This is a genomic window from Hymenobacter seoulensis (genome assembly GCF_054780535.1).
This window is the reverse complement of the sequence record NZ_BAAGWD010000003.1, coordinates 1-115,343: the sequence shown is the minus strand read 5'-3', so window position 1 is coordinate 115,343 and position 115,343 is coordinate 1. Positions and strand designations below refer to the sequence as shown.

Here is a 115,343-nt window from a genome sequence, read left to right as displayed (position 1 = left end):
CATCGGGCAATTCCTGCGCCGTGGCCGAAAGCTCGGCCAGATCCGTGAGCGTAACGCGTTGCTCGGAGGCCAGTAGGTACTGCACCATTTGTTCGCGCGGTACGTGGGCTAAGGGGTTTGGGCCTGCCGGAGGGGTAGGGGTGGTGCTCAACAGGAAGGTGGCAGCAAATCCGCCCAGTACCACCACGGAGGCCAATGCCGTGCGTAGCGGTGCCGACAGGGTTGTGAGCCAGCCCCAAACCGCTTCCTGGGCGGGTGCTTCGGGCTGCACGCGCTGCATAACGCGGGCGGGCAGTTGCTCAAAGTAGCAGTCTGGCGGGGCGGCCAGCGGCGGCTGGGGCCGGCGCCGGTGTTCATCCAGACGGAAAGGAGTATTCATATCGGTTAGAGCCGGTAAGGGCCGTCAGGTTTAATCGTTCAGCGACTGTTCGTTAACGTATTGCTCAATTTTTTTGGCGGCGTGATGATACGAGGCCTTGAGCGCGCCTACGGAGGTGCCGGATACTTCGGCCATCTGCTCGTAGGGCATTTCATCGTAGTAGCGCAGGTTAAATACTAGGCGCTGCTTGTCCGGGAGCCGCAGAATTGCTTTCTGCAGTTTCAGCTCTATTTCGTCGCCGGCTAGGCTTTCATCAGCTTCCAGCTTAGCCGTTAGCTCCGAGCCAACATCATTCAGGGGCAGGAAAAACTTGCGGCGCTTGCTCTGCAGCAGCGTCAGGCACTCATTGGTGGCAATGCGGTAAATCCAGGTGTAAAGCGAGGCATCTTGCCGGAAGTTCTCGAGGTGGTTCCAGACCTTGACGAACACGTCCTGCGTGAGGTCATCGGCATCATCGTGGTCGATAACCATCTTGCGCACATGCCAATACACCTTCTGCTGGTACTTGCGCACCAGCTGATTAAAGGCCACGTTGCGGGAGGCCGGGTCTCGGAATTTGGCAAGTATCTCCTGGTCTTCCAATCAGGGGAGCGGGTTAGGGGCGAGGGTTTGACGCGTTAGAGGGGGGAGTAGGGGCAAGGTTTAACGCGGGAAACGAATATATTGCTGCCCTATAGGGTAAAAACTAGCTATTCTGCTGTCTTACAACTATCTGGGTGTGTACTATGAAAATACGGTGTGGGCTTGTGATGCTCGGTCTGGGGTGGTTGAGCGCTGGGCAGGGGCTAGCGCAAGTAAAAGTATCAGAAGTAGAAATATGGGGCTTGCCCACCGGTACTACCACCGCTGACTTCGTGGCTAAGCTGAACCAGAACAAGCAAACCGTGTGCATGGCAACCATTAAGCCCATGGGCTTTCCGGATGCCACTGTCATCGGTCTGGATAATATCATGCTGGTTACGCTGCGCTCGCAACCTGCTAGGCCTTGTACTTCGCCAAACCCAGTTACGCCCATTACGTTGGCCCAACTGAATGCGGCCTGGCCGCTGCGCGAACTGCACACCATGGAGTTTCAGGCCGCTTTCCGGGCGTTGCCCGCCGCCGTAGCCCATGATACGGCAGCCGTAAACGGCATCCGGCGAAAATCTTCGCGGCTCCAAGAAGCTAATTTTCAGGCGGCGCTGGCGCACTTACAACGCCCGGAGGGCCTAGCATTTGCAGAAGCGCTGGCAGTATTGTGCAGCGCCGCCCCCGATAGTGTGCGCGAGAAAGCCACCGCGCAGCTTGCCGCTCGCCTCCAAACTCCCGACCAGGCCCGGCAGCTGCTGCCGTATCTGCGCGACTCGGAGGTAGGTGGGCGCCTGTTGCAGCTGGTGCGGGGCTTTTACCGCTATCAGCCCCCTAGTGCCGCCGGCTGGGCCCCGCTCATGCCCGAGATTGTAAAAGGCCTCAATAGCCCCGACCCCATTGTGGTATCGGGCCTAGCTATGTGGTTGGCCGAGCAGCACGTGCCGCGCACCTACACCCGCCAGTTGCTGACCAATGGTGCAACCACGCAGCTGGAAATCTTGCACGGCAAGCACCCCGACCTAGTCGTGTTCAAGCAGCAGCTGTATCCACTGCTCAGCCACCTGTCATCTACAGAAATCCGGGATGAGCAGGCGGCGCTGGCGTATCTGGGCAAGTTTAAGAAGCGCTAAGGGCTAGGATGCTTTCTGGGCTCAACCCTTACTTGGTGCTGAAGGCTACCCCAACCGTTACGTTGGTGTTGTCATTGGGCTTACCTTCCAGCACGCGCTTCTCAAAGGTATAGGAGTACGTGCTGGTGATGGCAAAACGGGGCGTAAAGCGCAAGGCCAGTGTAGAAAACTGCGTGACGCGGTAGTCGTCGCGGAAATTCTGGAGGTTGGGCTGGTAGAAGGTGGTAGAACTCAGGGTAAACACGCGGTAGGAATAGGCCACCTTCAGACGCGTGGAGTTGCGCGAGACGATGCGGCTAGTGCCATCCTGAAAGTACGTGGCTTCCCGAATCAGCAGGTTGCTTACGGCTACTTCCCGCCCTAGCGAATCGGAGTAGAAGGCCCAGCCCGGCCCGGCTCCCAGCTGAAACCGATTATCAATGCCGCGCAGGTTGCTCCGCTCGTAGCCCCCAATGCCGTAAAAGCGGAAGCGGCCTTTCCAGTAGTAGGGGGTAGCGTTGGCGCTCCATTCCCGCTCCTTCAGTACCCTGTCCTGCTTGCCATACGTGAAGCCGGCCGCAACCGGCGCTCCAAAGTGCAGCCCCCGCAGCAACGTAACGGCGTGCGAAGTAGCAAACAACGTGCGGTTAACGCCGCCCGCCGCATACTGCCCCGAAAGTTGGCCGGTGTACCGAATGATGGTTGTATCAGCTTGTTGGGCGTGGGCTGTACTGGCATCGGCGAGCAGAAGAACAGTGCTGCAAACCAGCAGAAGGAGATAAAAACGCATGCAGGCAGAGAGGCAAATTCCTCAAACGAAATGCAAGTATACAAGCCGAAGCGGAGGGGAGTTGAAACCGGAGTTGAAATAGAATATATACAAATGCTATTTTTAGCCCACAACCTTTCCCCTCACCTTATGAGCAATCTGATTCAGTTCGTCGCCAACCACGATGATTTATCCACTGATAAAGGCTTTCAGTTTAAGTTTTACTGCGACAAATGCCGGAACGGCCACATGTCGCGGTTTCAGCCCAACAGCATTGGTATTGCCGGGGAGCTGATGCGGGCCGCCGGCAGCCTTTTCGGGGGCAGCTTTTACGATGCGGGCACCGCTGCTTACCACGTGCAGCGCGCCATAGGCGGCAAAGCCCACGACGAAGCCTTGGAAAAAGCCGTGCAGGAAGGCAAGCAGTACTTTAAGCAATGCACCCGCTGCGGCCACTGGGTGTGCCCCGATGTATGCTGGAACCACAAAGCCGGCCTCTGCGAAGACTGTGCCCCCGACGAGCACGAGGAGCTGGCGGCGCAGCAACGGCAGGCGGCCAGCGAACAAATTCGCACCAAAACGCGCGAGCAGGACTACACCAAAGACCTGGATTTCCTTAACCGGGGCGGTATAGTGCAGTGCTCGAGTTGCAATGCCAAGCTCAGCCCTGGCCAGAAGTTCTGCCCGGAGTGCGGCACCCCAAACGCCACGGCCCAACCCAAGGAAAAATTCTGCGGCAGCTGCGGGGCAACCGTAAAAGCTGACCAACGCTTCTGCGCCGAGTGCGGGGCGAAGAACAGCTAACCCTACGCCGCGCTACTGCTCTATCATTCTGTAAGCCAGTCTATTGCTGTATACAGCTCACGTGCATTACTGTCGACCTGCAACCCGCGCAGCGTGCCGTATACGTAAAGTAAAACCTCGCCTAGTAAATCCGTAAAGAGAACTCCATGAAACTGGATATCGAATTCAGCGGGTTACCCCCAGCAGAAGCCGCTTTCTACGCGCGAGTTGGGTTGCAGCTAGATGTAATAACCCTCCCTGATATCAGTGAGTGGGTTGACGAGGTGCTGCTACGGGAGGATGAGCCGACTGATTTTTTCGTGGGCCTTTACCGTCTGGTGCATACCGCTAAGCCAGAAGTTCCTGGCTTTTTGGCTCATGCTTCCGAAGAGTCGTTTTCTGTGCGGCCCTGCTTGGGGTGGCTGCAGCAGCAACTGGCAGCGGGGGAGTGGTCGTTGGGGCAGCTTATCCGGTCGCTTTACCGCCTCCGGACCCTAGTAGAATCGGATAGGGAAGTAGGCTGGATTTATGGCCTGGCCGCAGACTACGAACGCGCCGCAGAAGGGGCACCCGAACTGATGCCGGACCTCTACCAGGAAACCCAGGCTTTTTTGGCTTGCTACCAAGACTATACATTTCAAAATCGGGCGCAGTGGCTGTATCTGGATGCTGTTCTGGAGCAGCGGTTGGCTAGCTTGCTCCAGTAGCCCAACCGGAGCCTATTAGCAAAAAGTCCCTGCCGCTAAAGGAGCAGCAGGGGCTTTTTGCTAGGGTGGGGCGAAGCCCAAACCTACTTCCGCCGGGCCATTACTTTCTCTACGGCGGCCACAATAGCCTGCTCGTTGAGGCCGTATTTCTCCATCAGCTGGTCAGGCGTGCCCGACTCGCCGAAGGAATCGTTTACGGCTACCATTTCCAGGGGCAGCGGCTCCTCGCGGGCCAGCAGCTGCGCAATGGAGTCGCCGAGGCCGCCATGCATCTGGTGCTCTTCGGCCGTTACTACGCAGCGCGTTTTGCGCGCCGATTCCAGAATCATCTGGGCATCAAGGGGCTTGATTGTGTGGATGTTGATGATTTCGGAGTTGATGCCTTTTTCGGCCAGCAGCTTGCCCGCCAGGATGGCCTTCCATACCAAGTGGCCGGTAGCGAAAATACTCACGTCGGTGCCTTCGTTCAGGAGCACGCCTTTACCTACTTCAAACGTCTGGTCAGCGGGGGTGAAATTGGGCACTACGGGGCGGCCAAACCGCAGGTACACCGGGCCTTCGTAGTCAGCAATGGCGATGGTGGCGGCTTTGGTCTGGTTGTAGTCGCAGGGGTTGATGACCGTCATGTGGGGTAGCATCTTCATCATCCCGATGTCCTCGAGAATCTGGTGCGTGGCGCCATCTTCGCCCAGCGTGAGGCCCGCATGCGACGCGCAGATCTTCACGTTTTTGCCTGAGTAGGCAATGCTCTGCCGAATCTGGTCGTACACGCGGCCTGTGCTGAAGTTGGCGAAGGTGCCCGTGAACGGAATTTTACCCCCAATGGTCAGGCCCGCAGCTAGGCCCATCATGTTGGCCTCGGCAATGCCCACCTGGAAAAAGCGCTCGGGATTATCTTTGATGAAGGCATCCATCTTGAGCGAGCCAATCAGGTCGGCGCACAGAGCTACTACGTTGGGGTTGGTTTTGCCCAGCTCTTGCAGGCCCGCGCCAAAGCCGCTGCGGGTATCTTTCGATTCGGTGTAGGGGAAGTCTTTCATGCTATTGGTAGGTTGGGAGTATGTCGTTTTTATCATTGCCATGCTTCAGCTGCGCGGATGCGCTAGATCAAGCATGGCCTTTTAGGTTCTGTTGGATACAAATCCAGCCGCTCGCGCCACGCTAGTCCCTCCGGTAGCTCAGCGGTGTTGAACTCCAGGTGAAGTACGCGGCGCGGACGGCTGCTGGTACTGCGGTGCGAAGCGTGCAGGAGCAGCGGTTTCATCAGCATCAGGCCACCTGCCGGAACGGCACAGACTACCGCCGATCCTGTGAAACCCGGAAGCTGATCGTTCGGGATAACGCCGTGCTGATGGGAACTAGGCACTACCCTTAAGGCGCCGTTGGTGGCGTCGCAATCATCAAGATGAAGGCGCAGCGTTACGGTGCGGTTTAGCACATCGGTAGGGGGTAGTACGGCCACTTCATCGCCCTTCACCGACCACGGGCCATACCCCGGCAGCTCCTTGCGGCAGTTTACGCTGATCATCACGTCCTGATGCCAGGCCACCAGCCAATTTGAGCCAGCAGGCTTGTCGAAGTAGATGGCTTTGGTCAGATGCGGAGTAGATTCGGGAAACAGCTCGTGCAATACGTTTCGCAACCTAGGCGTCAGAAGGGGCGCACGCAGTGCCGGAATTTCTGTGAGTAGGTTGCGGATGGCAAACACGTCGCGGCTCTGGCGGAAGTTGGCAGAAGTAGTTTCGGCGCTTTCGATAATGCCTAGCAGCCCGGCTATTTCTTCGGAGGAGAAAACATGGGCCAGCATGGCATACCCATTTTCAGCCAGCTCGGCTGCTAGCCCATCCAAGACGCTAAACTGAGGTGCTTCTATCATCGACCGAAAATGCTAACCGAGCTGGTTTGACCCGGCCGAATGGTGAAGTTGCGCACGTCGGTGTATTTGCTGCCGGTGGCGGTGGCGGTGCGGAACACGAGGCGATACGCACCCGGCTGCATGGGCAGGTTGATTTTGCTGCTACCCCCGTCCGGCAGGTTATACACCCACGTCTGCGACTCGTCGTTGTTGAGGCGGTAAATGCTGCCGTAGCCTTTCAGATCCGATATGATGTTCAGGATGCCGGGTGCTTCGTAGGTTACGGAAACCTCCTGGCCCTGCTTCACCGTGATGCGCCGGAGCTGGCGGGGCAGCGTCAGAAGCTCTACCTCATAGTTGCCGGCCAGCAGCTTTTGCTTGCTGCCGAAGGGTAGAGCCACTACTGTAGCGGGGTTGCCTTGCGCCCGCACCACCACCTGCACCTTGCCATAGGGATTGGGCGACAGATTAGGGCCTTGCAGCCACAGCGTGCCTTGCGGGGTTTTGTAGGTTAGCAAGTTGGCTTTGCCGGGCTTGATGGCCAGGTTCTGCTGGCGTACCGGCGGCACCGTGTTGATGATCAGGTCGTAGCTCTGCAAGGCGTCAATGTCGAGCACGTCGGGTTTGCCTTGGGCGTCGCGGTAGTGCACGTAGTTGTACTCCGGCTGCTCCGTGACGCTGTTTATAAACGTCATGTTCACATCCGACTCCACGGGGCGGCCCTGCGCATCGGTGAGGTTAATGGCCACAGTGGTTTTAGCCAGCGTTTGGGCCACTACATCATTGAGCACCGTCCGGAAGGTTTTCACGTCGGCGGCATTGTAGTATTGGCCCAGGCATTCCAGCTGCTTGCCAAATTCCCGCTCGGCCCCAATACCAATCACGAAGGGCTTCAGGAAAACCCGTTTCCGTTGCAGGGCCACGGCCGTAGCGCACGGGTCTCCCTTGCACGATTCCAAGCCATCGGTAATCAGAATCAGCACGTTGCGAGCTGTTTTGTCGGCCGGGAAATCAGCGGCCGATTGCAGCAGCGAGTACGTGATGGGCGTGTTGCCGCGCGGCTCAATGGATTTCAGCTTGGCCTTGATGGCGCCCGCGTTTTTAGGCGCGAAAGCCACTTCCAGCCTGGAGTCCTCGCAGTTGTTTTCTGATTTATCGTGCAGATGACCGTACACCCGCAGCCCCAACTCTAGGTTCGGGTAGGTGTTCAGGGAGTCGACCATGCGCGCCAGCATACTTTTGGCCACGTCCATGCGCGGCTTTCCTTCCCAGGGAGCCAACATGGAGCCCGAGGCGTCCAGCAAAAACAGAATGCGCGTGGTACGGGGTTTTTCCGGCGGTACGTTTTGGGCACGCGCAGGAGTTGCCAGCCCGAGCAGGGCTAGTAACAGCATTCCGTAGCATACCCAAAACGCGCGCGAGCTCATGCTTTGCAGGCTAAACCGACCTAGTAATCGGAGGCTTTCTCTACGATAAGCTGCTGCAGGGCTTTCTCCAGCTGCTCGTCGTTCGGTGCTACGCCGTGCCACTTGTGCGAACCCATCATGAAGTCGACACCGTAGCCCATTTGCGTATCCATCAGCACCATAATGGGCTGGCCCTGGCCGCTGAGCTGCAGGGCTTCCTCAATCGTGGGGAGCAGGGTTTCGAACTGGTTGCCATCGGTTTCGAGCACGCGCCAGTTGAAGGCTTCAAACTTGGCGCGCAGGTCGCCGAGGCCGCCGATTTTGTCGGTGGGGCCATCAATCTGCTGGCCGTTGCGGTCCACGAACGCAATCAGATTATCAACTTTGTGGTGCGGGGCGTACATGGCCGCTTCCCACACCTGGCCTTCCTGCAGCTCGCCGTCGCCCATCAGCACGAATACTTTGCGGTCGTCGCCGTTCAGCTTTTTGGCTTGCGCAGCGCCAATGGCTACGCTCAATCCTTGGCCTAGTGAGCCAGAGGCTACGCGCACGCCGGGCAGGTGCTCGTGGGTGGCGGGGTGGCCCTGCAACCGCGAGTTCAGCTTCCGGAACGTAGCCAGCTCGCTCACGGGGAAGTAGCCCGAGCGGGCTAGTACCGAGTAGAAAACCGGCGAAATGTGCCCATTCGACAGGAAAAACAGGTCCTGACCAACGCCATTCATATCGAAGGGCTGGGGCGTGTGCTTCATCACCTTGAAATACAGAGCCACCAGCAGATCGGTGCAGCCCAGGGAGCCACCGGGGTGGCCCGAGTTTACGGCGTGTACCATGCGCACAATGTCGCGGCGTACCTGGGAGGCAATCTGGTTTAGCTCGGCAACGGAGGTAGCAGCGCCCGGAGCGTGGGTTTCGGAAGAAGCGGCAAATGACGTATCCTGCGACATAAGGTCAGGTTGAATAAGGGGTTGGTGAGGCAAAGGTAGGAACTTGGGTGGGAGAGGAAAGCGAAGGTGGAACAGGCAAGGGCAAGGGCAAGGTAAGCGGGTGAAAACAGGCCGGCAGAAGTGCCAGGTAGCCCAAAACAAAAAAGCCCCGCCAACAGGGGGCGGGGCTTCTCCGGAACTACAGCAGCTGGGCGGCGTGGTTCTTGGTATCGACTTTGGTAATGACTTTCTCGAGAATGCCTTGCTCATCAATGAGGAAGGTGTAGCGCATGGTACCCATATACTTACGGCCGTACATCGATTTTTCCTGCCACACGCCGTAGGCTTCCACCAGCTTTTTATCCTCATCTACCAGCAGCGGAAACGGCAACTCGTGCTTGGTGGCAAACTTCAGGTGCGACTTTTCGGAGTCGATGCTCACGCCTAGTACCTGAATGCCGGCACTGAGCAGGCTTTGGTAATTGTCGCGGAGGTTGCAGGCCTGGGCGGTGCAGCCCGAGGTGTCGTCTTTGGGGTAGAAATACAGGGCCACTTTGCGGCCGGCGTAGTCCTGAAGACGGTGGATGGTGCCGTTTTGGTCGGGGGCTTCGAAGGCCGGAGCCAGCTCGCCAACGTGAGGTAAAGCCATTGCGCAGTTGTTTGCGCGAAGGTAGAACGGAAGTTTGGCTTGCGCTAATCCAAAGCGAGGCGTTTGTGCTAGGGTTTGCTGGTAATGGGCTGCGGCGTGAAGATGAGGTTCTCAACCGGGAAACCCAACTCGCGGGCGTGCGCCACCAGCCGGTCGCGGATGCTGCGCTCCATGTGGGGCGTGCGGCTCAGTATCCAGAGGTTTTTGCGCCCCGGCTCGCCTACCAACGCATAGCGGTAATCAGAAAGGTCCAGGTCCAGCACCCAGTAGTCGCCTTCAAAAGGCCAGAAAAACTGCACTTTAAGTTTGGCGTTGGTCTTGTCAACGGCGCGGGCGGTGCCGGTAACGGTTTCGGCGGGGCCATTAAGGCTTTCCTTATGGCAGGTGTTCACCACTTTCACCTTGCCATTGGGCTGCAGCTTGTACTGCGCCGTTACGTGCTGGCAGCCCTTCTCGAAGCGGGTAGGCAGGCGAGCTACTTCATACCAGAGGCCAGAGTATTTGTGCAGGTTTACGTGGTCTACGGTGGGCAGATGGGGCTGCAGTTTACGACGGGCATAGGAGTAGGCCGCCACCCCCGTAGTCAGGACGGCCGCTGCAGCGGCAAACAGAACGGGAGGACGGCGCTTGAGCAGGTTAGCCATACGAAGGGGAATAAAAGTGAATTGCTGGGTTTACGGGGCCAGCTACTCCTAAGATGCTGCCTACCATCAAGAAGACCGACTACTAGGCCCATGAAGCCACGCACCCGTACGTGGGTTTTAGGGGCGTACTATGACTATGGGCTGGTGCAGCCGGAAGTCAACAGTAGCAGTCGACTTGCGAGCGGCTTCGTATAGAAGGCGTTATCCTTTCTTTCCTGCATATGTTGCACCTGGAACAACTCACGCTCAATATCCCGGAAACTACCAAGCCGCGCGTTGTGATAATTGGCGGCGGCTTTGGAGCTGTTAATTTAACGAAACACCTGCCCGACTCGGAGTTTCAGGTAGTGATGCTAAGTAAGCAGCACTACCACGGCTTCTGGCCGCTGCTGTATCAGGTAGCCACGGCGGGTCTGGAGCCCGAGTCGATTGCCGAGCCCATCCGGAAACTGTTTGATGATCAAAAGGACTTTCACTTTCGCTTTGTGCGCGTCACGGGCGTAAATCCGGCCACCAAAACCGTCAGCACTCTTATTGGAGAGGTACGCTACGATTACCTGGTTATTGCCACCGGCACTAGATCAAATTACTTCGGCAACGAGCAAATTAAGCAGAACGCCTTCGGGCTCAAGCACCTAACCGATGCCGTAAACCTGCGCAGCCAGCTGCTGCAGAGCTTCGAGCAGGCCAACTTAACCCGCGATCCTGAGCTGCGCCAGAGCCTGCTCAATATTGTAATTGCCGGCGCTGGCCCAACGGGGGTAGAGCTGGCAGGCTCATTGGCCGAAATGCGTCAGCATGTGCTGCCCTGCGACTACCCGGGCCTCGATTTTAAACAGATGAACATTTACCTCGTCGATGGCTTGGACCGGGTGTTGCCGCCCATGTCGCCGGAATCGAGCCGACATACGCAGAAGTACCTGGAGGAGTTCGGCGTTATCATCAAGCTCAACAAGCTGGTGGATTCCTATGATGGGCAGACGGTGACGTTTAAAGACGGGGAGCAGATTAAAAGCCAGACGTTGGTGTGGGCCGCAGGGGTAACCGGCGCCACCATAGAGGGCCTGCCCGCCGAGACCTTGGAGCGGGGCCGCTACCTAGTAAATCAGTTCAACCAGTTGGCAGGCTTCGAGGACATTTTCGCCATCGGGGATGTGGCCTTAATGAAGACGGAGAAGTGGCCAAAAGGGCATCCGCAGGTGGCTCAGCCCGCCATTCAGCAGGGCCAGTTACTGGCGAAAAACCTGGTGCGCCAACGCCGCCAGCAGGCGTGGCAACCGTTTGAGTACTTCGATAAGGGCTCTTTAGCCATTGTGGGCCGCGCCCGCGCCGTGGCCGATTTGCCCGGAAACAAGAGCCTAAGTGGCTTTATTGCCTGGCTGGCGTGGCTGTTTGTACACATTTACTACCTAGTAGGCTTCCGCAACAAACTCATTGTGATGACGAACTGGCTGTATCGGTTCTTTACGTATCAGCGCGGCACCCGCATCATCATCCAGCCCTACATTCATCCCAGCGACAAAGTTGGGGCGGAGTATGCGCGGCATCATGCTGCTGATTAAAGCTACTAGCTAGCTACAACTGCCAAAGCCACGGGGCGATACTTAGGTTGAGTATCGCCCCGTGGCTTTGGTTTGAGTGTGAAGATAGCAGCCTTACAGCGTTACGTGAATCACCTTCTCGTTGCCGGCTTGGTCAGTGAGGCGCAGCGTGGCCGGCCCGCGCAGGGCGGGGCCGAGCTTGTCATCGCGCTCCGTAAAGAGGGTCGAGTTTTTGTGCTCGAAGCGCAGCATCCGAAACTGCCCATTCACCTCCAGCTTATAGCTGGCCAGGCCTGAAAGGTCGTCGCCTACCTTAAATACCACGCCTCCGAGGCCCCGGCTGATGAGGCGAGCCGATGGCGGAACGGTATCAGTAAGAATGCGAAACTGGCCAAAGGTTTTGATGGGCGCCGTGATGGTATTGCCCTGCCATTTGCCGCCTACGTACGCTCGCCCACCCTTGGCCGTAACGCTGTAAATAGCTGAACGGGCTTGGTCCAGCACTGGGGTTTCGGGCTTAAGCGTGAGCGCCAAGGTATGGTACAGCGGCGTACGGGGTTGGTGCACCGTCCAGAGGCCCGCCTTATAGCTGGTCTGGATGTAGAGGGTGTCGTACAATGTTTGGGGGCCAAAACCCAGGTTTAGGTTCGTCGTTGAGAAGCCAAACTCCTGCCCCGAAGGAATCAGGGCCTGCCGCTCAAAGCGCTTGGTAATGTTGCCAAACTGCAGGGAGTCGGGCCGGCCGGCGCGCAAATCGTAGAGGTACACGTTCTGGCTTTGCTCCGTGTAGCTGGGCTTGAGCGTAAGGCGGCGGCTTCCCTTAAACAAGGTTAGGTTTCCACTTACAGCAGCGGTGTCGGGGTCGGCGGCGGTGGCTACCAGCAGGTTGCGGCTGATATCGTAGCGTAGGGCCGGGGTTTTTACGGCGGCCGAGCGGGTTTTGTGGTACGTTGGCTCCTGCCCACGCAGCACAAAGCGCAGCGGCGTGGTGTTGCCATACGAGTCGCTCATCTTAACCTCCACGCTATAGGTTTTGCCGGCTTCCACGCGCAGCTTGCCTTTCTCGGGGCCGGCGGTATAAATGCTCAGGTCGTTGCCATCATCTACGAACAGCTTTTCCAGCTGTCGGCCCTGGGTTGCCCGCCACTCGTAATCCATGTGCTGGTTTACTTGCCGCGAGCCATCCGGAAACGGAATGTTATCCACCACATGGCTGTAGAGCGGCTGTCCGTTTACTAGCACCTCCACCTTCTGAAACCCGTTTTTATTCCAGGCCTGATCAAACCGGTCGAAGCCCTGGACTAACAGCCCCACGGTGCCATAGGCCGGAATGGTATCGGCCCACACGTAGCCACCCCCACCCTGCAGCGGGGGCGCCTTTGGTACAAATACTGCCTTCCCAAAGCGGCCCTGCACCCGGCTCTCAATGCCCAGCGCCTCCACAGCAAATGCCTGCAGACTAGGTGCCACATGGTCCTGAATCTCGGTAAAGCCGCCCCACTGCAAGGGGTTTAGCTGGTTATCGTCGGCGGTGCGCACTTCCCAGTGCAAGTGTGGCCCCGCGGAGCCGCCCGTATTACCCGAAAGCGCCACCACCTCGCCTCGCTTCACGGGGAACTGCTCGGGCTTGAAGAACAGCTCCAGCTCATAGGTCTGCTTTTCGTACTGGCGTCGGCGCATTTCCTCGGCCACCGGCCCCCGGAAATGGTTGAGGTGCCCATACACCGTAACCAGGCCATTGGGGTGCGTGATGTAGAGCACGTTGCCGTAGCCGTAGCTGCTCTGCTTCATCCGGGAGATGTAGCCATCGGCGGCGGCATATACGGGCAAATCTACGGTGCCATCGGTCTTGATGTCGAGGCCGCCGTGGAAGTGATTGGGGCGTAGCTCACCCATGCTGGCGGCCAGAAAATTCTGCTTGCCCGGCTTAATCGGGAAAAGAAAGTAGCCTGGCGTTACGGCTGGGCGCGGGCCGGGGCCCGGAGGCTGGGCGGCTTTGGGTTTCTCCGTTGAGTCGGGCTGGTGGCTGCCGCAGGCGGCGGGCTGCAACCCCATCAGCAACAGAATAGGCAACGCCACACTTAGCAGGAGGCGCGGCCGGTTATTCAATATGGCAGGCATTCAACAAGTAATCAGCAGGAAAAAGAAGGCGGCCGCAGGGCCTCTTTAGCAGAGGCTAGCCATTATCGTGCCTCCCAGGCCAGCAGCCAGGGAAGACGGTGCCCTCTCAGGAAAAAAGACTAGGGGTTACTTTACGGCCAAGTCCAGTAGTTTCTCGTCGGCCAGGTAGCCCGTCAGTTGGTCGCCGATTTTCACCGGACCTACGCCGCTGGGCGTACCCGTGAAAATCAGGTCGCCCATTTTGAGGGTAATAAACTGGGATATGTAGCTGATGATCTTGTTGAAATCATGCAGCATCAGGCCCGAGTTGCCTTGCTGGCGTACCTCGCCGTTTACCTCCAGCCGGAAGTCAATATTCTTCAGATCAGGGAAGGCAGCTACCGGCTTAAACTCCTGCGAGATTGGCGCCGAGCCATCAAAGCCTTTCGCCAGCTCCCAGGGTAAGCCCTTGCTTTTCAGCTTGCTCTGCAGGTCGCGGGCCGTGAAGTCGATGCCCAGTCCGATGGCATCGAAGTACGTGGGGGCAAATTTCTCGTCGATGTTCTTGCCGTTTTTGCAGATGCGTAGTACCAGCTCTATTTCGTGGTGAATGTCTTGGGAGAAATCGGGCATGAAAAACGGCTGGTTGCGCTGGAGCAGGGCCGTATCGGGCTTGGCAAAAATGACGGGAGCGTCCGGCGTTTCGTTCTGGAGTTCAGCTATATGTTCAGCGTAGTTGCGGCCGATGCAGAGTATTTTCATGGCAGGTAAGCGGGTGCGGGCGTTGGGTGGGTTCAGGCAACAAAAGACCCTAGTACTGGTAAAGCGAGCTTTTGCCGCTGCGGGTGCCTAGGGGCCTGTACCCTTAAAAGCCAAAAATAGCGTTTAATTCGCGGCCCCGAAACCCTTGTTTGGTCAGCTCCACGCTATGCGCCGGGCGGCGGCAAACATTTTGCCTGCTGCCTCACGTATAGCAACTCACCAACCCGGGCCCACTCCAGGGCATGTCCTACGCCGCAGCCCGGATAGGTCTCTCCTCCTTTTTACTTACGTGCATATGAAATTCCAAAATCTTGCGTTGGCCGGCTGTCTGTTTCTGTCGGCGGCCTGCTCCACCGTACCCATTACGGGCCGGCGGCAGCTCAGCCTTGTTTCGGATACAGAAATGAACACCATGGCCGCCACGGAATACCAGAAGGTGCTGTCATCCAGCCAGGTAGTGAGCAGCGGTACTCAAGCTCAAATGGTGAAGCGGGTGGGTCAACGCATTCAGCAGGCCGTAGAAAGCTACTTCCGCCAACAGGGCCAGCAGGCACAGCTGGAAGGTTACCAGTGGGAGTTTAACCTCATCAATGATAAGCAGGAAAACGCGTGGTGTATGCCCGGCGGCAAAGTAGCCGTGTACACCGGTATTCTGCCCATCACGCAAGATGAAACCGGCCTAGCCGTGGTAATGGGCCACGAAATTGCCCACGCCGTAGCGCGTCACAGCTCCGAGCGCATGAGCCAGCAGATGGCCACGCAGGGCCTGGGCGGTGTGGTATCGACGGCGGTAGGCCAGAACCCAACGGCTATCCAGAATGTGTTTTTGCAGGCCGTAGGAGTAGGCTCCTCGTTAGGAATGCTGAAATATGGCCGCAACCAAGAGTCGGAGGCCGACCGCCTAGGCCTTATATTTATGGCCATGGCAGGCTACAACCCCGATGATGCCGTAGCGTTCTGGCAGCGCATGGCGGCCCGCGAAAACGCTGCCTCGCCTCCGGAATTCCTGTCAACTCACCCCTCCAACGACACGCGCATTGCTGACATTCAGAAGCAATTGCCCGAGGCCCGTACGTATTATAAAGGCCGCTAAACGTGGTCTGCTGAAATTGCTACTAATGAATCGTTTCCTGCGTTATATATCTTCTCCACTGCTAGGGGTGGCATTGCTGCTAACCGGCCTGAGCGCCTGCGAAACCACTAAGCGCGGCTTTCCGGAGGTTAGCTCGCCTTCCACCGACCAAGACGTGGTAAACCGGCGCAAGCTGGAAGCTACCAGCAAACAGGTGGCTGCCGTCTCGGAAGGGAAAATCCAGTTTATTGTACCCCGCGAGCAGTTGTCGGCCGCCTTTACCCGCGAGTTCGGCGACGGCACCGCCATCGATAAAACGGTGATTCGGAAAGTGCAGGAAACGCCCAAAGACAAAGCCATTTACTATCTGGTGGGCATGGGGCTGCGCAACGGCATGTACCGGGCCATGGCCTTGCCCTTGCAAACTTCCTCTGACAATAGCCTGTACCTGACCTCCAACGCGGCCCGCTACATTATAACGGGCGTGGGGTGCACGTTCTGCTTTTTCAACTTCGAGAAAAACGAAATTGTGGGCACTACCTGCGAGGAAAACACCGGCGGCAGCAGCTGCGACCTGCGCGTAGAAGAAACCAACAGCTTTTTCCCCCGTCGGTAGCCATGCTCAGTCGCAAATGGATTATGCGCCTTTCGCTTACGGCCCTTGCCCTACTGGTAACTACTGACCGGCGCCGCCCTAAACCCGAGCCACCAAAGCCACAGAATACATAAGCAAAAAGGCCCGTCAGAAATGGCGGGCCTTTTTGTGGGTACAAACGAAAAACCAGGCTTACGCCAGCCCTTCCTGTACCAGCTCCACGAAGCGCGCAATGCGGTTTACCAGCAGGTCGGGGTTGACCTTCTCGAGCGGGTGTGGGGTGTTCATGAGGATTTCGAAGGTAGCGCGCGGCATATGGTCGACGTAATACTGGGAGGCATCTACGCCAGCCGTTTTGTCAAGCTCACCTACCAGCACCTGCACGGGTACTTCCAGCCGTGCTAGGTTCGTAGTTGTGAGCAGGGGGGCTTCACCGAGGTTGCGCATCAGGGAAGAGGTAGCGGCTAGCAGTTCTGGTAGCGGGGTAGGCGCATGGAGCTTTTCAAGTTGCTCAGCAAACAGCGGGACCTTTTCGCGCATTTTCTCCGCGTCCAGAAAGCGTGTTTCGGCTACAGCCGTGGCCGGCGACCAGTCGAACTTAGTGCCTAGGGTAGTGATGCTGCTGAACAGTTCGGGTGCCTCAGTGGCCGCCGCCAGCGCCGCGTAGCCACCCATGCTGTACCCAAACACGTGCACCGGTGGCAAGGTGTTGTCCCGAATAAACGCCATGACCTCGCGGGCCATGTGTTTCATGGTAAACTCATTGGCCACCAGTGGCTTGCCTCCGTGTCCTGCAAAGGAAAACGAAAGCACATTATAGAAGGGGGGCAGCTCCCGCGCCAATGACTTCAGCTGAGCTTCAGAGGCCAGGGCCCCGTGCAGAAGCAGAATAGTATGTTTCATGTAGTAGGGAGCCGGGGTACTAGCCTCTGCCACAGGCCAAACCGCTCAAAAGGCGGTTTAACCCATAGCGGCACCTAGTGCCCGTGGCCCCGTGCGGGCGGTTACTTGGTCACTTCGGTGGCTAGCTCCGTCAGGTTCAGCCCGTCAAAAGTGCCCGACGACATCATTAACAGGTTGGCATCCTGCCAGTTTTGAGCGTGCAGAAAATCAGCTAGCTGCCGGCTATCAGTAAACACCTGCAGATCGGGGCGCTGGAAGGCTTGCTGCACCGCTGCCGGCGGCAGCGCAGGGAGGCGCTTGTGTTCCAGCACATGCGGGTTAAAGTACACCACGGCCACATCGGGCGTATCAAAGGTGTGGGCGTACTGGGGCAGGAACTCCGGGTTGAGGGAGCTGAACGTGTGCAACTCCAGGCAGGCCACCAGCTTGCGCTTCGGGAACTGCTTTTTGAAGGCCGAGGCCGTGGCTTTGAGCTTGCTGGGGGCGTGCGCAAAATCCTTGTACACTACGGAGTTGTCTCCTTCCTTTACCAACTCCAGGCGGCGGGCTGCTCCTTTAAACGAGCCTAGGGCTTCGTAGAAATCCTTGCCCTTGATGCCGAGCTGCTTACATACTTCCTTGGCTGCCGAAATATTGCGCAGGTTATGCTCGCCGAACACCTTCACGGGTACTTCCTCGTCGCGCTTGGTGAGCAAGAACGTCTTGCCGTCGCGGATAACGTGCTCATGCGGGCCGTAGCCGATATAGGTTACATCGGGGTTGCTAGGCACCGTTACCAGCTGAACCTGTTCGTCGTCCTGGTCATAGATGAGCGTACCCGCTTTGGGCGTCATCTCCGCAAAAATCTTGAACTGCTCGCGGTAGATTTCCTCCGTTGGGAACACGTTGATGTGGTCCCAGCTGATGCCGGAAATAACGCCGATGTGGTGCTGGTACAAATGAAACTTGGGCCGCCGGTCAATCGGCGACGACAGGTATTCATCCCCCTCAATAATGATAATGGGAGCATCTTCCGTGAGCTGCACCATCAAATCGAAGCCTTCCAGCTGGGCGCCCACGGCATAATCAAATTTGCGCTTATGGTAGCGCAAAACGTGCAGTATGAGGGAGGTAATGCTGGTTTTACCGTGTGAGCCGCCTATAACGATGCGCTGCTTATTCTTTGAGGCCTCGTAGATATACTCCGGAAACGAGTACACCCGCAGCCCTAGCTCCTGGGCTTTTAGCAGCTCTGGGTTGTCTTGGCGGGCATGCATGCCTACAATTACGGCATCGAGGTCGGCGGTGATTTTCTCTGGAAACCAGCCTTCTTGGGCCGGCAGCAGCCCAGCAGCCGTAAGTCGGCTTTTGGCCGGCTCAAAAATCTCATCATCGGAGCCCGTAACGTGGGCGCCGCTTTTGTGCAAGGCCAGGGCCAGATTGTGCATAATACTGCCCCCGACGGCAATCAGGTGCAAACGTTGGAGCGAAGAAGGAGTAGCGGCCATTCAGGAAATAGATAAGCAGGCGGCAAAGGTAAGCTGATTGGGTGAGAGGTGCAGAGGCGCGGGGCTAGGGGGCATAAAAAGCCCAACTAGCCCATAAAGAATACTTAGAAAGATTGGTCGGCTACACCTCGGTCAATCTGAAAAGAAACCTTTCCCCGCCATTCCAGATTGTAAGCCTCAGCCGTTAGCTTTGTACCCCTTTGCGAAAAATTGGGCGGCATGCCGAAGGAAATTTCTCGATGCATCTGTACAAACCGCCCAAGCTGCTTACCTTGTAGTGCTTACTTAAGTGATGAACGACCGGATGGATGACCGCCTAAAACTATCGGCCTCGCGGGCCAAAGCTGCCTGGAACAGCCGCCCCTCGGCCGTTCCAATGGGCGGTCCGGCGGGCAAGTTGCCCCCCCAGGCCCTGGAGCTGGAGGCCGCTGTGCTAGGTGCCCTCATGCTCGAAAAGGATGCCCTCACCACCGTTATTGATATTCTGAAGCCCCAGAGCTTCTACAAAGACGGCCATCAGCGCATTTTCAAGGCCATTCTGAACCTGTTCGACAAGTCGGAGCCGATTGATATTCTGACGGTTACGCACGAGCTGCGCGAAATGGGCGAGCTGGAGTCGGCGGGGGGCGCGCACTACGTGGCCAATCTCACCTTCAAGGTAAACTCGGCGGCCAACATCGAGTACCACGCCCGCATTATCACCGAAAACGCCATCAAGCGGGAGCTGATTAACATTGCCAGCACCATTCAGCGCGACGCGTTTGAGGACACAACCGACGTGTTTAACCTGCTGGATAGCACTGAACAATCGTTGTTTGAGGTGTCGGAGTCGAACATTCGCAAGAACTTCGACGATATGCGCAGCCTGATGGGTAAGGCCATTAAGGAACTGGAAGAAAAGAAAGATCAGAAGGATGGCCTCACGGGCGTGCCTAGTGGCTTCTCGGCCCTCGACCGCGTAACCAGCGGCTGGCAACCCTCTGACTTGGTGATTATTGCGGCCCGCCCCGGTATGGGTAAAACCGCTTTTGTAGTCTCGGCCATGCGTAACGCGGCCGTGGAGTTTAAAAAGCCGGTGGCCATTTTCTCGCTGGAAATGTCGTCGCTGCAGTTGGTAAATCGTCTGATTTCGGCGGAAGCGGAGCTCGACTCTGAAAAGATTAAGAAGGGCAACCTGGCCGACTACGAGTGGGCTCAGCTCAACCACAAGATTTCAGCCCTGTCGTCGGCGCCCATTTATATCGACGATACGCCCGGCCTTAGCATCCGGGAGTTGCGCACCAAATGTCGCCGCCTTAAGGCCCACCACGACATCCAGATGATCATCATCGACTACCTGCAGCTGATGACGGGTAACACGGATGGCAAGGGTGGGGGCAACCGCGAACAGGAAATTGCCTCTATTTCGCGGGCTCTGAAGGGTATTGCCAAGGAACTGAACGTGCCGGTGCTAGCCCTGTCGCAGCTCTCACGCTCCGTAGAAACTCGCGGCGGCGACAAAAAGCCGCAGCTCAGTGACCTTCGGGAATCGGGCTCGATTGAGCAGGACGCTGACATGGTAATTTTCTTGTATCGACCTGAATACTACAAGATTACCGAAGATGAAATGGGTAACCCAACCCAGGGTACCGGCGAAGTTATCATTGCCAAGCACCGAAACGGCTCTTTGGAGACGGTGCAGCTTAAGTTTATCGGCCGCTTTACCAAGTTTGCTGACCTAGACGGAGCGGGCGGTTTCGGTGATGCTGGCTTCAACCCCGGCGCCTTCCCAAGCAGCACCTTCGATGACGACGCTTCAGGTTTTGCACCGAATACCATTCGCTTGGGCTCCCGCATTAACAACGACGGCCCGCCGCCCGCGCAGCCCTTCCCCCGCAGCAACTTCGATGATGGCCCGCCGCCCTTTTAACCGGCTCAGGCTCAACCATACAAGCAAAAAGCGCCTCCGGATTACTCCGGAGGCGCTTTTCGTTTTTCACTAGGCCGTTGGCTTGCAATAAGCCGGCTTAGCGGTTACTCTATACTTCGCTGCCAAAGTCGTTGTCGTAGCTGCGGCCACCATCAGAGGAACTGCTGCCCCGGTAGCCAGTGCTGCGGTTCGCCATAGATGATTGGTTGGTTGAGCCAGACCCGGAGCCGTAGCCGGAAGACGAGCTAGTGCCCGACGACTTGCCGGAATTGCCCGACTGGTAGCTGCCCCCTGCTCGCGACTGGTTTTCACGATCGAAGCCGCTAGTTGATGAGCTGCCGGAACCCATATCGGAGCGGCGGCTGGAGTCAGACTGAGAGTTGTAAGAGCCGTAGGGCTTGTTGCCGGCACTGTATTTCTGTTCAGAATGGCCATAATCAGAACTGCTGCCCCTCGGGGTACCGGAGCCGCCAGCGTATCTGTCAGAGTATTTGTCTGATTTAGAGGATTTACCTGAGCGCAAGGCCAAGTATCCGATGCCCGCCAAGGCTACGGCCCCTGCTACTTTTTGCGTGGTGCTCCACTTATTGATTTGCTCCCAGGAGTTAGGCAGGAAATCACGAACGCCCTGTGGCAACTGATCCATTACCTTTTGCAGGCCTGCTTGCTCCATCCAGTTCTTGCTTCCGCCCGATGATTCGCGGCTCGAAGAAGGGTTGTTGGAGGAAGTATGGCTAGCAGAAGAAGAGGAATCGGTGTTGGATTTATTCTGATTTCCGGCAGAAGATGCCTGAGGATTCTGGTTTTGGCCGGCGGCTGATGACGAGCTACCGGTAGCATTGCTTGAGGTGGGATTGGCAGATTGGTTGGGTTCCATGATAGTTGTGTTAAAGGTACATACTAGAAGCAGCCAACCTGGCTGTTGCCTATCTATGCGCAAAACACCCCTATCAGGTTGCGGAAAAAGCTACTTTTTTCATTGAATGCCTCTATTTTGTAGGCTGATACTCAGCACTCAAGGCCTATTGTTGAGGCTCACTAGGGGTGGTTTCTGCCCAAGGCCTAGCCAAACATCCCAACAGCATCTTTACTGGGTAGCGCCGTTTTGCCCATCAGAAAAACATCCACCTGCCGGGCCGCTTCCCTACCCTCCGAAATGGCCCAAACCACCAACGACTGCCCCCGCCGCATGTCGCCGGCCACAAACACGTTGGGCTTGTTAGTGAGGAAGTTGTCATCGGTGGCGGTGCGCACATTGCCGCGCTCGTCCAGCGCTACCCCTAGTTGCTCCAGCAACCCCTCGTAGCGAGGTGAGATGAAGCCCAAGGCTAGCAGGGCCATGTGGCAAGGTATTTCGCGCTCCGAGCCCGGTACCTCCGTGAAACCCAGGCGGCGGCCCAGTACGTCCGTTTCCCACGTTACATCCGTAACCAGTAGGGCGCGCAAGTGGCCGTGCTCATCTCCTAGGAAGGCTTTGGTGTTAATGCCCCAGTAACGCTGACAGCCTTCTTCGTGCGAGGTGCTGGTGCGGAAAATGGTAGCGGGGTAGTGGGGCCACGGGGTGTGCGCCGGGCGCTCAGCAGAAGGCTGCTGCATAAGGGCAAACTGCGTGACCGTGCGCGCCTGCTGGCGGTTGGCCGTGCCTACGCAGTCGGAGCCCGTATCGCCGCCACCGATGACTATCACCTCCTGGCCTGTGGCTATAATCTGGGGCTGCTCAATAGGAAGTTGACTTACGCGGCGGTTGTGCTGGGTGAGGTAGTCCATGGCAAAGTGAATACCCGCTAGCTCCCGGCCCGGAATGGCCAAGTCGCGGGGCACGAGGGCGCCGCCGGCCAGTACCACGGCATCAAAGTCGCGTGTGAGCTCCTCGGCCGGAATGTCCTTGCCAATTTCACAGTTGCAACGAAACACTACCCCATCGTCTGCCAGCAACTGCAAGCGCCGGTCAATCACCCATTTATCCAGCTTAAAATCCGGAATACCGTAGCGCAGCAGCCCGCCGGGCCGGTCGTCGCGCTCAAATACCGTGACGCTGTGGCCGGCCCGCACTAGCTGGGCGGCAGCGGCCAATCCCGCTGGCCCGGAGCCTACTACGGCTACGGTTTTGCCCGATTTTAGCACGGGTGCTGTGGGCTGCACGTAGCCCTTCGTAAAGGCTATTTCGATGATGTGCTTCTCGATTTCCTCAATGGCTACGGGCGCGCTGTGAATACCAAGCACGCACGCCGATTCGCAGGGAGCCGGACAGATACGGCCCGTAAACTCCGGGAAGTTGTTGGTGGAACTCAGAATTTGGTAAGCCTGCTCCCAATCCTCGCGGTACACGGCATCATTAAATTCCGGAATGATATTGCCCAGCGGACATCCCGAGTGGCAAAACGGAATGCCGCACTCCATACACCGCCCCGACTGCTGGCGCAGCTGCTCCTGGGAGTATACCCCCACAAACTCATTGTTGTGCCCCACCCGCTCCTGCGGCTGTGCCTTCGCCGGTAGCTCCCGCTGAAATTCCTTGAAACCTATGCTATTACCCATGATGGATAGAGTTTTCTGTGGTTGACTTTACGAGCTAGTGCTAGGCTCCTCTCCTCAGATGAGGAGGGCTGGGTGAGGTTGAAAAACTAGGATTAGAAGGCTAGAACTAGTTGATGTTCAACGGTTGGTTAACCACCCCCAGCCCCTCCTCATCTGAGGAGGGGAGCCCAGCTCCTAGCTCAAAAAAGCTATTGAACCGTTTCGTAACGGGCCTTTTGCAGCACCTTTTTGTATTCCGAAGGGAATACTTTCACGAAGCGGCCAGCCTCTTCGGGCCAGTTGCTGAGAAGATAGGCGGCGAGCTGGCTGCCGGTTAGCTCGGCGTGCTGGCCTAGCAATTCCTGGATTTGCAGCTCGTCGTCGGTATCGAGTGGGTCCAGTTCTACCATTTCGGGGTTGCAGTTGGCGGGGAAGGTGCCGTCGGCATCGTACACCCAGGCAATGCCCCCGCTCATGCCAGCCGCGAAGTTGCGGCCGGTGCGGCCCAGGATGAGGGCGCGGCCACCCGTCATGTACTCGCAGCCATGGTCGCCTACGCCTTCCACCACGGCTGTGGCACCGGAGTTGCGCACCGCAAACCGCTCGCCGGCTTGCCCGCGCACAAACAGCTCGCCGGAGGTAGCGCCGTACAAAGCCACGTTGCCAATAATAATATTTTGCTCGGGCACGAAGTTACCATCGGGGGCAGGGTAGATGATGAGCCGGGCCCCACTCAACCCCTTGCCCACGTAGTCGTTGGCTTCCCCTTCCAGCCGGAAGGATAGCCCCCGCACGCTGAATGCCCCAAAGCTCTGGCCCGCCGCCCCCCGGAAGGTATAATTAATGGTATGTTCCGGCAGGCCGGCAGCGTGGTAGCGCTTGGTTATCTCATTCGAGAGCAACGTGCCAATGGTGCGGTTGGTATTGTGCACCGTAAACTCCGCCGTAACAGGCTGCTGATATTCCAGGGCAGCTTGGGCATGCGCAAGCAGCTGCCAATCTAGAATGTTGTCGAGGCCATGGTCCTGGGCTTCGCTGTGGTGCAGCGTGCTGCCAGCGGCGGGGGATGTGAGGTACAGCAGGTCGCGCAGGTCGAGATGGCGCGCTTTCCAGTGCTGAATATCGGGGCGCGCTTTCAGGAACTGAGCCCGGCCTACCATTTCATTAATGGTCCGGAAGCCCAAGGAGGCCATTATTTCGCGCAGCTCCTCGGCCAGGAAGCGGAATAGGTTCACGATGTGCTCGGGCCGGCCGCTGAACAGGCGGCGCAGCTCCGGGTCCTGGGTGGCCACGCCGACGGGGCAGGTGTTGAGGTGGCACTTGCGCATCATCACGCAGCCGCCCGCTACTAACGCCGCCGTGGCTACGCCCCACTCTTCAGCCCCTAGCAGGGTAGCAATGGCCAAGTCGCGGCCGGTTTTGAGCTGGCCGTCGGCTTGCAGCACCACGCGGCTGCGAAGCTGGTTGCGCACTAAGGTTTGGTGGGCCTCGGCTAGCCCTAGCTCCCAAGGAAGGCCGGCGTGGCGAATGGAGCTCATGGGTGAAGCCCCGGTGCCACCGTCATAGCCGGCAATCAAAATCACGTCGGCGTGGGCTTTGGCTACCCCGGCGGCAATGGTGCCCACGCCCGCCTTGCTCACCAACTTCACGTTGATGCGGGCAGCGCGGTTGGCGTTTTTCAGGTCGAAGATGAGCTGGGCTAGGTCCTCAATGGAGTAAATGTCGTGGTGGGGTGGGGGCGAGATGAGGCCCACGCCGGGGGTAGCGTGGCGCACCTTGGCAATCCACTCGTCAACCTTATGGCCAGGCAGCTGGCCACCTTCGCCAGGCTTGGCGCCCTGGGCCATCTTGATTTGCAGTTCGTCGGCGTTGGTGAGGTAGTGGGCCGTAACGCCAAAGCGGGCCGAGGCCACCTGCTTAATGGCTGAGCGCATGGAGTCGCCGTTGGCCATTTGCTCGTAGCGCAGCGGGTCCTCGCCGCCCTCGCCGGTGTTGCTCTTGCCTCCAATGCGGTTCATGGCAATGGCTAGGGTGCTGTGCGCCTCATGCGAAATAGACCCAAACGACATAGCCCCAGTAGCAAAGCGCCGCATGATGTTCTCGGCGGGCTCTACTTCTTCCAGCGGCACAGCCGGGCGATGGTACGCAAAGTCCAGCAGGCCGCGTAGCGTGAAGGCGCTTTTGCCGGGCGTATTCACCAGCTTGGCGTAGCGCTGATAAGTTTCGTAGTTGCCGGTGCGGGTCGCATGCTGGAGCAAGTGCACCGTTTCGGGGTTGAACTGGTGGGCCTCGCCGCGGCGGCGCCATTGGTACACGCCCCCTTCGGGCAGGATGTTCTGCTCCTCAAGTGTGCTGCTCCGAAATCCCTGGAAGTGCTTGAACAGGGTTTCGCGGGCTATTTCATCCAGGCCTAGCCCCCCAATGCGCGTTACGGCGCCGGTGAAATAGGCGTCTACTACTTCCCGGTTAATGCCCAATATCTCGAACACCTGCGCCCCGTGGTAGGACTGCAGCGTGCTGATGCCCATTTTGGAGAAAATCTTGAGCAGCCCATCACATATGGCCTTGATGTAGTTGGCCTCCAGCTTCTCTATCGGCTGGGCATGTGCCAGCTTACCGCTAGCGTGCATGGTCCGGATGGTAGATAGGGCCAGGTAGGGGTTGATGGCTGTGGCGCCAAAGGCGAGCAGGCAGGCAAAATGGTGCACTTCCCACACGTCGCCGGCCTCTACCACTAGCCCCACCGAGCCTCGGTACCCCTTTCGAATTAGGTGGTGATGCACCGCCGAAACAGCCAGCAACGAGGGAATGGCCGCGTGCTCGGAGTCGAGGTAGCGGTCCGAAAGAATCAATACTTCAAAGCCATCATCCACGGCGTCTTCGGCGTAGCGGCACAGGCGCTCCAGGCCCGCTTTAAGGGCGCCCGGTTTGCCATCGGCCCGGAAGTAGGTATTAATGGTTTTGGCATTGAACAGTCCCGTATCAATACTGCGGAGCTTTTCCAACTCGTGGTTGGTCAGGATGGGATGGTGCAGAGCCACGCAATGGCAGTGCATTTTGTCCTCATCCAGAATGTTGCCGTTGTTGCCGATAAACGTAGCCAGACTCATCACCAGCCGCTCCCGAATGGGGTCGATGGGTGGGTTAGTAACCTGGGCGAAGAACTGTTTGAAGTAGCTGCTCAGGTGCTGAGGCTGGTCTGAAAGCACGGCCAGCGGCGTATCTACGCCCATGGAGCCAATGGGCTCCTTGCCATCTAAGGCCATGGGTGTGAGGATGGTGTCGATGTCTTCGCGGGTGTAGCCGAACACTTGGTGATATTTGAACACCGATTCGGCGGCCAGGTCCGTGAACACCAGGCGGGGCTCGGGCAACTCTTCTAGCCGAATTTGGTACTCGCTGAGCCACTGCCCATAGGGCTGCCGGGTGGCGGCCTGGGTCTTGAGTTCCTCGTCGGCAATGATGTTGCCGGCTACGGTGTCAATGAGCAGCATTTTGCCGGGCTGCAAGCGGCCTTTGCGCACAATGACGGTTTCGGGCAAACCGGCCCCTAGTACGCCGGCTTCGGAAGCTACCAATACGCGGCCATCATTGGTAATGGCGTAGCGCAGAGGGCGCAGGCCGTTGCGGTCTAGCATAGCGCCAATCATGCTGCCATCGGTGAAGATGAGAGCTGCGGGGCCGTCCCAGGGGGCCATAAACGTGGCGTGGAACTCGTAGAAAGCCTTTTTAAGCGGGTCCATCTGCTCGTTGCCGTCCCAGGCCTCGGGCACCAGCATCATCATTACGTGGGGCAAGCTGCGGCCGCAGTGCAATAGCAGCTCCACAATGTTATCCAAGCAGGCCGAGTCTGATTGATTAGGAATGATGACCGGCAGCAAAATCTCCATTTCCTCGGCCGTAAAATAAGGCGAGAGGTAGGAGGGAAGGCCCGCGTAAAACCAGTTGAGGTTGCCCCGCAACGTATTAATTTCGCCGTTGTGCGCCAGCATCCGGAACGGCTGAGCCAGCCGCCACGAGGGAAACGTGTTAGTGGAAAAGCGCGAGTGCACTAGGCCCATGGCCGAGGTCACGCGCGCATCCGACAGCTCGGGAAAGTAGCTGCGCACCTGATAGGTGGTGAGCTGGCCCTTGTACACAATAACCCGGCAGGAAAGCGAGGTGAAGTACACTTCTTCTTGCGGCAGGCTGGCGGCTGCCTCACGCGCAATGAGGCGGCGCAATACGTATAGCTTGCGCTCAAAATCCTCGGGGGTGGTTACGCCGGTAGGCCTACCTAGGAAAAGCTGTTCAATGGCGGGTTCGGCAGCTAGGGCCGTGGGGCCAATGCCCGCCGGATTCACCGGTACCGGGCGGTAGCCGAGCACCGGAATGCCGAGCTGCGCGGCTGCCCCAGCAATAACCTGGCGACAAACGTGCTGCAATCCTCCATTTTTAGGCAGAAACAGCATGCCCACGCCGTACTCGCCGGGCTCGGGCAGCCGAATGCCTAGCGTGGTGCATTCTTCTAAAAGAAACCAATGCGGTAGCTGGAGCAGCAAGCCGGCGCCATCACCAGAGTCGGAGTCGCAGCCACAGGCGCCGCGGTGCTCCATATTTTCCAGAATCGTCAGCGCATCGGCTACAATCTGGTGCGATTTACGGCCGTCGACGTTGGCAATAAAGCCGGTGCCGCAGGCGTCATGTTCAAACTCAGGGCGGTAGAGGCCCTGTGCGGTATGTAGCTCCATCGGAGAGAGGTGTCGTGGTTCGAGCGTTCTAAGTGACCCCCGGCAGCAGGTCCGAACCCATAACCTAATGCGGCCGACGCGGGCAATCCACTCTTTGCAGCACTTCTTTCCGATTTCTAACTTGCCGCTTTAACCCGCTCCGGTGACTGCTTCGCGGCCGAAATGCGCATTCTGCCCACAAAAAACTGCTTCTTACAGGCAAACCCTCACCTGGCAAGCCTACAATTTCTAAGCACCTCAGAACCCTGATATTTACGCTCATGAAAGACCTGCTGCGCGACAACCTGAGCTTCCGCCTGAACGGCCGCCTGTGGGTAGAAACCGACACCGACCGATTTATGGGCATCGGTAGGCTAGAGCTGTTAAGCCAAATTCAGACGCAGGGCTCCATTTCGAAGGCGGCTCAGCACATGGGCATGTCGTATAAGCGAGCCTGGGACTTAGTAAGCTCCCTGAACGCCCAGGCCGCCAAGCCGCTGGTACTCACGCAGGCCGGCGGCAAGCGCGGCGGCGGAGCCGAGGTAACACCCGAAGGGCAGCAGCTGGTGCAGGAGTTTCGGGCGCTGCAGGAGCGGTTTCAGGAATTTATGAGGCTAGAAACCACGCGCCTGTTGGAGTAGGTGCTTTGGCTAGTTCTTCTCCCCAACTAAGGCGGATAAACCATTCTGTTCTTTGATCGTTATGTTTGGCAAAATATAACGAATGAATCGCGCTGCTCTCCGCATTCCTATCTTACTCGCACTAGGTCTATCGCCGGCGCTAACCCTAGCCCAGCAGCGGCCAGCGCTGCCTGATACCGCACGCCGGGTGCAGCAGTTAGGGGAGGTGGTGGTAGCCGCTTCTAAGGTGGAGGAGAGCTTGTTGCAGTCGCCGGTGACGGTAGAAAAGCTCACGGCGCGTCAGTTGCGGCTCACGCCGGCGCCCTCGTTTTTCGATGCCATAGAGCACGTGAAGGGCATGCAGGTGATTACGCCCAGCCTTAGCTTTAAAGTAATAAACGCCCGCGGCTTCACGAACACCACTAATGTGCGCTTCGTGCAGCTTGTGGATGGAGTGGATAACCAGGCTCCACATATTGGCGGACCCCTTGGCAACGTACTGGGGCCTAGCGACCTGGATATTCGGGCGGTGGAAATTGTGCCTGGCACGGCGGCCGCGCTGTATGGGTTGAACGCCATCAATGGGCTAGCGAACTTCAGCACCCGCAATCCGTTCCAAAGCCAGGGCCTGAGTGTGCAGCAGAAAACCGGGGTTAACCACTTGCACGACCCTAGTACCAACGCCCGGCCGTTCACTGAAACCAGTTTGCGCTATGCCAAGGTGCTTGGCCCGAAGTTCGCGTTTAAAGTGAATGGCACCTATCTGCAAGGCTATGACTGGGTGGCCACTGACCCGACCGACCTCAATCCAACGGGTAACGCTACCACTAGCCTACTGGGGCCCAACAACCCCGCCCGCGACCCGGTGAACAGCTACGGCAACGAGTCCTCGAACCGCACCACGCTCCTGCTAGGTGGCAAAAGCTACCAAGTGGCGCGCACCGGCTACCAGGAACAAGACGTAACCGATTACCACCTGCAAACCATCCGCTACGATATGGCCTTGCACTATAAGCTGACCAGCACTACCGAGCTGGCGTACACTCACCGCGGCGCCGTGCTTGACAATGTGTATCAGCGCAGCAACCGGTTCCGGCTGGAAGGCTACCGCCTGCAGCAGCACGCCCTGCAGCTCAGCGGCCCCGTGGTGCAGGTGCGGGCGTATTTCACCCAGGAAAATACCGGCCAAAGCTATAATCTGCGCTCCGCTGCCGAAAACCTCGACCGTAGCTTCAAGCCCGATACCCGCTGGAACCAGGACTATACGGCTGCCTGGAACGACGCGGTGGGACTAGGGCAAACCGTAGCCCAAGCCCACGCGGCGGCCCGCTCGGCAGCCGATGCCGGTCGCCTCCAACCCGGCACGCCCGAGTTTAAGCAGCGCCTACGCGAGCTAACCGACATCAACAATTGGGACCAGGGCGCCGCGCTGCGGGTGCAGGCCCAACTGCTGCATGCAGAAGCGCAGGTGAATGTAAGCGAGTCGCTCCGCCGCGGTAGCCACCAGGTGCTGCCGGCCTGGGCCGACCTGCTAGTGGGCGCCGACCATCGGACGTACTTTATTGAGCCCGATGGCAATTACTTTATCAATCCTACTGCGGGCGAAGACCCCTACAGCACGCTCACGTACGGCAAAACCGGCGGCTTTGTGCAGGCCGGCGCTAGGCTGCTGCCTGGAGAAAAGCTGCGCCTCACGGCCACCATGCGGGCCGATAAAAACGACTACTTCAGCACCCGTTTCAATCCGCGCCTGACCGCGGTGTACTCACCCACGCAGCGCCACAACTTCCGGGCAAGCTACCAGAGCGGCTACCGCTTCCCAAGCTTGTTCGAGGGGTTTTCCAATGTAAACAGTGGGCAAGTGAAGCGCATTGGTGGGCTCCGCGTGATGTCGAATGGGGTATTTAAAAACAGCTACCTGCGCAGCTCCATTGACGCCTTTAACCAAGCAGTTATGGCCGATATCAATGCCAATGCCAGCCCGGCCGATGCGGCTGAAAAGCGGCGCCTAGCCATAGAGCAGAACAAAGGGCGATTAGTGAAAACCCCCTACACTTACCTGCGGCCCGAGCACATTAAATCGTGGGAAGTAGGGTATAAAGCCGCACTGCTACCAGAGGGCCGGTTGCTGCTGGATGTGGATTTGTACTACAACGCCTACCGCGACTTCATTGCCCAGGTAGAAGCCTACGTGCCCAAAACCAACAACCCCGACTCGGTGGCCATTTACCTTAACAGCCGCGCTACCCAAAGCCGCTACCGCCTCTGGACCAATGCCCAAAGCAAAGTGTATACCTACGGTAGTTCCCTAGGGCTGCGCTACGACGTAACCGGCGGCTACCTGGCCGGCGCCAGCATCACGTACTCGCGCCTCTACCGTACCGAATCTGGCGATGGGCTGGAGGATGGCTTCAACACACCGCGCTGGGCTTATAACCTGAGTTTGGGTAATGAAAAGGTGGTGAAAAACTTCGGGTTCGGACTTAACTACCGCTGGCAAGCCAAGTACCACTCCCAAACCTTTCTCGTGACCGGAACCGTGCCCGCCTACCACACCCTCGATGCGCAGTTGAGCTACACCGTTCCTAGCCCCAATCTGTGCCTGAAGCTCGGCGCCAGCAACTTGCTCAACCACTATTATGTGAGCTACCTTGGCGGCCCAAGCGTGGGTGGGTTGTACTATCTCTCGGTAACGTACGGGCTGTAGAATTGCACTTTGGGGTTCAACTAATCGTGCTGACCTTGGCGGGTATCATCACTGCAGGCCATTCTACTAGCTTCCTAACTCCGCACTGTTCTATGCTCGATGCCCTTCGCACGTATTTCCAGGGTAAGCTGCCGCTCTCCGAAGAGCAACTGGCGGAACTGAGCACGTTGCTTACGTGGCGGCACCTAACCAAGCAGGAGGTGCTGGTGCGGCAAGGGGAGGTGGGGCGCTTTGGGGCATTTGTGGTGCAGGGCTGTTTGCGCAGCTTCGTGACGGATGCCCGCCAAAAGGAGCATATTCTGCAATTTGCGCCCGAAAACTGGTGGATTTCTGATCAGCACAGCCTGGTGCGCCATGAGCCGGCACTATTTTCCATCGATGCCCTAGAGAATTCGGAGGTATTGGTTTTTGGGGCCGAGTTCTACCAGCGGCTGCAAAGCTTTGGGCCTGATTTCCAGCGCTTTTTCTATCAGTTGCTGCAAAATAGCATGGTAGCCATGCAGCGCCGGCTGATTGGCGTGCTCAGTGCCCCGGCCGAGGAACGCTATCAGGAGTTTCTGCAGCTCTACCCCACGCTGGCCCGGCGGCTGCCCCAGCGTCACATTGCCGCCTACCTCGGTATCACGCCTGAGTCGTTGAGCCGCATTCGGGGTGAGCTGGCCCGAGGCTAAGCCGAAGCAGATAGAACAGGTTGGTGCCAACCCAGGGGCTAGTACCCTCATCAGTAATGCAAGGCTATTCACACCTAACGCTCTGTTGAGGCATACTACGTGCTGACACGATGGACACACGCTACGGATGGGTGGTTAATTTAGAATAAGTATGTATAATGATTTAACTGGCTGATAGTTAGCTATTCATTGTCGAGGTCAGACCTGTATTGAATTATAGAAAGTATAAACACGAGCAAAAGGATAACGCTAGGCTGGAGTATGGCGTAAGGAAACGTATTGTACAGTTGTGCTTTTGTCCTGCTGTGCCACCGTCTGCTCGCTTCCTCACCTACTATTCTTTGCTCTATGATTCAGCAACCAACTACTTCGCCCACCGGGGCCGGGGTGGCGGCCGCACCACCGCCATCCGGTGTGGTTCGCCTCACTATTAATGGTACCCAGCACACCCTCCGGCTTGCTCCCTGGACCACGCTGCTCGATGCTTTACGTGAATATGTGCACCTAACGGGCACCAAAAAAGGCTGCGACCATGGCCAGTGCGGCGCCTGCACTGTGCTGGTAGATGGCAAGCGCATCAACAGCTGCCTAACCCTGGCCGTGATGCACGAAGAGTCAGACATTACCACTATTGAAGGCCTCGGCTCGGAAGAAAACCTGCACCCGTTGCAGCAGGCCTTCATCGACCACGACGCGTTCCAGTGCGGCTACTGCACGCCGGGCCAGATCTGCTCGGCGCAAGGGCTTATCAACGAAGGAAAAGCGCATACCGAAGACGAAATACGGGAGCACATGAGCGGCAACTTGTGCCGCTGCGGGGCCTACGTGGGTATCTTGAATGCCGTGAAGGAGGTAGTAGATGCATCGTCAAAGGCGAAGGTGTGAGAGGTGAAGGTGTGAATTCGTTTGAATAGCGACTCCACAAACCATTACCCCAGCACTTTACCTATCACCACTTCACCCTTGACTCCATGAACCCATTTACTTATACCCACGCCCGAGCCGTTGAGGACGCCGTGCGGGACAATACCAGCCACCCGGGCGCCGCCTACATTGGGGGTGGCACCAATCTGCTGGACCTGATGAAGGAAAACGTGGCCCGGCCCACGCACCTCGTTGGCATCAGCAAGCTACCCCTTACCAGCATTGAGGAAACCCCCGAAGGTGGTTTGCGCCTTGGGGCCCTGGCTACCAACGCCGATACGGCCTGGAACGAAGAAGTAAAGCGCCGCTACCCGCTGCTGAACCAAGCCATTCTGGCCGGGGCCTCGCCGCAGCTGCGCAACATGGCCACCAACGGCGGTAACCTGATGCAGCGCACCCGCTGCTACTATTTCTACGATACGGCTACCCCCTGCAACAAGCGCGAACCAGGCTCGGGCTGCTCGGCCATTGGGGGATTCAACCGAATTCATGCCATTCTGGGGGCTAGTGAGCAGTGTATTGCTACCCACCCTTCGGATATGTGCGTAGGCCTAGCCGCCCTGGCGCCTACGGTGCGCGTAAGCGGCCCCAACGGCGACCGGACCATTCCCTTTGAGGATTTCCACCGCCTGCCTGGCAACACCCCGGAGCGCGACAACAACCTGGAGCCCGGTGAGCTAATTACCGGCCTCGATCTGCCCGCCAATGGCTTCGAGAAGAACTTTACCTACCTCAAGCTCCGCGACCGGACCTCCTACGCTTTCGCCGTGATTTCGGTGGCGGCGACCCTGGAGCTGGACGGTAATACCATTGTAGATGCCCGCTTGGCCCTTGGTGGCGTGGCTCATAAACCCTGGCGCGACCAGGACGCCGAAAACCTGCTGAAAGGCCAGCCCGCTACCCCCGAAACCTTTGCCCGCGCCGCCGCCAAAGTGGTAGAGGGCGCAGTAGGGCAGGGCTCCAACAATTTCAAAATTGAGCTGGCCCGCCGCGCCATTGTGCGCGCCCTAAAGCAAGCCGCCGAAGGCAACCAGCACGCATCCGATGTCTTTTTAAACTCGAATCCATGAGCAATACCACCTACATCGGCAAGCCCACCAGCCGCGTCGACGGCCCGGCCAAGGTGACGGGCGCCGCCAAGTACGCGGCGGAGTTCCATGTGCCCAACCTGGCCTACGGCTGGGTGGTGAGCAGCCCTATTGCCAAAGGCAAAATCACGAAAGTACACGCCGACGAAGTGCTGGCCATTCCGGGCGTACTGGAGGTATTTTCGCATGAGAATGTGCCTAGTCTGGCGTGGTTTGACAGAAACTACAAAGATGACGTGGCTCCCGGCGGCTCGCCCTTCCGTCCTCTGCACGACAACGAAATCAAGTTCAGCCAGCAGCCTATTGCCCTGGTAGTAGCCGAAACACTGGAGGTAGCCCGTTACGCCTCCTCGGTGCTGCGCATTGATTACGACCAGGCGGAGCACGATACCGATATCGAGAACAAGCGCGATGAAGGGTTTGAGCCGGGCCGGGGCAAAACCGGCTGGATGCCGCCACCACCGCCCCGCGGCAACCCCGACCAAGCCTGGGAAGCAGCCGAGCACCGCATTGAGCAGGAGTATGTGCACGGCACCCAGCACCACAACCCCATGGAAATGTTCGGGGCTACCGTGGAGTGGCACGCCGACAAGAAAATCACGGTCTATGATAAGACCCAGGGGGTTGTGAATGTGCAGCAGTACATTACCAAAATCTTTGGGCTCAGCAAAGACAACGCCCGGGTAATCAACCACTACATGGGTGGCGGTTTTGGCTCAGGCCTGCGGCCGCAGTACTCGGTGTTTCTGGCAGTGTTGGCGTCTCTGGAGCTGAAACGCTCGGTGCGTGTCACGCTCACGCGCCAGCAGATGTTCAGCTTCGGCCACCGGCCTCACACGCTGCAGTACATGAAGCTAGGCACCAACCCCGACGGAACCCTGGCCGCCCTGCAGCACCACGCCCTCCACGAAACATCACAGTTTGAGGACTACACCGAAAACGTAGTGAACTGGAGCGGCATGCTTTATCAGTGCGAAAACGTGAAATTGGGCTATCAAATCACGAAGCTTGATGTGTTCACGCCCCAGGACATGCGCGCGCCGGGTGCCGCTACCGGCTCGTTTGCTTTGGAAGTAGCCATGGACGAAATGGCCTACGCCGCCAGCCTCGACCCCGTGGAGTTCCGCCTGCGCAACTACGCCGAAAAGGACCAGAACCTGGACAAGCCTTTTTCCAGCAAGAAGCTGCGGGAGTGCTACCACCAGGGTGCTGCTAAGTTTGGCTGGGATAAGCGCACACCTGAGCCGCGCTCAATGCGCAACGGTAACCGCTTGGTAGGCTACGGTATGGCGGGCGGCGTATGGGATGCTACCCAACAGAAAGCCGCTGCCAAGGCTATGCTTACCGCCGACGGAAAGCTGAAGGTAACCAGCGCTACCGCCGACATTGGTACGGGTACCTACACCATCATGACCCAGATTGCGGCCCAAACGCTAGGACTGCCCCTGGAAGCCGTCAGCTTTAAGCTCGGCGACACCGACATGCCCGAAGCCCCCGTGCAAGGTGGCTCCTGGACTGCCGCCTCGGTGGGTACGGCCGTAAAAAATGCTTGCGACGCGCTAGGTGAAAAGCTCCTGAAGCTGGCCCAGAAAATGGAAGGCTCACCGCTGAAAGGCGCCAGCTTCGACGAGGTAGAGTTCGTGAACGGCCAGATTCGGCTGCGACTTGACCACAACGAGGGGGTAGTACTCCGCGACATTCTGCAGGCCAGCGGCGAGGATAAGCTGGAAGCAGATAGCTCGGCCCAGCCCAATATGGTGAAGCAGCAGCCTTACTCTATGCACTCGCACAACGCCGTGTTTGTGGAGGTAGAGGTAGACGAGGAACTGGGAACCGTGCACGTAACGCGTGTACTGAATGCAGTGGCCGCTGGCCATATCATCAACACCAAAACCGCCCGCAGCCAGGTACTAGGCTCCATTGTGTGGGGCATCGGGATGGCCATGATGGAGGAAACCGTGATGGACCACAAGTTCGGGCGGTACATGAACCATAATTACGCCGAATACCACATCCCCGTCAACGCCGACGTGCACGACATTGAAGTGTTGTTTGTGGAAGAGGAAGACGACATCGTGAATCCGCTGGGCGTGAAAGGAATAGGCGAGGTTGGCCTGCTAGGCGTAGCCGCTGCCATTACTAATGCCGTCTACCATGCTACCGGCAAGCGCGTCCGCGATCTGCCTATTTACCTGGACAAGCTGCTGTAATTCGAATTGCAGCTATATAAAAAAGCCCCGGTACCGTAAGGTGTCGGGGCTTTTTTTATGAGGGGTCAGGACTTCTTGCAATTAAGATTCAAGCTTGCTTCTACTTCTCTCAATTGCCTGCTGAATCCTTTTCTTGATAGGACCATCCTTGGTCTTACTAGCAGCAGGTAAGTCATATTTTAATGAACCGGAAACACTTACCTAGCCAGAAACTGCCGCGCAATTGCCAGCTCTGGGCGAGTGGCCTGAGGTGCAGTACTAGCAAGTAGCAGCTGGTAGTAACGCCGGGCTTTGGCGGTGTCGCCGGACTGGGTGGCGGCCGTGGCGGCACCGCGCAGGCCGTTGAAGCGGTTAGGGTGCTGGGTTAGGTCGGCTTCGTAGGCTAGTAGGGCTTGCTTGGGTTGCTTAAGGTGTAGGAGCAGGTCGCCTAGTAACTCGCGGGCGGGCAGCACCTCGCCAGGCGTAACGGCGTGCTTTTGGGTGCGGTCCTCGGTATCAGCGGCTTGGCGCATGAGCTGCAGAGCCTCCTGGTTTTTACCTTCGGCGGCCAGAAGCCAAGCTTGCGCGGTTTTTAGCTGGATAGCCACCTGGGTAGCCTTATACGGATCCTGTTGCCCTAGTAAAGTGTTGTGGTGGGCTTGCAGTTGTTGTATTTGCTGCCGTGCCGAGTCAGGCTGGCCGAGGTGGGCGTAGCCGAGCGCACGAGCAAAGTGCACCATCGACTTCTGCCACGGAAACTCCTCCCAGGCCACGTTGGCCGTTGGAATTTTGAGGTGGGCGGCTTCCGGCCATAGCTTGTTTTCCAGTACGTAGCGGGCCGGAATGGCTGCTAGGGCATAGGCCACCTTAAAGTTGGCTGGGTGTATCTCCTGCATGGTCTTTAGGTAGTCCCACTGCGCTTTGGCCTGCCTGTTATCGGCTTTCTGAAGGTAGGCATACGTGAGGTAGTCCAGGGCGTGGAGTTCTTCGTCCCAATGGCCCTTAACACCGGTATTCTCCGCGTAGCACTTCGCTGAGGCTGCCGCATCAAGGTTCGAGGCCACGCAGTCGTCCCAGAGCCCTAAGCGCACGAAAATGTGGGAGGGCATGTGCTGGGCGTGGGCCGAGGATGGGGCAATGGCCGCGTACTTTCGGGCCGCCGGCAAGGCGTTGGCGGCCAGCTCGGGGTAGTCGTAACTATGAATGATGTAGTGAATAATGCCCGGATGGTTGGGCGCACCCCGCGACAACTCAGTGAGCATGGCGCCGGCCTGGCGCTGCCGGCGGAAGGTTTTATCGGCGGGGTCGGCGGCGCCGTTGAGGGCCAGGGCATAGAAAATGGTGGCCTCCTTATCGGTGGGGTAAGTGGCGTGCAGCTTGGCCATAGCCTGCTCAAACCGGGCGCAGCGCACCGCGTGTGGCGTGGTGGTGCCATCCTGGTAAAACTGGGCTAGCGCCTGGATGTAGGCGGTTTCGCGGGGCGTTTTTTGCGGAATGCGCTGGGCCAGGGTTATGGCTTTGGTGCCTTTGGCTAGCTCAGTGGGGGTAGGGGGCGCCCACAGCGGGTGGTAGTTGGCCATGGCCACGCCCCAATAGGCCATAGCGCAGCCGGGCTCCCGGTCGATAATCGTGGCAAAGGCCTTCTCGGCTTCATCGTATTCAAAGGAATGCAGCAGCGAAACGGCCAGGTTGAAGTCGGCGGCACCCGAAGCGTCGCAGGAAGTCGTGAACCCGGAAAAGCCGTATTTCGGGTTGGGAATGCCGCAAACCACCAGCGAACCTCGATTGAGCTTCATTTCCCGAATGGCTTCAGCGGAAGGCACGGCGGATTTCTCCCGACACGAAACCACCGCGCAAAGCAGAACAGCCAATAGCCAATGACCGGTGAAAAGCGTCTTTCTCATACCTGACGCGTGAAAAGGTGCTGTAGTGCTTCTGCTACTGCCTGTGTTTTCCGGCTGCTGAAGTGGCTTTCGCACCGGAGGACAGGCTTCATTCAGTAGGCTGAATATACCGAAATCAGACCTAACCAACGTGCCGAGCTTGAGGTGCCACCTGCTTTAGGAACAAGGACTTATTACTGGCTAGGTCTGAGCGTGGGGTAAAGCGGTAGGAACGGGTTGTCGGTTTTTGCTACCTAGTAACCCCAGCAGCCCCAACGCCGGCCCCATAGCCAGCGTCATGTACAGATACTGCGGCGCAACCAAGTGAGCAAGCCAGCTGGTGAACTGAATGGAGACAATGGTGAGGGCAAAGCCCAGGCAATTGACGATGGTAAGGGAGGTGCCGCGCGAAGCTTCCGGAGCGTTCTGGGCCACCAGCGTTGAGAACAGCGGCGAATCGGCCACTACCACTAGGCCCCAAATGAACAGAAACCCCAGCAACAGGGCCGGAGAAGCACTCTTCAGAAACAATGGCGAGACCACGCAGCAAAGGCCCGACAAAGCCAGCGCCGCCGTAGCCACCGGGCGTGGCCCCAGCCTCTGCGACAGCAACCCGCTCCCCACGCATGCCAGGCCGCCCACCCCAATGATGAGGAAGGAGAGTAAGGGTACATTGAATGCTACGCTAGGGTGCGCCGCGTTATAAGCCGCCAGGAGCACCGGCACAAAGGCCCAGAAGGTGTAGAGCTCCCACATGTGTCCGAAGTAGCCGAACGCCGCCGCCCGAAACTGCGGCCGCCGAAATCCTGCCAGAAATGCGGTGAGCTGCAGTTGCTGCCCGGCCCGGCGGTGGGGGCCATCGGGCACCAGTAGTACCAGCGCTAGGCCTCCCAGCACCGCCAACCCCGAGGTAGCCAACATAACGTAGTGCCAAGGCAGCTGGGCCGTAGCGCTTTTCAGCAGGTGCGGAAATGCAGTGCCCAGCACCAAGGCCCCCACCAGAAAGCCCAACGACTTTCCCAAGCCAGCCTGGTAGTAGTCGGAGGCGATTTTCATGCCCACAGGGTAAATGCCCGCCAGGAAAAAGCCCGTCAGGAAGCGGAAGGCCAGCAGCTCCTCCGTACCAATGCCGCCGAGGTTAATGCCCAGGTTGCACAAGGCCGCCAGCAGCGCACTAAAGAAAAACACCCGCGAAGGCGAGAACCGATCGGCAATGGCCAGCAGCGCAAACGTGAGCGTGCCAGTAATAAAGCCCAACTGCACCGCGCTGGTGAGCGTGGCCACAAAGCCGGGCGCAAGGCCAAACTCAGCGGCTACATCGGGGGCAATGGCGTTGCCGGCAAACCAAAGTGAGGTACAGAAAAACTGCGCCAGCACAATGGTAGGAAGTATTCGGCGCATAGGGGTTGGGTGGGGCAGGAAGGGTAGTACGGAGTGGCAAATTGCCTAAACTCCTCCAGTATTGCCGCTATTCCTGACCACTTTCCGAAGCCAAGCTCAGCTTTTTCGAGGTATCATAGGCGAGCTCGAGGTAGTGGTTGTTGTTGAACTCGAACTCGAACTCGAACTCGGCTATGACCTCCAGCCCCAGCTTTTGAGTGTGCGCCGCGTAGGAGCGCGTATTGATGCGGTTAATGAACGTGACCAGCACCGGATAGCGCACGGCCATTTTCTCCCGCGCAAACTCAAAAATAGCCTCCAGCAAACCGCTGCCCCGGTACGCCTTATCCACGCACACCGGCCCGTATTGGTAGGAGTTTTCAACGCTAAGGGTGCGGCCCGCATACTCCAGCTTCGGCAGGTCGGCAATCATCTGGGAGAAGATGGGCCACACCGACCAGAACTTCCACGAGGCCGACATCACATACGCCACCACCGCTGCACCTTGCCGGGCAATAAACAGCCCCTGCTCTTCCTCAATCAGCTTGGTGAGCTGCTCGCGAGTAAAGGCAGTGGTAACAAAGCCGTCCTTCTTGTCCTCCTCCCGAATCGTATCAATCTGATATTTCCGATGAAGGGTCAGGACGTCATCAATGTCAGCAAGGTCGGCCAATTTAAGCTCCATGTGGGGGTAGTGAGTTGAGGTGGAAAGTGTTCAAATCAGCAAGAACGTAATCGTAATATGAACGTCATGTCGAGCTTGTCGAGACATCTTGCGTGCTGATGTTGCAGCGGTATTTTCATCCATTCCACGTGTGCAAGTCGATTGGCTCCCAGTTTGGATTCAAGCTTCTGATCAACAATTCCTTCTTGGCTCGACTCCATTTCTTGAGTTGCTTCTCACGAGCAATGGCCTGCAGGGCATCCGGGCAGGTTTCGAAATACACAAGCAAGTTGCATTGGTAGCGGCCGGCAAACTTACTCGCATCTCCCAGGCCTCGGCTGTGCTCATAGAGTCGCCGTTCCAGATCATTGCTCATCCCGATATACAGTACTGTACGCGCTGGATTGCTCAGGATATATACGAAATAGCTCATTAAAGAAAATTACCGCTACAATATCAGCACGCGAGATGTCTCGACAAGCTCGACATGACGTTCAATTGTTTTTTCTGAATGCTGCCAGATAGGAACAATATAGCCACACGCTTTAACCACGCCTTATTTCTTATCCTACATCAAGGTCTCGCCACCTAGGGCACGGTAATTTTGTTAGGTAGAAACTACACAACGCATGCACCGCAAAGATTTTCTGAAAGCCCTGGCTGTGCTCCCACTTGCTCCTGCTATGAACTCTCTGCAAGACCTCCATACTACGGCTAATTCCTTCCAGAAAACGGCCAAAATGCCCGTACTTTTCGTGGGCCACGGTTCCCCGATGAATGCGCTGGCCGATAACCCCTTTACCCAAACCCTGCATCAGCTGGGCCGTGATATCCGGAACCTACAGCCGCCGCGGGCGGTGCTGGTGGTGTCAGCGCATTGGCTTACGCGGGGCACCTTTGTGGCCGTGAATGAGCGGCCCGAAACCATTCACGATTTCGGCGGCTTTCCGCAGGAGCTGTTTGAGATGCAGTACCCTGCGCCCGGCGCCCCTGAGGTAGCCCAGGAAGTGCTGGCAGCCCTGCCCGATGCGCACCCCAGCGACGAATGGGGCCTCGACCACGGCACCTGGACGGTGCTGCACCACATCTTCCCTGAGGCCGATATTCCAGTGTTCCAGCTCAGCATTGACTACTACAAGCCTATTACCTACCACGCCGAGCTGGCCCGGCAGCTGCAGTTTTTGCGCCGCCGTGGTGTGCTGATTTTGGGCAGCGGCAACATTGTGCACAACCTGCGCCAGAGCATGCCCAGTTTTATGAACAATGACCCGCGCCCCCACGCCTGGGCCGTGGAGTTTGATGAGTGGGCGAAAGCCAAAATAGACCAGCGCGACCTGCACGCCCTGGCCCATTACCAGCAAGCCGGCGCCAGCGGCCCGCTCTCAGTCCCCACCCCCGACCACTACATCCCGATGCTCTACAGCCTGGCCCTGGCCGAGCCCGACGATGACATCCGTCACGCCTTTGAAGAGGTCAGTTTCGGGGGCATGAGCATGCGGACCTTTGTGGTGGGCTAACACTGATGCAAGCAACCGCCTCGGTTTTCTCAGGCAAGAAAACCGAGGCGGTTGCGGGCGCTTTATTGTACTGGTTTGCTAGGGTGCTGCTGAGGTGCAAGTGGTTGGTTCAGAATAGGAAGCCCAGCCGCACCACCGGCAGCCGGTCCTCGCGCGACATATTGTAGCTGGCCATGAGTACTACCCGCCGAAACGGCTCCAACCACAGGCCGCCCCCGTAGCCCGTGTGCCAGGTAGAGGAGGTCTCGCCATCAAGCCACACCCGGCCTAGGTCATGAAAACCAACCAAGCCTACTTTGGTAGATACTAGCATGGTATTCAGTGTGCCGAGGTAAAGCCTGAAATCTAGGTTGTTATAGAGGCTGTTTTCGCCCACAAAGCGCGTCCGGCGGTAGCCGCGCAGGTTGGAGAGTCCGCCCAGGGTAGCGCCCTGAAAAAACTCGAAGCGGCTGAAATTCAGGCTACCCCCAACGCGGGCCGCCAAAGTCAAGGCCGGTAGACCGGCGGGGGTCCAGAAGCCAGACGCTTCGGAGGTAAGTTGGGAAAGCGGCCGGGCCGGGCCGCGGGTGCCCCGCAGACCGGTGTACTCCGTGTGCCAGAACAGGCCTTTGGTGGGGCGCCAGTCGTTGTTGCGCGTATCAAACACGTGTCCGAGCTGCACACCGGCATAGTGGCGGGCGGCAAATTGGGTGGCACCCATGCCTGTTTCATCGGTGGGCTGCTCGATAAACCGCCCGGGCGAATGCCTAATGCGTACGCGCTGGTAGGTGGGTCCCGCAAAAAACTGATGGTGCTCGCCTACCCGGCGCCGGGCCAGGGCCTGCAGCACCAGGTTGTTGTAGCGTACGCGGTAGTAGCTGATACCAATGTCCTTATCATAGTCCGATTCGTTGCCGAAGCCAAAGAAGTTGCGCACATAGTTGGGCGCCTGCAAGTCGGCCCGCACCAGCAAATCGAGGTTACCCACTACGTGGTTCAGCTCGCCGGCATAGCGGAAGCTGTACGCGGCGGTGCCTAGGGCCACGCTGGCCTGCAACCGATGCACCGAGGCCCACGGCAACCTCCGGAATCCTGGTTGCCGCATTTCTACGCCCACCCCCACAAACACACCGTCGTCGGGGTTGAAGGCTAGTGGTAGCACCGGGCCAACGTAGGGGTAGCGAAACGCCTGTCGGTTGTGCTCATTCACCAGAGAATCAGGAGAGGTTCGGTTCCGGCTTTCCGGACCCAGTTCCAGCTGGTTGCCAATCGGGGTATCGTAGATAATGGTATGCCGGCGCGGTCCCGCCAAGCGGGAGTGGTCAATTAGCGTGTCGTGACCGTCGCCCCCAATTAGGCGTACCGTAATGCCGGCGCGGGCCTCCCCGGTTACTTCCATCCGGTCTTGGCCGCCCAGCCCGTACAGCCTGATTTCCTGAGTTTCCTCGGTCAGGAAGGTGCGGTCATACAGCGGTTGGTGGGTAGTGGATTCCTGGGGGCTAGGGTTTCCTTGGTACATCCGAACGCGGGTGTGCTGGTCGTCGAGCCGCTCTACTTGGAAGTACTCGTCTTGGTCGCTGCCCGTAACATCCACGTGCCGAGCCAAAAAGCGGTAATACTGCGCAGCGTAAGCAGGTAGCGCATCGCGGTTGGTCTTGAGCTTGCTGATGATACTAGGCCCCGAAAGCTGGTAAACCGAATCGGGCAGTTGGCGAATGGCCTTTTCCAGTACGGCATCAGAAAGACGCGATTTTAGGTCTTGTGCTATGCTGAGCCAGTCTTCGCGGGTGGTTTCCGTCAGGAAGGAGCGGTCGAAATAGCGGGCGCTGAACATGAAGGTGTTCACGTTGCGCAGGTGGCCATCAAAGCCCTGCACCGCCGGCACGGCCCAGTTCCGGCTGGCCAGGTTCGGCAGCACACCCTGGTTGACAAAGAATGCCTGGTCCCGGTCGCGGGGCACGGCGCGCAGCAGCAGCCCGCCCGTTGGTTGGGCGTATGCCATCCAGCGCCATTGGTCTTCGTGCCGGTCAAAGTCGGCTACCAACACATCAAAGAGCCGGGCCCGCACCAGTTCGCGTTGGTCAACCTGGTTTCTGGAGTCGGTGCGCAGCAGCCGTAGCACGTGGTCGGTAGGGTAGTTTTTCTCCAGCGGTTTGCCGGAGAAAGACGCAGGTACTTGCGGGTCGCGTTCCTCCAGAATGGCCAGCGTATTGCCGAACTCGGCTTCAAACTCCCCCAGCCGTTCATCCTCGGGCACGTACACCAGCTCAGGGTTGGTGTGACCCACGCCGGCCGCCTCCGCCAAAATCGGAATCGTGAGGGCCGCATACGGGTGTGCGGCCGATACCTGATCCTGCACAACTTTGGCCGCCAGGGTATTGCGCAGCTCGGCGCTTAGGACTTGCTCCGTATTCTTTTCAATGGAGCGCAGCACATACTCGCGGCCGTTCGCTGCCCGCAGCCTCAGCGACTTGGTTTGCTTACCGCCGCCTTGCTTGAAGGGCCGCAAACCACCTTGCGCCGTGCTCAGGTTCAGGACCGGGACCTGCACCGGCTGCTGCCACTCCTGGCGGTAGTTGCGCCCCAACAGCCACGTCTTGACGGGGCCGGCCGCGTATTGTTGGCTGGCTTTCACAACTATGCTGCTGTGCTCAGTAAAGGGCAGGGCGCTGGAGGTAGTGGTGGTTTCGTTGGAAATAGCCGAGGGCGAGGAAGACTGTGCCTGTGCTGCCAGGCAGCCCGCTAGGGCATAGGTTGCTACCAGTAGAAATTGTCGCATAGTTAATAGGGGGTAAGGGGAGCATAACGGGTTGCCGAGGCCACTTCGGGGCGGCGCCGGACCTAGTAAACAGAGCTTACCGCTGGCTGAGAGCACCTGCAAGCAAAGCCGGCAACTGCACGCTGGCGTGCATCTGGGGCCGAATCAGAGGGGTAGTATGGTTGCGTATCAGCACTGTGAGGCGCTGGGTAGTGTGGGCCGCGGGCTGGGGCTGAATCTGCTCAATTATTCCGCTGAACTGCCGGGCGGGGTATTCTGCAATGCGCACCGCCACTGGGTCGCAGACTTTCAGCTGCCTGGCCACCTCAGGCGAAACCGCCAGCACCACCTTCACGTGCGAAACATCGTGCAGTGTGGCCAGGCAAGTGCCGGCTTTCAAATGGCCCCCCACCACTACCTTCTTCTGTACAACAAAGCCCGCATAAGGCGCCAGGAAATACGCCCGATTTACTTGGTTGGACGAAGAGCTGCTCTCCAGAAACTTCAGCAGAATTTGCCTTTTCCGGACGTATTCGCCCTCCTCGAAGTACACCTGCCGCACCCAGCCGTGGGCCGGTGTAATCAGAGGCACCACTCGGCCGGCCTCTACCGTTCCGCGCACCGTGAAACTAGGCACGGCGGCTTTGGGTAAGGTAGCCCCAGCTTTTGAAGGCAGCCGAGCATCTAGTTTGCGCTCTGTTTTTGCCGGTAACGGCTGCCAATACAGCCAGAGTGCAGCCGCAACTGCGAGGGGTATGTGCTGGCCCATAGCATCGTCATGGGGTGAGCTCGATAGTAACTCTCTGTGACCGCATCAGGATTGCGGGCACCCAACAGAAGGCCCGGACAGGCGGGCAAGCCAGAAATAAGGAGGCTTTAAGGTGTATGTGAAAGATATATATAATCCATTATATTGTCAAACAGAGGCGAAAGCCATGTCTGGCTATCAATCTGATAGGTATAAAGCGCTAAAGGCAGGGCAGCCTGGTCTTACAGCAAGGTGTTAAGGGCTTGCTTCGGCCGCGTTACCCCAGTTTACTAGGTGCCGCACGGCCCGGAACTCAGCACACGGCGGGTTCCGCCTCGGGGCAGGCCTAGCGAAATATTCCGTCCCACGTACCTGCACGGTAGCAACTGTTTTGCTGAAAACAGAGTACGGCAGACTGCACTTCGCACGCCTGGGGCACCTAGTAGCAGAACGCAGCCCTAGCCCGAAGTTGCGCCCAGACTGGCTTACTACCGGATGGCTGGCACCCGCCAGTCGCCCGTATCTTCAGCCACGAGCCACCTACTCTATGACGCAGGAACAACTACGCTTAGCCGATACCACCACCAAAAAAGCCGATTGGAAGAAATTCGGACCCTATTTAACCGAGCGCCAGTGGGGAACAGTACGTGAAGATTATAGCGCCGATGGCAACGCCTGGGACTACATTACCCACGATATGGCGCGCAGCAAAGCGTACCGCTGGGGCGAAGAAGGCCTGGGCGGCATCTCCGACGACCAGCAGCTGCTGTGCTTCGGAGTGGCCCTCTGGAATGGCAAAGACGAAATACTGAAAGAGCGCCTGTTTGGCCTCACCAACGGCCAGGGCAACCACGGCGAGGACGTAAAAGAGCTGTACTATTACCTTGATAGTACGCCCACGCACTCGTACATGCGTATGCTGTATAAGTATCCGCAGCGGGCCTTTCCGTACCGCAAGCTGGTAAAGGAGAATGCCCGCCGCACCCGTCAGGAGCCGGAATACGAACTGCTGGAAACCGACATTTTCAGCAAAAACCGGTATTTCGATGTGTTCATAGAATACGCCAAAGCCGGCCCCGACGACATCCTGATAAAGATTACGGTGCATAACCGAGGCCCCAAAAAAGCCTCGGTGCAGGTGCTGCCTCAGCTCTGGTTTCGCAATACCTGGTCGTGGGGACATGCCGAGGCCAAGCCGGTTTTGCGCGCTACGGGGCCTAGTAGTGTAGTGGCCGAGCACCCGCTGTTGGGTGAGTATCAGCTCTATTGTGATGAAACTCCCACGCTGCTGTTCTGCGAAAACGAAACCAACGGCGCCCGCCTCTACAACCTGCCGGCCAAGGGGTTGCACTTTAAAGATGGCATCAACGACTACGTAGTCAACGGCGACCAGGACGCTATTAACACCGACCAAAAAGGCACCAAAGTAGCGGCTCAGTACCACCTGAATCTGCAGCCGGGCCAGTCGGGGGTAGTGCGCGCCCGTCTGCGCCAGCCGGGCTGTAAGGAGCCGTTTCTGGACTTCGACCACATTTTCGCAGCCCGCAAGCACGATGCCGACGAGTTTTATGACTGCGTGCAGGAAAGCCTACCGCCCGACCCAGACATGCGCAACGTGCAGCGCCAAGCCTTTGCCGGTATGCTCTGGAGCAAGCAGTATTATTACTACGATGTAACCCAGTGGCTGGAAGGCGACCCCTCGGTGCAGACGCCGCCACCCGAACGCCGCAAAGGCCGCAACCGCCAGTGGCGCCACCTGCACAACGCCGATATTGTTTCCATGCCCGATAAGTGGGAGTACCCGTGGTACGCGGCCTGGGACCTGGCTTTTCACTGCATTCCGCTGGCCATGGTCGATTCAGATTTTGCCAAAAATCAGCTTCGCCTGCTCACCCGCGACTCGTATATGCACCCCAACGGCCAGCTGCCGGCCTACGAGTGGAACCTATCCGATGTGAATCCGCCCGTGCACGCCTGGGCTACCTGGCGGGTATACAAAATGGACAAAAAGCTGCGCGACGGCCACGGCGACACGGCTTTTCTGGAGGGCGTGTTCCATAAGCTGGCTCTCAACTTCACGTGGTGGGTAAACCGCAAAGACAAAAGCGAACGAAACATCTTTGAAGGCGGCTTTCTGGGGCTTGACAACATCGGTGTGTTTGACAGAAGCTCCCCGCTGCCTACCGGAGGCTTCATTGAACAGTCGGATGGCACGAGCTGGATGGCCATGTTTGCCCTGAACATGATGCGCATGGCCCTGGAGCTGGCCCGTACCAACCCCGTGTATCAGGATATGGCCGCTAAGTTCTTCGAGCACTTCCTCTACATTGCCGATGCCATGACCCGGGGCGGCGACGGGCTTTTCAACCTCTGGGACGAGGAAGACGGCTTTTACTACGACGTACTTCACACCCCCAACGAGGAGCGCACCATGCTGAAAGTTCGCTCCATTGTAGGATTGATTCCGTTGTTTGCCGTGGAGGTAATTGAGCAGGAGCTGCTAGATGCCATGCCCGAGTTTTCGGCCCGTGCCACCTGGCTGCTTGAAAACCGCCCCCACCTGGCCCAGTTGGTTTCGCGGTGGGAAGAGCCGGGCAAAAGTGCCCGCCACCTGTTGGGGCTACTGCGCCGCTCCCGCCTGAAACGGCTGCTTACCCGCATGCTCGATGAAACCGAGTTTCTCTCTGATTACGGCATCCGGGCCTTGTCCCGCCACCACCTAGAGCACCCCTATGTGTTCAGTACTGAAGTTGATGACTTTGTGGTGCAATACGTGCCCGGCGAGGCTGAAAGCAGCATGTTCGGGGGCAATAGCAACTGGCGCGGCCCCATCTGGTTTCCCATCAATTACCTGATACTGGAGTCGTTGCAGCGGTACCACTTTTACTACGGCGATAGTTTCCAGATTGAGTACCCGACGGGCTCAGGCAAGTTGCTAAATCTACAGGAGGTAGCGGCCGCCCTGGCAGGCCGCCTCACCAAACTGCTGCTGAAGGATGAGAACGGCCGCCGCCCGGCGTTCGGCGATAGTGAGCTACTGCAACATGACCCGCATTTCCAGGATTACCTGCTCTTTCACGAGTACTTCCACGGCGACGACGGCCACGGCCTGGGTGCCAACCACCAAACCGGCTGGACCGGCCTGATTGTGCGTTTGCTGCAAATGCAGGAGGTAGCTGAGCTTAAATAGCACAGTAGCATAGATGCGCTGCTATCGGCGTATTATTTTCCCTAATTCTTGAGCTTGTCTTTTATTAATTCGATCACTAGCTGGTTTTTACTCTCCTGCGCGGCCGTCAGCACCGAATTGCCTTGTTCATCTGAGGCAAGAATATTGGCGCCGTGAGCCAGCAGAAGCTCGACCATTGCTAGGTCGCCTTTGGCTGCAGCGTACATCAGGGCTGTGGACTTAAACCAATCCTTCCACTCCAGTTGGGCCTTGTGCTCTACCAGGAGTTTTACAATCTCTAACGTACTGCCGTTAACCGCCATGGTCAGGGCACTAAACTGAGCTCCTGGCCCAAGTTGCATAACGGAGCTTGGGTCAGCACCTTGGTCTAATAACCTTTCAACCTTTTTGGCATTGTTGTTATGAATAGCTGCGAAAAGATCTTTCGATTTATTCTGTGCAACACTAGTAACTGATAGGGCGAGAATAAACAGTGCAGTGAGTAGAATTCTAGGCATTTGACTACGAAAGGTGAATAAGAGGTACGCAGCTATAAATGTAGGTTCGCTCTAATAATAAACTACAACTGGATGGGGCCATAAACTCCTTTTGGGACTGTAATAGAACGGTTGAAGTAAGAGCAATTAAAAACAATACCACCGGAAACCGCTTTAGGTAGCCTGTTCCTCATCCCCTCACACCCTTTCTCCATGAGCTATCCGAACGCTGTTACGCTTATTGCCTCCGACAATACCCAATTTAACGCCTATACCGCTTTCCCGACCACCGATGGGCCGCACCCCGGCATCATCTTGCTGCAGGAAGCTTTTGGCGTGAACGGCCACATTCGCAACGTAGCTGACCGGCTAGCCCAGGCCGGTTACGTGGTGGTGGCGCCTGAAATTTTCCAGCGTACCGCCGAACCAGGTCTGGAAATACCGTATTCCAATTTTGCGGGAGCCCTGCCGCACTATAACGCCATTACCCCGGAAGGCCTCACGGCCGATGTGCAGGCCTGCTACAACTGGCTTCTAGGCCAGTCGGGTGTGACGGATAAAATCGGCAGCATCGGGTTTTGCCTGGGCGGGCGCGTGTCATTCCTGACGAATGCCGTGCTGCCGCTATCGGCTGGGGTTTCGTACTACGGTGGCGGCACCCACACGCTCACTGACCGGGCCAAAGACCTGCATGCCCCGCACCTGTTCTTCTGGGGTGGCCTAGACGCGCACATTAGCAAGGAGCACATTGCCCAGGTAACGGAGGCCGTAGAGGCGGCCGGCAAGCCCTACATCAACACCGTCATTTCCTACGCCGACCACGGTTTCCATTGCGACGAGCGGCCCAGCTACCACCCCGAAGCCGCCGCTGAAGCCTGGGCCCTAACGCTGGCTTTCTTCAACGATAAGCTACGCTAAGCCAGCTGTTGACCCAATTGATTTCAGAAAAAGCGCCTGACGGAAACGTTAGGCGCTTTTTCGTGCCCAAAAGCGAGCTTTGTTGCCGCTTCAACCCCCTCTGAAATCGGAAACTCGACTTTAACCTGCGCCCACCAGGGTAGGTATAGTGACCTAGGCCATAACGACGGGCCTGCTCACACGATGAAAAAGTACATTCAGCAGTTTTCGCCGGTTTATTTCGCTCTGGTGATGTCTACCGGAATTATATCATTGGCCGCCGATGGCCTGCAATTATCCGCCGTTGCGAAGGGCTTCTTTTACCTGAACCTAGTACTCTATCCAGTGTGCTTCGTGCTGCTGCTGCTGTGGATTGTGCTGAACAGGAAGGAGGTATTGACTGAGCTGACATCTCACAAGAAAGGGGCGCTTTTCCTGGCCTTTGTGCCAGCTACATGCCTGCTCGGCAACCAAGTGGTGCAGTTGCGACAATTCACTGGCCTAGGCAATGCGCTGTGGGTTCTGGCGGCTGTGGCCTGGCTGGTACTGCTCTACAGCTTTCTGATTGGTGTGAGTGTAGGCAAAGAAAAGCCTGCTCTGGAAAAGGGCTTTAATGGCAGCTGGCTGTTACTGGTGGTAGCCACCGAAGCGCTGGCGGTACTAGGTGCCAAGCTGCTGCCGAGCTGGAACGTGGCTCCCGAAGTAAGCACATTTGCTCTGCTAGGCCTGTTTCTGCTCGGAAGCCTGCTGTACGTGGTACTTAGTACGCTACTGTTTTATAGGCTCACCTTCAAGCCGCTGGGCGAGAAGGAGGTAGGAGCAGCCTACTGGATAAGCGTGGGGGCAAGCGCCATCACGGTGCTGGCCGGCTCCAGCCTTGCCACCAGCCTAGCGCAACACCAGGTGCTCCCCGACCTGCTACCTTTTGTGAAGGGAACCAGCTTGCTTTTCTGGGCCGTCAGCACCTTTTGGATTCCTTTGGTGGCGGGCCTGCGCCTCTGGAATCACCTCAAAACTCGCCCGGCCTTCACCTACACTCCTGCCTATTGGAGCATGGTATTTCCGTTAGGCATGTACACAGCTGCTACCCTGCGCCTTTCAGAATCTCTGAAAATCCCGCAGCTGCGAGTTATTCCGGCCAATTTCTTTTACGTAGCCATGCTTGCCTGGCTCCTGACTTTTGGAGGTATGCTTTATCAGTATGCAACTACAGCTGGCAAGCAACAGGAAGCGTGGCGGAGGTTGCCACAAAAAAAGCTCTGCTGCAGAATGCAGCAGAGCTTTCTCTAACTCGTTAAAGTCAACCGAACTGGCTCTAGGCTACTACTAGTGCTTGCGGAGCTGCCTGTTTGATGCGGGCTAGCAGCCAGGCCACCTGCCGCTTGGTTTCGGCCTGAAACTCTGAGCAGGCGGCTTCCAGTTCTTTGTCGCGGAGGGCTAGGGCAGCGTTGCCGATGATGTCCCAGCACAGCTCTACTTCGTTGGCTAGCAGCCATAAGTCGTGCAAGTCGCGGAGTAAGGCCAGGCTGCCATTGCGAGGCTGGCTGAACAGCACCTTTTCCATTTGATTAGGCTCGGGGCTTTCATCGGCGGAGTAACGCACCAGAAAGGGCTGCATATGGCCCTTATGTCGTACCGACCAAGCCGAGAGCTTCCTGCACATCTGCTCAATATCGGGCTCATCTTTATGATGATTGGCTACTTTCTCAAAGGCCTCGGCCAGCTGCTTTTCGCTGTTTTCGACCAGCCCCAGGTAGTTTCCTAGCTTCATGATATCGTGGGTTAGGCTTTGCGAATCCGAACTGCGGCGTACTTGAAGTGCGGCTGCTTGCTAATGGGGTCCCACTCTGTAATGGTCAGCTCGTTGGCCGCCCTAGGCTGCTTGTCTTTATCCCAATAGCCATAATGGAAAGGCATGAACACCAGGCCCGGCTCAATACCCCCAATGCGGGCTGGTTCCACGGCCTTACCCCGCCGCGACTCAACCTCCACCAAATCGCCCTCTCCAATGCCGAAGCGGGCTGCATCTTCCTCTGAGAGCTGCACAAAGCCTTCCGGCGCGGCGTTGTTGAGGGCCCGGGAGCGGCCAGTTTTGGTGCGCGTATGGAAATGATAAACCACGCGGCCCGTGGTAAACCACAAGGGGTAGGCCTTATCGGGTTGCTCGTGGGGCGGCTCGTAGTCAGCGGCTTTAATGAAGGCTTTGCCTTGCGGATCATTCGCCTTATAGGCCTGCGCCTGCTGCTCGGTGCCGGTTTCCAGGTCGTAGCCGAAAGTTTCGCAGTATTCTGGCTGGGTATTGAAAACGTGGTCGGTGTAAAGGTGCTCGGCGCCATCGGGGTACTGCTCATTGCAGGGCCACTGAATGCCAGAGCCTTCGCTTAACTTGGCGTAGCTCATGCCGGAGTAGTCGCAGGGGCGACCTTTACTGCAGACTTTCCAGGCCTCAAAGGCTTCCTCCGGCGTAGTCCAGCTGATGAGCGGCCGCCCATCTTTGTCGCGGAAATCCATGCGGTGGGCATAATCGCAGAAAATGTCAAAGTCGGAGCGGGCCTCACCGGGCGGCAATATGGCTTGATAGGAAATATGAACGGTGCGGTCGGTATTTGTGAACGTACCCGTTTTCTCGCCCCAAATAGCCGATGGTAGCACTACATCGGCGTACTGCGCCGTCTCGGTCATGAAGGCGTCCTGCACGATGATGAACAGGTCCTTCTTCTCCAGAATCTTGCGCAGGCGTGGCAGGTCGGGCATAGATACGGCCGGGTTAGTGGCGCTAATCCAGAGGAGCTTAATGGAGCCCTGTTCGCAATAATGCCAGAGCTGCATAGCATGGGTGGGCGGCGTCCAATGCGGAATAATATCGGGGTCGACGTTCCAAATGCGGGCCAGCTCCTGAATATGCTCGGGGTTGCTCCAGTTGCGGAAGCCCGGCAGGTCGCCATCAGCCCCGCATTCCCGGGTGTTTTGGGAGGTTGGTTGCCCGTTCATCTGCAGGATGGCATTGCCCTTGGAGCCAATTAGCCCCCGAATCAGGTGAATATTGTTGATCTGCACCGCCGCCGCCGTTGCCTGCATCGATTGATATACGCCCTGCAAGGCCGTTGAAACTAGGGTTTTGCAGGTGCCTATGATTAAGGCCGCCGCTAGCAGCTTTTCGGCGGGCACTCCCGTGAGGGCTTCCACCCGCTCAGGAGTCCACTTTTCCACGGTCTTGCGCAGCTCGGCAAAGCCCAATGTGTGTTGCTTGATGAATTCGTGGTCAAGGTGGTCGGCTTCAATCAGTAGATTAAGCAGGCCATTGAGTACGGCAATGTTAGTGCCTACTCGTGGCGCCAGATGCACGGTGGCCTTTTCGGCTGTGTACGTGAGGCGCGGGTCAATAACCACCAGCTGAGGCGGGTTGGGCCCTTCCAGCCGATCAAGAATGCGTGCCCATAACACCGTCTGCTGCGAGGCCATGTTGTGGCCTACGAGCAGCACGGCTTCGGTGGTGTCTAGGTCAGTGTAGGAACCCGGCTGCCCATCGGTGCCGAAAGATATTTTGAGGGCGGCAGCGGCCGTAGCGGTGCACAAGCGGGTGTTACCATCCATGTGCGGAGTGCCCAATCCCGCTTTGCCCAGCACCCCCAGGGTGTAGTATTCCTCAATAAAGAGTTGGCCCGAGGTGTAAAACCCCAATGCACCACTGGTGTGCTCCCGAATTAGGTCTTTGGAGCGCTGCACAATCAGGCTCATGGCCTCATCCCAACTGGCTTCCTGCAGCACCCCATCGCGCCGGATCAGGGGTTTCGTGAGGCGGTCGGGGCTATGATTTGCTACCCAGCCGTGCAGACCTTTGGGCCCCAGGCGACCCTTGTTTACCCGGTCGGCCGCTCGGCCCCGCACACCCACAATCCGGCCTTCCTTCACGCCAATATCCATCCCGCAACCGTTGGAGCACAGCACACACGCCGACTGCACCCAACGCTCGGGCTCTTCCTCGGTGTGCTCATCTACTCGCGCAGGCCACTGGCCTTCGTAGCCAGTGCGCGGTCCCCAGATATCAGTGATGCTATTGCGGGATTCTTCCATACGACATGGTTTTTGGATTGAAGCAGGTTTTGGCAAGAGCAAGCTAGCGAGTAGCAAAGCTTTTAGCGGCTTAATTATGCGTGCTCTTTACATACTACTGCCCTCGTGAACGTAAGGGATAATACGTGCGCGAACGAAAAAATGGCAGGGCATCTACCGCTTATTTTAATTAAATTTTAATCTAAAATATTGCGTTAACGGGCTATAATGGCTGATATGGTTCAGCTTTAGGAACATTACAGGTTGCTGCCTTAGCGTGCCTGATATAGCCATATAACTGACTAGGTACTTGAAACCAAAAGTAGCTGTTAGCTAGGGCGTGTCTATTCTACTACCCTTGTTTACCCGAGTAAGCATAAGTTGTAAATTGTATAAAACGCACAAAGGGGACGGACACTAGTTGTCCGCCCCCTTTGTGACTTACTTGCTGATATCTAACTTATTTGGCTTTAGCCTGAATGAGTTTAATCACATCGGCGTTGCCGCCTTCCTTGGCGTTGGCTAGCACGTCTTTGCCGTCCTTATCTTTGGCCTTGGGGTTAGCGCCGTTGGCGAGCAGGAACTCCACCACATCAAGGCTGCCGTTGGCGGCAGCGGCCATGAGGGCAGTGGTGTTAAAGGAATCTGCTTTCTCGACCTGGGCTTTGTTTTTTACTAGGGCCTTCACCACGTCTAAATGGCCATTGCCAGCCGCCAGAATAAGGAAAGTGGTAGGAAAGCCGGGCATCATTTCCACGGGGGCATTGGCATCAGCGCCGGCAGTGAGCAGGGCATCCACGTCAGCAGCCTTGTTTTTTACAACGGCAGCATACACCTTTTGTGTAGCCGTTTGGGCGTGAGAAAGCGTAGTAGCGGCGAGAAATAGAGTAAAAACGAGAAGAAGTTTTTTCATGCCGGGAAATCCAATTGAAAGAAGAGAATAATCTCAAATGTAAGGCCTTGATGCCGGAATATCCCTATTTCTGCTTCTGATTTACAGCAACGCTACTCAGCTGATTCGTTGAAAACGTTTGGGTGTACCAGCAACATAAGATCAGCCTGTTACTTCTATAAGCTAACTCTTCGAGTCCAACTATTTATAGGGGATTATGTATAATCATTCTAAATAACTTTGGTTGTTACTCGTCTGTAGTGTTCCTTTGTATTGTTTTAGAATAGTTCTAAATAGAAAAAAGTACATGAACACACTGCAACGCCTGGGCCTGACTTCCTCCTTACTGGCCTTTCCTATACTAGTACACGCTCAACAGTCGGCCGCCATTCGGGGCACGGTAACTACAGTGGATGGCAAGCCGGCCGAGGCCGTTACCATTGGCCTGAAGGGCCGCAGCCAGGGCGCCATTACCAACAACCAAGGCCAGTATAGTATTGAGCGCGTGCGCGATGGCCAGTATACGGTAGTTGTGACAGCGGTTGGGTTGAAGTCGGAGGAGAAGCTAGTAACCGTAAGCGGCGGCCAGGCCGTAACGCTGGACTTTACCTTATCGGAAAACGCGGAGCAGCTTCGGGAGGTGATTGTGAACGGCGCCCGCGTGAATCGTTTCGCGCGCAAAAGCAGCGACTACGTTGCCAAAATGCCCCTAAGCAACCTCGAAAACCCGCAGGTGTACGCTACGGTGGGCAAGGAGCTGCTCTCGGAGCAGCTAGTATTTACCGTAGATGACGCCATGCGTAATGCGGTAGGTGTGCAGCGCATGTGGGAAGCCACGGGCCGGGCCGGCGACGGCGGCAGCTTTTACAACAGCCGCGGCTTTATTGTGCAAAGCCAGCTGCGCAACGGCCTGGCCGGCAACGTGACCAGTGATATTGATGCCGTAAACCTGGAAAAGCTGGAAGTTATCAAGGGGCCGTCGGCTACGCTGTTTGGCAGCGCGCTTACTTCCTACGGTGGCCTCATCAACCGCGTGACCAAAAAGCCTTACGAGACCTTTGGCGGCGAAATAGGGGTAGCAGCCGGCAGCTACGGCTTTCACCGCGTGAGCGCCGACGTGAATACGCCACTCAACCCAAGCAAAACGCTGGGCTTCCGCCTGAACTCCGCCTATCAGTACGAGGATAGTTTCCAGAGCGAGGGCTTTGCCAAAAGCTTTGCCGTGGCACCTAGCCTCTCATTTAAGCCCACGGAGCGGCTGAGCATCAACCTCGATGCCGAGCTGTTTCAGGGGCGCAACGTAGGCCGCCAGCTTATCTTTTTCTACTTCCCCTCCACGCAGCTGGGCGCTACCCGTGCCGACGAGCTGAACCTCGACTATAAGAACTCTTACATGGGCAGCGGCCTGGAGCTGAAGACAAGGAGCACCAACGTATTTGGCCAGGTAAACTACCGGCTCTCATCGGCCTTCACGTCATCAACCAACCTTACGTTCAGCCGGAGCTTCTCCGATGGGTTTGGGCCGTATTTCTACCTAGTACCCGATGCCGTGGCCACCGGCAACCCCAACGCGGCACCTGGCGCCAATTACCTCGCCCGCGCCGACCAGTCGACGGGCAACAGCCGCAACACGGTGCTGGAGGCCCAGCAGCTTTTCAACGGCGACTTCCAGGTGGCGGGCCTGCGCAACCGTGTGGTGCTGGGTCTTGATTTCCTGCGGGTTGATTCCGACCAGAACTTCTTCGGCAGCAGCTATGATATAGTGCCCCTAAATGTGCCCGGCTACGACTACACGCAGTTCAACGGCACCAACCAGGGCAATTTGTACAACAGCAAAGACCCCGACTTCACGTACCCCGTAACCACTAAGTCTAACACCTACAGCGCTTTCGTGTCGGATGTGCTGAACCTTACCGATAAGCTGAGCGTGCTGGCGGCGTTGCGTCTTGATCGGTTTGAAAACCAGGGCGGCAAGGTAGGCGGCGAGGTGGCCGCGTACACCCAAACCACGCTCTCGCCCAAATTTGGGGTAGTGTTCCAGCCGCTGAAAGACCGGGTATCGGTGTTTGCCAACTACCAAAACAGTTTCGCCAACCGCAACTCCTATATTGATACCGAGGGCACCGTGCGCAACGCTACGCCGGAGCGCGCCAACCAGTTTGAAACGGGAGTGAAGCTGGATGCCGCCGAGGGCAAGGTGAGCGCCACGGTCAGCTACTATGATATTCGGGTGAAGGACATTCTGCGTCCTACGCCCACGGCTACCATCACGAATGCGCAAACCCAAAACGGCACGCAGCTCAGCAAAGGCGTGGAGCTTAGCCTAATTGCCAACCCCTTCGAAGGCTTTAACGCGGTAGCCGGCTTCAGCTACAACGATTCCGAGCTGACCAGATCAGATGAAACGGTGAACGGGCGCCGCCCCGCCACGGCTTCGTCGCCGTATCTGGCTAACCTGTGGCTAAGCTACCGCGTGCCCGCCAGCGCCCTGAAAGGCTTCGGCTTTGGGGTGGGCGGCAACTACGCCAGCGACAACAAGATTCAGAACACCACCCTCAGCCAGTTTACGCTGCCGGCCTACACTATTTTGAACGCCTCGGTGTTCTATGATCAGCCCAAGTTCCGGATTTCGGGTAAGGTAGATAACCTTACCAACGAGCGGTACTGGATTGGCTACACTACCATGAACGCGCAGAAGCTGCGCAGCTTTGTGGGCAGCGTAGCTTATAAGTTCTAAGTAGCGTATCGGGGCGCTAGGTAGTAAGGGCGGCTAAAGGCAGCTGGGGCACGGTTTCATTCCTAGGCTCGGTTGCAGGAATAAGCCAGAAGCAGTTGCTGTAACGATGAGCAAATTCAGGAAAGCGGTTGGGAAGGTGCACTTGTGGTTGGGGCTGGCCACGGGGCTAGTGGTGTTCATTATAAGCATCACGGGAGCCATCTTCGTCTTTCAGGATGAAATACGCGACCTGATTGAGCCATGGCGTAAGGTACAAGCCCAGGCCACTGCTCCGCTGTTGCCTTCTCGGTTGCAGGCTGCAGCCCTGGCCACCCACCCCGATATTGCCAGCAAGGACACCTGGGTTACCTACTTCGGGGCTGAGCGCACCGCTACCGTTTTCTTTACCACCAAAGCCGGGGCGCCCACGCAGGTGTACCTGAACCCTTACACCGCCGAGGTGCTGCACGAGCACGATCTGCGTACGCACTTCTTCGCTGTTGTGCAGGAAATCCACATGACCTTGCTGCTGCCCGAAGCCCTAGCAAAGTGGGTAGTAGGCGGCTCCGTCATGATTTTTGTGCTGATGCTCGTTACCGGGGTGGTGCTGTGGTGGCCCAAGCGCAAACAGGAGCGTAAGCAGCGCTTTACCATCAAGTGGGGCGCACGGTGGCGGCGCATTAACTACGATCTGCACAACGTGCTGGGCTTTTATGCCGCCAGCATTGGGTTGCTGCTGGCCCTGACGGGGCTGTTCATGATTTTTCCTGCGGTGCTAACCCCCATAGCGTATGTGGCCAACGGCGGGAAAACCTACCCTCAAGACCTGATAACGGCCAAAGTAGACACCTTGCAGCCCGTGGCTGCGGCAGCTCAGCCAGTATCCGATATGATCTACCAGGCCGTACGCCGCCGTTCGCCTCAGGCCGAAATGATTCTGCTGGGTCCCGTTGGTACGGGTAAGGAGCCCGCTCTTTGCTGGAGCTACCAAAAGGCGCTGCACTACTACCACCGCGACGACTACGCTTTTCACCCCGTTTCGGGCCGGGAACTGCAAGCCAGTCTGCACACCACCAAAAGCGCCGGCACCAAGCTCACCGACATGAACTACGACGTGCATACCGGCCAGATTCTGGGCCTGGGTGGTAAAATTATTGCGTTCCTGGCCAGCCTGATTTCGGCGAGCCTCCCCGTAACCGGCACTATTATTTGGTGGGGTCGGCGCAACAAAGCCAAGAAGCCCCGGAAGGTGCAGCCAGTGGCCGCAACGGCCTAACGGCACGTACTGCACATTTACTTTCACAAAAAACGCCCGGCAATAGCTGGGCGTTTTTGTTGAAAGTAAGTAGTGAAAGATGCAGCTTTTTTACGCTGGTACTGTGGCTGGCACTTCCCGGCCCATGCGCTGGGCCATCATGCTGGCCAGAATAATTTGCAGGGCATGATATAGCATAAGAGGTAGTAGGATGAGGCCAGTGGCGGCGGTAGCCGGAAACAGCAGGCTGGCCATCACGCTGCCGTGCACCAATGATTTTTTGGAACCGCAGAACAGAGCTGTAATTCGGTCTTCGCGCGAGAAGCCTAATAGCTGGCTCAATAGCCAAACTACTCCAAAAATGGCTGCGTAAAGCGCTACCATGCCCAAGCCCAGCAACAGCACGTCGCGGAGGGCATAGCTGCTGAATATGCCTTCAGCAAACGACTCGCAGAAGGCCGTAAATACAATCAGCAGAATCACGATTTGATCAGACATGCGAAGCTTGCCTTTGTGCTGCTCGGCAAAGGCCCCAAATCGGTGGTTAAGCACTACGCCCGCTACCACGGGTACAATTACCTGCCAGGTAAGGCTGATGGCTAGGCCCCAGAGCTGGCTTCCATCGGCGGAAGTATTCAGAAACAGGCTGGCCCAAAGCGGCGTCAGGAAAATGCCGAGCAGGCTGCTAATACTGGCGTTGAAAATAGCGGCTGGTAGGTTGCCACGCGCAATGCTCACCATTACCACAGAAGTAGAAACTGTGCTGGGCAACGTGCACAGAAAGAAGATGCTTTGCCAGAGCTGTTCGCCCTTCAGGCCTTCAAACAAAGGCCGCGCTACCAGTGCCAGCGCCGGAAACACCACAAACGTAATGAGCTGCACCACCACATGAAGGCGCCAGTTGCGCAATCCGGCTTTCAGCTTCTCGAGGCTCAGGCGCAGGCCGTAAAAGAAGAAAATGAGCGCCACACCCGCCGTCGTAATTGCTTTCCAAGGAATAGGGCTGGTTTTACTACCTACCTGCGGAATAAAATAGGCCAGCAGCACTGCCCCAATCAGCCCTAGCAGAAACCAGTCGAGCAACCCGGCCCTGCGCAGTAAGGCTACAAAGCGGTTATCAGAGGAAGGGGGCGGTGTTACTGGAACCTGGGTAGCGGGCTGACTCATGGCGGCAAAATAAAAGCGTCAGACTAAAGTGGCCTGACGCTTTCAAAAAATACGGGGTAGTAAGCTGCGGGTTTAGCGCCGCCGTGGGCCTAGGCGGTTATGCCCACCAATTTAGCTTGTTTGCGGCGCTGCTTGCGCAGGCGGTTCAGCCACAAAATAGTGCCGGTTATAGGAAAGGTAAAGCCTAGTACACACACTATTAAGCCAATGATTTTGGATGGCAACCCGAACACGGCGCCCGTGTGTATGGGCTTGAACATGCCCCGTACGCGCTGGCCCAAGTTGCGCTGCTCATAGGTTTGCTGGCTGAGCACCTGCCCCGAGTACTGATCGAGGTACACTTCATCGGTGGCATTTTCTGACACTGCATTGGGCCGCAACGTAGCGACCCGGATGCTGCCGGTTGCTTCTTTGGGGAGCTGTAGCGTGTAGTAAACCGCATTGGGGGCTAGCTCCCGGGCGCGGGCCAGAGCCGCATCGGGCGAAAGGCTAGGGGGAGTAGCCAAAGCAGTTTCCAGAGCCGCTGGAGCTTCCACCGGAACCGCTGGCACAGCCGTACCAGGCACTACCGAAACCGGGGGCTCGGGGCGTTGCATGGGGGAGTTGGTAACGGCATAAATACCTTTGTTAAACCACTCAAACGACCACGCTAAGCCAGTAAACGCAAACACGAATAGGAACAGCGCTGAGTAGAAACCCAGCACAATGTGCAAATCGTGGTTGAGGCGTTTCCAGCCGCCGCTCCATTTCACTTGCAGGCGCTGCTTCATGGCCTTGCGCGTGGCGGGCCACCACAGCACAATTCCCGTCCCGATGATGAACAGGAACATAACCGTGCTTACGCCCACAATCAGCTTCCCGATGGCGCCGCCCACCATGCCGCGGTGCAGAGCCATCATCGTGAAGAAGAAGGTTTCGCGGTAGTTCAACTCGCCGGTTACGGAAGCCGTGTAGGGGTTCACGAACACCTTCGGGCCACCACCGCCTTCGCCGCCACCTTTACCGCCTTTGGCTTTTTCCTCGCCTCCTTTGCCCGCTTTGCCTTCTGGCTGCTGGGCACTGCCGCTGCCTTCTTTAGCCGGTGTATCAGCGCCTGCGCGGGCACCCTCCTTTCGCTCACCACCGGGGCCTCCCGGGGTACCTGCTAGGCTGAACTCCACGGTGCGCGTGGGATCAGCATATACCTTCACGCCCGTGATTTTGGCGTCGGCTTTGTAGGCTTTTACGGCATCAGTAAGCTGGTTGAGCGGCAGGGCAGGGGTAGTAGCCTGAGCTACAAAGTAGCGCTCGGGGTGCCAGGCTTGCTCCAGCTCTTTTTCAAATACTAACACCCCACCCGTCAGGCAAACCACGGCAATGATCAACCCTGAAACTAGACTGAGGTACAGGTGAATGTTGCGAAAGAAAATTTTCATGTCAGGCTAAGAAATACAGACCACAATGTCGGTCGAAAACCCGGAAGGTTGCCAGTTGCAGCTGACGATTTCCGGGTTTTCTGGTCACTCACACGTTATTTCCACGGCAGCATATGCTGCTTTGGGTTGAAGCTCTTACAGGCGGTAGCCCAGGGTAGCAGCAAAGTTACGGGGGGCAATGGGGTTCACGCTATTGTCGTCATGGAGGTTGTAGCTGAGCTCGTTGAGCAGATTGGCTACCTTCACCCGCACCGAAAACCGGTCGTAGGTGTAGCCCAACGAGGCATCTAGCTGCAGGTAATTGGGCACGGCAATCAGTTTGAAGGCATCCGACACCGGGTTGCCACTGGCATCTACCCACGGCTCGCCGGTGGCAGGGTTTACTTGGCGGTTGTTGCGGCCGGCCAGTCGGTCGCCAATGTAGTAGGTGGTTACGCCAGCGGTGAGACCTCGCAGGAATGCGGTTTCGCCGAAGGCACTACCGAAATTGTAGAACAAACTCAGGTTAGCCGTATGCGCTGGGTTGTAGCGCAGGCGGCTGCCGTTTTCGTAAATGTTGCTGTTGGTGTAGGCCGTGTTGTTGTAGCTGTAGCCGGCAATAAACGACAAGCCATACAACGGCCGGCTCTGGATGTCAACCTCCACGCCTTTGCTGGTTACCTCACCGGCCAACTCCTGCGGATTCACCTTGTTAGCGGCTGTTGCAATGCGCGAATCGTTCGGTAGCACCGTCTGAATCTGGTTGCTGTTCACGATGTGGTAGGCCGTTACGTTGGCCGACAGCGCGCCTTTGAACAGGTCGTTTTTGATGCCTACCTCATACTGATCAATGATGGAAGGTGGCAAGGGCTGGGCATTGAGGTCAAGCACCGTGTTGCCCTGGGGCGTAAACGAGTTCGAGTAAGAAGCAAACAGCGCCGTGGTTTTCATTGGCTGATACACTAGGCCCAAGCGCGGTGAGAAGGCGCTATCGAAGCGGCGGTTCTCCTTCACGGTGGTGGTAACGGCGTAGGTGTACACGTCGCTGGGCGTTTCTTGGTAGCTCCAGCGCAGGCCGGCCAGCACCTTTACTTTCTCACTTACGCTAAGCAAATCCTGCACGTAAAAGCCAGCGCGGCGGGTGTTGCCCAGCGTGCGGGTGTTGCGGCGCAGTTCCTCGTAGCTGCTCACGGCTTTGGCCGGCGCGCCCAGCACCCGGCTGCGGTCAAACACGTTAATGGAGTCGTAGGCCTGCGTTACGTGGGTTAAGGTGTTCGACTGATACTGGTCAGCATCGGCGCCTACTAGCACGGTGTGGCCCAGAAACCCGGTGCGGAACTGGCCGGTCAAATCAAGCTGGGCCAGAAAGTAGTTTTCGGCCGTGATGGTGCGCTGCAGGCTGCGGCCCCAGTCGCCATACAACGAGGGCTTGGTGTGCGCGGGCACTCTTGGCGTGGTGGCCGTGGCTTTTTGCTCGGGCATGGTGCCATTGTTGATGCCTACGGGGCGGTTGGCGCTGCGCAACTCATTGTCGTAGCGCTGAAAGCCGGCCACTCCTTTAATCTGCCACGTATCGTTCAGGCGGCTGGTAAGGGTAGCGGTGGTGCTAGTTTGGTTGGTGGCGTTGCGGGCGCCCGGCGCATTCAGGAACCGGCTGCGCGATTTCAGAATCGTGTAGTCGATGGCACCAATACCGAAATCGGGCGTGCGGTTGTCGCGCAGGTAGTCGCCTTCCAGCACTAGGGTGGTGTTGGGCGTCAACTCAAACAGCAGCGAAGGGTTCACGTACACGCGGTCTGACTTCACTTCGTCGCGGTAGCTGTTGCCTTGCTCGTAGGTGCCGTTCAGGCGGAAGGCTACTTTTTCGCTGTTGCCTACGGCGCCGTACACATCTACTAGGGGCTTCCAGAAGCCAAAGCTGCCTACGCGCAGGCCCAGCGAGCCGCCGCGCTCAAACTGTGGCTTTTTGGTTATGAGGTTCAACACTCCGCCGGCGGCCACGTTGCCATACAGGATAGCGGCGCTGCCTTTCAGCACTTCCATGCGCTCCAGAGAGCTGGCCTCGGGCATCACGCCGTTGTTGAAGCGCACGCCGTTTTTAAAGGTGTTATTGCTGCCGTAGGCAAAACCGCGGCTGCCCAGCTCTTCCTGCGTGCCGCCGGTGGTGCTGGTTACGTACACGCCACTCACGTTTACTAGGGCATCAGAGAGGCGCAACACTTGCTGCTGCTCCAGCACCTGGCGCTCTACGGTAACGGCGCTCTGGGGCAAATCGAGGGAGGCAACCGGAAGCTTGCTGACGCTGGTAGGGCGCTCATTGAGGCTCCGGTTGCCGGTTATCTTTACTTCGCTGAGCTGCTCGCTGCTTTGCGCTAGGGTAAAAGCGGGTACTGGGGTGGTTTCGCCGGCCGTAACCGTTACCGGAATTTCCTGCGAAATGTAGCCCAGGCTGCTGATAACCAGGTGGTAAGTACCAGCCGGAGCCGAAAGCCGGAAGGTGCCATCGGTGCTGGTCATGGTCCCGAACGCCGTGCCTTTCAGGGCTACCGTTACCCCCTCTACTGGCTTGCCTTCGCTATCCTTCACTACGCCGGCCAGCCGGCCCCGCTGCGCTGTGTCGTCGCCGTGCTTGGTAGTAGGGGTAAGAACATCTCCGGCAGTGGTAAAAGCAGGAGTTGCAACGGTTGATAATGGAAGAGATAAGAGTAGCAGGAGGGGAAGAGGTCGGGGCATGGAAAGTGCGTATCGGGTAGCGTTGCGTAGATTGATGTAGAGTAATGCAAAGCTCGTGTCTATTTAGAATGATTCAAAATATCTATTTAGAAAAATTCTATATTAATGCTATGGTCCGTGTAGCTCAGTGCTTTACCCATGGAGATATTTCATGCTAGCTTCCTGGAAATAAAAAAAGCCCGACCTGAGCCGGGCTTTAAAGGGAAAGGCAACCTAGTAGTATGGGACAGAAGCAGCCCCGGTTGGTAAGCTGTCGGCACCTAGTGCACCAAGCTACCCTGCTGAGCTACTAGCTTCTGCGGCAGTGCAAAGGCATCAGCCAGCAGCTCGTAAGAGCGCAGGCGGTCATCGTAGTCGTGGGTGATGGTGACGGCTACTACTTCATCTACTTTATAGTCGGCCGCTAGCGCCAGCAAGTCAGCCTTCACTTTATCCGGAGTGCCGCTAATGATGCGCTTATGATGATATACCAGACGGGCCTGCAAATCGGCAGAAAGCGCTTTGGTGTTGGCCTTTTCCACGGCATCAATAGGCGAGTAGTTGCCGGTTTCCAGCTTCAGCATTTGCAGCGCCAGGTTATCAGCCAGGGCCTGCGCGTGCGTGGCGGTATCAGCGCACACTACAAATATGGCCACGTTGGCTTCTGGCGCCGCTAGCTCCGGCGAAGGCTGAAACCGGTCGCGGTAGAGCTGCATAAGCTTGGGGCCGCTGTTGGGGTTGATGAAGTGCGCAAACGAGAAAGCCGCACCTACATGAGCAGCAAACAGGCCACTTTGCCCGCTCGAGCTCAGCAGCCAAAGCTCCGGCTGCGTATCAATGAAAGGGGCCGCTTTTACGTTGGTATGGATGGTATCGGGCACTACCTCATTGCGCAGGTACGCCCGCAAATCCATCAGCTGTTCGGCAAAATCCTCGTCGCTGAAGGTGTTGTGCGGATTCAGGGCGTGAGCCGTTACGCGGTCGGAGCCGGGGGCGCGGCCAATGCCCAGGTCGATGCGGCCAGGATAGAGGGTTTCCAGTAGCCGGAAGTTTTCGGCCACTTTCAGGGAAGAATAGTGGGGCAGCATCACACCCCCTGAGCCCAGCCGAATGCGAGAAGTTTCGGCCCCCAGGCGGGCTAGCAGCACCTCCGGCGCCGAGCCCGCCAGCGTGTTGGTATTGTGGTGCTCCGACACCCAGAAACGCGTGAAACCCAGCCGGTCGGTGAGGCGGGCCAGCTCAATGGTATGTTGCAGAGCCTCGCGCGGGGTGCGGCCCACCGGTACCGGCGACTGATCCAGCACGCTCACGCGCAACGTTGAGGAAGTATTCATGGCAGAAAAAGGAATAGCCTTACTAACCACCTGTTGGCCGCGGAAGTTTACGGCTCCTTGTCTATCGTGTAAAGTCTTGGCCGGTCAGGCAGGCAGCTTTACTTGAAATCGAGGGCTAGTAGTGCTACTGTAAATCACTAACGCTTGATGTGGATTCCTACTCGGAATGCCCCTTGCCGTAGCGTACCTTCGCGGCCGCATGATTTCGACCCTTACTCTCGCGCTGCTGTGCGTATTTGCCTTTTTGGCGGGCCTAATTGACGCCATTGTGGGCGGCGGCGGCCTCATTCAGCTGCCTGCCATGCTGGTGCTGCTTAAAGATACCGGCGTGCCGGTGCCCACCATTCTGGGTACGGGCAAGGTTTCTTCCCTGATGGGAACGGCGGCGGCCTTGCGACGCTATGCCGGGCAGGTGCCCATTCAATGGCGAGCAGTAGGCACCGCTGCCGCAGTAGCGGGCGTGTTTTCGTTTCTGGGGGCGCGGGTAGTAAGTAAGCTGCCGCAGGAGCTGCTGCCTCCGCTAGTACTAGGGCTGCTGGTGGTTATTGCCATCTACACGTTCTGGCGCAAAGATTTCGGCTCTCTACATGCCCCCAGGCTTTCAGCCAAGCGCGAGCCCGTATATGGCGCCCTTGTCGGGATGCTGATTGGCTTTTATGACGGCTTTTTTGGGCCGGGCACGGGCTCTTTTCTGCTGTTTGCCTTCGTAGGTTTGTTCGGCTACGACTTCATCACGTCCTCGGCGTCGGCCAAGCTGGTAAACGTGGCTACCAACCTGGCGGCCCTGGCGTACTTCGCGTACACCGGCCAGATTCTGTGGGCGGTGGCCTTGCCCATGGCAGTCAGCAACATCATCGGCTCCACGTTGGGGGCGCATCTGGCCCTGCGCCACGGCACCGGCTTCGTCCGGATTCTCTTTCTGGTGGTAGTAGGCGGCTTTATCGTGAAGCTGGGAATTCAGGTGCTCGGATAACGCCCAAAACGCCAGCGGAGAGTTGGATGGCGTTGCAGGCCTAGTAGCGCAACACCATCCAACTCTCCACTGCTGGTAGCTAATATCCGGTAGTCTATTCCTCGTAGCGGCTGCCCAGGCCGGGTGCGGCGTTGCCCTGCGCGCCTTGCGTGCTCGGAACGCCCATCTTCTCTTCGCGCTTGCGCTGATATTTATCAAACTGCTGCGCCGAGAGGGTTTCCTTCAGCATCGAGAGGCGCGACTGTCCGATGTCATCCACTACGGCGGCCATTTTACGCACGTCCTGGCGGTATTTCTGGCGGGCAGTTTCCACGCAGCGTACGCTGATCAGGTTAATCTGGCGCACTTTCTCCACTTGCTGCGGATTCAGGCCTAGGGCCTTCTGCATGTTATCGGTAAGCGCATTGGCGCGGGCTTCAATTTGCGCCGGATTGGGTGCCGCCGCGGGCCGTGCGGTCGCCGGAGCGGTTGTAGCTGGTTTGGGCTTCGGCTTAGCCGCGGTGGTTTGGGCAAGCAGGGCCGTAGGCGCAGCCAGGAAAAGCAGGGAAGCGAGCAAAGAAGTTTTCATGCAGAGGAAAAGCAAAAAGATGGGGCAGCGAGATAAAAGTACGCGGCCGAAACTTTCAGACAGTAAAGATGATGCCAGAATAGCAATCTGCCATCGACAACGCGCAAACTCCGGATAGTATTCCGCCGGAAGCAGAAATTCTGTCTGGGGCCGCGCGTAACCTTTCCGGGTAGGTTTCCATACAGGAGGTAGTACTTCGTCTCCGTTATCAACCTAGCGTATGAAACCTGAAACCCGTAATACTCTACTAGCTGCTGCCGCTGGTGCGGTAGGCCTGTTGGCTGCCACCTTCTATTCCAACCGCCGCGGCAGCTACAACCTTACCGGGCGCGTGGTGCTTATTACCGGCGGCTCGCGCGGCCTGGGCCTGATTTTAGCCCGCCAAGCCATTGCAGAAGGTGCCAAAGTAGCCATCTGTGCCCGCGACGCCGAGGAGCTGGAGCGTGCCCGTCAGGAGCTGGCTCAGGACGGGGCCGAAGTACTAGCCCTCGTGCGCGACCTAACCAACGCCGAGCAAGTTCAGACTCTGGTAGCCGAAGTGCAGCGCACGCTGGGAAGTATTGATGTGCTCATCAACAATGCCGGTATCATCACGGCGGGCCCTCTGGATAACATTGAACTGCGCGACTACCAGGATTCCATGGATACTCACTTTTGGGCTCCGCTACACGCCATGCAGGCCGTGCTGCCCGCTATGCGCCGGCGCGGCGAAGGCCGCATCGTCAATATTGCGTCTGTGGGGGGGAAGGTGCCTGTACCGCACCTGGCGCCCTATTGTGCCAGTAAGTTTGCCCTCGTGGGCCTCTCTGAAAGCTTCCGCGCCGAGCTGCTTCAGCATGGTATTCAGGTGACAACAGTTTGCCCAGGGCTTATGCGAACCGGCAGCGCCCGAAATGCCATTGTAAAAGGCCAGCACAAGAAGGAGTATGCGGCCTTTATCATTGCTGACTCCTTGCCAGTGCTTTCTATTGATGCAGATAGCGCTGCCCGCCAGATCTGGAATGCCTGCCGCCGCGGCGATGCGGAAGTCATCCTGAGCGTACCCGCCAAAATGCTGTCGGCCTTCCATGGCCTGTTTCCGGGTACTACTACTGATGTACTCAGCTGGGTAAACCGGACCTTGCCCCGCTCCGGCGGCCCCCTCGGCGACGAGCGGCGCTGGGGCTACGAAAGCGAATCGGAAGCCAGCAAGTCGTGGCTGACGCCCCTCACCCGTAAAGCCGAAATTCAAAACAACGAGCTGTAAAACAATCAGCTGTTTGCAGCTAGCGCCTTTTTACTGTTGCCAAGAGGTCTGTAAAAACCAAGAGCGCCCGGCGTGGAAGCCGGGCGCTCTTGGTTTCTCATCGGCTGCAAAAAGCTTAGCGCGAGAAAACGGACGTATAAGTAGTAACCCCTTTGTCGCCGGCCTGGGTCAGCTTGATGCGCAGCGTAGTGCTGGTGAGCTGCTCTACGGCGAAACGACGGGTAACATTAGGCTGGGCAATAGTAAGCGAGTCGCCGGAAAGCTTCCAAGAACCAGTAATTTGCTGAGGAGCTTCGGGGTGCGCCTTTATGGCTGCCTCATCCAAAATGTAAGAACCATCAGCCTTGAACGTATGCAAGTTGTCGCTCTGGGCGGCTTTCAAGCGGGGTAACATATCGATAGCCGGAGTTGCGGCAGCGCCAGCAGCCGTCGTGGACAGCGTTAGGCCGGACAAGTGCCACTGACCAGCAGTCAGCAACTCGGATTTAGACTGAGCGTTAGTAGCGGCAGCGGCCACTTCCTGGGCAGGATCCTTAATTTCTTCTATTTCTTTCTCGCATGAGGAGAATACTAGGGTAGATGCTAGCAAGCTCAGGAATACGGGCAGTTTCTTCATGAAAACGGTTTTTGGTGATTGTGCAACAACACGCTTCGAGGCGTAGTACTTCTGCGGCATATGCCTCACTTTTAATGTCCAACTTCTCTACTACTGGGCTGCCGGGTGGCTTCCGCTGATGCAAATCTAAATAATTATAAATCATACTGGTTCAGGGGGTTGTGAAGAAAAGTAGATTTTTACCACCATGTATACTTATGTTGCAAAAAACAGCGTATTTTCTTGGTACTGTGGTAGTAAATTCATGAAAAATTAAAAAGGGCCTGCTAAACTGGTAGCGGGCCCTTTTATATATAGTTTGCACTATTCCGATGCCTAGTTTACGGTTTGGCACTGGGAGCAGGTATAGGTAGCTCGGCCGCCAACATAATTTTTGTCTATTTTGGTAGCCGGGTGACGCGGACAGTACTGGTGCTTGTCCGTTCCGGGCGTCGCGGAATCATCCCATTCGCGGGCATGAATCAAGAACTCAGCCGGGAAATCACGGTAGGTAGCCTCGTATGAAATGGCTGTTTGGAGTACTATCTGAATTGCCTCGTGTAAGTCCTTGAATCTGCTGGGATCTAATGTGTTAGCTGGCTGTTCCGGATGAATTCTGGCCTGAAATAACACCTCATCCACAATCCAGTTACCCAGCCCAGCCGTGATGCTCTGATCTAGCAACAGTGGCTTGAGTATGGTCTTGCGCCGGCTGAGCTTACTCTCAAGTTGCTCGGGCGTAATGTCCAGCGCATCAGGACCCAGCTTTTTGTCAGCTTGGTATTGGGCTACGCTTTTGGCCAGCCGAATGCGCCCGAACTTGCGCGGATCGACAAACGCTACCCGCAGGCCCGAGGCCACATGGAAGGCTACTCTGGTGAAGCGCGGTGCATCGGGCTCGTCGCGGTAGGCGCCTACGTCTCCGGTCATCCCGAAGTGCAGGACTAGTACCCGCCCATCGTCGAGGTGCAGAAAGCAGTTCTTGCCTAAGCGGGAAGTGTCGGTTACGGTGCGCCCAATGAGTGCTTGGCGCAGTGTATCCTCATCTGTGGCTAGCACGTGGGCATCCCGTACTTCAATGGCCGTAATGGTTTGGTGCAGTAGTGCGTCGTGCAGGAAACGGCGGTAGGTTTCTACTTCGGGTAGTTCTGGCATGTATGCTCGGGGTGCTGTTCAGAATAATTAAGGCCCTGATAAGGTCCTAAACGATAGTAACAGGCACAACGCTAGGTTGTGTTCCGGCCACAAGCCCTACTTCACCTAAACCTGTACGGTTTGTTGCTCTGGCAGACCTAGAGGCTCAGGTGGCCTTCCAAGACAATGACTCCAGTACCGCCAATCCGGACCGACTCAATGGCATGGCGCGGGCCCTGAATGCTTACTTGCACAGTACCAGGGCGACCCAGCCAATGGCCTTGCTCAGCTGTAAACGTTGGCTCCGCTAGGTAGCCGTAATGCCACAAGTACGCGGCCATTCCGCCCGTAGCAGAGCCGGTTACGGGGTCTTCCAGTACATCAGGGGGCGTACAGAGGTGGCGGGCGAAGGTGTCGCCGGCCGGAGTAACACCGCCGAGGCAGAACAGGTGGGAGCTAAAAAACTGGTGCTGTTGGCGGTATTCCTCCAGGGCTGCTGGCTGCGGAAGGTGAGCACGCCGGAGGGCGTCGGCATCACGCAGGAATACCATCAGCTGTGGGGTGCCAGTGCTAACCGTTTGCACCACCGAGCCGGGTACCAGATCGTCGGGAGTCAAACCAAACAGCGGCAGCACTTCTGCTAGGTCGTGAACCCGCCCAAACTCCGGGCGGCGCTGCGTCATGAGTACCTGCGAGAGCGTGCCAGCGGCAGCAGGCAGGATGGTAATGTCAATTGGCCCGTGGAGCAACTCAAGCTGCATATTTAGCGCCTCGGTGGTAGGACGGGGCAGGCGGCTGGTGTGCAGTAGGGCCGTGATGGTAGCAATGGTGGGGTGGCCGGCCAGCGGAATTTCTTCGCTGGGTGTGAAGTACCGGACGCCAAACGCCGCTACCTCGGAGCGCCGCACAAAAGCCGTTTCCGATTGGTTGAACTCGCGGGCCAGCTGCTGCATTTGCGCGTCAGTCAGGTCATCGGCATCCAGCACCACGGCGCATGGGTTTCCGCCCAACGCAGTTTCAGTAAAAGCATCAATCAGAAGGAAGGGGTAGGAGGGCATGAGAGTATGTTACGTGAACAGCTAAAGGTAGTGCGTAAGGCCTTGGCTAGCCCTTGCCAACGGTTTGGACCACAACGGCACCTAGTAAGAGGCTCAGCGCAGGGCCTATAGGAGTTTTTTATATAAGGTTGATGATCAGTGCATCCCAATAAAAAAGCCTGCTCTAGATTAAAGCAGGCTTTTCAGGTAAGCAAAACGTAGGAAACGTTACGATGGATCAGAAAGCATGGCTACCTGGCGTCCACTGGTATCATGAATGCTACCAGTGCGGCTGATATAGAGGCGCCGCTGCTGACCATCAACGAGCACGTAAGGGTAATTAATGCTTTCAGAACGAGTCAGGCGGCCAACAACTTGTGTGCTAAGGTCCTGCCGATCAACGCGCACAATGCTGAGTTGGTTGGTGATGTAGAAGGGCTGATTCGGATTATCGCGGAAGACAATCTTGCCCAGTACGCTCATGGGCCGAGCGTTGGTAGCAATTGCCCGAGTAGGCGCGGTGGCCCGGTTGGCAAGCACAGCCGGAGCCGCTGAGGGAGCTGCCGAACGGGTGCTGGCTACAATCTGTTGGTTGGCCCGCTGCCAACCCTCGCCAATAGAAGAAAGGCGCGTCGTGCGGCCCGGATGCGTCGGGGAGGCTTCATCATCGGAAACAATAGCCATAGCGGCCTGTGCTTCGGCTAGGCTAGCGCCCATCTTGCGCAAAACAAAACCCGAAAACTCATCGGCTTCCAGCTCATCGGCGGGATTAGAACCACCCGAGCGAAGGGTGTGTCCGTTGAGATGATGGCCCATTTCGTGGGCCAGTATACTAACACCAGCCCAGTCAGTACGCCCGGCACGGTTCACGGCACCCACAAACTGCGGGTTATACAGCAAGTAGCGCTTACCGCCATACACTACAGCAGCGGCGTTTTGCACCTGCGTTGAAGCTAGTAACTCAAAACGAGGCTTCAAACCAACCACATCCGTGATTTCGCGCAGTACGTCGCGCTGGCCTGAGGCTTGTGACTGCGCCGAAAGCGAGCCGGTAAGAACCAGCCATCCGGCAAGCACCAAGCCTGCGAAGCGGCGGAAGAAGCGAGGGTGGTTCATGAAAAAGTCCTGTTAAGTAATGCTAGATGATTGACAAGAACCTTGCCGAAAATTTTCGGGCTTACAACAGCTGAAATACTACCTGGAAACTGAATTTGCTAACCCAGGTAATCAGGATGCATTTCGGATAACCCAACGATGCCAGCTTGAAATGAGCTGATATATAGCTGCGTTACATAGAAAAAACACAATTGCCTTAAGTTTAGTTCAGAAGCCAGTTGGTCTCTATTGCATAAAGTAAGGCGAGCGTACTTACTACCCTCCTACATGCAACGAAGCCAAGGCAAGAAAAAGTATTCAGGGGCGCTTACACCGTGGCGGGGCGGCGCTGGGGCGCAATGGCTGCCTGCGGCCGCTCGCCAATTTGCTGGCGCCACATAGCATAGTAGAGGCCACGCTGGGCTAACAGTTCCTCATGGCGGCCGGCCTCCGCCACGCGGCCACGCTCCAGCACAAATATGCGGTCAGAGTGCAGAACAGTGCTCAGGCGGTGCGCAATCAGGATGGTAATGTGCTGGCGGGAGCCGGATAGGTCGCGTACGGTCTGGCTGATTTCCTCTTCGGTAAGTGAGTCGAGGGCGGAAGTGGCTTCGTCGAATACCAGCAGGGTGGGGCGGCGCAACAGAGCCCGGGCAATACTCAAACGCTGCTTTTCACCGCCCGAGACTTTCACGCCGCCCTCGCCTATCACCGTGTCGAGGCCGAGAGGGGCGCGGGCTAGCAAGCCGTCGGCGGCCGCTTGGTGCAGGGCGCGCAGGCACTCCTCGTCGGTGGCCTGCGGCGCTACAAACAACAGGTTTTCGCGGATGGTACCGGCAAACAGCTGGGTATCCTGCGTTACGAAGCCAATCTGCTCACGCAGCAAGTCCAGGTCAAGCTCAGGGCCCGGAATGCCATTGTACAGAATCTGGCCAGTGGCCGGTGGATAAAGGCCCACGAGCAGCTTTACCAGCGTGGTTTTGCCTGAGCCGGAAGGGCCCACAAAGGCAATGGTTTCGCCGAGCTTGGCCTCAAACGAAATACCATCGAGGGCTGGGCTGCTGGCGGTAAGGTGCTGGAAGTGTACGGCGTCGAAAGCTAGCGTCTCAATCTTGTCAATCACCTTGGGGTGCGTGGGCTTTACTTCCTTGGGTGTGTCTAGAATCAGCTGGAAGTTAGCCAGAGAGGCTTCCGTTTCGCGGTACACGTTGATGATGGTCCCCATTTCCTGCAGCGGCCCGAAAATGGCGAACGAGTAGATGAAGAAGGAGAAGAACTCGCCAACGGTAATAATCTTTTGCACCACCAAAAACAGCAGCATCAGCAGAATTACGTTGCGCATCAGGTTCACAAACGTGCCCTGCACAAACGATAACGAGCGTAAGTAGCGCACTTTCTTCAGCTCTAGCTTCAGAATTTTTTCGGTAGTGGCATTCAGGCGCTTGGTTTCCTGCTGCGCGAGGCCTAGGCTTTTGATAAGCTCAATGTTGCGCAGGCTTTCGGTGGTAGAGCCCGCCAGCGCCGTGGTTTCGGCCACAATAGTTTTCTGAATCACCTTAATGCGCCGGCTCAGAAACAAACTCAGAGAACCCAGAATAGGGATGGTGAGAAAGTACACGGCCGCAATAGGCCAGTACACGCTGATGGCATACCACACCACGAAAATGATGCCCACCAGCGAGATGAACAGCACATTCACGAAGCTCTGAATCAGGCGCTCTACATCAGTGCGCACCTTCTGCAGCTTGCCCAGGGTTTCGCCGGAGCGCTGATCTTCAAACACCTGATAGGGCAATTCCAGGGAATGGCGCAGTCCATCCGAATACAGCTCGGCCCCGAGCCGTTGGGTGATAACATTGACGTAGTAATCCTGGAAGTTTTTGGCAATGCGCGACACCATGGCTACGCCCATGGCCTGCAGAATCAGGAGGCCCGCGCCGCTTTGCAAAAAGGCCCAGAATCCATCGTGGTATGCGTTTTCGCCGGCCTTCACTACGTGTCGGTCGATTATCTGGCGGAAAATATAAGGGTCGAGGAGCGAGAAAACCTGGTTGATGGCGGCCAGCAGCAATGCCAGGGCCAGCAGCCCCCAATAATTGCGCAAGTAGCTGTAAAGTAGTTTCATGAAGTCGGAGGGGAGAGGAAAGAGAAGCTCAGGTAGAAAGCGACAAGCTTGCCATTAGGTTTTAGTACAATGGTCTGGGCACTATTGGAACCAGATGACACACCACTACGCGGTGGCTTCGCCGGCCGTGCTGGCCACCATGCGGGTGCTGCCGGGTACCATAGGTGCGGGCGGGGCCGTGGCGCGGTAGTGCTGGGCTAGCAAGTGCGACACAACGGGAGGCTCCGGGCCCTGGTGGAGCTGGTTAATTTGCGTTTTCAGTTCGGCCTCGTCTCGGCTTACACCTCGGAGGTGCTGTTGGGCATGCTCCTCCCAGGAGTCCGTCATGAAGTATTCCACCATGCGGGTCGGGTCGGCCATGTCGGCGTAGAGGCCCCAGCCGATAGCTCCTTCCCGGCGCCGGATGCGCGCCAATTGCTCCATCAGATACGTGAAGGCCGGCTGGTCAGGGGCGGCTACGCGGTATGTAGTTGTAATGATAACGGGGCCTTCGTTGGGATTGGGCGCTTCCGCCAGCACCGGCTCCGGACGGGGGCGCGCCGGGGTGTGGTCGAGGCTTTCAGGGGAGGTGCGCAATGAGAAGCGGAAAGCCAGCAGCATAGTCAGGCCGAGCCAGATGGCGGAGGCCGTAAGAGCCAGCGGGAGCCCGGCCTGTTCGGCCACGGTTCCCCACACCACACTACCTAGGGCCATCCCGCCCTGAATAGTAAGCAGGTACAAGCTGATAGTGCGAGCCTGCACCCAGCGCGGTACCACCGTTTGTACCCCCACGCTAAACGAGTTGAGCACCAACATCCAGGCCATGCCCACCAGCGTGAGCAGTGCGTACAGCAGCCAATGGTTATCAGCGTATCCGAGGCCTAGCAAACTCAATGCAAAGGCACCTGTTGCCAGCGTTACACGCCAGTCAATGGTTAGCTTGCGGTTGAGCTTTGGCAAGATAAAGGCCGCCAGCACCGCGCCTAGCCCCATGCAGGAAAGAAGCAGGGAGTAAAACGAAGTAGGCTCTTGCAGGCGCCGGGCTACTACGGCCGGCATCAGGGCAAACAGCGCACTAGCCCCAAACGTGAAGCAAACCCCGCGCACCAAAATGTGCTGCACTGGGGGCGCAAACCGTGCGTAGCGGATGCCACCCCGGATGGCCGCCACCACGCGTTCCGTGGCCAACGTGGAGGTGGTCTGCGGCTCCCGTTTCCAGCTGTACACCATATAAATGGTAGCCAAAAACGACAGCCCGTTCAGCAGAAACGCCGCCCCGGCCGAGAAATACCCGATTACCAAACCACCCAGCGCCGGCCCAAAGGCCCGGGCCAGATTAAAGCTGACACTGTTGAGCGCAATAGCCTGCGGCAGCTCCTGGCGCGGCACCAACTCCGGCGTCACGGTTTGCCACACGGGGTTATTAAGAGCGCCACCTAGCCCCAGCAGAAAGGTAAGGGTGAGCAGCAGCCACGGATTATTAAGCCCGAGTAGCGTGACAGTGGCCAGCAGCAGCGCCACCGCGGCCATCCAGCACTGGGTCAGGAGCAGCATTTTCCGGCGGTCCACCAGGTCGGCGAGGGCACCGGCAGGCAGGCTCAGTAGAAACACGGGCAGCGCCGAAGCCGTCTGGAGCAGGGCGACCAGCACGGGTGAAGGCGTCAGTTCGGTCATCAGCCCCACGGCCCCCACGTTCTGCATCCACGTCCCGATATTCGAAACAAAAGAGGCAATCCAGAGCATCCGAAAAAAAGGAATGCGCAGGGGCGTGAATGGCGAAGTAGAGGCTGGAGAGGGGGCAGGAGCCGTGATGGGAGCAGACATGCAGGACGAAACGGGAACAGCAAAAGCGCGCTAGCCTGAGCATGTAATCGAAGTGCATCCCCCGTTTCTCTACCCAGGCCAGATAGATAACCGATCTGGTACGGGTAGTTCTTACGAAAGAATGCGCTTGGGTGTGCTCAGAATAACGCGCTTTTTCTCTGCGGGCTGCCTATGCCGTGCTACAGCCTTAGGCCAATACCTGGGCCTAGTAAAATGAAAGGTTCGCCCTTGCCAAGCAGGTAGCCCCCACCCAGATAGAGTGGGAAGGTGAGCTTGGCATCTCGGCGAGTGGGGTAGATGGAGCCTAGAATCACGATACCCAAGTCTCGGTTCGCTTCTTTGTCGCTGCTGCTGCTCAGGTTAAACGCGTTGAGTGCCACAAAGCCTGCCCCGATTTTATAAGGCCGCAGGCGGTTGATTTTCTCGGGATGGTAAAAGCTCAACTGACCCAGCATAGCCAGCGAAATGCCACCAAACGAGGTATAGCTGGGTTCGTCTTTGTACTTCGTAAGCAAGCCCCCCGGAAAGCTCACGTCCACATCAAACTTCATCCGGCGCTGCAGTACTAGCTCCAGTTTCTGCGAGAACCCCGGCTCCTGGTACTGGCTCTGCGTGTGCTTTACCGTGATGATAATCGTGCTCCAATCGTCGAGGTCGTGGGTTTTGCGGTAGCTGAGCAGGCTGTTGAGGCTGATGTTTCCTACCTGGCATTGCTTATCCTGGTAGAAGGCAGCCCGCACGGAGCTGCCATCGGGGCACACTACTACATTATCCACGGTGCGCATTTCAATCAGCTCGCCCTTGCTGTTTTGCGTCCGGATATCAAAGGTGAGGTACTGCTTGCCGTAAAGCTGCGACTCCGAGTCGATACTGCCGGCATTAAAGCTGAACACTACGTCGCTGATGGTGCGGTTGTAGAGTACGGGGCCGTTCAGGCGGGTGAGGGGCCTAGGCGCTTCGCCAAACGTGACGCCCACAAAGTCGAGAGGGTGGGGGCGCTGAAACTCCCGTACCGATAGGGCATAGCCAGTAGGCTGGCCCGCGTTGAATATGGTAATGCGCTTTTTATCTATCGTTACCGGAATCTGGATGCGGTACACCACGGCGGCATCGGATCGGATGCTGGAGTCGGAGGGAATTACCTGCACATCCTCGAAGTGAAACCGGGCCCGGGTCAAGGATTCGCCTTCCAGGCGCACGTCCACGGTTTCGCCTGGGTTCACGTTGGTGCTGTTGGTCCAGTCGCCGCCGCGGTGGCGCACGCTCACGTTGCTAATGGCCGTTTTGGGCGAAATATTAAAGTTGGTAACGTACTTGGCCTGGTCGTTCTCCTTGATGTAGAGGTAGCTTTCGGTCTGGCGGTGGGTATTATACACACGCAGCCAACACAACACCCGGTCGTTGGTGAGGTACTGGCGCGTGAATAGCTCAGCGATAAGTGCGCCGCCAGCTTCCTCTTGATCTTCAATACGGTAGGTGCGCTTCAGGTCGAAGGTGCGGCCATTGTCCAGAATCAACTCAACGCCTTTGCGGCGGGAAAGGTCATCGAGCGTGATTTCCTTTTTATCAACGCTCAGGAAACGAAGCCGCGAGGCCTTCACGGTGAACTCCTGGCGCACTGGCGGCAAGGCGTAGGTTACCCGGCGGTTATTATCGGTGAGGAACGGGCGCTCGGTTTGGGGCCGCAGCGTGAGCTGGCGCGTGCCGGTTGCGTTGGGCAACACGTGCAGGCGCAGCACACCTTTTTCCTGCTCAATGCGGTAGTCAATGTCTTGGCCGCGTGTCCATTCGGGGGTTACCCGAATGTTTTTGGGGTTATTGCTGATCAGGTCAAACACCTTCTCTTCGCCCACAAACAACTCCGTATCCGAAGGCCGGAACTCCAGGGTGGTGCGTGTAACGGGCAGCAGATTGATGGTTTGGGTGCGAATAGGCCGGCCCACGGTGTCGGGGGCCTGCTGGAAGGTTAGGCGCAGGTAGCGGGTGCCGGTCAGGTCCTTGAAGCGCATTTTGGCGCGATAGTACTGGCCGCCATCCACTGCCGTCAGTGAATCAACCAGCACAAAATCGGCGGAGCGCTGTAGGCGCAGCGGAGCTGTCGGGCTAGGGGCAAAGGGGTAAACCAGCAGTTCGGCTATTTCGTCATCCTGCCGATACGTAAAAAATAGGTGCGGTTCTCCCTGAATTGCTATGGTGTGCCGGCTGAGACTGTAGCGGCTGGTGTCGGTGCGGAGGCTTACGTCGCGGACAAGGGGCACTTGTTGGGCGCGGGCCGAAATAGCACAAAGGAGTAGCAGCAGGCTGCCGACCACGAGGCCCAGCAGTCCGCGAATCCTGAAAAGGTTCAACACGGCAAACGAAAAGAAAAGCAGCTCCCGACCCACCGGAAGCCCTACAAAGGTAGGAGCCACTGCCCGGCCGTTGTATGCGCGCCGGTAGTATTTTTTAGGCCTGTACTACCCACGCCACATGGGGTGAAAAGAAAAAAGGTCTTCTGCCGAAGCAAAAGACCTTTTAGCGTAGTCCGTAGGGGAATCGAACCCCTGTTGGTAGAATGAAAATCTACTGTCCTAACCCCTAGACGAACGGACCAGTTACCCACGGAGCGTTTTCCGTTTTGGTGGTGCAAAGATACGGGGCCAAGGTTTCGGCGCAATAGCTGGTGCTTAAAATTTTTCAAAAATTGAGCTAAGTGCGCCAGAATCAGGCTGATTTTTTTCTGACGCCGTGTTTTCGGTCCCACCACACGTAGGCCCCAAACAGCAGAATGCTCACGGCCGTCACCCACAGCAGGCCGGTTTTCAGCCGTTCGCTGTCCTCGCCCAGGTATGCCAGCAGGGCAATGAGGGGCACTACCCCTGCCACAGTCGCCAACATAAATTTCAGGTAGCCTAGGCGGGCCAGCCCCGCTACAAAACTGATGGCATCATCGGAAAGCGCCGGCGACAGCCGCGCCAGCATAATGGCCCACATGCCGTAGCGGTCTACGATATCAATCACTTTCTGCTCGGTTTTTTGGCCCAGCACCTTGGCCACGAACGATTCTCCTAGGCTCCGGCCCAGGCCATACCCCACCGTGGAGGCAATACAGATGCCGACCAGGGCCAGCAAAGAGCCCCACCATGGACCATACGCCAGAATAGCCACCAGAATAAGCAGCACCACATTTACCACAAACAGAAACATCTGCACCACCATGGCAGCTATCAGCACTAGAGGACCCCAGTAGCCAAACTGCCGCATCCAGGACGCAATGCGCGGCTGCTCGCCACTTTTAAGCACTGTCCAGGCTTCCCGGACTTCAGCTTGAAAAGCGGGCCACAGAAACCAGCAGGCCGCTAGCCCCGCTACCAACGCCAAGGTGATGTAAAGCGGAACACGGCTGGTCTTTTTGCTAATGGCTGGCGTAGAGGCAATGGTGGTAGAGGGCATAACCTGCGGAGTAAGGCACCGAAAAAGGCTTGAGTGGGGCCTGCGAAAGGCATTAGCTCAAGGCATACGCAGCTATTAGCCAAAAAGCTGCGGCAACCTCAGCGGCGCAAGCACGGTACACCCCTACCAAACCCCGTGGCGCCTAGCCCTGCTGACGCTGCAAACCCTTTCCTCATGACAAAACATACCTACGACCTCGGCCTGATTGGCAACTGTGCCTTTTTAGGACTGATTGGCACCGATACCGCCGTGCGCTGGCTGTGCTGGCCTCGCTTCGACAGCAGCTTTGTATTTGGTTCTTTGCTTGATGACGATAAAGGCGGCGAGTACAGCATCCGGCCCGCCGACCCAACACTAGAAGTTACCTCCCACCAATACTACCGCGCCAACACCAACGTGCTGTGCACGGAAATAACCACCTCGGAAGGCAGCTACCGCGTAACCGACTTTGCGCCGCGCTTTCAGCAATATGAGCGCTACTACAAGCCCCTGATGTTCATCCGGAAGGTAGAGCCGCTGGAAGGTGTGCCCCGCGTGCGGGTGGCCTGCCGCCCGGTAGGCGAGTACGGCGCCCTGAAGCTGAAACGTCGTCGGAGCTCTAACCACATTGCCTTTCTGGGCCTTGAGGAGGAAATCAGGCTTACTACTAACATCCCGCTGACTTATGTGCTGGATGAGGAGGATTTTGTGCTGAACGAAACCAAGTACTTGGTCCTGACCTACGGTGCGCCATTGGAGGCCCCTCTGGAAAGCACCGCCGAGCGGTTTCTGCGCAGCACCATTGACTACTGGCGCATTTGGGTAAAGAGTACCAGCATCAGCAACTTCAGCCAGGACCAGGTGATTCGCTCGGCGCTGGCCCTGAAAATCCACCAGTACGAGGATACCGGAGCCATTATTGCGGCCAGCACTACCTCTCTACCCGAGGCGCCCGGCAGCACCCGCAACTGGGACTACCGCTACTGCTGGATGCGCGACACGTATTACATCCTGACGGCATTCAACAACATTGGCCATTTTGAGGAGCTGGAGCGGTATTTCCACTACATCGCCAACATCTCTACCAAAGTAAAAGGCAAATATCAGCCCTTATATGGCATCAGTGGCCAGTCGGAGCTAGTGGAGCAGGAGTTGCCGCTGGCCGGCTACCTAGGCAACCAGCCCGTGCGCATCGGCAACGATGCGTATACCCACGTGCAGAACGACGTGTATGGCCAGGTGCTAGTGGCGCTGCTGCCCCTATATGTGGATTGCCGGTTTCTCGACCCCGAGCGGCCCAACCCGGAAAAGCTGGTGTACGAAACCCTGAGCTTGATTGAGGCTACCATGGACCAGCCCGATGCCGGCCTGTGGGAGTTCCGTAACCTAGCGCAGTACCACTGCTACACCTACCTGTTCCATTGGGCAGGCAGCCTGGCAGCTGGCAAAGTGGCCCGCTCCCTGGGCAACACAGACATGGAAGCCCGCGCCAACCGGCTGATGCAAGCCGCCGCCGACCACATTGAGCAGTGCTACAACCCCGAACTGGAGGCGTATACCAACGCCATCGGCTCGCCGCACCTCGATGCCAGTGCCATGCAACTTATCCTGATGGGCTACCTGGACCCAGCCTCCGAACGGGCTCGCAAGCACTTGGCCGCACTGGAGCGGGAGCTGAAAACCCCTGAAGGACTGTTCTACCGCTACCGCCACGCCGATGACTTTGGTACTCCTGAAACCACGTTCCTGATTTGTTCTTTCTGGTACGTTGAGGCCTTGGCCAGCGTGGGCAGGGTAGAGGAGGCTATTACGGAGTTTGAGAAGCTCACCAGCTACACCAACCACCTAGGGCTGCTCTCCGAAGATGTGGATGCAAAAACCGGCTCGCAATGGGGCAATTTCCCGCAGGCCTACAGCCATGTGGGCTTAGTGAATGCCGCCTACCGCATTGCACAGAAGCTCAGCAAGCCAAACTTTATCTAGGCAGTATCTGAAAACTCCAAACCTCTCTGTTGAGCGAGCTGCTCCGACTTTGCTCACCAAAAAGGTCAGTAAGAGCATAAAGGCTACGGCTCTTCAGCACAGCCTGTGAATATTAGGCCCAAAAAAGAGCGACCCTGTACAGGGTCGCTCTTTTTTAGTTTGTATGCCTAGCTTTTACTAGGTCATTTGCTACAGCAAAGCCCGGAGTAGCTTGCGTACATCGTTGGTGGAGGCCACGTGGTATTGAGCCAAGGAGCGGCCGCCGGTGCCCACCTTTATAGTGTAGCCTTCTGCCTGCATGGCCCGGAACGTGTCTTCATCGGTTCGGTCGTCGCCGATGGCTAGGGCAAAATCGGGCTGGTAAGTGGCCAGCCAACGGGAGGCAGCGGAGCCTTTGTTGATGCCCGCCGTCTTGATTTCCAACACCTTGTTGCCTTCCATGACATGCAAATCGGTGTTAGAAGTCATGAAGGTGAGGTGGTTAAGCAACTCCCGGGTCCGGACCTCGCCTAGTTCGGCGTCGGCGCGGCGGTAGTGCCATACCAGCGAGTACTCCTTGTCTTCGATAAAGGAGCCAGCGGTGCGCGCCACATACAACTCCAGAATTGGGCGGATATCAGCCTTCCACTCGTTGTTTAACTGCTGAAACATTTGCCACTCCTCGCCCTTCGCGCGCAACCACACTCCATGTTCGGCAATAAAGTCGATGGGTAGGTGCCCGAGCCATTTCTGGAGGGTAGTCCGGTCGCGGCCACTGATAATGACGATGCGGTTCAGCGGATCGGCGCTCAAAGCCTGCAGCAGAAACAGAAGCTCCTGGTCGGGTTGGGCGCGTTGCGGCAAGGAGTTAAAGGGCGTCAGCGTACCGTCGTAGTCGAGCAGCAGCAAGCGGTGTTTGGCGGCTCGGAACTTGTTCTGGATTTGCGTTAGCACTGCTGGCGACATAATTTCAGTAGCCAGCGTCTGCTGCTTTATTTTGCTGTACTCCAGGCGGTTCATGAACAGCTTAGTCCAGGCAAACACATTGTACTGTTTTACGAGGGCCTGCATGGCACTCATCCGCAGTATCTGGTCTTCCTCAGGCATCACCAGCGCATCGTGCATTGCCTCCGCGAGTTGATTGGTGTCGGTGGGGTTAATAATAATGGCATCCGAGAGCTCCCGGGCTGCGCCAGCCCGCTCACTTAGAATCAGGACACCACGCTGGTCGACTTTACTGGCCACAAACTCTTTGGCTACCAAGTTCATGCCGTCGCGCATGGGAGTTACCAGCGCCACTTCGGCCAAGCGGTACAGCGAGGCTAGCTCCTCCAGCGGGAAAGAGCGGTAGAAGTAGTGAATAGGCGTCCAGCTGATGGTCCGGTACTGCGCATTAATGCGGCCCACCAGCTCGTCGATTTCTTCTTTCAGGCTGGCGTATTGCGCCACCTGGTCGCGGGAGGGTACTACCACCATAATCAGGCTTACTTGCTCGCGCCACTCAGGGTAGCGCTGCAGCAGCACCTCAAAGGCGCGCAGCCGCTGGGCAATGCCTTTGGAGTAGTCGAGCCGATCAATGGAAAGGATAACCCGCGTGTCGCGTAATGCTTCGCGGTATTCGGCCTCGTGCTTCTGAGCTTCTTCTGAGGCGGCTGCTTGCACGTAGCGCTCGTAGTCAATGCCCATCGGGAAGGCATCTACCAGCACGGTGCGGGTAGGCGTATCAATCTGTCCGTTCTGGGAGGAGAAGCCCAGCAGCTGCGACACGGCGCTGAGGAAGTGCCGCATGTAGCCAAACGTGTGAAAACCAATTAGGTCAGCGCCCAGCATGCCGCGTAGCAACTCAGCACGCCAAGGCAGTGCCCGAATCAGCTCGTAGGAAGGGAAGGGGATGTGCAGGAAAAAACCGATGGTTGCGTCTGGCCGCTCACGGCGCAGCATTTCAGGTAGCAGCAGCAGCTGGTAGTCATGGACCCAAATGGTGTCCTCGGGGCCCGCCAGCGCCAGCACAGCTCGGCAGAACTTCTCATTTACTGCTACATATGCATCCCAGTGCGCCTGCTCGTAGGTGGCATACTGCGGGAAATAATGAAAGGTAGGCCACAGCGTGGAGTTGCTGAACCCTTCATAAAAATCCCGAATTTCCGACTCGGTCAGAAACACCGGCGACATGCTATCAGTGCTGAGTTGCTCCGTTACATAGGCTTCCTCGGCCTCATCCTCCACGAACAGCCCCGGCCAGCCCACCCACATATTGCCATCCTGCCTATAGATGGAGCCTAATCCGGTAGCCAACCCGCCTTCGCTGGGCTGAAACGTGAGGCTTTCTTCGGTGCGCTGGACTTTAGTTGGGAGACGATTCGAGACGATAATGGTTCGGGACATGAGCCTGTAAACAGTTGGTTAACTACCAAGCTTACGGGAGAAAATGGTGATCAGCCATTATTTTTTTCTCTCCTTTTTTCTACCGTGCGCGCAACCCAAACCCAAGCTCAACACTCCGGCAGCCGCATGAGAAGGCAAAGAATGGCTGTGTTTTTGAGCCGATGCGGCAAGCGCTAGGTCCACTCAACCGGCGAACCGCGAGGCCGCATGAACTGATACTGTGGAAGGGAACCCGTGCTTGCACAACAGCTTTCAGACTAGCGCTGTGTGTAGCGCCGAACCCTAGCCAATAAAGAGGAGTGATAGACGCACTTGGGCAACAAAAAAGCCTCTGCGCTGGCGCAGAGGCTTTTTACAATGTTGTAGTCCGTAGGGGAATCGAACCCCTGTTGGTAGAATGAAAATCTACTGTCCTAACCCCTAGACGAACGGACCAGTTACCCACGGAGCGTTTTCCGTTTTGGTGATGCAAAGATAGGGAGCCAAACATTCGGCGCAATAGCTCGATTTGAAAAAAAGTACTGCTTTAGCTGAATAGGCTGATTTTCAAGTGAAAATTTTAAGCTCAGGGGGCTTTGCGGCCTGAGCAGGGGTAGTAAAAGCAGCCCGGGAAAGACGGATGTTCGGTTTGATTTGGCGAAATACCTGTAGCCTCCTACCTTCGCTGCGCGTTTTCACCCGGCCCCTCCGGACCGATAAACCTCCCATTTCCCCATACTACTATGGCTAAAATCAAAGTTGCCATTAACGGCTTCGGCCGCATTGGCCGTCTCACGTTCAAAGCGCTGTTGCAGCGCGAGAACGTAGAGGTCGTGGCTATCAACGACCTGACTGACAATAAAACGCTGGCGCACCTGCTGAAATTCGACTCCGTTCACGGTCGTTTTGACGGTACCGTAGCCTACGATGAGGAAAGCCTGACCGTAAATGGTAAGCGTATTGCTGCGCTGGCTGAGCGCGACCCCAAGCTGCTGCCCTGGGGCCAGATGGGCGTAGACGTGGTGCTGGAATCAACCGGCCGCTTCGTAGATGAGGCTGGCGCAGGCCAACACCTGACTGCTGGTGCTAAAAAGGTGGTTATCTCGGCTCCGGCTACGGGTAACATCCCTACGGTAGTACTGGGCGTGAACGAAGACATCCTGACCGGCGAGGAAACCATCCTCTCCAACGCTTCGTGCACCACCAACTGCCTGGCTCCAATGGCGAAGGTTCTCGACGACGCATTTGGCATCGAGAAAGGCTACATCACCACGGTGCACGCCTACACCTCTGACCAGAACCTGCAGGACGCGCCACACAAAGATTTGCGCCGCGCCCGTGCTGCTGCCTACAGCATCATCCCAACCAGCACAGGTGCTGCCAAGGCCGTGGGCCTGGTGCTGCCCCAGCTGAAGGGCAAGCTAGACGGTATCGCCATGCGCGTGCCTATTCCGGATGGCTCGACCACGGATTTGACCGTGATTCTGAAGCGTGAGGTAACCAAGGAGGAAATCAATGCAGCCGTAAAAGCTGCTGCTGAAGGCCCGCTGAAAGGCATCCTGGAATACAGCACCGATCCGCTGGTGAGCATCGACATCGTGGGCAACCCGCACTCGTGCATCTTCGACTCGGAGCTGACCTCAGCCAACGGTTCGTTGGTGAAAGTGGTAGGCTGGTACGACAACGAAACCGGCTACAGCACCCGCACTGCTGACCTCATCCAGAAACTGGGCGAGAAAATGAACGGCTAAGCTTTTAAGCTTATCGAATACGAAGCCGCCTGCTCGGGAAACCGGGCAGGCGGTTTTACTTTATCGGAGGGCTAGGAATGAGGGGCTATGTGGGCACAAGGAAGCCCAGAGGCTCCGAACCCAACTTGGACTTCTATCTTTAGCGGGCTCTATCATTCACTTACTAGGTTACTGTTTGTGCGCATCTGCTTTATCCTGAATCCGACCTCGGGTACCAACCGCACCCAGGATGTGCCGGCGCTCCTCACGCGCTATGCCACCGCCGCCGGTGCCGACTTCGAGATTCAAGCCACCGAATACGCCGGGCATGCGGAGTTACTAGCCCGCCACGCGGCGCAAACCGGGTTCCGGGTGGTGGTGGCCGTGGGCGGCGACGGCACGGTAAATGAAGTGGCCCGCGGCCTGCTGGGTACCTCGGCGGCGCTGGGTATTGTACCTCGCGGTTCCGGTAATGGCTTGGCCCGCCATCTGCACATCCCGCTTGATTTGCCGGGGGCCGTGCAACGGGTCAGCCGCCCTACGTTCCAGCGCATTGATGCTGGCCGCATTAACGGGCATTGGTTTTTCTGCACGGCTGGGCTAGGCTTTGATGCGCATGTCAGCAAGATGTTTGCCCGGGCCGGTACGCGCGGGTTGAGCACGTACGTGAAGGTAGCGTTGCGCGAGTACCGGCGCTACCGCCCCGTGCCGGTGCAAGTGCAGCTCAACGACTTGGTGCTGGAAACTAGTTGTTACGTGCTGGCCTTCGCTAATGCCGCCCAATACGGCAACAACGCCTACATCGCGCCCCGCGCCGATATTCAGGATGGGTTGCTGGATGTCTGCCTGATTGATGCCTTGCCGCTAACCCGCGCCGTGCGGGTGGGCGTGGCCCTAGCCCTCGGAACACTGGCAACCTCCGGCAGCGCCGTGTTTCACACCAGCCGCCATATCCGCGTCCAGACAGCACATTCCTTGGGTTTCCACGTGGATGGCGACTATGTAGGAGAGGCCGCCGAGTTTGAAGTAGAACTGGAAGAGCTGGCCCTGGAAGTAGCCGTGTAATCAAGGGTGAAACAGTAGAAGGAGAAGCGGCGCACAGACGCGAGGGCCATCTTTCCTTACTGTAACTTCAACTATGGAAACACTGGAACAGTCAGGGGTCTGACCGCGCACCCCGAAACGTTTTCACAATTTCACGCTTCACAACTTCACAAATTGCTTTATGAAAGCCGATAAAAAACGCCGGGAAGGAGTGGTATATTCCACTAACCCCGATTTTGAGTACCAGGAAAACGGCGAGGAGCAGGCCAGCACCTTGCCGCCCCAACAGCAGAACTTGCGGGTGCAGCTGGATAAAAAGGCGCGGGGTGGCAAGCAGGTTACGCTGATAACAGGCTTCGTAGGTCAGGACGCCGACCTACAGGAGCTGGGCAAGCTGCTTAAAACCAAATGCGCGGTAGGCGGCAACACCAAAGAGGGCGAAATCATCATCCAAGGAGATTTCCGCGACAAGGTGATGGCCGTGCTGCTGGAGAAAGGGTATAAGGCCAAGAAGGCCGGCGGCTAAGGTTGCGGGCTGCCACGCTTGCCTCCACGTTGCCTTTCCTCGTTATCTATGGCTGCTGAACCTGCTACTGTCCATTCGCTTGCTGAAAACTGGGTTATTGAAGCTGTGCAATGGCTCAAGCTCGGGATTGAAACAATTGGGGCTGTCATCATTGCCCTGGGCATTGTGCTAGCCGGTATCTTATTTCTGAAGGCGTTGGCCAAGCGCCAAACCGCCGATTTTACGGCCATTCGCCTGACCTTGGCGCGCTACCTGGCCCTGGCCCTGGAATTTCAGCTTGGCGCCGATATCCTGTCCACGGCCATTTCGCCCAGTTGGGAGCAAATTGGGAAGTTGGGTGCTATTGCCGTCATCCGGACGGCCCTTAACTTCTTTCTCTCCAAGGAAATGAAAGACGAACACCACCAAGTTGCCGAAGCGCACCTCGACCGGCGCGCCAACCAATAAGCCACTAGGACCTTTGCTGCGCCAAATAGGCTAGGGCGCGGGCTACGTCTTCGGGCGTATCAATACCAATGGTTTCCAATTCGGTTTCGGCGGTAAGAATGCGGTAGCCGTTTTCCAGCCAGCGCAGTTGCTCCAGGCTTTCGGCCAGCTCCAGGGCCGAGGGGGGCAGCTGGGTGATTTCGGCCAGCACATCGGGCCGATACGCGTAAAGACCAATGTGCCGGAAATAGCGGTGGTGCTGCAGCCATTGGTCTTCGGCTTGTTGGCGCTGGAAGGGTAGTGGATGGCGGCTGAAGTACAAGGCATAGCCGGCGGCGTCGCGCACTACTTTGGGCAGGTGCGGGCTGAAAAGCTCATCCTCCGTGAGCACCGGCTTGACCAAGGTAGCCAGCTGAGGTGGCTCGGCCCGTGCAAAGAGCTGCACCAGGGCATCAATCTGAGCCGCATGAATGAAGGGTTCATCGCCCTGAATATTAATGATACAATCAGCGGCAGTGTTGAGCTGTTGGTAGGCATCCCATACCCGGTCGGTACCACTAGGGTGGTTGGGGGAGGTAAGCACGGCCTCGCCGCCAAACCCACGTACGTGGTCAAGTATGCGCGCATCATCGGTGGCTACTACCACCCGACTTAGGCCCGACTGGCTGGCCTGCGCTACCACCCGCTGGATCATGGATTGGCCGCCTAAGTCAACTAGCGGTTTGCCGGGCAGGCGGGTAGAGGCGTAGCGGGCAGGAATGATACCGATGGCGTGCATAAGCAAGTGCGAAAAAAGGTGAGCAGCACAAAAGTCGAAAAAACCAGCCTAGCACCAGCATCTCCTGAAATCGAGCAATAAAAAACTGCTGCTGTGATATTGAGGCGGTTGCTTTCGCCTGAATCCGTAACTTTCGGCAAACTTTATGTGAGTTGCTGTTTTCGCCCGCTTTAGGGCCAGCTCACCTTCTTTCTGCTTGCCGTTAGTATGTCCCGATTTTTGTTGCTGAGCACCGCGCTTACCATTACTGGTTTTACTGCCCTGGCCGGGCCCGGTCGGGTTGCTTCTCCCGATTCCATTGGGGTAGAGTATCGCAACAATAAAATGCTGATTAAGCACCGCGTAGTGCCTGGCGAAACCCTTTATGGGCTGGCGCGGCGCTACAAAGTGCCTGTGGAGCAGATTGTGGAAGCCAACTCCGACCAGAAAGGAGCATTAGTAACCGGCCAGATTGTGCTGGTGCCCCGCAACCGTGTGGTTTTGTCGCAGCCTGCCGCACCAAAGGCAGCTCCCGCCACTACCACTGCTTCCGTTCGGGCCTTGCCAACGGATGCCAACGGCAACCGCGTGTATAAGGTAGAGCCCGGCGTGACCCTGTTTGCCATTGCGCGCCGTTTCCAAACCACGCCGGCCGAACTAGCTCGCCTGAACGGCTTTGCCACAAACTACAATGTGCGTGTGGGCCAAAGCGTGATTGTGGCCGCTGGTGCAAGCACTCCTGCACCGGCTCGCCCGGCCGCGCCTGTTGCCGCCGCTCCGGCTCGCACTACCCCCGCCGCGCGCCCAGAGCGCGACGAGGATGCGGAGCGCAGCAACCGGGAGCGGGAAACCCGGGAACGGGAGGCGCGGGAGCGCGCCGCTCGTGAGCGGGCCCGCGACTCAGCCACTACCCCCGCCGTAACCCCCGAAGCACCAAGCACTGCACCAGCTCCAGAAAAGGAACGCGGCCCGGAGCGAGCAAGTGAAATTGTGCGCCGCGTATCAGAAAGCGGGCTGGCTACGGCTATCCAGACGGATGCATCGGATAAATACCTGGCCCTGCACAAAACGGCGCCGGTAGGTACCATTATGCAGGTGCGCAACATCATGAATGGCCAATCGGTGTACGTGCGGGTAATTGGACCCTTGCCTGATACCGGCGAAAACACCAACATTCTGGTGCGCCTGTCTAAGAAAGCGGTGCAGCGCCTTGCCACGCCCGACCAGCGCTTCCGGGTAGAGACCAGTTATGTGCCGTAACGGTTTATGCGTGCAGTAGGGGTAGTACTTATCCTGTTAAGCTTAGCCCCGTGGTGTAAGGCGCAGCAAGGAGCCATGGGGTTGCTGGAGCGTGCGCATGCCCTTCAACAAGCCGCTCAGTATGAGCAGGCGCTACCCTTCTTACGGCAAGCGGCTGCGTTAGGAATGCCCCAGGCCCAGTATGAGTTGGGCAAAGCATACCACGCCGGGCAAGGCGTAACCCGGAACGATACGCTAGCCATCAGTTGGTTGGAAAAAGCTGCCCAGCGCCAGTATGTGCCGGCGCAACACACGCTCGGAGGTGAATTCTGGTATTCTGGCTTAATCAGTAAGAAGCGCGCATTGGCGTGGCTTCAGGCTGGCGCGGCTGCCGGCGACTTCGAAAGCTTGGTACACTTGCACCACCGTTGTGACAGCACGTATGCCCAGAACCCAGCGCCTCCAGTAGGAGCGTATGCGCTGCACCTCAGAAAGCAGATTGCAGCGTGGGCAAAGCCTGTTCAGAAGCACGATAGTGCCACTGTTTTTCAAGCAGCGTTTCAGCTAGGGGTTTGGTATCATGAGGGATACCGCTTGGCCAAGGACCCGGTAGAAAGCTATGCGTGGTTTCTGCTAATGAATGAGATGCTTACCTTAGAAACGTTGCTGATCAGGAGCGAAGCTTTCCTCGAGCACGTTTCGCTGTTGCATCCGCAACTAACACCCGCCCAACGCACACTAGCCCTGCGCCGGGCCGAAACCCTAGGCCAGCGCAAGTTGCGCCGGCTGCCGCAATTCAATGAAGCCCTGACGCGGTTCAAGCCCGTAAAGAGGGTAGCCGAGCCTGAACAAGGGGGAGGCTGGTAACCTTTTGAGAACCTTCGCTTAGTGAATCACGCCCAAGTCCGTCATCTACTCGACGATAAATACCTGCATTACGATCAGCCTGCGTTTATCACCGCCGACCCGATCAGCATCCCGCACCGCTTTTCGCAGCGCCAGGACATCGAAATCAGCGGATTATTTGCCGCGCTGCTAGCCTGGGGCCGGCGCCCAACCATCATCAACAAGTGCTCGGAGCTTATGCACCGCATGGACGATGCCCCGCATCAGTTTATCACGCAGCATCAGGACGAGGACCTGAAAAAGCTGTTGGGGTTCTGCCACCGTACTTTCTGCGACACCGACCTGCTGTACTTTGTGCACTGGCTGCGCTGGTTTTACGGTGGCCACGATACGCTGGAAGACGCATTTCTGAAAGGCAACACCCAAAAAGAGCGGCTCGAAAACTTTCACACTCTGTTTTTTAGTTTGGAAGAGGCTCCTCATCGCACTCGTAAGCACGTGGCCACACCGGCCCGAGGCTCGGCCTGTAAACGCATCAATATGTACCTGCGCTGGATGGTGCGCCCCGATGCTCAAGGCGTCGACTTTGGCCTCTGGACGCGCCTTTCGCCTGCCGACCTGATTTGCCCTTGTGATGTGCACGTGGAGCGCGTAGCCCGGCGGCTGGGCCTGCTGGAACGCAAACAGATGGATTGGCTTGCTGCCGAAGACCTAACGGCTCACCTACGCACCTTCGACCCCCAAGATCCGGTGAAGTATGACTTTGCCTTATTTGGGCTGGGCGTGGAAGGAGAAATGTAAAAAAGAGCCACTTGGTTTTATATGGCTTTTCATGAATCTTTCCGGCCCTCAGGAATGTTTACGTTCACATTCCCATCCCACCATACAACACTACTTACTAAGTACCTGATTTGATTCTTCCTCAGAATTTTGAGCAAAAAATAGGATTCTCTCAGCTGCGCGAGATGCTGGATAGCCTGTGCCTGAGTGCGCTAGGCCGTCATTTCGTGGCGAAGATGAGTTTCCAGACCAAGCACGATCAGCTGCACAAGCTGCTGCTCCAGACCGATGAGTTTCGTCAGTTGCTGGCCAGCGGCGCGGACTTTCCCAGCCAGCATTACCACGATGTGCACCAGCATTTGGTGCGCGCCAACATACCCGGTTCCTACCTGGAGGTAGCGGCGTTTTATGCTGTGAAAATGAGTTTGCGCACCATTCGGGAGGCGCTTACCTTCTTCACCCACGCCGACGAAGAGCTGTATCCTACGCTGCGGCTGCTGGGTATTGGCGTGCAGGTAGACCGCAACCTGCTAGCTAACCTCGACAAGGTAGTTGACGACGAGGGGCAGGTGCGCGAAAATGCTTCGCCGTTGCTAGGCCAGTTGCGGCAGGAACTCATTAGCCGGCAGGTGCAGCTGCGCAAGCAAATCAGTGGCATCTTGCGTCATGCCCGCCAGGAAGGCTGGGTGCCCGAAGGGGCTGAGCCTACCATCCGGGGTGGGCGTTTGGTGCTGCCGGTTATTGCCGAGCACAAGCGCCGCGTAAAAGGCCTGATTCATGATGAGTCGGCAACGGGGCAGACGGTGTTTATTGAGCCGGAAGCCGTGTTTGAGCTGAACAACGACATCAAGGACCTTGAGAATGCCTACCAGCGCGAGCTGATTCGCATCCTTACCCAACTGACGGCCCAACTGCGTCCGCACATTCCGGACTTGCGCAAGGCCTACCAGTACTTGGGGCTGCTGGACTTTATCCGGGCAAAGGCGCAGCTAGCCTACCGCCTAGAGGCTACGCTGCCGGTGCTGCACCCAAAGCCACTGCTACGCTGGCACCAGGTGCGCCATCCGCTGCTCTACCTCACGTTCCAGGCTCACGCCAAAGATGACCCTAGGAAAGTCGTGCCGCTGGATATTGAGCTGACGCCGGAGAAGCGGATTCTGCTGATTTCGGGGCCCAATGCCGGGGGTAAGTCTGTGAGCATGAAAACGGTGGGCTTGGTGCAGTATATGCTGCAGTGCGGCTTGCTGATTCCGGCTGGCGAAACGTCGGAGTCGGGCGTGTTCGATGATATTTTTCTGGACATCGGCGACGAGCAGAGCCTGGAAAACGACCTGAGCACGTACTCCTCGCACTTGCTGAGCATGAAGCAGTTCGTGACCCTAGCCAACAAGCGCAGCCTCGTGCTGATTGACGAGTTTGGAACCGGCACGGAGCCTAGCTTGGGCGGGGCCATTGCCGAAGCCGTGCTGGAGCAGTTGAACCGGGCCCGGGCGTTTGGCGTCATTACTACGCACTACACCAACCTCAAGAACTACGCGGAACGGACAGAGGGCATCGTGAACGGCGCCATGCGCTACGACCCCGATCAGCTTCAGCCACTCTACCGCCTCGAGACCGGCAAGCCGGGCTCCAGCTTTGCCATCGAAATTGCCCGCAAAATTGGTCTGCCAAAGCAGATTGTGGAGCGCGCTACGCAGCTCGTGGGCAAAGATAAAATCCGCTACGACCGGCTCCTGGAAGGCCTGGAAAAAGAGAAAACCGAGCTGGAGCAGCGCACCGCCGAGGCTGCCAAGGCCGAGCGGCGCATGAAAAAAGCCGCCCAGGAATACCAAGACCTCAAGAAGTACCTCGACGAAACCACGCTCGATGTACTACGGGAGGCTAAGGCTAAGGCCAAGATGCTGCTCAAGGATACCAACCAGCAGATTGAGGCCACCATCCAGGAAATCAGGCTGGGCCAGGCCGAAAAGGAGCGTACCAAGGAAGCGCGCGGTAAGCTCGATACCTTTGTGCGGGAAAAACTGCAGATTGAGCCTCCCAAGCCCAAAGCCACCCGCGAGTTAGCCGACCCCAGCACCCTGAAACCCGGCGACAAGGTAGCACTGCTGGGGCAGGAGGGCCACGGCGAAATTATGGCGGTGAAAGGTAAAACGGCCGAGGTTTCCTTTGGAGGTATGAAAACCATCGTGAAGGTAAACCAGCTGGAAAAGCTGACTCGTTCCGAGATTCGGGAGCGGGAAAAAGAAGCGGCCCGCAAGGCCCCGGCGCAGTACTCCGGCTTCAGTACCACCGATAAAATGTCGAGCTTTAGCCCCACGCTTGACCTGCGGGGCGAGCGGGCCGAGGATGCGCTAAACAAAATCCGGAGCTACGTCGACGACGCCATCATGCTCGGGGTGCCGGAAATCAAAATCCTGCACGGCCGCGGAAATGGCGTTTTGCGCCAGATTGCCCGCGACTACCTGCACCACGTGCGGGAAGTAGCCAGCGTAGCCGACGAACACGCCGACCGCGGCGGCGACGGAGCCACCGTTGCTGTGCTGAAATAGCCGCGTACACTTTGCCACTACCTGAGGCCTAGTGATTTACTAGCTTAGAAAAACACTAAAAGCCCGTTGTAGCAGTACAACGGGCTTTTACATACCATTCCAACGCATGCATCCTCGCAACCCCCACGCCGCCCGCTACGACTTCCCGCAGCTCATCAGCATCAGTCCTGAGCTAGCCCCCTTCGTGATACCAAACCCCAGCGGCGACACCAGCATCGATTTTGCCAACCCGGCCGCGGTAAAAGCCCTGAATCGGGCGCTCCTCAAGCAGTTTTATGGGGTAGCACACTGGGATGTGCCCGCCGGTTACCTGTGCCCGCCTATCCCGGGCCGGGCCGACTACATTCATTATGCCGCTGATTTGCTAGCCTCTGAAAACCAAGGAACCGCGCCGCGCGGCAAGTCGGTGCACGTGCTGGATGTAGGCGTGGGTGCCAACTGCGTATATCCCATTATCGGCACGCATGACTACGGTTGGCGCTTCGTAGGCTCGGAGGTAGACCAGGTAGCACTGCGCGCTGCCAAAACCATGGTGGCAGTAAATACGGCTCTGTCAGGACGGGTTGATCTGCGCCTGCAAACCCATGCCGACTACATTTTCGACGGCATTATGAAGCCCCGCGAGGAGTTTGACTTGGTTATCTGCAACCCGCCCTTTCATCTGTCGGCAGAGGATGCGGCCGCGGGCAGCCGCCGCAAGGGACGCAACCTAGGCTACGCCAAAACTCCCGAACCAATACTCAACTTTGGCGGCCAGAACACAGAGCTGTGGTGCGAAGGCGGCGAGGAAGGCTTCCTGAAACGCATGATTGCACAAAGCAAAGTCCTCGGCCCACGCGTACTGTGGTTTAGCTCGCTCATCTCCAAAAAGGAGACCCTGCCGAGCGTAAACTACTTCCTTAAACAAGCCGGCGCTATTGAGGTAAAAACCATTGAAATGACACAGGGCCAGAAAACCAGCCGCATTGTGGCCTGGACCTACCAAGAGCCCGAACAGCGGCAGCAATGGGCTGCGCGCCGCTGGAAACCAGCCGCTTAACTACTGCTGGGTACTATGACGGAAAATTTAAAAAGCGAGGCATCGGGGCTAGCAAGCAGCTAGTAACCCGATGTCTCGCTTTTTAAATTTAGCGGCCCGTTTTCCTATTACAGAATGTTTACTTCCGGGTGGAGCTCAATTCCAAACTTCTCGCGCACCGAGGCAATAATATCGAAGGCAAGCTCCCGAATATCATGGCCCTGAGCGCCGCCGTGATTTACAAGTACCAGAGCCTGCTTGTCATGCACGCCGTGGGCGCCGCGCCGCTGGCCTTTCCAGCCACACTGCTCAATAAGCCAACCAGCAGGCACTTTTACGCCGCCTGGTACGGGGTAGCCCGGAATTTCCGGATGCTGGGCCTTTAGCTCGTCATACTTCGCCTGCGATACTTCTGGGTTCTTAAAAAAAGAACCGGCGTTACCAATCTGAGTAGGGTCGGGGAGCTTGCTGCGGCGGATCTGCATCACGGCCTCACTGATCTGGCGGGGGGTCGCATCGCCTTCAATCCCCATGTCCTCGAGGGTTGTCTTGATAGCGCCGTAGCTGATGTTGGGCTTGGCCTGCCGGCTCAGGCGCAGCACTACCCCCGTCACGATAAACTGGTTTTTAAGCGGGCCTTTAAATACACTTTCGCGGTAGCCAAAGCCGCACTCCGAGGCCGAAAAGGTGCGCAATTGCCCGGTACTGATTTCTAGGGCTTCCAGTCGTTCAAAGGTGTCTTTCAGCTCCGAGCCATACGCGCCAATGTTCTGCAACGGCGCCGCACCCACCGTGCCCGGAATCAACGAGAGGTTCTCGATACCGCTCAAATCTTGCTCCAGCGTGTACTGCACCAGCCCATGCCACGACTCGCCGGCGCCGGCCCGCACCAAGGCCGTTTCCTCATCTTGGCTGATGATATCGAGCCCGCGAATCTCATTTTTCAGAACTATGCCGTCGAAATCCTGAGTAAAAAGAAGGTTAGAGCCGCCGCCTAGGATCAGCTTTTGCGTAGCCTGCAGTTCGGGTAGGGCCAGCAAGGCCCGCAGCTCATCCACGGAGGTGAAACGAGCAAAAAGCCGGGCTTTCACATCGAGGCCAAACGTATTGTACGGGCGCAGAGAAACGTTGTGTTCAAGAGCGGGAGCCGAAGCCATAGCACAGGAGGAGAGTTGATGTGCTGGCAAAGGTACGCTACACCGAGCAGGTTGCGCTAGCCGACTACCCTAGCAGCGGATCAGGTTATGGGGTGCGCCACCGCACGCCGCCGTTGCGGCGCATCCATTACCAGGGTAACCAGCAGAGCATGAGGCAGCGTCACGATGGACGCTACCACCAGCCCCAGGCTAAACCAGGCCGGCGCATCGGGGAGGCGGTCGGCAAGCAGGCGACCCAGTACCAGCAGTGCTACGCAGCTCACCAGCAGCAATGGGGCGGCCCGGCGCAGAAAATACCCGAGCTGTGGCAGTAGCGCCCGGGCACCCTGCGGCTGGCTGAGTCCGTAGCCCAGCCAGCCAGTCAGGCGTAGCACGTGCTGTAGGCTGTGCCAGAATACAAAATACACCACCACCGACCAGCGCGGGGTTAGTAAGAGCAGTAGCCCTCCTAGTACCAGTAGCTCCAGCAACTCACGGCCCAACAACTCCCAGCGCCGGCCTTGGGCGTACCAGTGCCAGAGCACAACGTGCCCAACTGCTACCAGCGCGCCCAGCACATTGGCCACTACCCGGAAGGTGGGTAGCGGAATGGGCGCTGACCCGGTGAAACGCAGTAAATCATTGACGATGCTGGCCGTTTCGGTGGGCCACCACGCGGCGGGTACCGCAAACAGTAACATACCGCGCAGCAGGCTGTGGATCAGCCAGCTTGCTACCGGTATTTGAGTAGGCGGCGGCGCGTCGGCCGAGCCCCAGTGCCACATCGTCAGCAGGAAAAACAGGGCTACGGTAGCAGCTGGCCATAGCCACCAGCACAGGCCTACTCCGGCCGCCAGCCCCAGGTAGCCCGCCAGAAACCGAACCCAGTAGCGCCAGTTGCTCAGTACGCTACCAGTAGGAGCGGTGGCCGGCACTACCAGCTGGTCGCAGGCACCGTGCGCTACGCCCAGCGCCACCATGCCCACCGCCAGCGGCAGGCCCAGCACCAGCTCGGTATAGGCCGGAAACAGGCGCCCGAGCCCAATGAGCAGGCCTACAGCCACGTAGGAGTAATAGCGCGGAGGCCAAGTAGCCGCCGCTATACCGGGAGAATGTTGCATACGAAATGGGTGGAAAGGCAAGCAGGCTGCGCGACCCGGAGTTGGGCAACGCAGCCTGCCAGCCGGTGAATTCCGAAAAAGCGGGGAGGACCGAGGCGGCCGTCCGTTGCGTTACACGATGGACGCCGCGTTGGCAGGAGCCACTTTTACTACCGATTCGCTGCGGGCAATACCATACACTACCAGCCCGAAACCAATTTTATTGATGGCATCGGCAATGTTGTAGAGTAGGTCGAGGTCGTGGGGACGAAGCAGGCCGGCTCCATCAGGCCCGAGCCAGCCGCCGGGCATGGCCATGTACCCGATAGGATAAATGGCCCAGCCAACCAGAATAAACCAGGCCAGCGCCCGTACACCCTTGCGCACGGCCACAGAGTTGGAAGCCGCCGCTAGCTGCGCCACTTCGCCCACCCAGGCTGAGTACAGGATGTACACGTAGCCGAGCGTGGAGAGAGAGCCCCACAGTACCGAATGCCTCATGGAGCCATCAGTGAAGGCCTCGCCAATGTAGCCGAATACCAGCATGATAACGGCAGCCAAAATCAGCTTCCAGAGCAGCGCCGTTTTGGCGCCCGCCGCTCGCACCAGCAGATAAAACTCTACCACCATGAGTGGCACAGTCAAGGTCCAGTCGATGTAGCGCAGCGCAATGGGGGTTTCGTTGGTGCTCACATAGTAGTCGCGCATGTAATAATAATGCACGGCCGCAATGCCCGTAATCAGGCCCGAAACCAGCAGGGAAGTTTTCCATTTGTCGGCTACCGTGCTCCGCTCAAACAGGAAGAAAATGGAGGCCGCCGCCATGGCCATGTATCCCGTGAAAAAGGTAAACGCCACTGGGTCGTCGACCGGGATACGCATGATGTCGAGAAATACCGTTTGCATGGGTAAGGGATTGAGGGTGAGAAAGAAATTACACTACATTAAGAAAGCTGCATGTTCTAATGTTTAACTTTTTGTTATAAAAGATTCAACAAAAAAAGTAAACAATTTGAGGAGTAAGCTCAGCTGTACTAATAGGCATCATTCCGCACCGTTTAGGCATAAAAAAAAGCGGGTCAGAGCCAGCTTCTTGCCTGGTTCCAACCCGCTCGTGGCGTATGTTAGTTGATGGATAGGTTACCGGACTCGGTACCCGCGCAAGGAGTAAAACAGAAGATACGCGTAGCAGAGCGCCGGCAGTATGAACGCCACACGCAGTCCACCCCCATTGGTAGCAATCCAGCCCATGAGGGGCGGCACCACAGCTCCACCCACAATGGCCATAATCAGGTAAGAAGAGCCTTGCTTGGTAAATTGACCTAGTCCTTTAATAGCCATGGGGAAAATGACAGGCCACATAATGGCGTTGCAAAGCCCACACAGCACAATCATCCAGAGTGCGGCTTCCCCGCTGGAAAGCATAGAAGCCACTACCAGCGCTACACCGGCGGCGCACACGCCTACTAGCATCTTCCGGTCGTTGAAGCGCTGCAGTAGCGGAATGCCCACAATGCGCCCCACCATCACGCCAAACCAATAAGAGGCCACCAGTACCGCACCCACAGCTTTCGTGAAACCGATGGTCGTGTCAATCGGGGCCGGCGATTTTCCGAAGAGCACCGACGCAAAATTGGTGACCACATTCAGGCCGCGTACCAGCTGTTGGGTGAAGCTGCTGAGCTGCGTAATTCCCTGCGACTCGCCGTAGCGAATCAGAAACGAGCCTAGGCCCACCTCAACCCCCACATACACAAAGATGGCCGCTATGCCCAGCACGAGGTGCGGATAGTCGAGGGCCGAGCGGCGGTTGGCGGCCGCAGGTAGCGTATCGGCTTGGTCATCGGCCGGCAGGCTTTCGATTTCAGGCAGGCGTAGCAGAAAAAAGATGCCCGCCAGCGCCACCAGAAAACCTGCCAGCCCCAAATAGAGCGGCTTAATGAGCGTGGCTTCCTCCGTCAGGCGTTGTTGTAGGGGTAGCGTAGCCAGTCGAGCCTTCAAAATCTCCGAAGTGCCAAACAAGATGGCCCCACCGATAAGCGGCGAAATGGTGCCGCCCAGCCCGTTGGCCACGCCTACAATGCTTACGCGGCTGGCCGCCCGGTTGGCCGGACCCAGCACCGAAACGTAGGGGTTAGCCGCTACCTGCAGCAGCGTGATGCCCGCGCCTAGCAGCCCCAGCGCCGTCAGGAACAGCGCGAAGGTGCGGGAGTTGGCAGCCGGCACAAACATTAAGGCGCCAGCGGCCATTACCAACAGCCCGAGCACAATCCCGCGCTGGTAGCCCAGGCGTTTCAATACAAAGCCCGCCGGCAACGACATCAGGAAATACGCCCCGAAAAAAGCCGACTGCACCAATGACGACTGTAAATCCGTGAGCTGGCAGATGTCCTTAAGGTAGGGCATCAGCACGTCGTTGAAGTTCGTGACGGCCCCGAATAGGAAGAACAGGCTCGTCATGGCGGCCATGGGCAGCGCGAAGCTGCGCGCCGTGCCGGCAGCAGCGGTGGGAGGGGAGGAAGAAGTGATAGGAGCAGCCATGCAGGCAGAAGTAGAGGAATGAGAGAGCCTTAAAGATAGAAAACCGGCGCCGAATGGCCGCTCCGCCGGTTATAGCGGGAATTGCTGCCGGAGCTGCTGGTAGCCCGGGTGGTCGTCGAGGCTGGTAAGGCTTTCAAACATGCTGATAAAGGTGCGCACCAGTTCCGGATCCGCTGTTTGCATGGCGCGGGTTTCCGCTACCCGGTCGAGGTTGTACTGGCCCAGAAATACTACCAAAGCCCGAAAGGGCTCTTTGGCCTCGGCATTGAACCGCAGAAACAGCTGGAGCGGCAGCACCGGCAGGTGCTGGTGCGGCGCCAGGCCCGCCGCCTGCTGCTCAGAGTGCTTGGAAAGACTCATAAACGTTTCCTGAATCTGGCGCAGGGTGGCAAGGTGCTCTTCCCGATGCTCTTTCCAATGCTCCTCCGTTACCGGCACATTGGGGTGGAACTGCTGCCACACGCCCTGCACGAAGTAGTGCAAATGCCCGTGCTTGTCGAGGGTAGGCGGAACCGTAGTGGCAACATCCTCCACGGCAAGGGTGGCGAGGTAGAACTCCCGGGCGTCGCGGGTGCGCTCCAGCAGCAGGTCGTGAATGCGGTCGGTGAGGGCCTGCATTTCTCGCTGGTTAAGCGGGGGCTGATGATGGCGGGCGTAGAAGGTGCCGATGGCTGCCGAATCGGTCATCAGGGCCAGATATTCGCTTCCCTTGGCTTCTTCCAGGAAAGCTGCTATTTCTCTCATAATGGGCTGGAACCCTTTGTATAGCTCCCGGGTAGCGTCGCTGATGGTGATGACGGCGCTCTTGATTTGCTCTTCCACCGCCGAGCTGCTTTCTACCAACTGTCGGGTTTCGTGCACCAAGTCCTGCATTTGCTTCATGGCCTCATCGGTTTTGCGAGAGGCATCATCGGCCGATTTCCAGCTCTGAAAGGCCACGAACAGCGCCAGAAACGACGACACGCTGCCAATAATGGAGTAATGCCCGTTCAGGGCTTCATACGTCGTCAGCCCGATGACTACCAGGGCCAAAAATAGAATCAGGTAGAAGAGGGAGCTTTTACTAGGGTCGAACAGGAAGGAAGGCCGCATAATCCGAAGGTATTGAGAATCGGCCATTGCCTAGCATTCTCCATATACTTCGCTACCGGTCTGGTGCGGTGCTAGGGCCACCGGGAGCGTCAACTGCTACCCCGTGCAGCCGGCCCAACCGGTAGTAAGTCAGCATCACTAGGGCATCGGCCTACCAAAACTGTGGTTCGGCGCGCTACATTCCCGACCTTTGGGCTTTCCTTCGCTCAATTTACTAGCTCGCTTATGGCCGACAACCGCCGCTCCGCTCCCTTTTACATGACTGCCACTACCCAGTTTGGGCTGGAAGAGGTGCTAGCAGAAGAGCTGCGCCAGCTAGGAGCCAAAATTGAGAAAGTAGGCCAGCGCGCCATCGAATTCACCGGCGACACCCAGCTGCTGTATGAGGCCTGCCTCTGGTGCCGCACGGCCATGCGCATTCTTAAGCCCTTCGCTGGCTTCTATGCCCGCGACGAAAAAGCCCTCTACCGCGAAGTCGGCCGCATCGACTGGAGCAAGTACATCCGTCAGGACCAAACGTTTGCTATTACGGCCGTCGTGAACAAGTCCACCTTTGAGCACTCGTTGTTCGTGGCCCAGCTCACCAAAGATGCCATTGTAGACCAGTTCCGGAACCGTACCGGCGAGCGGCCCAGCGTGGATGTGAAAAATCCCGATATCCGGCTGCACCTGCACATGATTGAAAACGAGGTGATTCTGAGCCTCGACGCTTCGGGCGAGTCGTTGCACCGGCGCGGCTACCGCCAGCAAACCAACGTGGCCCCGCTCAACGAGGCCCTGGCCGCCGGCCTGTTGCTGCTTAGCGGCTGGGACGGCAAAAAGCCCCTCATCGACCCGATGTGCGGCTCCGGCACCTTGCTCACCGAGGCCGCCCTCATTGCCCAGCGCATCGCGCCCGGTTTGTATCATCAGGGCAAGTTTGGCTTCGAGAACTGGGCTGATTTTGATGCCTCGCTCTGGGAATCAGTGCAGATGGATGCCAAGCAAATGCGTCTGGAAGAGCCTCAGGCCTACATTGCGGGCTCTGATTTATCGAGGGAGTTTATTGAGCTGGCCCGCGAAAACGTGGCCGCCGCCGACTTGGAAGACTTTATCCGGTTGGGGGTGCGCGACGTGAAAGAAGCCAAAGCCCCGGCCAAAGAAGAGCCCGGCATTGTGATAATGAACCCGCCCTACGGCGAGCGAATTGGCGAGGAAGCCGAAATGGATGCCCTCTACAAAACCATCGGCGACACGCTGAAATCGGGTTTCCAGGGCTACGACGCATTTATATTCACCGGCAACCTGGAGGCGGCCAAGCGCATCGGCCTAAAAACTTCGCGCCGCATTCCGCTCTATAACGGCCCCATCGACTGCCGCTTGCTCAAGTACGAGCTGTACCAAGGCACGCGCAAGGTTTCGCGCCCCGAGCAGGGCTAGCACCCAGTCGCATTTGCAGCCGGCCAACATTATCAAGCCTGCCCCGGGAGGTTTGGGTGCCTTTGCTACCTAGTAACCGGGCGCAAGGCAGCTTCCGGGCGTCTTCTGTTCTGATAATTGCTGGCCAGCTACTACCTTCCTGTTTCTGCTGAACTGTCCTCTATTCCCGCCTTCATCATGATTAAACCGAATTGCTTTTTGCTGCTCCTGCTGGCCTTGCTGCTGCCGTGGGGGGTAGTAGCTCAAACGCCGGCCATCACGCGCGTAAACCCTACCAACTGGTGGGTAGGCATGAAAAACAGCAACGTGCAGCTGCTCGTGTATGGCCCGCAGGCCGGCACCATGAGCTACACCATAACGCATCCGGGCGTGAAGCTGACGAAAACCAGCGCCGTGGAGAACCCAAATTATGCTTTTCTGGACCTGACCATTGCCGCTACTGCCAAGCCCGGCACGGTGAAAATACTAGGCAAGAAAGGCGCCCAAACCGTCACGCAGAACTGGGAACTGAAGGCCCGCGACAATGCCCCAAAAGGCCAGGGCGTTACGCAGGCCGACTTCATTTACCTGGCCATGCCCGACCGGTTTGCCAACGGTGACCCCAGCAACGACAAGTTCGCGGATATGGCCGACCCCAACATGGACCGCGCCAACCCGTTCTTCCGCCACGGCGGCGACCTAGCTGGTGCAGCCCAGCGGATTGGCTACCTCAAAGACCTGGGCGTTACGGCCGTGTGGTTTACGCCTGTTATTGAAAACAACCAAGGTCTCACCAACGAGGGCGGCACTATGCGCGCCGCTTACCACGGCTACGGATTTACCGACCACTACACCGTTGACCGGCGCTTAGGGGGCAATGAAGCCTACAAAACCTACGTGCAGAAAGCCCACGCTGCGGGCCTGAAAGTGGTGCAAGATGCCGTGTATAACCATGTGGGCAACAACCACTGGTTTGTGAAGGATTTGCCCATGAAAAGCTGGCTGCACCAGTGGGATACCTACACCAACACCTCGTACCGCCAGCAGCCCATCACCGACCCCTATGCCGCGCAGGTAGATAAAAAGGTGACGCTTGATGGCTGGTTTGTACCCTTCCTGCCTGACCTGAACCAGCAAAACCCGTACGTGGCCAACTTCCTGATTCAGCACGCCATTTGGTCAGTGGAAACCTTCGGGGTGGATGCCTGGCGGATTGATACCTACATGTACAACGACCAGCCGTTCATGAACCGCTGCAACGCCGCGTTGCTCACAGAGTACCCCCGCATCCATATTTTCGGGGAGTCATCGGTGACAAGCATTGTGGATCAGGCCTACTACGTGCGCAATAAAATTGACTTCCCATTCAAATCAAATCAGCCCGGTGGCCTTGATTTTGTGCTGGAAGGCGCCATGCTGGGTGGCCTCAAGGAAGTAGGTACGCCATCGGCTACGGGCTGGGACAACGGGGTGCAGCGCGTGTACCAGGCCCTGGCTCAGGACGGTGTGTATCAGGACCCCACCAAGCTGGTGACGTTCATTGATAACCACGACCACAACCGCTTTCTGTCGGAAGTAGGCGAAGACGTAGACAAGTTCAAGATGGGCCTGACGTGGATGCTTACTACCAGAGGTATTCCCTCCATGTACTACGGCACCGAAATTCTGATGAAGAATTTCAAGAACCCCACCGATGCCGAAGTGCGCAAAGATTTCCCTGGCGGTTGGCCCGGCGATAAGCAGGATAAGTTTACGGTGGCCGGCCGTACGCCGCAGGAAAACGAGGCCTTCAACTTTGTGCGCACCCTAGCCACGTACCGCCGCGACCACAAAGTGCTGAACTCTGGCAAACTGATGCAGTACCTGCCCGAAAACGGCCTCTACGTGTACTTCCGCTACGATGCCACCGGCACCGTAATGGTCGCCACCAACTCCACCGACAAGCCTGCGGCCCTGCCTACGGCTAGGTTCTCGGAACGCCTAAATGGCTTCAGCAAAGCCCGCAACGTGTTAACTAACGAGACGCTGAGCGACATCAAGACGCTGCAACTGCCGGCCAAAACAGCAGTGGTACTGGAGTTGATGAAATAGATTCACCTAGCTCCGACATACCAAGGGCCGCTACCTCACGCGAAGGTAGCGGCCCTTGGTACGTTAGAGCCAAGAGGCTCAACGAGAGGTTTGGTTTCTCTCGGGAGCTAGTACTCTACTCGAGGTAGCGCTGGCAAGCCTCTACGCAGGCCTGGCAGGCAGCGGCGCACTGCTGGCAGTGCTCATCCTCATGCTGGCTGCACTCGTTGGCACACTTAGTACAGATTTCAATGCACTCCCGCATCAGGTGCTTGGCGTGTTCTGAGCCGCGAGCCACTAGGCGGGCTGTGAGGGCGCAAACGTCGGAACAATCACGGTCGAGCAGAATGCAGGGCACCATGTGCTGTACATGCTCTTCGTGCAGGCAGGAGGTAGCACAGTGCTCGCAGGCGGCAATGCAGCGGTTGAGGGCGTCGAGCACAACGGTGTGTTTGGAAGCAGCAGCGGGGGAGGTTGTCATAGCAAAAGGGATTTTATCTACGGAAAACGATATCTGTGTATACGGGGGCAGCTACCGGTTAGCCGTGTAGTATTCCGCCGCAGTGGTGCACGATTTGCGTCTTCGAATGGTTATTTTCATTCTTTCGCCCCGTTGCGTTTAGCCTTATCTTTACCCCATGTTATTTGCTGCTGAACCTCTCGCCCCGACTCTTGAATCTGCTCGCCGTGTATTAAAGCAATACTACGGCTACGACTCGTTTCGGCCCATGCAGGAGGATATTATCCAGAACATCATGGGTGGGCTGGATACGGTGGTGTTGATGCCTACTGGCGGCGGCAAATCCGTCTGCTTTCAGGTGCCGGCGGTGGTGCAGGAAGGCGTGTGTGTGGTCGTGTCGCCGCTGATTGCCCTGATGAAAGACCAGGTGGAAGCCCTGAAAGCCAACGGCATCTCGGCGGCCTACATCAACAGCAGTGTGGGCCAGAGTGAGCAAAACAACATTGCCGCCGACTGCCTAAACGGTTACCTCAAGCTGCTGTACGTTTCGCCGGAAAAATTGCTGTCGGAAGGCTTCCTGACGTTTTTGCGGCGCATGCGCATCAGCATGTTCGCTATTGATGAAGCGCACTGCATCAGCTCCTGGGGACACGATTTTCGGCCCGAGTACACGCAGTTGCGGGTGCTGCGCGAGCAGTTTCCGAGCACGCCCATCATTGCCCTGACGGCCACCGCCGACCGCCTTACCCAGCGCGATATTCAGTCGCAGCTGCGGCTCAACAATCCGCGGGTGTTCCTCTCGTCTTTCGATAGGCCCAACCTGAACCTGATTGTGCGGCCGGGGCAGGACCGGGTAGGGGGCATTCTGGAGTTTTTGGAGCGCCACCCCGGCGAGGCCGGCATTATCTATTGTCTCTCGCGCAAGCAGTGCGAAACGCTAGCCCAGAAAATTCAGGCAAAAGGCTACAAAGCGGGTTTCTACCATGCTGGCATGACGCCCAACCAGCGCGCCAGCGTGCAGGAAGCCTTCCTGAAAGACGACCTGCAGGTTATTATTGCCACCATCGCCTTCGGGATGGGCATCGATAAAAGCAACGTGCGCTGGGTGATTCACTACAACCTGCCCAAAAACATCGAGGGGTACTATCAAGAAATCGGGCGCGCCGGCCGCGACGGCTCTCCGGCCACGGCGGTGCTATTCTATAGCTTTTCTGATGTGATGCAGCTGCGCGAGATGCTCACTAAGGAGAATCCGCACCTTACGCAGCTAAACCTTACCAAGCTGGAGCGCATGCAGCAGTTTGCCGAGGCCGCCAGCTGCCGCCGCAAAATCCTGCTCAACTACTTCGGCGAAACGCTGGCGCAGGACTGCGGTAACTGCGACATCTGCCGCAACCCACCTACCACTTTCGATGGCACTGAACTAGCCCAGAAAGCACTTTCGGCGGTGGTGCGCATGCGCGAGCGGGCTCCCATTGGCCTGTTGATTGACGTGCTGCGCGGCATGCGCAACCAAGCGGTGCTATCGGGTGGCTTCGACCAGATTAAAACCTACGGCGCCGGCCGCGACCTGCCCTACCTCGACTGGTACAGCTACATTCATCAGATGCTGAATGATGGGTTGCTGTACATTGCCTACGAGGAAGGTTACTCGCTGAAAATGACGGAGCTAGGCCGCGAGGTGCTACAAGGCCAGCGCCCCCTGGCCATGAAGAAGTTTCAGCCCGCCGAAAAAGCCGAGAAAGCGCCCCGGGGCCGCAAAGCCGCTGCGGCCACCAAAGCCGCACCGGTTTCGCGCGAAGCCAGGCTGTTCGAGGCCTTGCGCAGCCTGCGCAAGCGTATTGCCGACGAGCAGGGCGTACCGCCGTACGTTATCTTCACCGACTCCACGCTGCAGGAAATGGCCGAGGAACGCCCTGTCAACCGCACGGCGATGCTCAGCATTTCGGGGGTAGGTATGAAGAAGTTCGAAAACTACGGCGAGGCATTCATTCGGGAAGTGCTGGCCCACGGCGGCAACCCCGCGGCGCAAGTAGAGTTCGAGATGGATGACATACCGAGCAACCTGGGTCCTGATGACTTTGGTGGCTCACCGCGCGCTTCCCGCAAAAAAGAGACGAAGCCCAAAGCAGTTAAGGAAGCCAAGGAGGCTAGCACCGATGTAAACGGCACCATGGAAGCCTCTTTTCTGCTGCACCGCCAGGGCCTGAGCCTAGAAGCCATTGCCGAGCGCCGGGAGCTAGCCCTCTCCACGGTTCAAACCCACCTGACCAACTGCTACGCCAAAGGCCTCGATCTGCGCCTGGCTGACTTCCTGACGCCCGATGCCCTAGCCGAAATTCAGACGGCCCAGGCCCAACTGGGGGGCAGCCCTATGCTCCGCGACCTGTTCGACCACCTGCGCGAGAAGTACGATTACTTTAAGCTTCGGCTGGCGCTCATGTATTTCAAGAAGCTACGCGGCGAGTAGGTTGCGGCCATTAGCGGGGGTAGTGTAAACCAGACTGCCGGAAAAGGAGGCGCCGAATATTTTTAGTAAAAATTTCAGCTAATTGAATTAGTATTCGCGTAGATGCGTTCGTATCTTCGTGAGCCGGCACCTGTTTTGCCGTTGCAGCCATTTCTCCCGGCTCCCCCTGCGTTATGATTAACACGAATCTGAAATTCTGGCGGCGCGAACTGAGCCTTACGCAGGCGCAGATGGCCGAAAAACTAGGTATTAAACGCTCCTTGGTGGGCGCATATGAGGAAGGACGAGCTGAACCCAAGCTAGTTACCCTCGTGAATATGGCGCGCCTGTTCGGTATCTCGCTTGATGCGCTGGTAACCACTGACTTTAGCAAAAAGAAGAACGCCAAAGCCGCCTTGCAGCTACAAGCCCAGTCGGCTGTTGCTACCTCCGAAAATGCGGCCAACCGCACCGGCAACAACCTGCGTATTCTGGCCCTCACCGTTGACCGCGAGCAGAACGAGAACATTGAGCTGGTACCGCAGAAGGCGGCGGCTGGCTACCTCAACGGCTACGCCGATCCGGAGTACCTAGAAGAGCTGCCGAAGTTCCGGCTGCCGATGCTGGGCAACACTGGCACGTACCGCGCCTTTGAAATTGCCGGCGACTCCATGCTACCCATTGCCAGCGGTACCGTTATCGTGGGTCGCTACGTGGATGACTGGATGAGCATCAAAGACGGCACACCCTGCATTGTGGTGAGCAGCAAAGAGGGCATCGTATTCAAGCGTGTATTCAACCGCTTGAAAGATGCTGCTATGCTGGCCCTGCACTCCGATAACCCCCTATATCAGCCCTATCAGATTGATGTGGAGGATGTAGTGGAAATCTGGGAGGCCAAAGCCTACATCAGCAGCACGTTCCCCATTGCTGACCTTTCGCTGAACCGACTAGCTAGTATTGTGCTCGACTTGCAGCAGCAGGTAAGCACCATGAAGAAAGTATAACCAGTACTACTGGTATATAAAACGCCCGCTTGGCCACGATGGCTAAGCGGGCGTTTTGCGTCTGGCGGGAGCCTAGTAACAGCGGTAATCTACTAGGTTGCGTTCTAGCGTAAACTGTCAAGACACGTAAGCAACGGCATCAGAAGGAGGAGAATATCTATTAACTACGATTAAGCGTTTAACTAACCGCGCTTACTCCGCGTAAGCCCAACGCAACTACTAACCACTGACCTCCCGATGCTTAAGATTATTCCCGCTACCGACCGTCATCACGCTGCTCCCGTCAACTGGCTCAGCAGCTACTTCCTGTTCAGTTTCGCCGATTACTACGACCCGCAGAATATGCATTTTGGCCCGCTGCGCGTGTTTAACGACGATAACATTCAGGCTAATTCCGGTTTTCCGCAGCATCCGCACTCCGAAATGGAAATCGTGACGCTGGTGCTGGACGGTGAGCTGTGCCACGCCGACACTATGGGTAACAACGCCACCATCAAGAAAGGCGAAGTGCAGCGCATGACGGCGGGCACGGGCCTGGCCCACTCCGAAAAGAACGACACCGACAAGCCCGCTCATATCTATCAACTCTGGTTTCTGACCAACCAAAAAGGCCTGTCGCCAAGCTACGAGCAGAAAGACGTGGACTTCCTGGACAAAAAGAATGAGCTGATTCCGCTGGTCTCAGGACAAAAAGTGCTGGAAGATGTGGTGTACATGAACTCCAACTCCACGGTATACTGGTGCAACCTGAGCACTGACAAGACAGTTACTTTCAAGACCTTCCCAATTCGTAACACCTTCATTTACGTGAAAGAAGGCAGCCTCTACATCAACGGAGTTGATATCGGACCCAACGATCAGGTTCGCTCCACCGATGAAAACGTGCTGGAAATTCGTGCCTCTAAAGACGCTCAATTCATTCTGATTGACTTGCCTGGCACTGAGGCGAATTACTAGGTCATTTCCTTAAGTGAAGCCGATACCTGTAACAAGGCTGGTTTACTTTTAGACTAGTTCGCAAACAAAAAGGCCGCCCTGAATGGGGCGGCCTTTTTGTTTGCGGGCAAGCTAGCGCTTACATCGTGTACTTGCGGCCTTTGTTCTGCTGCTTGAGGTAGGCCATCAGGGGCTGGAAGTATTCTACCATGGCGCGGGCCGAGAGGTCTTCGCCGGTTTTCTCTTTCAGCACGGTGCGCCAGTCTTTGCTGGAGCCAGGGCGCATGATGTCGGCCAGGAAAGCGCCTACTTCTTTGCTGCCGTAGTAGTTGGTGGCGTGCGGGTCCTGCTTCAGGATGTTCTTGGCAATGTGGTCGTGGAGCTGGAACAGGATGACGTAAGAGAGGGCGTAGTCGTAATACTGCGCGGGGTCGTCGTTGATGTGGGTTTTGGTGGCGGGGTCGAGGTACTGCTCGCCGCGCGTGGTCGGCGGCACAATGCCCTGGTACTGCTTGGCCAGTGCCCACCAGCGGGCATTGAGTTGGTCGGCGGGCAGCTTATCGGCATAGAAGCTGTTTTCCCACTCACTCATCACACCCGAGGCAAATGGTATGAATACGGCGTAGTTCAAGGCTTCCTTCAGCAGCGTCTGGGTTTGGTCCGTCTTCGATTTAGCATCTACTAGGCCTAGGCCGGCCAGGAAGGGCTTTTGGGTAGCGGCCAAGCCCATCAGAGAGCCCATAGCCTCATGGTAGCCGCGGTTGGCACCTTGGCGCAGCAGTACCGGCACCTCAGGGTTGGTATAAGTGAGGTAGTAATAGATGTGACCCAGCTCGTGGTGGGTGGTCTCATACCACTCGGTGTTGCCTTCCACGCTCATCAGACTGCGCACGTCCTGGTTTAGGTCCATGTGCCAGGCCGAGGCGTGGTTGTTCTTCTTATAAGTAGCGCCTTTGGGCAACGGGTAAAGGCTCGATTTCTCATAGAACGAAGTCGGTAGAGCCTGAAAGCCGAGGCTCTGATAGAAGCGCTCAGCTTGTTTCACTTGCCACTCGGCGCCTTTTTTCGCCAGAACGGGGTCGAGGTTGAGGCCTTTCACGTCCACCATCGCGCTCCAGTCCTGGCCCCAGCGGTTGGGTAGCCACGAAGCGGGCAGATAATCGGGCACCTGCTTTACCTTGTATTTCTTGGCTAGTTCGTAGCGGGCGTAGGTATGTAGCTCGCGGTACAAGGGGCGCAACTCCTCGTTGATTTTGCGCACCAGCGTCATCATCTCCTCCCGGCTCATGCCGTAGTCAGATGCCTGATACGAGAAGTAGTCGGGGTAACCGAGGGCCTGCACCGTTTGGTTGCGTAGGTCGCGCAGGTTCAGCAGGCCTTCCTTCAGAGTAGGGCCAATAGCTTTGCTGGCTTCCCAAATCTGCTGGCGCTTGAGCGGGTTGTTCTCTTTGCGTAGCAGCTCATCCAGGTCGTTGGTCGTGACGGACTTGCCCTGGTATTTGTAGTCGAAGCCGTAGAGCTTTTCCGTCTGTTGGGTTTCAGCTTTGATGCGCTGCTTTACTACGTCGGCAATGGTCTGGGGCGAGTTGGCCGCGTTGTAAAGCGCCGTTTGCAGTTGCTTTACCTGAATGTCGGTTAGGTCTTGCTTGTGCTCTAGCAGCTGGCGCAGGCGCTCAATGTTCTGAACCGAGCCCGTGAAAGCCGCCATCCGCTCGTTGGCGCGGGCTGTGGCGCCCGAGTTAGCGGTATCGCCAGCCACAATATGCGTATTAGAGCGCCACTCCGCCTCCGCCGATTCGGTGTACAGGCGCTGGTACTGGGCGGAGTAGTCTTTCAAAAAGGCCTCGGCCTGTTCCTGCCAGTTGGGCGCGGCTGGCTGGCTAGTAGGTTCGGTAGTAGGCGAGGGGGTAGTGGCAGCCGTGGGCGTTTTGGCCGTGGGGGCACACGCCGTAAGGGCGCCGGCCGTAAGAATGGGGAGGAAGTATTTTTTCATAAGAAGAAGGAGGGGAAAACTAGGGTGGTGGGCAGCTAAAGTACAAAGCGAGCGGTTTACTAGGTAGCTGCGACAGCCAAACCTCCGGAATTCACTAGCCCCGCCAGAACGCCAAAGCCCCCACTGCGTTGCGGGCAGCAGGGGCTGGTTTAATGAGGGTTCGTCTAGTACAAGGGCCTAGTAATTAAATGCTGGTGGCTGTTTCCTGCTGCTGTTGCAGCAGATGGCAGTCTTTATACTTTTTACCGCTGCCGCAGGGGCAGGGGTCGTTGCGGCCGAATTTGCGGCGCGTGCGCAAGCTCCGAATCCACTCGCGCGGGTCAACGGCCAGGCGCAGGAAGCGTTTTTTAGGGTTTTGGCGAAAGGCACGCTGCAGTAGTTGGTATAGCTCGGGATGGTGCTCCTGCAGCTTTTCGGGCTTCTCGAAGAAGTACTCCGTCACGACTGCAAAAAACTCGGCCTCATTCGTGCCCGCGTAGCTATTGATTTCTGAGTCGCCGGCCCGGATGGCGGCAATTTCGCGTTGCATCACGGCTTCCCATTCTGGTCGCAGCTCAGCAGGTAGCGCAACCGCTGGCACGCCGTCAATCACGCCATCGGCCTCATCCAACAAGTGGGCAAACTCATGAATGCCAACATTTTGCTTGTCGAGGGCGTCTTTAAAGCCTTGCTCCAGCGAAGATTTTGAGAGGCGCATATAGTGCGAGGTTTGAAAGCCCTGCACGCTACCCAGCAGGGTTCCTTCCAGCCCCACAAACTCCTTGTTGGGGTCGCGTTGTTGGGTCCAGGCATCGGGCACCACCAGTACCTCGCTCAGGTTGGCATACTCCCAATCCGGAAACCCGAATACTGGAATAACGGCGGAAGCCGCCACTAGCACGCGGGTAGTCTCGTCGATATCTGTTTGAATGCCCGTGACGCGGGTTTGGGCCAAAAACACCTGCACTTTCTTCTCAAAGCGCTGCTTGTCGCCGGGCGTAAGCGAAAGATAAAACGCGACGCGCTCTGTGAGAATCTGGCGCCACTCTTGAGGAAACTCAGCGGCTACCGCTGCCTGCCGGAGACGTGCCTCCCGCGTAACGTAGCGGTAGAATAAAAAGGCTACCACTGCAAGCAGGGCGGCGAAAAGAAGGTACTGCATGAGCCGCTAAACGATGCTGAGGCCGTGAGGTTGTGCTTGTCCTCCGTCGGTTTACTAGGCCGCCAGACAGGGTGAACCCAGGCAAGGTATTCAAACACGGATACAGCTACACTCCAAATGACACTAGGGGAATTGGTTAGGGGTTACAGCACCGCAGGCCCTAGGTGTTCGCGCAGCCGCTCCCGCAGCAACTCCAGCAGAATATGGTCCATGAACTGGAATTTGTCGGGGATGCGCAGGTTAATGATGCGTTTGCCGGCCAGCTCTTCCCGAAATTTCTGCTGCAGTATATCGGTATGCTTGCGCTCCATTACCAGCACCACATCGGCCCAACCCAGGTGCCCGGCCGTAACGCGCACTCTCGCGCCGGGCTCAGTGCCCGCCGAACGTGCCTCGTAGTGTTGGTGGCCATCAAACAAACGCTCGGCAGTGAGGCTGCGCCAGCGGTTTTGGCTACAGATAAATAATAGCTTGAGAGCAGAGGAATCAGACAAAGCAGAACAGAAGAAAAGCAAACAGGTGGCATATGCAGGCCTCAACAGCACGCCAGGTGCTACCCCTTGCGAGGGCGCAAACCGTGGCAGTACCCCGCTGTACTCAGCATGCGCAAGCAAAAGTACAGTTTGAAATAGTCTGCCGGACCTCCAGAGTGCCAGGGCTACAAAACGGACCTACAATCCCGGTTACGGCACACGTACCGCACAAGCAGCAGTGGGTGTAGGGTAGTGTAAGAAAGGGAATTACAGGAGGCAGGAGCTATGCCGGTAATTGGATGCTCCGGTGGCCATAACAGTTACATCACAACCAACGGTAGAGAAGCGCTATACGGTGCTGCTAGGTTGAGTAAATTTTAGTGTCCGAAGTGCTTGTGAGGGTGGTTGAGCAACTAAAAGGTTTTGTAGTATTGCATATAGCCGAGGCCCGAAATGGTTTGCTAATAGGCCCTCAAAAGCCCAAACTAAGGCTGCTTTCCGGGCCGGGTGCTGCGTGCAGTAGCTCCGAAAAAAGCGTAGTAAGTCCGCGCCGACCCGATGCTTCTCTCCTTTGCCAGCAGCGGCTTTGCGTCTGCCTTTCCTCCTGCCTCACCACCAGCTAGGCAGCTGCCACTATACCCAAGCTGCCCTCGCCGTACCCCCTGTGGCCGGCCGTAACCCCAGAGGCTAGCTGTCAGCGTCACAACCATCCTATCCAATTTCCACATGAAACGAGTTTTTCGAACCGCTTTGCTCATGTCGCTGGGGCTGCTTACGCCGCAGCTGCAGGCCTCCCAATCGGCTGCGGCCACCACGCTCACAGCCGACGACGATCAGAAGATGAACAAATTCATCAGCGACCTGATGCAGAAGATGACGCTGGAAGAGAAAATCGGCCAGCTGAACCTGATAACGGTAGGGTTTGATGTAACCGGGCCGGTAGTAAGTAAGGACGTGGATGCCAACATCCGCAAAGGCAACGTGGGCTCGGTGCTCAATACGTTCACGCCCAAAGCCGCGCGCAAGCTGCAGGAAATGGCCGTGAAGGAGTCGCGCCTGCACATTCCGCTCATTTTCGGCTACGACGTAATACACGGCCACCGCACCATTTTCCCGATTGCGCTGGGCTTGGCTTCGAGCTGGGATTTGCAGGCCATGGAGCGGAGTGCCCGAATTGCGGCCGAAGAAGCTTCTGCTGATGGCATCAACTGGGTGTACTCGCCGATGGTGGACATTGCCCGCGACCCGCGCTGGGGCCGGATTTCAGAGGGCTCGGGCGAAGACCCGTACCTGGGCTCCCAGATTGCGCGCGTGATGGTGCGCGGCTACCAGGGCGACGACCTGATGAAGAACAACACCGTGATGGCCTGCGTGAAGCACTTCGCGCTCTACGGGGCTGCCGAAGCCGGTCGCGACTACAACACTACCGATATGAGCCTGGTGCGCATGTACAACGAGTACCTGCCGCCCTACAAAGCCGCCGTAGAGGCTGGCGCGGGCTCCATGATGTCGTCGTTTAATGATATCAACGGCGTGCCCGCCACCGGCAACAAGTGGCTGATGACGGAGCTGCTGCGCAACCAGTGGGGCTTCAAAGGCTTTGTGGCTACCGACTATACCGCCATCAACGAAATGACCGCTCACGGCATGGGCGACGATGCGCAGGTATCGGCGCTGGCCTTGAATGCGGGTAGTGATCAGGACATGGTGGGCGAGATTTTCCTGAAGAACCTAACCCAGAACCTGAAAGATGGCACCGTAAAGCAGGAGCAGATTGACCAGGCCTGCCGCCGCATCTTGGAAGCAAAGTGGAAGCTAGGCCTGTTCAAAGACCCGTACCTGTACACCAATGAAAAACGGGCCAAGGCCACGATGATGAAAAAGGAGTTCATCGCCGATGCCCGCGACATTGCCCGCAAGAGCATGGTGCTGCTGAAAAATAGCAACAACGCCCTACCCCTGAAAAAGGCCGGAACCATTGCCCTGGTTGGCCCCCTTGCCACCCGCCAGCGCGACATGATTGGCTCCTGGAGCGGCGCCGGCGACTGGAAACAGGCTGTGTCTCTGGAGCAAGGCATCAAGAACGTAGCCGGCAACGGCGTGAAGATTGTAACAGCCCAGGGCGCCAACTTCACCGACGACCAGCAGATGATTGACCGCCTGAATGCCCACGGCGGCGAGCTGAACGTGGACAAGCGCAGCTCCGAGGAAATGATCCGCGAAGCCGTGCAGGTAGCGCAAGGTGCCGACGTGATTGTAGCCGCCGTGGGCGAGAGCCAGGGCATGACAGGGGAAGCTGCCAGCCGCGCCGATATTGGCCTGCCCGGTCAGCAGTTGGAATTGCTCAAGGCCCTGAAGAAGACCGGCAAGCCCCTGGTGATTGTACTGATGAGCGGCCGTCCGCTCACGTTGCCCTGGGAAGACCAGAACGCCGATGCCATCCTGGAAACCTGGTTTGCAGGCACTCAGGCCGGCAACGCTATTGCCGATGTGCTCTTTGGAGCTTACAACCCCTCAGGCAAGCTCACGGCTACCTTCCCGCGGCACGTAGGCCAGGTGCCGATTTACTACAACCACAAAATGACTGGCCGCCCCTACCAAGGTGTGGCACTAGACAAGTATAAGTCGCGCTACATGGATGTGAGCAACGACCCCTTGTACCCGTTCGGTTACGGGTTGAGCTACACCACCTTCGAATATGGCAAGCCGGAGCTGAGCACCACCTCACTGGCCATGAACGGCACGCTGGATGTGAAAGTAACCCTGAAAAATACCGGCAACTACGACGGGGAGGAAGTGGCCCAGCTCTACATCCGCGACATGGTGGGCTCCATTTCCAGGCCAGTAAAAGAGCTGAAAGGCTTCCAGAAGGTAATGTTGAAACGCGGGGAGAGCCGCACGCTCACGTTCCGCCTCACGCCCGAAGACCTGAAGTTCTACAACACCGACCTGAAATTCGTGGCCGAACCCGGCGACTTCCATGTGTTTGTGGGCGGCAACTCCCGCGACGTGCAGATGGCTAGCTTCAAGCTCGCTGGGCAATAGCCTTGGCTACACCCGCGCCTGGTTGTGGGACCAGGTCGCGGGGGCTTCCGGGAACTGAGTTGCTCTAGGGGAGCAGTTAGTACTCCGGAAGCCAAAACAAGAGAGGGAAGTTTTCCGATGAAGACTTCCCTCTCTTGTTTTGGGCAGTAGCTGAAGCCGATCATCAGGCTAGCAGCTACTAGTTAGGCTTTAAAGATATTTACTGCCTAGTAAAGCGGAGACAGCATCGCATGAGTGACGCCTCGGCTCTACTAGGTCATTTTAGTTGATGAGTAGAGTCATAATAGAGTGGGGGCGGCTGGTGGTGGGAGTGGCTTGGCCCTGGATCCAGAGCTGGAAGGGCTGCTCTTTTTCCGTCGTGTTGAGCACGACCACGGCCACGCTGCCGTCGGGGTTGCGGAAGGCCGTGGTTTGCAGCACGTCGCGGCTGGCCGTGGCGGCCACGCGTCGGGCCCCGGGCCGGATAAACTTGCTGAAGTGACCGATGTAATAGTAGGCGTTGGTGTAGAGCAGCTGGCCCTGCTTGGTGTCCCCGATCAGGGGCGCGTAGCAGAAGTTGCCCACGTGGTTGGGGCCGCCGGTCTCGTCCAGCAGCACGTTCCAGTCGGTCCAGGCCTCGGTGCCGGCATTGAAGTCGTGGAGCATGGAGTAGGCGTAGCGCTCACCCAGGC

88 protein-coding genes and 2 tRNA genes (1 of these 90 running past the window's edge) are annotated in these 115,343 nt (G+C 57.4%); 37 read left to right on the top strand and 53 right to left on the bottom strand.

Features of this window, described 5'->3' with window-relative positions:
* Together ACYVHC_RS14160 and ACYVHC_RS14155 are read right to left on the bottom strand one after the other, a co-directional pair.
* A protein-coding gene (locus ACYVHC_RS14160; RefSeq protein ID WP_460614409.1) for a hypothetical protein crosses the window boundary here: on the bottom strand, positions 1-379 show its 5' portion. 77 nt of this gene lie to the left of the window's left edge; only the first 379 of its 456 coding nucleotides appear in the window; the start codon lies at positions 377-379; its stop codon lies off the left edge, out of view.
* A 30-nt stretch (positions 380-409) separates the two neighbouring features.
* Positions 410-961 (bottom strand): RNA polymerase sigma factor, encoded by a 552-nt coding sequence (locus tag ACYVHC_RS14155; protein WP_460614408.1) that lies wholly within the window; start codon positions 959-961, stop codon positions 410-412.
* Between the two features lie 143 nt (positions 962-1,104).
* On the opposite strand from ACYVHC_RS14155, the gene ACYVHC_RS14150 reads away from it, so the two are divergent.
* Complete coding sequence (locus ACYVHC_RS14150) at positions 1,105-2,079, top strand: hypothetical protein (protein ID WP_460614407.1); 975 nt, start codon at positions 1,105-1,107, stop codon at positions 2,077-2,079.
* 28 nt (positions 2,080-2,107) lie between these two features.
* Here ACYVHC_RS14150 and ACYVHC_RS14145 read toward each other — a convergent pair whose 3' ends face one another.
* The gene (locus ACYVHC_RS14145) at positions 2,108-2,848 is read right to left on the bottom strand and encodes a DUF481 domain-containing protein (RefSeq protein ID WP_460614406.1); all 741 of its coding nucleotides are present in this window, start codon (positions 2,846-2,848) and stop codon (positions 2,108-2,110) included.
* A 129-nt stretch (positions 2,849-2,977) separates the two neighbouring features.
* On the opposite strand from ACYVHC_RS14145, the gene ACYVHC_RS14140 reads away from it, so the two are divergent.
* Entirely contained in the window at positions 2,978-3,631 is a 654-nt protein-coding gene (locus ACYVHC_RS14140; protein ID WP_460614405.1) for a zinc ribbon domain-containing protein, read from the top strand.
* Positions 3,632-3,777: 146 nt separating this feature from the next.
* On the top strand, positions 3,778-4,317 hold the full coding sequence (locus ACYVHC_RS14135; RefSeq protein WP_460614404.1) for a hypothetical protein: 540 nt from the start codon (positions 3,778-3,780) through the stop codon (positions 4,315-4,317).
* 83 nt (positions 4,318-4,400) lie between these two features.
* Here the strand turns inward: ACYVHC_RS14135 and ACYVHC_RS14130 are convergent, their stop codons facing one another.
* The 6 genes from ACYVHC_RS14130 to ACYVHC_RS14105 form a co-directional block, all read right to left on the bottom strand.
* Positions 4,401-5,357: a transketolase family protein gene (locus ACYVHC_RS14130; RefSeq protein ID WP_460614403.1), complete on the bottom strand. Its 957-nt coding sequence runs from the start codon at positions 5,355-5,357 to the stop codon at positions 4,401-4,403.
* 62 nt (positions 5,358-5,419) lie between these two features.
* Positions 5,420-6,193, bottom strand: a complete 774-nt coding sequence (locus tag ACYVHC_RS14125) for a phytanoyl-CoA dioxygenase family protein (protein ID WP_460614402.1) — start codon at positions 6,191-6,193, stop codon at positions 5,420-5,422.
* Complete coding sequence (locus ACYVHC_RS14120) at positions 6,190-7,599, bottom strand: vWA domain-containing protein (RefSeq protein ID WP_460614401.1); 1,410 nt, start codon at positions 7,597-7,599, stop codon at positions 6,190-6,192. Before ACYVHC_RS14120 ends, ACYVHC_RS14125 begins: the two co-directional genes overlap by 4 nt.
* Before the next feature lie 20 nt (positions 7,600-7,619).
* On the bottom strand, positions 7,620-8,522 hold the full coding sequence (locus ACYVHC_RS14115; protein WP_460614400.1) for a transketolase: 903 nt from the start codon (positions 8,520-8,522) through the stop codon (positions 7,620-7,622).
* A gap of 178 nt (positions 8,523-8,700) precedes the next feature.
* Positions 8,701-9,150, bottom strand: coding sequence for a peroxiredoxin (bcp, locus tag ACYVHC_RS14110; protein ID WP_460614399.1), 450 nt, complete (start codon positions 9,148-9,150; stop codon positions 8,701-8,703).
* A gap of 68 nt (positions 9,151-9,218) precedes the next feature.
* The gene (locus tag ACYVHC_RS14105; RefSeq protein WP_460614398.1) at positions 9,219-9,794 is read right to left on the bottom strand and encodes a lipocalin family protein; all 576 of its coding nucleotides are present in this window, start codon (positions 9,792-9,794) and stop codon (positions 9,219-9,221) included.
* A gap of 221 nt (positions 9,795-10,015) precedes the next feature.
* On the opposite strand from ACYVHC_RS14105, the gene ACYVHC_RS14100 reads away from it, so the two are divergent.
* Complete coding sequence (locus tag ACYVHC_RS14100) at positions 10,016-11,356, top strand: NAD(P)/FAD-dependent oxidoreductase (RefSeq protein WP_460614397.1); 1,341 nt, start codon at positions 10,016-10,018, stop codon at positions 11,354-11,356.
* 93 nt (positions 11,357-11,449) lie between these two features.
* Here the strand turns inward: ACYVHC_RS14100 and ACYVHC_RS14095 are convergent, their stop codons facing one another.
* A complete protein-coding gene (locus ACYVHC_RS14095; protein ID WP_460614396.1) occupies positions 11,450-13,456 on the bottom strand; it encodes a M23 family metallopeptidase in 2,007 nt (668 codons plus the stop codon).
* Between the two features lie 126 nt (positions 13,457-13,582).
* Positions 13,583-14,197 (bottom strand): fumarylacetoacetate hydrolase family protein, encoded by a 615-nt coding sequence (locus ACYVHC_RS14090; RefSeq protein ID WP_460614395.1) that lies wholly within the window; start codon positions 14,195-14,197, stop codon positions 13,583-13,585.
* Between the two features lie 295 nt (positions 14,198-14,492).
* Here ACYVHC_RS14090 and ACYVHC_RS14085 point away from each other — a divergent pair, with 295 nt between their 5' ends.
* Positions 14,493-15,290 (top strand): M48 family metallopeptidase, encoded by a 798-nt coding sequence (locus tag ACYVHC_RS14085; RefSeq protein ID WP_460614394.1) that lies wholly within the window; start codon positions 14,493-14,495, stop codon positions 15,288-15,290.
* A 25-nt stretch (positions 15,291-15,315) separates the two neighbouring features.
* On the top strand, positions 15,316-15,885 hold the full coding sequence (locus ACYVHC_RS14080; protein ID WP_460614393.1) for a hypothetical protein: 570 nt from the start codon (positions 15,316-15,318) through the stop codon (positions 15,883-15,885).
* Between the two features lie 171 nt (positions 15,886-16,056).
* Here ACYVHC_RS14080 and ACYVHC_RS14075 read toward each other — a convergent pair whose 3' ends face one another.
* Both ACYVHC_RS14075 and ACYVHC_RS14070 read right to left on the bottom strand, forming a co-directional pair.
* Positions 16,057-16,767: an alpha/beta fold hydrolase gene (locus ACYVHC_RS14075; protein WP_460614392.1), complete on the bottom strand. Its 711-nt coding sequence runs from the start codon at positions 16,765-16,767 to the stop codon at positions 16,057-16,059.
* A gap of 101 nt (positions 16,768-16,868) precedes the next feature.
* On the bottom strand, positions 16,869-18,254 hold the full coding sequence (locus ACYVHC_RS14070) for a UDP-N-acetylmuramate--L-alanine ligase (RefSeq protein ID WP_460614391.1): 1,386 nt from the start codon (positions 18,252-18,254) through the stop codon (positions 16,869-16,871).
* 376 nt (positions 18,255-18,630) lie between these two features.
* Here ACYVHC_RS14070 and dnaB point away from each other — a divergent pair, with 376 nt between their 5' ends.
* Positions 18,631-20,163: a replicative DNA helicase gene (gene dnaB / locus ACYVHC_RS14065; RefSeq protein WP_460614773.1), complete on the top strand. Its 1,533-nt coding sequence runs from the start codon at positions 18,631-18,633 to the stop codon at positions 20,161-20,163.
* A gap of 109 nt (positions 20,164-20,272) precedes the next feature.
* On the opposite strand, the gene ACYVHC_RS14060 is transcribed toward dnaB, so the two are convergent.
* The 3 genes from ACYVHC_RS14060 to gltB all read right to left on the bottom strand — a co-directional run bounded on the left by ACYVHC_RS14060 (position 20,273) and on the right by gltB (position 27,410).
* Positions 20,273-21,040 carry a hypothetical protein gene (locus ACYVHC_RS14060; protein WP_460614389.1) on the bottom strand — a complete coding sequence of 256 codons (768 nt, stop codon included), beginning with the start codon at positions 21,038-21,040 and terminating at the stop codon, positions 20,273-20,275.
* Between the two features lie 185 nt (positions 21,041-21,225).
* On the bottom strand, positions 21,226-22,701 hold the full coding sequence (locus tag ACYVHC_RS14055; protein ID WP_460614388.1) for a glutamate synthase subunit beta: 1,476 nt from the start codon (positions 22,699-22,701) through the stop codon (positions 21,226-21,228).
* Positions 22,702-22,889: 188 nt separating this feature from the next.
* Positions 22,890-27,410, bottom strand: a complete 4,521-nt coding sequence (gene gltB / locus ACYVHC_RS14050) for a glutamate synthase family protein (RefSeq protein WP_460614387.1) — start codon at positions 27,408-27,410, stop codon at positions 22,890-22,892.
* A gap of 260 nt (positions 27,411-27,670) precedes the next feature.
* Here gltB and ACYVHC_RS14045 point away from each other — a divergent pair, with 260 nt between their 5' ends.
* The 6 genes from ACYVHC_RS14045 to ACYVHC_RS14020 all read left to right on the top strand — a co-directional run bounded on the left by ACYVHC_RS14045 (position 27,671) and on the right by ACYVHC_RS14020 (position 35,609).
* Positions 27,671-28,030: a winged helix-turn-helix domain-containing protein gene (locus tag ACYVHC_RS14045; RefSeq protein WP_460614386.1), complete on the top strand. Its 360-nt coding sequence runs from the start codon at positions 27,671-27,673 to the stop codon at positions 28,028-28,030.
* An 82-nt stretch (positions 28,031-28,112) separates the two neighbouring features.
* On the top strand, positions 28,113-30,716 hold the full coding sequence (locus ACYVHC_RS14040; RefSeq protein WP_460614385.1) for a TonB-dependent receptor: 2,604 nt from the start codon (positions 28,113-28,115) through the stop codon (positions 30,714-30,716).
* A gap of 92 nt (positions 30,717-30,808) precedes the next feature.
* Positions 30,809-31,387: a Crp/Fnr family transcriptional regulator gene (locus ACYVHC_RS14035; RefSeq protein WP_460614384.1), complete on the top strand. Its 579-nt coding sequence runs from the start codon at positions 30,809-30,811 to the stop codon at positions 31,385-31,387.
* 348 nt (positions 31,388-31,735) lie between these two features.
* A complete protein-coding gene (locus ACYVHC_RS14030) occupies positions 31,736-32,272 on the top strand; it encodes a (2Fe-2S)-binding protein (protein WP_460614383.1) in 537 nt (178 codons plus the stop codon).
* 86 nt (positions 32,273-32,358) lie between these two features.
* Positions 32,359-33,381: an FAD binding domain-containing protein gene (locus tag ACYVHC_RS14025; RefSeq protein WP_460614382.1), complete on the top strand. Its 1,023-nt coding sequence runs from the start codon at positions 32,359-32,361 to the stop codon at positions 33,379-33,381.
* Positions 33,378-35,609: a xanthine dehydrogenase family protein molybdopterin-binding subunit gene (locus ACYVHC_RS14020; protein ID WP_460614381.1), complete on the top strand. Its 2,232-nt coding sequence runs from the start codon at positions 33,378-33,380 to the stop codon at positions 35,607-35,609. Before ACYVHC_RS14025 ends, ACYVHC_RS14020 begins: the two co-directional genes overlap by 4 nt.
* Before the next feature lie 197 nt (positions 35,610-35,806).
* On the opposite strand, the gene ACYVHC_RS14015 is transcribed toward ACYVHC_RS14020, so the two are convergent.
* The 4 genes from ACYVHC_RS14015 to ACYVHC_RS14000 all read right to left on the bottom strand — a co-directional run bounded on the left by ACYVHC_RS14015 (position 35,807) and on the right by ACYVHC_RS14000 (position 39,891).
* Positions 35,807-37,492, bottom strand: a complete 1,686-nt coding sequence (locus ACYVHC_RS14015; protein WP_460614380.1) for a tetratricopeptide repeat protein — start codon at positions 37,490-37,492, stop codon at positions 35,807-35,809.
* A 180-nt stretch (positions 37,493-37,672) separates the two neighbouring features.
* Positions 37,673-38,872 (bottom strand): MFS transporter, encoded by a 1,200-nt coding sequence (locus ACYVHC_RS14010; RefSeq protein ID WP_460614379.1) that lies wholly within the window; start codon positions 38,870-38,872, stop codon positions 37,673-37,675.
* A 67-nt stretch (positions 38,873-38,939) separates the two neighbouring features.
* Positions 38,940-39,536 carry a GNAT family N-acetyltransferase gene (locus tag ACYVHC_RS14005; RefSeq protein ID WP_460614378.1) on the bottom strand — a complete coding sequence of 199 codons (597 nt, stop codon included), beginning with the start codon at positions 39,534-39,536 and terminating at the stop codon, positions 38,940-38,942.
* Positions 39,537-39,651: 115 nt separating this feature from the next.
* A complete protein-coding gene (locus tag ACYVHC_RS14000) occupies positions 39,652-39,891 on the bottom strand; it encodes a GIY-YIG nuclease family protein (protein ID WP_460614772.1) in 240 nt (79 codons plus the stop codon).
* 253 nt (positions 39,892-40,144) lie between these two features.
* Between ACYVHC_RS14000 and ygiD the strand changes: the two genes are divergently transcribed.
* A complete protein-coding gene (gene ygiD, locus ACYVHC_RS13995) occupies positions 40,145-41,032 on the top strand; it encodes a dioxygenase family protein (RefSeq protein ID WP_460614377.1) in 888 nt (295 codons plus the stop codon).
* Positions 41,033-41,141: 109 nt separating this feature from the next.
* On the opposite strand, the gene ACYVHC_RS13990 is transcribed toward ygiD, so the two are convergent.
* On the bottom strand, positions 41,142-43,790 hold the full coding sequence (locus ACYVHC_RS13990; RefSeq protein WP_460614376.1) for a BamA/TamA family outer membrane protein: 2,649 nt from the start codon (positions 43,788-43,790) through the stop codon (positions 41,142-41,144).
* Positions 43,791-43,866: 76 nt separating this feature from the next.
* Positions 43,867-44,406, bottom strand: a complete 540-nt coding sequence (locus ACYVHC_RS13985; protein WP_460614375.1) for an efflux RND transporter periplasmic adaptor subunit — start codon at positions 44,404-44,406, stop codon at positions 43,867-43,869.
* Between the two features lie 658 nt (positions 44,407-45,064).
* Here ACYVHC_RS13985 and ACYVHC_RS13980 point away from each other — a divergent pair.
* Positions 45,065-47,707: a glucosidase family protein gene (locus tag ACYVHC_RS13980; RefSeq protein ID WP_460614373.1), complete on the top strand. Its 2,643-nt coding sequence runs from the start codon at positions 45,065-45,067 to the stop codon at positions 47,705-47,707.
* A 41-nt stretch (positions 47,708-47,748) separates the two neighbouring features.
* Here the strand turns inward: ACYVHC_RS13980 and ACYVHC_RS13975 are convergent, their stop codons facing one another.
* Entirely contained in the window at positions 47,749-48,204 is a 456-nt protein-coding gene (locus ACYVHC_RS13975) for an ankyrin repeat domain-containing protein (protein WP_460614372.1), read from the bottom strand.
* Between the two features lie 192 nt (positions 48,205-48,396).
* On the opposite strand from ACYVHC_RS13975, the gene ACYVHC_RS13970 reads away from it, so the two are divergent.
* Both ACYVHC_RS13970 and ACYVHC_RS13965 read left to right on the top strand, forming a co-directional pair.
* Entirely contained in the window at positions 48,397-49,101 is a 705-nt protein-coding gene (locus ACYVHC_RS13970) for a dienelactone hydrolase family protein (RefSeq protein WP_460614371.1), read from the top strand.
* A 183-nt stretch (positions 49,102-49,284) separates the two neighbouring features.
* Positions 49,285-50,370, top strand: coding sequence for a tellurite resistance/C4-dicarboxylate transporter family protein (locus tag ACYVHC_RS13965; protein ID WP_460614370.1), 1,086 nt, complete (start codon positions 49,285-49,287; stop codon positions 50,368-50,370).
* A 25-nt stretch (positions 50,371-50,395) separates the two neighbouring features.
* Here the strand turns inward: ACYVHC_RS13965 and ACYVHC_RS13960 are convergent, their stop codons facing one another.
* The 3 genes from ACYVHC_RS13960 to ACYVHC_RS13950 all read right to left on the bottom strand — a co-directional run bounded on the left by ACYVHC_RS13960 (position 50,396) and on the right by ACYVHC_RS13950 (position 54,046).
* Complete coding sequence (locus ACYVHC_RS13960; RefSeq protein WP_460614369.1) at positions 50,396-50,851, bottom strand: molybdopterin oxidoreductase; 456 nt, start codon at positions 50,849-50,851, stop codon at positions 50,396-50,398.
* Positions 50,852-50,862: 11 nt separating this feature from the next.
* Entirely contained in the window at positions 50,863-53,154 is a 2,292-nt protein-coding gene (locus ACYVHC_RS13955; RefSeq protein WP_460614368.1) for a molybdopterin oxidoreductase family protein, read from the bottom strand.
* Between the two features lie 439 nt (positions 53,155-53,593).
* On the bottom strand, positions 53,594-54,046 hold the full coding sequence (locus ACYVHC_RS13950) for an ankyrin repeat domain-containing protein (protein ID WP_460614367.1): 453 nt from the start codon (positions 54,044-54,046) through the stop codon (positions 53,594-53,596).
* A gap of 286 nt (positions 54,047-54,332) precedes the next feature.
* Between ACYVHC_RS13950 and ACYVHC_RS13945 the strand changes: the two genes are divergently transcribed.
* Positions 54,333-56,762 (top strand): TonB-dependent receptor domain-containing protein, encoded by a 2,430-nt coding sequence (locus ACYVHC_RS13945; protein WP_460614366.1) that lies wholly within the window; start codon positions 54,333-54,335, stop codon positions 56,760-56,762.
* A 106-nt stretch (positions 56,763-56,868) separates the two neighbouring features.
* Positions 56,869-58,017 (top strand): PepSY-associated TM helix domain-containing protein, encoded by a 1,149-nt coding sequence (locus ACYVHC_RS13940; protein WP_460614365.1) that lies wholly within the window; start codon positions 56,869-56,871, stop codon positions 58,015-58,017.
* Positions 58,018-58,107: 90 nt separating this feature from the next.
* Here the strand turns inward: ACYVHC_RS13940 and ACYVHC_RS13935 are convergent, their stop codons facing one another.
* The 4 genes from ACYVHC_RS13935 to ACYVHC_RS13920 all read right to left on the bottom strand — a co-directional run bounded on the left by ACYVHC_RS13935 (position 58,108) and on the right by ACYVHC_RS13920 (position 64,603).
* Positions 58,108-59,163, bottom strand: a complete 1,056-nt coding sequence (locus ACYVHC_RS13935) for a bile acid:sodium symporter family protein (protein WP_460614364.1) — start codon at positions 59,161-59,163, stop codon at positions 58,108-58,110.
* Between the two features lie 89 nt (positions 59,164-59,252).
* A complete protein-coding gene (locus tag ACYVHC_RS13930) occupies positions 59,253-60,578 on the bottom strand; it encodes a PepSY-associated TM helix domain-containing protein (protein WP_460614363.1) in 1,326 nt (441 codons plus the stop codon).
* 135 nt (positions 60,579-60,713) lie between these two features.
* Complete coding sequence (locus ACYVHC_RS13925) at positions 60,714-63,290, bottom strand: TonB-dependent siderophore receptor (protein WP_460614362.1); 2,577 nt, start codon at positions 63,288-63,290, stop codon at positions 60,714-60,716.
* Between the two features lie 260 nt (positions 63,291-63,550).
* On the bottom strand, positions 63,551-64,603 hold the full coding sequence (locus ACYVHC_RS13920; protein ID WP_460614361.1) for an LLM class flavin-dependent oxidoreductase: 1,053 nt from the start codon (positions 64,601-64,603) through the stop codon (positions 63,551-63,553).
* Positions 64,604-64,802: 199 nt separating this feature from the next.
* On the opposite strand from ACYVHC_RS13920, the gene ACYVHC_RS13915 reads away from it, so the two are divergent.
* Positions 64,803-65,576: a sulfite exporter TauE/SafE family protein gene (locus ACYVHC_RS13915; RefSeq protein ID WP_460614360.1), complete on the top strand. Its 774-nt coding sequence runs from the start codon at positions 64,803-64,805 to the stop codon at positions 65,574-65,576.
* A gap of 94 nt (positions 65,577-65,670) precedes the next feature.
* On the opposite strand, the gene ACYVHC_RS13910 is transcribed toward ACYVHC_RS13915, so the two are convergent.
* Positions 65,671-66,144, bottom strand: a complete 474-nt coding sequence (locus tag ACYVHC_RS13910; protein WP_460614359.1) for a hypothetical protein — start codon at positions 66,142-66,144, stop codon at positions 65,671-65,673.
* 220 nt (positions 66,145-66,364) lie between these two features.
* On the opposite strand from ACYVHC_RS13910, the gene ACYVHC_RS13905 reads away from it, so the two are divergent.
* Positions 66,365-67,390 (top strand): SDR family NAD(P)-dependent oxidoreductase, encoded by a 1,026-nt coding sequence (locus tag ACYVHC_RS13905; RefSeq protein WP_460614358.1) that lies wholly within the window; start codon positions 66,365-66,367, stop codon positions 67,388-67,390.
* A gap of 115 nt (positions 67,391-67,505) precedes the next feature.
* Here the strand turns inward: ACYVHC_RS13905 and ACYVHC_RS13900 are convergent, their stop codons facing one another.
* From ACYVHC_RS13900 to ACYVHC_RS13860, 9 genes are all read right to left on the bottom strand, one after another.
* On the bottom strand, positions 67,506-68,006 hold the full coding sequence (locus ACYVHC_RS13900) for a DUF5004 domain-containing protein (protein WP_460614357.1): 501 nt from the start codon (positions 68,004-68,006) through the stop codon (positions 67,506-67,508).
* 315 nt (positions 68,007-68,321) lie between these two features.
* Positions 68,322-69,140 carry an Fpg/Nei family DNA glycosylase gene (mutM, locus tag ACYVHC_RS13895; RefSeq protein ID WP_460614356.1) on the bottom strand — a complete coding sequence of 273 codons (819 nt, stop codon included), beginning with the start codon at positions 69,138-69,140 and terminating at the stop codon, positions 68,322-68,324.
* 137 nt (positions 69,141-69,277) lie between these two features.
* A complete protein-coding gene (locus ACYVHC_RS13890) occupies positions 69,278-70,177 on the bottom strand; it encodes a PhzF family phenazine biosynthesis protein (RefSeq protein WP_460614355.1) in 900 nt (299 codons plus the stop codon).
* Between the two features lie 207 nt (positions 70,178-70,384).
* A complete protein-coding gene (locus ACYVHC_RS13885) occupies positions 70,385-71,272 on the bottom strand; it encodes a M48 family metalloprotease (protein ID WP_460614354.1) in 888 nt (295 codons plus the stop codon).
* Between the two features lie 307 nt (positions 71,273-71,579).
* Complete coding sequence (locus ACYVHC_RS13880; protein WP_460614353.1) at positions 71,580-73,376, bottom strand: ABC transporter ATP-binding protein; 1,797 nt, start codon at positions 73,374-73,376, stop codon at positions 71,580-71,582.
* A 105-nt stretch (positions 73,377-73,481) separates the two neighbouring features.
* A complete protein-coding gene (locus tag ACYVHC_RS13875) occupies positions 73,482-75,179 on the bottom strand; it encodes an MFS transporter (RefSeq protein WP_460614352.1) in 1,698 nt (565 codons plus the stop codon).
* A 179-nt stretch (positions 75,180-75,358) separates the two neighbouring features.
* Entirely contained in the window at positions 75,359-77,590 is a 2,232-nt protein-coding gene (locus tag ACYVHC_RS13870; protein ID WP_460614351.1) for a hypothetical protein, read from the bottom strand.
* A 109-nt stretch (positions 77,591-77,699) separates the two neighbouring features.
* Positions 77,700-77,771 (bottom strand) — tRNA-Glu (locus tag ACYVHC_RS13865).
* A 111-nt stretch (positions 77,772-77,882) separates the two neighbouring features.
* The gene (locus tag ACYVHC_RS13860; protein WP_460614350.1) at positions 77,883-78,611 is read right to left on the bottom strand and encodes a TVP38/TMEM64 family protein; all 729 of its coding nucleotides are present in this window, start codon (positions 78,609-78,611) and stop codon (positions 77,883-77,885) included.
* 174 nt (positions 78,612-78,785) lie between these two features.
* Between ACYVHC_RS13860 and ACYVHC_RS13855 the strand changes: the two genes are divergently transcribed.
* The gene (locus ACYVHC_RS13855; protein WP_460614349.1) at positions 78,786-80,573 is read left to right on the top strand and encodes a glycoside hydrolase family 15 protein; all 1,788 of its coding nucleotides are present in this window, start codon (positions 78,786-78,788) and stop codon (positions 80,571-80,573) included.
* Between the two features lie 189 nt (positions 80,574-80,762).
* Here ACYVHC_RS13855 and ACYVHC_RS13850 read toward each other — a convergent pair whose 3' ends face one another.
* Positions 80,763-82,937: a bifunctional alpha,alpha-trehalose-phosphate synthase (UDP-forming)/trehalose-phosphatase gene (locus ACYVHC_RS13850; protein ID WP_460614348.1), complete on the bottom strand. Its 2,175-nt coding sequence runs from the start codon at positions 82,935-82,937 to the stop codon at positions 80,763-80,765.
* Positions 82,938-83,300: 363 nt separating this feature from the next.
* Positions 83,301-83,372 (bottom strand) — tRNA-Glu (locus ACYVHC_RS13845).
* 287 nt (positions 83,373-83,659) lie between these two features.
* Here ACYVHC_RS13845 and gap point away from each other — a divergent pair.
* The 4 genes from gap (at position 83,660) to ACYVHC_RS13825 (ending at position 86,663) form a co-directional block, all read left to right on the top strand.
* On the top strand, positions 83,660-84,667 hold the full coding sequence (gene gap / locus ACYVHC_RS13840; protein WP_460614347.1) for a type I glyceraldehyde-3-phosphate dehydrogenase: 1,008 nt from the start codon (positions 83,660-83,662) through the stop codon (positions 84,665-84,667).
* Between the two features lie 177 nt (positions 84,668-84,844).
* Entirely contained in the window at positions 84,845-85,711 is an 867-nt protein-coding gene (locus tag ACYVHC_RS13835) for a diacylglycerol/lipid kinase family protein (protein ID WP_460614346.1), read from the top strand.
* Positions 85,712-85,871: 160 nt separating this feature from the next.
* The gene (locus tag ACYVHC_RS13830; protein ID WP_460614345.1) at positions 85,872-86,216 is read left to right on the top strand and encodes a translation initiation factor; all 345 of its coding nucleotides are present in this window, start codon (positions 85,872-85,874) and stop codon (positions 86,214-86,216) included.
* A 48-nt stretch (positions 86,217-86,264) separates the two neighbouring features.
* Positions 86,265-86,663 (top strand): DUF1622 domain-containing protein, encoded by a 399-nt coding sequence (locus ACYVHC_RS13825; protein WP_460614344.1) that lies wholly within the window; start codon positions 86,265-86,267, stop codon positions 86,661-86,663.
* Positions 86,664-86,667: 4 nt separating this feature from the next.
* Here ACYVHC_RS13825 and kdsB read toward each other — a convergent pair whose 3' ends face one another.
* Positions 86,668-87,420: a 3-deoxy-manno-octulosonate cytidylyltransferase gene (gene kdsB / locus ACYVHC_RS13820; RefSeq protein ID WP_460614343.1), complete on the bottom strand. Its 753-nt coding sequence runs from the start codon at positions 87,418-87,420 to the stop codon at positions 86,668-86,670.
* Positions 87,421-87,627: 207 nt separating this feature from the next.
* Here kdsB and ACYVHC_RS13815 point away from each other — a divergent pair, with 207 nt between their 5' ends.
* The 5 genes from ACYVHC_RS13815 to rlmF all read left to right on the top strand — a co-directional run bounded on the left by ACYVHC_RS13815 (position 87,628) and on the right by rlmF (position 93,852).
* Complete coding sequence (locus ACYVHC_RS13815) at positions 87,628-88,659, top strand: LysM peptidoglycan-binding domain-containing protein (protein ID WP_460614342.1); 1,032 nt, start codon at positions 87,628-87,630, stop codon at positions 88,657-88,659.
* A 6-nt stretch (positions 88,660-88,665) separates the two neighbouring features.
* Positions 88,666-89,505, top strand: a complete 840-nt coding sequence (locus tag ACYVHC_RS13810) for a tetratricopeptide repeat protein (RefSeq protein ID WP_460614341.1) — start codon at positions 88,666-88,668, stop codon at positions 89,503-89,505.
* A 21-nt stretch (positions 89,506-89,526) separates the two neighbouring features.
* Positions 89,527-90,285 carry a DUF2400 domain-containing protein gene (locus ACYVHC_RS13805; protein ID WP_460614339.1) on the top strand — a complete coding sequence of 253 codons (759 nt, stop codon included), beginning with the start codon at positions 89,527-89,529 and terminating at the stop codon, positions 90,283-90,285.
* Between the two features lie 110 nt (positions 90,286-90,395).
* The gene (locus tag ACYVHC_RS13800; RefSeq protein ID WP_460614338.1) at positions 90,396-92,813 is read left to right on the top strand and encodes an endonuclease MutS2; all 2,418 of its coding nucleotides are present in this window, start codon (positions 90,396-90,398) and stop codon (positions 92,811-92,813) included.
* A gap of 106 nt (positions 92,814-92,919) precedes the next feature.
* Positions 92,920-93,852, top strand: a complete 933-nt coding sequence (gene rlmF, locus ACYVHC_RS13795) for a 23S rRNA (adenine(1618)-N(6))-methyltransferase (protein ID WP_460614337.1) — start codon at positions 92,920-92,922, stop codon at positions 93,850-93,852.
* Between the two features lie 107 nt (positions 93,853-93,959).
* Here rlmF and murB read toward each other — a convergent pair whose 3' ends face one another.
* From murB to ACYVHC_RS13770, 5 genes are all read right to left on the bottom strand, one after another.
* Complete coding sequence (murB, locus tag ACYVHC_RS13790; RefSeq protein WP_460614336.1) at positions 93,960-94,988, bottom strand: UDP-N-acetylmuramate dehydrogenase; 1,029 nt, start codon at positions 94,986-94,988, stop codon at positions 93,960-93,962.
* A gap of 80 nt (positions 94,989-95,068) precedes the next feature.
* Positions 95,069-96,088, bottom strand: coding sequence for a Brp/Blh family beta-carotene 15,15'-dioxygenase (locus ACYVHC_RS13785; protein WP_460614335.1), 1,020 nt, complete (start codon positions 96,086-96,088; stop codon positions 95,069-95,071).
* A 111-nt stretch (positions 96,089-96,199) separates the two neighbouring features.
* Entirely contained in the window at positions 96,200-96,973 is a 774-nt protein-coding gene (locus ACYVHC_RS13780) for a bacteriorhodopsin-like (protein ID WP_460614334.1), read from the bottom strand.
* A gap of 234 nt (positions 96,974-97,207) precedes the next feature.
* Positions 97,208-98,608 carry a sugar MFS transporter gene (locus ACYVHC_RS13775; RefSeq protein WP_460614333.1) on the bottom strand — a complete coding sequence of 467 codons (1,401 nt, stop codon included), beginning with the start codon at positions 98,606-98,608 and terminating at the stop codon, positions 97,208-97,210.
* A 69-nt stretch (positions 98,609-98,677) separates the two neighbouring features.
* Positions 98,678-99,700 (bottom strand): hypothetical protein, encoded by a 1,023-nt coding sequence (locus ACYVHC_RS13770; RefSeq protein WP_460614332.1) that lies wholly within the window; start codon positions 99,698-99,700, stop codon positions 98,678-98,680.
* Positions 99,701-99,925: 225 nt separating this feature from the next.
* Between ACYVHC_RS13770 and ACYVHC_RS13765 the strand changes: the two genes are divergently transcribed.
* Both ACYVHC_RS13765 and ACYVHC_RS13760 read left to right on the top strand, forming a co-directional pair.
* On the top strand, positions 99,926-101,119 hold the full coding sequence (locus tag ACYVHC_RS13765) for a THUMP domain-containing class I SAM-dependent RNA methyltransferase (protein WP_460614331.1): 1,194 nt from the start codon (positions 99,926-99,928) through the stop codon (positions 101,117-101,119).
* Positions 101,120-101,296: 177 nt separating this feature from the next.
* Positions 101,297-103,189 carry a glycoside hydrolase family 13 protein gene (locus tag ACYVHC_RS13760; protein WP_460614330.1) on the top strand — a complete coding sequence of 631 codons (1,893 nt, stop codon included), beginning with the start codon at positions 101,297-101,299 and terminating at the stop codon, positions 103,187-103,189.
* Between the two features lie 115 nt (positions 103,190-103,304).
* Here the strand turns inward: ACYVHC_RS13760 and ACYVHC_RS13755 are convergent, their stop codons facing one another.
* Positions 103,305-103,649, bottom strand: a complete 345-nt coding sequence (locus tag ACYVHC_RS13755) for a four-helix bundle copper-binding protein (protein WP_460614329.1) — start codon at positions 103,647-103,649, stop codon at positions 103,305-103,307.
* 157 nt (positions 103,650-103,806) lie between these two features.
* On the opposite strand from ACYVHC_RS13755, the gene recQ reads away from it, so the two are divergent.
* The 3 genes from recQ (at position 103,807) to ACYVHC_RS13740 (ending at position 108,041) form a co-directional block, all read left to right on the top strand.
* Entirely contained in the window at positions 103,807-106,098 is a 2,292-nt protein-coding gene (recQ, locus tag ACYVHC_RS13750; protein WP_460614328.1) for a DNA helicase RecQ, read from the top strand.
* A gap of 173 nt (positions 106,099-106,271) precedes the next feature.
* Positions 106,272-107,084 (top strand): helix-turn-helix domain-containing protein, encoded by an 813-nt coding sequence (locus ACYVHC_RS13745; RefSeq protein ID WP_460614327.1) that lies wholly within the window; start codon positions 106,272-106,274, stop codon positions 107,082-107,084.
* Between the two features lie 237 nt (positions 107,085-107,321).
* On the top strand, positions 107,322-108,041 hold the full coding sequence (locus ACYVHC_RS13740) for a pirin family protein (RefSeq protein WP_460614326.1): 720 nt from the start codon (positions 107,322-107,324) through the stop codon (positions 108,039-108,041).
* Positions 108,042-108,159: 118 nt separating this feature from the next.
* Here ACYVHC_RS13740 and ACYVHC_RS13735 read toward each other — a convergent pair whose 3' ends face one another.
* From ACYVHC_RS13735 to ACYVHC_RS13725, 3 genes are all read right to left on the bottom strand, one after another.
* On the bottom strand, positions 108,160-110,013 hold the full coding sequence (locus tag ACYVHC_RS13735; RefSeq protein ID WP_460614324.1) for a M2 family metallopeptidase: 1,854 nt from the start codon (positions 110,011-110,013) through the stop codon (positions 108,160-108,162).
* 184 nt (positions 110,014-110,197) lie between these two features.
* Complete coding sequence (locus ACYVHC_RS13730; RefSeq protein ID WP_460614323.1) at positions 110,198-111,154, bottom strand: zinc-dependent peptidase; 957 nt, start codon at positions 111,152-111,154, stop codon at positions 110,198-110,200.
* 143 nt (positions 111,155-111,297) lie between these two features.
* Entirely contained in the window at positions 111,298-111,648 is a 351-nt protein-coding gene (locus tag ACYVHC_RS13725; RefSeq protein ID WP_460614322.1) for a low molecular weight protein tyrosine phosphatase family protein, read from the bottom strand.
* A 705-nt stretch (positions 111,649-112,353) separates the two neighbouring features.
* On the opposite strand from ACYVHC_RS13725, the gene bglX reads away from it, so the two are divergent.
* Positions 112,354-114,672 (top strand): beta-glucosidase BglX, encoded by a 2,319-nt coding sequence (gene bglX / locus ACYVHC_RS13720; protein ID WP_460614321.1) that lies wholly within the window; start codon positions 112,354-112,356, stop codon positions 114,670-114,672.
* Between the two features lie 261 nt (positions 114,673-114,933).
* Here the strand turns inward: bglX and ACYVHC_RS13715 are convergent.
* Positions 114,934-115,343: glycoside hydrolase family 30 beta sandwich domain-containing protein (locus tag ACYVHC_RS13715; RefSeq protein WP_460614320.1), on the bottom strand; the 410-nt coding region annotated here is incomplete at its 5' end.

Excerpts from the sequence above, each read along its gene's own strand:
- ACYVHC_RS13950 (WP_460614367.1), bottom strand. The coding sequence starts at position 54,046 with ATGAAAAAACTTCTTCTCGTTTTTACTCTATTTCTCGCCGCTACTACG.
- ACYVHC_RS13935 (WP_460614364.1), bottom strand. The coding sequence starts at position 59,163 with ATGAGTCAGCCCGCTACCCAGGTTCCAGTAACACCGCCCCCTTCCTCT.
- ACYVHC_RS13940 (WP_460614365.1), top strand. The coding sequence starts at position 56,869 with ATGAGCAAATTCAGGAAAGCGGTTGGGAAGGTGCACTTGTGGTTGGGG.
- ACYVHC_RS14115 (WP_460614400.1), bottom strand. The coding sequence starts at position 8,522 with ATGTCGCAGGATACGTCATTTGCCGCTTCTTCCGAAACCCACGCTCCG.
- ACYVHC_RS13900 (WP_460614357.1), bottom strand. The coding sequence starts at position 68,006 with ATGAAGAAACTGCCCGTATTCCTGAGCTTGCTAGCATCTACCCTAGTA.
- ACYVHC_RS13775 (WP_460614333.1), bottom strand. The coding sequence starts at position 98,608 with ATGGCTGCTCCTATCACTTCTTCCTCCCCTCCCACCGCTGCTGCCGGC.
- ACYVHC_RS14140 (WP_460614405.1), top strand. The coding sequence starts at position 2,978 with ATGAGCAATCTGATTCAGTTCGTCGCCAACCACGATGATTTATCCACT.
- ACYVHC_RS13965 (WP_460614370.1), top strand. The coding sequence starts at position 49,285 with ATGAAAAAGTACATTCAGCAGTTTTCGCCGGTTTATTTCGCTCTGGTG.
- ACYVHC_RS14075 (WP_460614392.1), bottom strand. The coding sequence starts at position 16,767 with ATGAAACATACTATTCTGCTTCTGCACGGGGCCCTGGCCTCTGAAGCT.
- ACYVHC_RS13970 (WP_460614371.1), top strand. The coding sequence starts at position 48,397 with ATGAGCTATCCGAACGCTGTTACGCTTATTGCCTCCGACAATACCCAA.
- murB (WP_460614336.1), bottom strand. The coding sequence starts at position 94,988 with ATGGCTTCGGCTCCCGCTCTTGAACACAACGTTTCTCTGCGCCCGTAC.
- ACYVHC_RS14055 (WP_460614388.1), bottom strand. The coding sequence starts at position 22,701 with ATGGGTAATAGCATAGGTTTCAAGGAATTTCAGCGGGAGCTACCGGCG.
- ACYVHC_RS13860 (WP_460614350.1), bottom strand. The coding sequence starts at position 78,611 with ATGCCCTCTACCACCATTGCCTCTACGCCAGCCATTAGCAAAAAGACC.
- recQ (WP_460614328.1), top strand. The coding sequence starts at position 103,807 with ATGTTATTTGCTGCTGAACCTCTCGCCCCGACTCTTGAATCTGCTCGC.
- ACYVHC_RS13880 (WP_460614353.1), bottom strand. The coding sequence starts at position 73,376 with ATGAAACTACTTTACAGCTACTTGCGCAATTATTGGGGGCTGCTGGCC.
- ACYVHC_RS14070 (WP_460614391.1), bottom strand. The coding sequence starts at position 18,254 with ATGGCCGCTACTCCTTCTTCGCTCCAACGTTTGCACCTGATTGCCGTC.
- rlmF (WP_460614337.1), top strand. The coding sequence starts at position 92,920 with ATGCATCCTCGCAACCCCCACGCCGCCCGCTACGACTTCCCGCAGCTC.
- ACYVHC_RS14090 (WP_460614395.1), bottom strand. The coding sequence starts at position 14,197 with ATGAAAATACTCTGCATCGGCCGCAACTACGCTGAACATATAGCTGAA.
- ACYVHC_RS13980 (WP_460614373.1), top strand. The coding sequence starts at position 45,065 with ATGACGCAGGAACAACTACGCTTAGCCGATACCACCACCAAAAAAGCC.
- ACYVHC_RS13745 (WP_460614327.1), top strand. The coding sequence starts at position 106,272 with ATGATTAACACGAATCTGAAATTCTGGCGGCGCGAACTGAGCCTTACG.
- ACYVHC_RS14005 (WP_460614378.1), bottom strand. The coding sequence starts at position 39,536 with ATGGAGCTTAAATTGGCCGACCTTGCTGACATTGATGACGTCCTGACC.
- ACYVHC_RS13890 (WP_460614355.1), bottom strand. The coding sequence starts at position 70,177 with ATGCCCTCCTACCCCTTCCTTCTGATTGATGCTTTTACTGAAACTGCG.
- ACYVHC_RS14145 (WP_460614406.1), bottom strand. The coding sequence starts at position 2,848 with ATGCGTTTTTATCTCCTTCTGCTGGTTTGCAGCACTGTTCTTCTGCTC.
- ACYVHC_RS13815 (WP_460614342.1), top strand. The coding sequence starts at position 87,628 with ATGTCCCGATTTTTGTTGCTGAGCACCGCGCTTACCATTACTGGTTTT.
- ACYVHC_RS14120 (WP_460614401.1), bottom strand. The coding sequence starts at position 7,599 with ATGAGCTCGCGCGCGTTTTGGGTATGCTACGGAATGCTGTTACTAGCC.
- bglX (WP_460614321.1), top strand. The coding sequence starts at position 112,354 with ATGAAACGAGTTTTTCGAACCGCTTTGCTCATGTCGCTGGGGCTGCTT.
- ACYVHC_RS13875 (WP_460614352.1), bottom strand. The coding sequence starts at position 75,179 with ATGTCTGCTCCCATCACGGCTCCTGCCCCCTCTCCAGCCTCTACTTCG.
- ACYVHC_RS14035 (WP_460614384.1), top strand. The coding sequence starts at position 30,809 with ATGCTCGATGCCCTTCGCACGTATTTCCAGGGTAAGCTGCCGCTCTCC.
- ACYVHC_RS13920 (WP_460614361.1), bottom strand. The coding sequence starts at position 64,603 with ATGAATACTTCCTCAACGTTGCGCGTGAGCGTGCTGGATCAGTCGCCG.
- ACYVHC_RS14085 (WP_460614394.1), top strand. The coding sequence starts at position 14,493 with ATGAAATTCCAAAATCTTGCGTTGGCCGGCTGTCTGTTTCTGTCGGCG.
- ACYVHC_RS14020 (WP_460614381.1), top strand. The coding sequence starts at position 33,378 with ATGAGCAATACCACCTACATCGGCAAGCCCACCAGCCGCGTCGACGGC.
- ACYVHC_RS13780 (WP_460614334.1), bottom strand. The coding sequence starts at position 96,973 with ATGCAAACGGTATTTCTCGACATCATGCGTATCCCGGTCGACGACCCA.
- ACYVHC_RS13850 (WP_460614348.1), bottom strand. The coding sequence starts at position 82,937 with ATGTCCCGAACCATTATCGTCTCGAATCGTCTCCCAACTAAAGTCCAG.
- bcp (WP_460614399.1), bottom strand. The coding sequence starts at position 9,150 with ATGGCTTTACCTCACGTTGGCGAGCTGGCTCCGGCCTTCGAAGCCCCC.
- ACYVHC_RS14135 (WP_460614404.1), top strand. The coding sequence starts at position 3,778 with ATGAAACTGGATATCGAATTCAGCGGGTTACCCCCAGCAGAAGCCGCT.
- ACYVHC_RS14105 (WP_460614398.1), bottom strand. The coding sequence starts at position 9,794 with ATGGCTAACCTGCTCAAGCGCCGTCCTCCCGTTCTGTTTGCCGCTGCA.
- ACYVHC_RS13910 (WP_460614359.1), bottom strand. The coding sequence starts at position 66,144 with ATGAAAACTTCTTTGCTCGCTTCCCTGCTTTTCCTGGCTGCGCCTACG.
- ACYVHC_RS13955 (WP_460614368.1), bottom strand. The coding sequence starts at position 53,154 with ATGGAAGAATCCCGCAATAGCATCACTGATATCTGGGGACCGCGCACT.
- ACYVHC_RS14045 (WP_460614386.1), top strand. The coding sequence starts at position 27,671 with ATGAAAGACCTGCTGCGCGACAACCTGAGCTTCCGCCTGAACGGCCGC.
- kdsB (WP_460614343.1), bottom strand. The coding sequence starts at position 87,420 with ATGCACGCCATCGGTATCATTCCTGCCCGCTACGCCTCTACCCGCCTG.
- ACYVHC_RS13975 (WP_460614372.1), bottom strand. The coding sequence starts at position 48,204 with ATGCCTAGAATTCTACTCACTGCACTGTTTATTCTCGCCCTATCAGTT.
- mutM (WP_460614356.1), bottom strand. The coding sequence starts at position 69,140 with ATGCCAGAACTACCCGAAGTAGAAACCTACCGCCGTTTCCTGCACGAC.
- ygiD (WP_460614377.1), top strand. The coding sequence starts at position 40,145 with ATGCACCGCAAAGATTTTCTGAAAGCCCTGGCTGTGCTCCCACTTGCT.
- ACYVHC_RS13735 (WP_460614324.1), bottom strand. The coding sequence starts at position 110,013 with ATGAAAAAATACTTCCTCCCCATTCTTACGGCCGGCGCCCTTACGGCG.
- ACYVHC_RS14150 (WP_460614407.1), top strand. The coding sequence starts at position 1,105 with ATGAAAATACGGTGTGGGCTTGTGATGCTCGGTCTGGGGTGGTTGAGC.
- ACYVHC_RS14025 (WP_460614382.1), top strand. The coding sequence starts at position 32,359 with ATGAACCCATTTACTTATACCCACGCCCGAGCCGTTGAGGACGCCGTG.
- ACYVHC_RS14100 (WP_460614397.1), top strand. The coding sequence starts at position 10,016 with ATGTTGCACCTGGAACAACTCACGCTCAATATCCCGGAAACTACCAAG.
- ACYVHC_RS13930 (WP_460614363.1), bottom strand. The coding sequence starts at position 60,578 with ATGAAAATTTTCTTTCGCAACATTCACCTGTACCTCAGTCTAGTTTCA.
- ACYVHC_RS13885 (WP_460614354.1), bottom strand. The coding sequence starts at position 71,272 with ATGAACCACCCTCGCTTCTTCCGCCGCTTCGCAGGCTTGGTGCTTGCC.
- ACYVHC_RS13825 (WP_460614344.1), top strand. The coding sequence starts at position 86,265 with ATGGCTGCTGAACCTGCTACTGTCCATTCGCTTGCTGAAAACTGGGTT.
- ACYVHC_RS13905 (WP_460614358.1), top strand. The coding sequence starts at position 66,365 with ATGAAACCTGAAACCCGTAATACTCTACTAGCTGCTGCCGCTGGTGCG.
- gltB (WP_460614387.1), bottom strand. The coding sequence starts at position 27,410 with ATGGAGCTACATACCGCACAGGGCCTCTACCGCCCTGAGTTTGAACAT.
- ACYVHC_RS13855 (WP_460614349.1), top strand. The coding sequence starts at position 78,786 with ATGACAAAACATACCTACGACCTCGGCCTGATTGGCAACTGTGCCTTT.
- ACYVHC_RS13740 (WP_460614326.1), top strand. The coding sequence starts at position 107,322 with ATGCTTAAGATTATTCCCGCTACCGACCGTCATCACGCTGCTCCCGTC.
- ACYVHC_RS13990 (WP_460614376.1), bottom strand. The coding sequence starts at position 43,790 with ATGCGACAATTTCTACTGGTAGCAACCTATGCCCTAGCGGGCTGCCTG.
- dnaB (WP_460614773.1), top strand. The coding sequence starts at position 18,631 with ATGGGCGGTCCGGCGGGCAAGTTGCCCCCCCAGGCCCTGGAGCTGGAG.
- ACYVHC_RS14130 (WP_460614403.1), bottom strand. The coding sequence starts at position 5,357 with ATGAAAGACTTCCCCTACACCGAATCGAAAGATACCCGCAGCGGCTTT.
- ACYVHC_RS13760 (WP_460614330.1), top strand. The coding sequence starts at position 101,297 with ATGATTAAACCGAATTGCTTTTTGCTGCTCCTGCTGGCCTTGCTGCTG.
- ACYVHC_RS13810 (WP_460614341.1), top strand. The coding sequence starts at position 88,666 with ATGCGTGCAGTAGGGGTAGTACTTATCCTGTTAAGCTTAGCCCCGTGG.
- ACYVHC_RS14125 (WP_460614402.1), bottom strand. The coding sequence starts at position 6,193 with ATGATAGAAGCACCTCAGTTTAGCGTCTTGGATGGGCTAGCAGCCGAG.
- ACYVHC_RS14015 (WP_460614380.1), bottom strand. The coding sequence starts at position 37,492 with ATGAGAAAGACGCTTTTCACCGGTCATTGGCTATTGGCTGTTCTGCTT.
- gap (WP_460614347.1), top strand. The coding sequence starts at position 83,660 with ATGGCTAAAATCAAAGTTGCCATTAACGGCTTCGGCCGCATTGGCCGT.
- ACYVHC_RS13830 (WP_460614345.1), top strand. The coding sequence starts at position 85,872 with ATGAAAGCCGATAAAAAACGCCGGGAAGGAGTGGTATATTCCACTAAC.
- ACYVHC_RS13785 (WP_460614335.1), bottom strand. The coding sequence starts at position 96,088 with ATGCAACATTCTCCCGGTATAGCGGCGGCTACTTGGCCTCCGCGCTAT.
- ACYVHC_RS13730 (WP_460614323.1), bottom strand. The coding sequence starts at position 111,154 with ATGCAGTACCTTCTTTTCGCCGCCCTGCTTGCAGTGGTAGCCTTTTTA.
- ACYVHC_RS13755 (WP_460614329.1), bottom strand. The coding sequence starts at position 103,649 with ATGACAACCTCCCCCGCTGCTGCTTCCAAACACACCGTTGTGCTCGAC.
- ACYVHC_RS14030 (WP_460614383.1), top strand. The coding sequence starts at position 31,736 with ATGATTCAGCAACCAACTACTTCGCCCACCGGGGCCGGGGTGGCGGCC.
- ACYVHC_RS14060 (WP_460614389.1), bottom strand. The coding sequence starts at position 21,040 with ATGGAACCCAACCAATCTGCCAATCCCACCTCAAGCAATGCTACCGGT.
- ACYVHC_RS14010 (WP_460614379.1), bottom strand. The coding sequence starts at position 38,872 with ATGCGCCGAATACTTCCTACCATTGTGCTGGCGCAGTTTTTCTGTACC.
- ACYVHC_RS14040 (WP_460614385.1), top strand. The coding sequence starts at position 28,113 with ATGAATCGCGCTGCTCTCCGCATTCCTATCTTACTCGCACTAGGTCTA.
- ACYVHC_RS14095 (WP_460614396.1), bottom strand. The coding sequence starts at position 13,456 with ATGCCTGCCATATTGAATAACCGGCCGCGCCTCCTGCTAAGTGTGGCG.
- ACYVHC_RS13945 (WP_460614366.1), top strand. The coding sequence starts at position 54,333 with ATGAACACACTGCAACGCCTGGGCCTGACTTCCTCCTTACTGGCCTTT.
- ACYVHC_RS13960 (WP_460614369.1), bottom strand. The coding sequence starts at position 50,851 with ATGAAGCTAGGAAACTACCTGGGGCTGGTCGAAAACAGCGAAAAGCAG.
- ACYVHC_RS14000 (WP_460614772.1), bottom strand. The coding sequence starts at position 39,891 with ATGAGCAATGATCTGGAACGGCGACTCTATGAGCACAGCCGAGGCCTG.
- ACYVHC_RS13925 (WP_460614362.1), bottom strand. The coding sequence starts at position 63,290 with ATGCCCCGACCTCTTCCCCTCCTGCTACTCTTATCTCTTCCATTATCA.
- ACYVHC_RS14080 (WP_460614393.1), top strand. The coding sequence starts at position 15,316 with ATGAATCGTTTCCTGCGTTATATATCTTCTCCACTGCTAGGGGTGGCA.
- ACYVHC_RS13765 (WP_460614331.1), top strand. The coding sequence starts at position 99,926 with ATGGCCGACAACCGCCGCTCCGCTCCCTTTTACATGACTGCCACTACC.
- ACYVHC_RS13770 (WP_460614332.1), bottom strand. The coding sequence starts at position 99,700 with ATGCGGCCTTCCTTCCTGTTCGACCCTAGTAAAAGCTCCCTCTTCTAC.
- ACYVHC_RS13915 (WP_460614360.1), top strand. The coding sequence starts at position 64,803 with ATGATTTCGACCCTTACTCTCGCGCTGCTGTGCGTATTTGCCTTTTTG.